Below are 115,343 nucleotides of genomic sequence, written 5' to 3'. Positions count from 1 at the left end.
GGGAAGTCCATGCAAAAGTTACCCACAGTACTGACGATCGGGCTGCTGGCTCTGGGCAGCGCGTCGGCGTATGCCGACCAGAGCTGCGAGACCGTGAAGATGGCCGACCCTGGCTGGAGCGACATCGCCGCGACCAACGCCATCACCGGGTTTCTGCTGGACGGCATGGGCTACAAGGCCAAGGTCGACACCCTTGCGGTGCCGATTACCTTCGGCGGGTTGAAGGACGGCCAGGTCGACGTGTTCCTGGGTAACTGGATGCCGGCTCAGCAGGGTTTCTACGACAAGTTCGTGGCCACCGGCGATGTGACGCAACTGGCGAAAAACCTCGACGGCACCGAGTTCACCCTCGCTGTCCCGGACTACGTCTGGGACGCTGGTGTGCATAACTTCGCCGACCTGAACAAATTCGCCGACAAGTTCGACAAGAAGATCTACGGCATCGGCTCCGGCGCGCCGGCGAACATTTCGTTGCAGGACATGATCAAGAAGAACGACTTCGACATGGGCCAGTGGAAACTCGTGGAGTCCAGCGAGCAGGCCATGCTGGCGGAAGTGTCGCGGGCGGTTAAGAAGCAGAAATTCGTGACCTTCCTCGGCTGGACCCCGCACCCGATGAACGTGCAGCTGAAAATGCACTACCTCAAGGGTGGCGAGAAATACTTCGGTGACACCGGCACCGTGCACACCTTGACCCGCAAGGGTTACGCCGAGGCCTGCCCGAATGTCGGCAAGCTGCTGACCAACCTGATGTTCACCCAGGACATGGAAAACAGCATCATGGCCGACGTGGTGAACAAGAAACTCAGCAATGCCGATGCGGCCAAGGCCTGGATCAAGGCCAACCCGGCGGTGCTGGACAAATGGCTCGATGGCGTGAAGACCGTGGATGGCAAAGATGCGTTGGCGGCGGTGAAAGCCAAGCTCTGACCCACCATTCCTGTGGGAGCGAGCCTGCTCGCGATGGCGGTGGGTCAGTGAAATAATTCTGACTGAAACGGTGCCATCGCGAGCAGGCTCGCTCCCACAGGTGCTTCTGCTGATACCCTTGCGCAAAACCCCCAACCGAGAGGACCCATGGCCTTTCCAAGCCGCCATTCACTCTTTCCCTTCCTCACCTGGTTGCCCCGGCAAACCCGCGCCAGCGTCGGTCGTGACCTGATCGTCGGCCTCAGCGGCGCCATTCTTGCGCTGCCGCAATCCATTGCCTACGCGCTGATCGCCGGCCTCCCACCGGAGTACGGCCTGTATGCCGCCATCATCCCGGTGTTGATCGCCTGCCTCTGGGGTTCGTCCTGGCACCTGATCTGCGGCCCGACGGCGGCCATTTCGATTGTCCTGTACGCCAGCGTCAGCCCCCTGGCGGTACCGGCGTCCAAGGACTACATCACGCTCATCCTGCTGCTGACGTTGCTGGCCGGGATTTTCCAGTGGTTGCTGGGCTTGCTGCGATTCGGCGCCCTGGTGAACTTCGTTTCCCACTCGGTGGTACTGGGGTTCACCCTGGGTGCGGCCGTGGTCATCGCCATCGGCCAGATGCCCAATCTGCTGGGGCTGGACGTGCCGAACCAGGCCACGGCGCTGGACAGTTTCATGATGCTGTTCCAGCACCTGGGCGAAGTCGATCGACCCTCGCTGGTGCTGGGCCTGGCCACCGTCGTGGTCGGCGTCATCCTGAAAATGCTGCTGCCACGCTGGCCGACCTTGTTGATCACCTTGGTTCTGGCTGGTCTGGTGGTGTGGCTGTGGCCTTCGATGTTCGGCCACGTTGGCCTGGTCAGCGCCTTCGTCGGCCGGCTGCCGCCTTTGAGCCCCTTGCCAATGGACCTGGACATGATCCTGCGGCTGTTGCCCAGCGCCGTGGCGGTGGGGATGCTCGGGCTGGTGACGAGCCTGTCGATTGCCCGTTCCCTGTCAGCGCGCTCGCAGCAGTTGCTCGACGCCAACCAGGAAGTCCGGGCCCAGGGCTTGTCGAACATCGTCGGGGCGTTCTTTTCCGGATCGCTGTCCGCCGGTTCCTTCACTCGCTCGGGGCTGAGCTTCGACGCTGGCGCCTGCTCGCCACTGGCGGGAATCTTCTCGGCGCTGTGGGTGGCGCTGTTTGCGATCTTCGGTGCGAACCTGATCGCGCACATTCCGATCCCGGCCATGGCCGGCAGCATTCTGTTGATCGCCTGGGGCCTGGTGGACCACCGAGGCATCCGCGCGTTGCTGCGGGTCAGCCGCGCCGAATTCGTGGTCATGGCGCTGACCTGCGTCGCCACGCTGTTGCTGGAGCTGCAGACGGCGATCTACGCCGGGGTGCTGGCCTCGCTGTTCTTCTACCTCAAACGCACCTCGCAGCCACGGGTGCAGCATTGGCGCGATGGCGACGAAGACATTCTGCGGGTCGGCGGCTCGATCTTCTTCGGCGCCAGCCATTACCTGCAAGTGCGGCTGCAACGGATGCACGGCGCGCGTGTGGTGATCGAGGCGCAGCAGATCAACTTCATCGACTATTCAGGGGTGGAGATGCTGCATCAGGAAGCGCGACGGCTGTTGCGCCAGCAGCGCAGCCTGACCTTGCGCGGCGCGCGGCCACCGGTAGTGGAGGAGCTGAGGAAGCTGGAAGGCGCGGAAAAATGCCCGATCCGGTTTGAGGATTGAACACCGCCACTCCTGTAGGAGCGAGCATGCTCGCGATGGTCGTCAACGATAACGCTGGGTGCCTGACACCCCGTGGCGTTCTCGAGACCATCGCGAGCATGCTCGCTCCTACAGGGTCCGGTTATGCGGCCAACTGCCGCCTCAGCTCCGCCAGCACCGGCACCGTGTCCGGGCGCACGCCGCGCCACAGGAAGAAGGCTTCCGCCGCTTGTTCGGCAAGCATTCCCAGGCCATCCATCGACACCGCCGCTCCCTGCTGCGTCGCCCAGCGACAGAACGCGGTCGGCTCCTTGGCGTACATCATGTCGTAGCAAAGGGTCTTGCCCGGCTCGACCAGGCTGCCGGCGATCGGTGGGACTTCACCTGAAAGGCTGGCCGAGGTCGCATTGATGATCAGGTCCACCGGTTCACACAGCCAGTCGAAACCACTGGCCGACACCGGGCCCAGGTCGGCGAACAACTCCGCGAGCCGTTCGGCTTTTTCCACGGTGCGGTTGGCGATGATCACCGAGGCAGGCTGTTCGGCCAGCAGCGGCTCAAGCGCGCCGCGCACCGCACCACCGGCACCGAGCAGCAGGATGCGTTTGCCCTTGAGGCTGAAACCGGCGTTGACCGTCAGGTCCCGCACCAGCCCGGCGCCGTCGGTGTTGTCGCCCAGCAGCGTACCGTCGGCGAGCTTGCTCAAGGTGTTCACCGCACCGGCGCGCTGGGCACGGGCGGTCAGGTTGTCCGCCAGACGAAAGGCCTCCTCCTTGAACGGCACCGTGACATTCGCCCCGCGACCCTCCACGAAAAACGCCCGGGCGAATTCGGAAAAATCATCCAGCGGCGCCAGCGAAGTGCTGTAGTCCAATTGTTGCGCAGTCTGCCCGGCGAACAGGCGGTGGATCAGCGGGGATTTGCTGTGGCCAATCGGGTTACCGAATACGACGTAACGGTCCATCAGAACTCCTCGTTCAGGCTTCGGCCAACCAATCGCGATCCTGCAGGAAATACTCGGTCAGACGCGCTTCTTCGCTGCCGGGCTCGGCTTTCCAGTCATAACCCCAGCGAACCTGCGGCGGCAGCGACATGAGGATCGACTCGGTACGGCCACCCGATTGCAGGCCGAACAGGGTGCCGCGGTCGTAGACCAGGTTGAACTCGACGTAGCGTCCGCGACGGAATTCCTGAAACTCGCGCTGTTTGGCGGTGAACGCATCATTCTTGCGGCGCTGCACGATTGGCAGGTAAGCGTCGATGTAGGCGTCGCCGATGGCGCGGATGAAGGCGAAGCAGGTGTCGAAATCCCACTCGTTCAGGTCGTCGAAAAACAGCCCGCCGATGCCCCGTGGTTCGTGGCGATGCTTGATGTGGAAATAGCTGTCGCACCAGGCTTTGTAGCGTGAATAGACATCCGGACCGAACGGCGCGCACGCCTGTTCGGCCACGCGGTGCCAATGCACGCAGTCTTCTTCATTGCCATAGTACGGGGTCAGGTCGAAGCCGCCGCCAAACCACCAGACCGCCTCCTCACCTTCCTTTTCAGCGATGAAAAAGCGCACGTTGGCGTGGGAAGTCGGCACCTGCGGGTTGTGCGGGTGAATCACCAGCGAGACGCCCAGCGCCTCGAAGCCGCGTCCGGCCAGTTCAGGCCGATGGGCGCTGGCGGACGGCGGCAGGCCGCTGCCGAAGACGTGGGAGAAATTGACGCCGCCCTTCTCGATGACAGTGCCATTCTCGATCACCCGGGTCCGACCGCCACCGCCGGCCGCCCGGGTCCAGGCGTCCTCAACGAACCGCGTGCCGCCGTCTTCGGCTTCCAGGGCAGCGCAGATGCGGTCTTGCAGATCGAGCAGATAGGCTTTTACGGCCTCGGTGCGGGTCGTCATGTCTTCACCTTGAATCAGGGCAAAACTACGCGGCGCTCCATCGGAGCAGGGGGCCGGCGCAAATGGGCGCGTAGCATAACATCGCCGGCGCCCGCGTCGCAGTTGACGAAGATCAAGCTTAGGAGTCCGATAGGGGGCTTGGCAGTTCAACCCGGTTACCAGACCCAAGGAGCATTCCGATGGCAAAGCGTGTGCAGTTCCGCACCCATGGCGGGCCCGAAGTACTTGAGTATGTGGATTACCAACCGGCCGAGCCCGGCCCGCTGCAAGTGCGCGTCACCAACAAGGCCATCGGCCTGAACTTCATCGATACCTACTACCGCAGTGGCCTCTATCCCCCGCCAGCCTTGCCGTCGGGCGTGGGTTCCGAAGGGGCGGGCGTGGTCGAGGCGGTGGGCAGCGACGTGACCCGTTTCAAGGTCGGTGATCGCGTGGCCTACGGCAGCGGTCCACTAGGGGCCTACAGCGATGTGCATGTGCTGCCGGAAGCCAACCTGGTGCACCTGCCGGAAGCGATCAGCTTCGAGCAGGCGGCCGGTGTCATGCTCAAGGGCCTGACGGTGCAGTACCTGCTGCGCCAGACCTACGAACTCAAGGGTGGCGAAACCATTCTGTTTCACGCAGCCGCCGGCGGTGTCGGTTCCCTGGCCTGCCAATGGGCCAGGGCCTTGGGCGTGAAGCTGATCGGCACGGTCAGCTCGCCGGAGAAAGCCGCGCTGGCCAAGGCCAACGGTGCCTGGGCAACCATCGATTACAGCCATGAAAACGTCGCCCAGCGCGTACTGGAATTGACCGACGGCAAAAAGGTCCCGGTGGTGTACGACGGCGTGGGTAAGGACACCTGGCTGACCTCGCTGGACAGCACGGCGCCTCGCGGCCTGGTGGTCAGCTTCGGCAATGCCTCGGGTGCCGTGGACGGCGTGAACCTGGGGATTCTGTCGGCCAAGGGCTCGCTGTACGTCACCCGGCCGACCCTGGCGACCTACGCCAACAACGCCGAAAACCTGCAGCGCATGGCCGATGAGCTGTTCGAGATGATCATCAGCGGCAAGCTGAAGGTGGACATCAGCCAGAGGTATCCGCTGGCTGAGGCGGCGAAGGCTCAGGCCGAGTTGTCGGCGCGGCGGACTACCGGGTCGACTGTTTTACTGCCGTAGGATTTTCATCGCCTGTTCTGGCCTCTTCGCGGGCAAGCCCGCTCCCACAGGTTTTGTGAACACCGCAAAACACGGTGGGAGCGGGCTGGCTCCGGGTGGCGTTCCGACGATGGGAGAGCCCCGGTCTCAACCGGGGCGCACCACGTTCCCGGTCGCCAGATCCCGAATCACACTCGGGTTCTTGCGCCCGCCCAGGTTGCCGCCCAGCACCCCGTCTATCTGCCCGCGGAAATACTGTTCCACGCGCAACCGGGTGCGAGCGGCCGGCTTGCCTTGCGGGTTGGCCGAAGTTGACACCAATGGCCCGACCAGCGAACACAAATCCCGCACCAGCGGATGATCGCTGACCCGCAGCGCGACCGTGTCGTGCACCCCGGTGATCCACTCGGGCAGCAGGTTCTGATGGGGTACCAGCCAGGTGTTCGGCCCCGGCCAGGTGCTGGCCATGCGATCCATCCACAGCTCGGGGAAGTCTTCGAAGAGAAAATCGAACTGGCGAATGTTGTCCGCAACCAGGATCAGGCCCTTGTCCACCGCACGGCCCTTGATCAGCAGCAGGCGTTCCACCGCTTCTTCGTCCCACGGGTCGCAACCCAGACCCCAGACCGCTTCGGTTGGGTAGGCGATGACCGCACCTGCGCGTACGGCTTGCGCGGCTTGTTGCACCCGCCAACTGTTGACCATGAAAAACTCTCCGGAAAAAGGCTCTGCGCAGTTTACCGATCTTCCTTGTAAAACCTAGCTCACCCGCGCAAACCAGCGTCCGCTTTCGCAGATGGCGCGGCCGTCCATTTCCAGTTCGGTCAACGCCGCCAGCACGTTGGGCAGCGCCCAACCGCTGCTGTGCGCCAACGCTTCACTGGTGTGGGGCGCTGCATGCAACAGCGCCAGCAGCGGGTGAGTGGCTGACGGCGCCTCGGTGGACAGCGGCAGCCGTTGCCAACCGCGCAAGGCTTCAAGGATATGCTCGATGGTTTCCACCAGCATCGCACCGTCGCGGATCAACTGGTGACAACCCTTGGCGCCCGGGTGATGGATCGATCCCGGAATCGCGTAGACCTCCCGGCCTTGCTCCGCCGCGAGCCTGGCGGTGATCAGCGAACCACTGGCGATGCTCGCTTCGACCACCAGCACACCCAGGGACAGACCGCTGATGATCCGGTTACGTCGGGGAAAGTTGCTCGGGCTGGGTCCGGCCTCCAACGGGAACTCGGAAACCACGGCGCTGCCCGTCGCTACCATGGCGTCCGCGAGCCGGCGATTGCGCTGTGGATAAAAATTTTCGAGGCCGGTGCCCAGGACACCGATGGTTTGCCCGCCCACGTCCAGAGCGGCTTGATGCGCGGCAGCATCGATCCCCAGCGCCAGGCCACTGGTGATGACAAAACCGGCGCCCGCCAGGCTGCGGGAAAAGGCGGCCGCAGTGTCCATACCCGGGCGTGAGGCACGACGGCTGCCGACCATCGCCAGTTGCGGTTTTTCCAGGATGCCCGGATCCCCCGCTACAAACAGCAACGGCGGTGCGTCGCTGATTTCCGCCAGCAGAGCGGGGTAGTCAGGCTGGTCCCACATGCGTAAATGCTGGCCCGGACGCTCCAGCCAGGCCAATGCGCGGCTGGCGCCATCGCGCACTTCACTGCAGCGCCGGGCCTCTGCGCAAGCCGCTGGCAGGCCCAGCGAGCGCCAGGCACTGGCCGGTGCGCCGATGGCTTTGGAGGCCGAACCGAAGGCTTCGAGCAACTTTCTGAAACGCGCAGGCCCCAGTTCCGGCAAACGGTGCAGACGCAAGCGGGCTTCCAGTTCCGCAGGGGAAACCGGTGTAACGGCAGACAGCGACATGGATCATCCTTGATCGTTATAAGCCCCGAACAAACGGGAACAAGCTGTGGATAACTCTGTTGGTAAGTTGTGAAGCAGGCTAAGGATTGCGCACCTTGTCCATCACCGCCAATGAGCGCGAGGCGTTGAGCACCAGCCCATAGCTGAGTTTGTCGTAGGTGCGGAAAACCATGAGCAATCCGGCCCGTTCATCGGGAATTTTCAACGGCTGACCGGTGATCCGGTCACGCACGGTTTCGCCGGTCTTCATCACCACCAGCACGTTGCCTTCGGCCAGGCCGTCGCGCTGGCCCTTGTTCAGCGTGACCACATCCAGCGCGCCGATCTGCGTGACCCCACGGGGTACATCGATGATCAGGCCATTGATGTCGGTGGCCGGTGCGCTGGGCATGAAGGTCGAATTGATCGCTCGCTCCTCGCTGCTGAACAGGCGATCGCCCAGACGCACCTCCTGGGTGGTGCGTTGCAGGGCGAGGGTGGCGACATCGCCTTCGGTGGCGACCACCTCCCCACCGCCGATGTCGTCGGCGTTGATGCCCAGGAACTCCTTGCTGTCGGGGTCGGTGTACACCTTGCCCTGGCGGAAGATGCCGTAGACCGGATGGTTCAGGTCGAAATGACCTCGGGCGAAGATGCGATCCCCGGTACCGCTGAGCACCCGCTCGGCATCGCCGGCGACGATGTAGGGCGCCTGGTCGAAATCCTCGGCCTTGTCGACGATGCGGTTGCTCAACAGGAAGCTGTTGATGGCCTGCAACGGAATGCTCGGGATCGCGTCGGCCACCGGCGAGCTGCGCACCCGTGGCGACAGCTTGATGGTGCCTCGGGAAGCCCCGCGATTGAGGGTCAGGCGCGGCTGGCCGTCGACGTAGACCAGCGACAGCACGTCGCCCGGGTAGATCAGGTTGGGGTTCTGGATCTGTGGATTGACTTGCCAGAGCTCAGGCCACTTCCAGGGCTCACGCAGGTATTTGCCGGAAATGTCCCAGAGTGTGTCGCCCGTGACGACGGTGTATTGCTGTGGAAAACCTTCCCTGAGCTGCACTTGCCCGTGCGCGAAACCGGCCGAGGCCAGAAGGAGCAGGGCGAGTAGTGATTTCCTCATGCGGTGAATCCCTTTATTATGTGCGTTCACGTGAAACGCCAGAGCCTTCGTGGCCCGCTCCCGGCTCACTATTGAGTGAGACCTTCTCATTATTTGGAAAAGGGAGCTACGTTTTACAACGGTAGCCGGCATCTTCAGACCCGCCAGGCCATCGACCCGACTTTACCTCACACGTGCATCAGTTGAGCTTATGGCCATTCTAGACATCCTCGAATTCCCCGACTCGCGCCTGCGGACTATCGCCAAACCCGTGGCCGTAGTGGACGACGAAGTGCGTCAGTTGGTCGATGACATGTTTGAAACAATGTATGAAGCGCCGGGCATCGGCCTTGCCGCGACCCAGGTCAACGTGCACAAACGTATCGTCGTGATGGACCTCTCCGAAGACCGCAGCGAGCCACGGGTGTTCATCAACCCCGAGTTCGAGTCCCTGACCGACGAGATGGAGCAATACCAGGAAGGCTGCCTCTCGGTGCCGGGCTTCTACGAAAACGTCGACCGCCCGCAGAAGGTCAGGATCAAGGCCCTGGACCGCGACGGCCAGCCTTACGAACTGATCGCCGAAGGTCTGCTCGCGGTGTGCATCCAGCATGAATGCGACCACCTCAACGGCAAATTGTTCGTCGACTATCTGTCCAGCCTCAAGCGTGACCGGATCAAGAAGAAACTGGAAAAGATCCATCGCCAGAACGCTTGATGCCCTCCTTTCAAAGGCTTGCTGCGGCAAGCCTTTTTCTTTTGCGACTGCTTTGTAAATGAGAGCTTCCCATGACTGAGCCACTGCGCATCGTCTTTGCCGGCACCCCTGAATTCGCCGCCGAACACCTCAAGGCCCTGCTCGACAGCCCTTACGAGATCGTCGCGGTCTACACCCAGCCAGACCGTCCGGCGGGTCGCGGGCAAAAACTGATGCCCAGCCCGGTCAAGCAGTTGGCACAGGAACACGGGATCCCGGTGCTGCAACCGCCGACGCTGCGCAACGAAGCGGCCCAGGCCGAACTGGCGGCGCTGAAACCCGACCTGCTGGTGGTGGTCGCCTACGGGCTGATCCTGCCGCAAGTGGTGCTGGACATTCCGCGCCTGGGTTGCATCAACAGCCACGCGTCGTTGCTGCCACGCTGGCGAGGGGCAGCGCCGATCCAGCGCGCCGTCGAAGCCGGCGACAGCGAGAGCGGCGTGACCGTGATGCGCATGGAACTGGGTCTCGACACGGGGCCGATGCTGCTCAAGGTCAGCACACCCATCAGCGCCGAAGACACCGGCGGCAGCCTGCACGATCGTCTGGCGCAAATCGGCCCACCGGCGGTGATCCAGGCCATCGCCGGCCTCGCTGCCGGCACGCTGGAAGGCGAAGTGCAGGACGACCAGCTCGCCACCTACGCGCACAAATTGAACAAGGACGAGGCACGCATCGACTGGAACCGTCCGGCCATCGAGCTGGAGCGTCTGGTGCGCGCCTTCAACCCCTGGCCCATCACCCACAGCACGCTCAACGGCGAAGCGCTGAAGGTGCTGGCCGCCAGCCTCGCGCCAGGCAAGGGTCAACCGGGGGAAATCCTCGACGCCAGCAAGGACGGGCTGATCATCGCCTGTGGTGAGCAGGCGCTGTGTCTGACCCGCCTGCAACTGCCCGGTGGCAAGGCGCTGAACTTCAGCGATCTGTTCAACAGCCGTCGTGAGAAATTCGCCATCGGCACCCGACTCGGCCAAGCGGCGGACGCTCAATGAACCCACGTCTGGCCGCCGCCAAGGCATTGGCTGCCGTGCTTAGCGGAAAAGCCTCACTCAACAGTTCGCTGCCCACGCAACTGGACAAGGTCGAGGATCGTGATCGCGGCTTCACCCAGGACCTGGCGTTCGGCACCGCGCGCTGGCAGCCGCGCCTGTCGGCGCTGGCGGCCAGGCTGCTGCAGAAGCCGTTCAAGGCCGCCGACGCCGACGTCGAGGCGTTGCTGTTGGTCGGTCTTTACCAGTTGCTCTACACCCGCGTCCCCGCCCACGCGGCCATCAGTGAAACCGTCGGCTGCGCCGACAAACTGAAGAAACCCTGGGCCAAGGGTCTGCTCAATGCCGTGCTGCGCAACGCTCAGCGTGAAAGCGAAACGATTTTCGCCGAACTGGAGCGCGACCCCGTGGTGCGCACCGCCCACCCGCGCTGGCTGCAAAAGTCCCTGAAAGCCTTCTGGCCCGAGCACTGGGAAGCGATCTGCGCGGCGAACAACGCCCATCCGCCGATGATCCTGCGGGTCAACCGTCGCCATCACACGCGCGAAGCCTACCTGAGGTTGCTGACTGACGCCGGCATCGCCGCCACGGCGTGCACCTACAGCCGCGACGGCATCATCCTCGACGCCGCCGCCGACGTGCGCAGCCTGCCGGGCTTCGCCGAAGGCTGGATCAGCGTGCAGGACGAAGCGGCGCAACTGGCCGCCGACCTGCTTGACCTCGCGCCCGGCCAGCGCGTGCTCGACGCCTGCTGCGCACCGGGCGGCAAGACTTGTCACATCCTGGAAGCCGAACCTGCGCTGGCGGGCGTGGTGGCGGTGGACCTGGAAGCCAAGCGCCTAGTGCGGGTGCGGGAAAACCTCGACCGTCTAGGCCTGAGCGCCGAACTGATCGCCGCCGATGGCCGCGACACCCGGGCCTGGTGGGACGGCAAGCCGTTCCAGCGCATCCTGCTCGACGCACCGTGCTCGGCCACCGGCGTGATCCGCCGTCACCCGGACATCAAGCTGACCCGCCAGGCAGCCGACATTGCTGCGCTGGCGCTGCTGCAGGGCGAGCTGCTCGACGCCCTGTGGATAACTCTGGAAGTCGGCGGCATCCTGCTCTACGCCACCTGTTCGACACTGCCAACCGAGAACACCGAGGTGATCGAGGCGTTCCTCGCCCGCACGCCGGGCGCCCGCGAACTGGACCTCGCCACCGCCGCCGGCCTCAGGCAACCTCACGGTCGCCAGTTGCTGGCCCAGGAAGGTGGCCACGACGGGTTCTACTACGCCAAGCTGATCAAGATCGCCGCCACACGCGGTTAACCGGTTTAAGGGAGTGACTGGATGAAAATCATCATCCTCGGCGCAGGGCAGGTCGGCGGTTCGCTGGCGGAACACTTGGCCAGCGAGGCCAACGACATCACCGTAGTCGACACCGACGGCGAACGCCTGCGCGACCTCGGCGACCGGCTGGACATCCGCACCATCCAGGGCCGTGGTTCGCTGCCGACGGTGCTGCGCCAGGCCGGTGCCGACGACGCCGACATGCTGGTGGCAGTGACCAACAGTGACGAGACCAACATGGTCGCGTGCCAGGTCGCGCACACCCTGTTCCACACCCCGACCAAGATCGCCCGGGTCCGCGAGGCGTCCTACCTCACCCGCGCCGAGCTGTTCGACAACGAAGCGATTCCGGTGGATGTGCTGATCAGCCCGGAGCAGGTGGTCACCAACTACATCAAGCGCCTGATCCAGTATCCCGGCGCGCTGCAGGTGATCGACTTCGCCGAAGGCAAGGCGCAGCTGGTGGCGGTCAAGGCCTACTACGGCGGGCCGCTGGTGGGCCAGCAACTGCGTCAATTGCGCGAACACATGCCGAATGTCGAAACCCGCGTCGCGGCGATTTTCCGCCGCGATCGGCCAATCCTGCCGCAAGGCGACACGGTGATCGAAGCGGACGACGAGGTCTTCTTCATCGCCGCCAAGGCCAACATTCGCGCGGTCATGAGCGAAATGCGCCGCCTCGACGAGAGCTACAAGCGCATCGTCATCGCCGGTGGCGGGCAGATCGGCGAGCGGCTGGCCGAAGCCATCGAAAGCCGTTATCAGGTGAAGATCATCGAGATGAGCCCGGCGCGTTGCCGTCACCTCTCGGACACCCTCGACAGCACCGTGGTGTTGCAGGGCAGCGCTTCGGACCGCGACCTGCTGCTGGAAGAGAACATCGCCGACGCCGAACTCTTCCTCGCCCTGACCAACGATGACGAAGCCAACATCATGTCGTCGCTGCTGGCCAAGCGGCTGGGGGCGAAGAAGGTCATGACCATCATCAACAACCCGGCCTACGTCGACCTGATCCAGGGCGGCGACATCGACATCGCCATCAGCCCGCAACTGGCCACCATCGGCACCTTGCTCGCCCACGTGCGGCGCGGCGATATCGTCAGTGTGCACTCATTGCGACGCGGCGCGGCGGAGGCGATCGAGGCGATTGCCCATGGCGATGCCAAGTCAAGCAAGGTGATCGGCAAGGCCATCGAGAACATCGGTTTGCCGCCGGGAACGACGATTGGTGCGATCATCCGCGATGAAGAAGTGATCATTGCCCACGACGATACGGTGATCGCGGCGGGGGATCATGTGATTCTGTTCCTTGTGGATAAAAAACATATCCGCGACGTAGAGAAGCTGTTCCATGTGGGGTTGAGCTTTTTCTGATCCGGGTTTTTGCTGCTGACTGGACTGGTCCGCTGACTGTAGGAGCGAGCATGCTCGCTCCTACAAAGTAGAAGGGAATACCAATGCTCGAATCACTGGAAAAAATGCTCGCCAAGGGTGTGGACAACGCCCTGCTGCGCTTCGGCCTGGGGAAGGGTTATCTGGATCTGGGTGAACACGCCAAGGCGGCCGAGCACTTTGCCCGCTGCGTGGAGCTGGACCCCAAGTATTCGGCGGCGTGGAAACTGTTGGGCAAGGCGCAGCTGGGATTGGCGGATTATCCGGCAGCGCGCCAGGCCTGGGAGCAGGGCCTGGAGGCCGCGCGCGCGCACGGCGACAAGCAGGCGGAGAAAGAAATGACGGTGTTCCTGAAAAAGCTCGAGCGTCAGGCCGCTGATCAGAGGTAACGCAGGTCGATGCCTTCGGCATCCACTTGCACCACTTCCATCTTTACCCTCGGTGCCCCTGAGGGCAAATCCTGTACCTGCCCGTAGACCACCGCGCCCTTGGGCAGCGTCGACAACGCCGGGTGCTTGACGTAGACGCCCAGGGCGGACAGGTTGCGTGTCTGGCCCAGGCATTCGCCAAAGCTTTCATGGCTGATCTTGATGCGAAACGACTTGCGGTGTTCGGACATCTACTGCGCCCTTTCCTCAACAGCTGTGGATAAACTTCTCGACAAATTTATCCACAGATCATGCCAATTGATCAGTACCAGCGCTCTTCACCCGGCGGGCGCTTCTTGAAGCGTTTCATGCTCCACATGTACTGGCTCGGATACGCCGCGACGTAGCGCTCGACCACCTTGCTCATGGCCGCGCAGGATTCTCCGGTATCGGTGCTGTACATGGCCTCCGGCGCCGCTTCGAGGATCACCTTGTAACCGGAACCATCGGGCAGGCGCAGCGCATGCAGGAATACGCCGACCGCTTTGCCGCCGGCCAGCATGTTCGGCACGAACTTGCTGGTCAGCGCTTGCGTGGCGAAGAAGGGCACGAAGATCCCGGCGGATTCGGCCGGTTCCGGGTCCGCAGGAATGCCCACTGCACCACCTTTGCGCACTTCCTTGATGACGCTGAGGATGCCTTCCTTGGTGGAGGCGGCGACCTTGTTGCCCAGTTGCACCCGCTGTTTGCGCAGCAGCTCATCCACCGCCTTCAGCTTTGGCGGACGGTAGAAGATGATCGGCTTGCACTGGCTGCAATAGAAGTGATTGAGCACCTCCCAGTTGCCCAGGTGACTGGTGATGCCGACGACGCCCTTGCCGGAGGCGAGGGCGTCCTTGAGTACGTCGAGCCCCTCGACTTCACGCACCAGGTCGATGGAGCGCTGCGCCGGCCAGATCCAGGCGCAGGCGCTTTCGGTCAGCGACTTGCCGATGTCTTTCAGGCTTTGGCCGACCAGGCGCTCGCGCTCGGCGGGGTCCATGCCGGGAAAGCATTTCGCCAGGTTGATCCGCACCACGTCACGGGAACGGTTCGGGGTTTTCCACATCACCCAGCCGATGGCCGAGCCCACGGCCTGTACGGCCCGCCACGGAAGCAGGGCAAACAGCCGCAGAGCGCCTACCAGCAAGGCGCCTTTAAACTTATCCACAGGTCACTCCTGATCTTGTGCTGTGCGCGAGGCGGCCATTCTAACCGGCGTTGGCCAAGGTCGCGTAGCGATCGCAATCGCGGGTATGGTCCATGACCATGCCCGACGCCTGCATCAATGCGTAGCAGATGGTCGGCCCAACGAAGGTGAAGCCGGCCTTTTTCAGGCCCTTGCTCATCTGCATCGCCTCGGGCGTGATGGCCGGCACTTCGCTGCGGTCCTTGAAATGGTTGATCTTCGGCACATTGTCGACGAAAGACCAGAGCAGCCCGACGGGGTCCTCCAGCGCCAGCCAGGCCTGGGCGTTGCGCCGGGCGGCATTGAGCTTGAGGCGATTGCGGATGATGCCCGGGTCGAGCATCAGCTCATCGATCTCTGCGTCACTCATCTGCGCCACGCGCTGTACGTCGAAGCCGAACAGCACCCGGCGATAATGCTCGCGTTTGCGCAGTACGGTGATCCACGACAGGCCGGCCTGGAACCCTTCGAGCAAAAGCAACTCGAACAAACCCTGCGCATCGCGCAGCGGCGTACCCCACTCCTGATCGTGATAAGCCATGTACAGCGGATCTTCGGAACACCAAAAGCAGCGTGGCATAAGGCTCCAGGGGGCGTGCGCAGTCGTGAATCGGGTATACTCCCGCTCTTTAAATCGCAGCCCAAGAAACAGGTGAATTTCGTGAGCCAGCCTACGCCAGCCGTGCGTACCTTCCAAGACTTGATCCTCGCGCTCCAGCAATACTGGGCCGAGCAAGGTTGCGTGGTACTTCAGCCCTACGATATGGAAGTAGGCGCCGGGACTTTCCACACCGCCACGTTTCTGCGCGCCATCGGCCCGGAAACCTGGAACGCCGCTTATGTGCAGCCCAGTCGTCGTCCGACTGACGGCCGCTACGGCGAAAACCCGAACCGCCTGCAGCACTACTACCAGTTCCAGGTGGTCCTGAAGCCCAACCCGGACAATTTCCAGGAGCTGTATCTGGGTTCCCTCAAGCACGTCGGCCTGGACCCGCTGGTCCACGACATCCGCTTCGTCGAAGACAACTGGGAATCGCCAACCCTGGGCGCCTGGGGCCTGGGCTGGGAAGTCTGGCTCAACGGCATGGAAGTGACGCAGTTCACCTACTTCCAGCAAGCCGGCGGCATCGAATGCTACCCGGTCACCGGCGAGATTACCTACGGCCTGGAGCGCCTGGCCATGTACCTGCAGGGCGTGGACTCGGTCTACGACCTGGTCTGGGCTGACGGCCCGTTTGGCAAGGTGACCTACGGCGACGTGTTCCACCAGAACGAAGTGGAACAGTCCACCTACAACTTCGAACATGCCAACGTCGAGAAGCTGTTCGAGCTGTTCGATTTCTACGAAAGCGAAGCCAAGCGCCTGATCGAACTCGACCAGCCACTGCCGTTGCCGAGCTACGAAATGGTGTTGAAGGCTTCTCATACCTTCAACCTGCTGGACGCGCGCCGGGCGATCTCGGTGACCGCGCGTCAGCAATACATCCTGCGCGTACGCACCCTGGCGCGTTCCGTTGCGCAAGCCTACCTGCTGGCGCGTGCCAAGCTGGGCTTCCCGATGGCGACCCCGGACCTGCGTGACGAAGTACTGGCCAAGCTGGAGGCTGCACAATGAGTGCTCAAGATTTCCTGGTTGAACTGGGCACCGAAGAACTGCCACCCAAGGCCCTGAACACCCTGGCCGAAGCGTTCCTGGCCGGTATCGACAAGGGCCTGCAAAGCGCTGGCCTGAACTACGAGACCAAGACCGTCTACGCCGCGCCACGTCGCCTGGCGGTGCTGATCACTTCGCTGGCCACCCAGCAACCGGATCGCAGCATCAACCTCGACGGCCCGCCTCGCCAGGCCGCGTTCGATGCCGATGGCAACCCGACCCAGGCCGCCCTGGGCTTTGCCAAGAAGTGCGGGGTCGAGCTGAGCGAAATCGACCAGAGCGGGCCGAAACTGCGCTACAGCCAGAACATCGCCGGCAAGCCGACCGCCAGCCTGTTGCCGACCATCGTCGAAGACTCGCTGAACGACCTGCCGATCCCGAAGCGCATGCGCTGGGGCGCGCGCAAGGAAGAGTTCGTGCGTCCGACCCAATGGCTGGTGATGCTGCTCGGTGACCAGGTCATCGACTGCACCCTCCTGGCCCAGAAGGCCGGTCGCGATTCTCGTGGCCACCGCTTCCACCACCCGGAAAAAGTGCGCATCGGTTCGCCGTCCAGCTACCTGGCCGACCTGCGTGCCGCCTACGTGCTGGCCGACGCCAACGAGCGCCGCGAGATCATCAGCAAGCGCACCGAAGAGCTGGCCACCCGTCAGGAAGGCACCGCCATCGTGCCACCGGCGCTGCTCGACGAAGTGACCGCACTGGTGGAATGGCCGGTGCCGCTGGTGTGTTCGTTCGAGGAACGCTTCCTCGACGTGCCGCAGGAAGCGCTGATCACCACCATGCAGGACAACCAGAAGTACTTCTGCCTGCTGGACGCCGACGGCAAGCTGCTGCCACGTTTCATTACCGTGGCCAACATCGAAAGCAAGGACCCGCAACAGATCATCGCCGGTAACGAGAAAGTGGTTCGCCCACGCCTGACCGATGCCGAGTTCTTCTTCAAGCAGGACAAGAAGCAGAAACTCGAAGACTTCAACCAGCGCCTGCAGAACGTGGTGTTCCAGGAAAAACTCGGCAGCGTCTATGACAAGGCCGAGCGCGTTTCCAAACTCGCCGCCTACATTGCGGCGCGCATTGGCGGCAATGCATCCTGGGCGGCGCGCGCCGGCCTGCTGTCCAAGTGCGACCTGGCGACCGAGATGGTCGGCGAGTTCCCGGAAATGCAGGGCGTTGCCGGTTACTACTACGCCGTCAACGATGGCGAGCCGCAAGACGTCGCCCTGGCACTGAACGAGCAATACATGCCGCGCGGTGCCGGCGCTGAATTGCCGACGACCCTGACCGGTGCGGCCGTGGCCATCGCCGACAAGCTCGACACCCTCGTCGGTATCTTCGGTATCGGCATGCTGCCCACCGGCAGCAAGGACCCCTACGCGTTGCGCCGTGCCGCGCTGGGCGTGCTGCGCATCCTGATCGAGAAACAGCTGGATCTGGACCTGAACGACGCGGTGGCATTCGCCGTCAATGCGTTTGGTGCCAAGGTCAAGGTTGCCGGCCTGAACGACGCGGTGCTGGAGTTCATCTTCGACCGCCTGCGTGCGCGCTACGAAGACGAAGGCGTCGACGTGGCCACCTACCTGTCGGTTCGCGCTCTGAAGCCGGGCTCGGCGCTGGACTTCGACCAGCGTGTGCAAGCGGTTCAGGCCTTCCGCCGATTGCCGGAAGCGGCAGCCCTGGCGGCGGTGAACAAGCGTGTGTCGAACCTGCTGAGCAAGGTGGAAGGCTCGGTTCCGAGCGTCGTGGAAGCCAAGTACTTCGACAACGCCAACGAGTTCTCGCTGTATTCGGCGATCCAGCAGGCGGACCAGGCGGTTCAGCCGATGGCCGCTGCCCGTCAGTACAGCGAATCGCTGGCACGCCTGGCCGCGTTGCGCGAACCGGTGGATGCGTTCTTCGAAGCCGTGATGGTCAACGCGGATGACGCCAATGTGCGCGCCAACCGTTATGCGTTGCTGTCGCGTCTGCGCGGGCTGTTCCTCGGCGTCGCCGACATCTCGCTGCTGGGTTGAGGGGTTGCTGTTGAAATTGCTGATTCTCGATCGGGACGGGGTGATCAACTACGACTCCGACGCTTACATCAAGTCGGTGGCAGAGTGGATTCCACTGCCCGGCTCGATCGAAGCCATCGCGCAGTTGAGCAAGGCCGGCTGGACGGTAGCGGTCGCTACCAACCAGTCGGGCATCGCTCGCGGCTATTACGACCTCGCCACCCTCGACGCCATGCACGAGCGCTTGCGCGCGCTGGTGGCGGAGCAGGGCGGTGAGGTCGGGCTGATCGTCTACTGCCCGCACGGGCCGGACGAAGGCTGCGAATGCCGCAAGCCGAAACCGGGGATGTTGAAAACCATCGCCGCCCATTACGACGTCCCGCTGGCGAACCTGTGGTTCGTCGGCGACAGTCTCGGTGACCTGGAAGCCGCCAAAGCCGTCGATTCTCAGCCCGTTCTGGTGAAGACCGGAAAAGGCGAGAAGACGTCAGCCAAGGCACTGCCGGTGGGCACCCTGATTTTTGACGACCTTGCGGCGGTTGCCGCGCAACTTATCCACAATTAGAGTGCTTTCGAGTTCCTGACCAGGGATTGTTCGGGAGTGCGCTTTATATAGACGGGCAAAGCCCGCACGGTAAACGTCGCCATGTCGATACTGCAGGCCATCAGAATTTTCCTCTTTTACCTGCTGCTGGGCACCAGCTCCTTGCTCTGGTGCAGCCTGAGCTTTTTTATCGCGCCGTTCCTGCCATTCAGGGCGCGCTATCGTTTCATCAACGTGTACTGGTGCCGTTGCGCCTTGTGGTTGAGCAAGGTGTTTCTGGGCATCCGTTACGAAGTCAAAGGCGCCGAAAACGTGCCCGAGCAGCCCTGCGTGATTCAGTCGAATCATCAGAGCACCTGGGAAACGTTCTTCATCTCGGCCTACTTCGAGCCGTTGAGCCAAGTGCTCAAGCGCTCGCTGCTGTACGTGCCCTTTTTCGGCTGGGCCATGGCCATGCTGCGACCGATCGCCATCGATCGCGACAACCCGAAAGCGGCGCTCAAGCAAGTGGCCAAGCGAGGCGACGAACTGCTCAAGGATGGCGTCTGGGTGCTGATCTTCCCTGAAGGTACACGCGTCCCCTACGGCTCGATCGGCAAGTTCTCCCGTGGCGGCACCGCACTGGCGGTCAACGCCGGGCTTCCCGTACTGCCCATTGCGCACAACGCCGGCAAATTCTGGCCGAAAACCGGCTGGGCCAAGAAGCAGGGCGTGATCACCGTCCTCATCGGCAAGCCAATGTTCGCGGAGGGCAGCGGTCCCCGTGCGATTGCCGAGCTCAATGATCGGGTTCAGGGCTGGAACGAGCAGATGCAGCGGGACATTGGCGCGCTTCCACCGCTGCCGCAAGCGCCGGGCACCGACAATGAAATGGTTAGCTGATGATTTGTGGATAAGCTGTGTACTGTTTCTCGGATATCTTCGCTGAAACGTCTTTAAACCACTGATTTATATATATATTTCTACGAGTCATAAAATTCGGAAAAACGTGCATAACTTTTTTCTGACGCTTCGGAACACCGGCCTACCAAGCGCCGGTTTTTTGCCATAAAAAAGGCCAGCGCAATGCGCTGGCCTTTTTTGTTTTGCGGGTTGCCCAGGATCAGAAATCCAGGTTGGACACCGCCAAGGCATTGCTCTCGATGAAGTCACGACGAGGTTCGACCGCATCACCCATCAGGGTGTTGAAGATCTGATCCGCGCCAATGGCGTCTTCGATGGTCACCTTGAGCATCCGGCGTACGCTTGGGTCCATGGTGGTTTCCCACAGCTGATCCGGGTTCATTTCGCCCAGACCTTTGTATCGCTGAATGGTGTGACGCTTGGTGCTTTCAGTCATCAGCCATTCAAGGGCTTCCTTGAACTCGGTGACGGCTTTCTTGCGCTCGCCGCGCTGGACGTAGGCACCTTCGTCGAGCAGGGTGCTCAACTGTGCCCCCAGCGAAACGACGGTCTTGTAGTCGTTGCTGCCGAAGAAGTCGCGGTTGAAGGTGACGTAGCTCGACAGTCCGTGGGAAGTCAGTTCGACTTCCGGCAGCCACACGCCACGCTCGCGGTCTTCACGCAGGCTGGCCTTGTAGACCAGGCCCGATTTCTCGACGGTGCGCAGTCGAGTTTCATACTGGGTCAGCCATTCCTGCATCGCGGCGTGGTCGCCGAGTTTTTCCAGGCTGACGGCCGGCAGGTAGATGAAGTGCTCGGTCAGCTCCTGCGGGTACAGGCGCGACAGACGCTTGAGGGTCTTCATGACCATGCGGAAGTCGTTCACCAGACGTTCCAGCGCTTCACCGGAGATGCCCGGGGCGTCTTCGTTCAGGTGCAGGCTCGCATCTTCCAGGGCCGACTGCGTCATGTACTCTTCCATGGCGTCGTCGTCTTTGATGTATTGCTCTTGCTTGCCTTTCTTGACCTTGTACAGCGGCGGCTGGGCGATATAAATGTAGCCACGCTCGATCAACTCCGGCAACTGACGGAAGAAGAAGGTCAGCAGCAGGGTACGGATGTGCGAACCGTCGACGTCAGCATCGGTCATGATGATGATGTTGTGATAACGCAACTTGTCGATGTTGTACTCTTCGCGACCAATGCCGCAGCCCAGCGCAGTGATCAAGGTGCCCACTTCCTGGGAAGAGATCATCTTGTCGAAACGCGCCTTCTCCACGTTCAGGATCTTGCCCTTGAGGGGCAGGATGGCCTGGGTCCGACGGTTACGACCCTGCTTGGCGGAACCGCCAGCGGAGTCACCTTCCACCAGGTAGAGTTCGGAAAGGGCAGGGTCCTTTTCCTGGCAGTCAGCCAGCTTGCCCGGCAGGCCAGCGATGTCCAGCGCGCCTTTGCGGCGAGTCATCTCGCGCGCTTTACGGGCGGCTTCACGGGCACGCGCCGCGTCGATCATCTTGCCGACGACCAGTTTGGCTTCGTTCGGGTTTTCCAACAGGAAGTCGGAGAAGTACTTGCCCATTTCCTGCTCGACCGCCGTCTTCACTTCGGAAGAGACCAGCTTGTCTTTGGTCTGGGAGCTGAACTTCGGATCAGGCACCTTCACCGAGATGATCGCGGTCAGGCCTTCACGGGCGTCATCACCGGTGGTGGCGACCTTGTGCTTCTTGGCCAGGCCTTCCTGCTCGATGTAGTTGTTCAGGTTACGCGTCAGCGCCGAACGGAAGCCCACCAGGTGAGTACCGCCATCGCGCTGTGGAATGTTGTTGGTGAAGCACAACAGGTTCTCGTTGAAGCTGTCGTTCCACTGCAGGGCGATTTCGACGCCGATGCCGTCTTCACGCTGGATGTTGAAGTGGAACACCTGGTTGACCGCGGTCTTGTTGGTGTTCAGGTACTCAACGAACGCACGCAAGCCGCCTTCATATTTGAACAGCTCTTCCTTGCCGGAGCGCTCGTCCTTGAGGACGATACCGACACCGGAGTTGAGGAAGGACAGTTCACGAATGCGCTTGGCCAGGATGTCCCAGCTGAAGTGAATGTTCTTGAAGGTTTCGCTGGAAGCCTTGAAGTGGATCTGGGTGCCCGTGGTGTCGCTGTCGCCAACGATGGCCATCGGTGCCTGCGGCACACCGTGAACGTAGGTCTGTTCCCAGATCTTGCCGCTACGGCGAACGGTCAGGACCAGTTCTTCGGACAAGGCGTTCACGACCGACACACCTACGCCGTGCAGACCGCCGGATACCTTGTAGGAGTTGTCGTCGAACTTACCGCCGGCGTGCAGCACGGTCATGATGACCTCAGCTGCGGAAACGCCTTCTTCCTTGTGCACGTCTACCGGGATGCCACGACCGTTGTCGCGAACGGTGATGGATTCGTCCGGGTGAATGATGATGCTGATGTCGTCACAGTGGCCGGCCAAAGCTTCGTCGATCGAGTTATCGACCACCTCGAACACCATGTGGTGAAGACCGCTGCCATCGTCAGTGTCACCAATGTACATACCGGGACGTTTGCGCACGGCATCCAGGCCTTTCAGCACTTTAATGCTCGATGAGTCGTACGTATTTTCTTCGCTCAATGCCTTCACTCCCGATGGTCGTGGGTCTGGGTGATACGGCCCTGTTCCACGTGGAACAGAGCGACCGGCGTTTCCGTCTGCCAGCCGTCCCTCAATAATTCGTGATCTACACAGGTGATGAACACCTGGCAGCGTAAGTCTTCCAACAAGCGGCAAAGCGCGCGACGGTGCTGCTCGTCCAGCTCGGACGGCAAGTCATCCACCAGATAAATACACTGCCCGCGCCGGGCCTGGCTGACCAGATGCCCCTGGGCAATCCGCAATGCACAGACCACCAGCTTCTGCTGACCGCGGGACAATATGTCCGCTGCGTTGTTCGCACCCAATCGGAGGCGCAAATCAGCACGCTGTGGTCCGGCCTGGGTGTGACCCATTTGCTGATCCCTCTGCAGGGAACCGGAGAGCACGGCACTCAACTCGCGATCCTTGTCCCAGCCTCGGTAGTAGCTGAGCGTCAAACCCTCGAGCTCAACCAATTCGCTCAAGGTCTGTTCAAAGACTGGTTTCAAGGCTTTGATATAGGCGCGGCGGTATTCATCGATTTCAGCGCTGGCCTGGCACAGTTCCCTGTCCCAAACCGCTTGCGAAACGGCGTCAAGTGTACCATGTCGCAGCCAAGAGTTTCTCTGGCGCAGGGCCTTCTGCAAGCGTTGCCAGGTCGACATGAATCGCGGTTCCACGTGGAACACACCCCAGTCGAGAAACTGTCGGCGAATTTTCGGCGCGCCTTCCAGCAAGCGGAAGCTGTCCGGGTTGATCAGTTGCAAAGGCAGGATCTCTGCCAGCTGAGCAGCGCTGCGGGCGTTCTGCCCGTCGATGCGGATCTGGAATTCGCCTTGGCGATCTCGGGAAATGCCCAAAGCGCTCTGCCCACCCTCGGCCAATTCAACCTGGCCAAACACCGTGCACGCCAGTTGCTCATACTGGATGACGGGCAACAGACGGGTGCTGCGAAACGAGCGGGCAAGCCCCAGCAGGTGAATGGCTTCCAGAACACTGGTTTTGCCGCTGCCGTTAGCGCCGTAAAGAATGTTGATGCGGGGGGAGGGGGAGAAGGTCACCGGGTGCAGATTGCGCACCGCGGTGACCGAGACGCGACTTAAGGACATCTAGTTTCTGCTGATTACAGACGCATCGGCATGACGACGTAGGCCGAGTCATCATTGTCGGACTCTTGCACCAGCGCACTGCTGTTGGAGTCGGACAGGATCAGGCGGACCTGCTCGGTGGTCATCACGCCCAATACATCGAGCAAGTAGCTAACGTTGAAACCGATCTCCAGGTTACCGCCGTTGTACTCAACGCCAACCTCTTCTTCCGCTTCCTCCTGCTCCGGGTTGTTGGCCTGGATTTTCAGCTGACCATTGGCCAGTTGCAGACGGATGCCACGATATTTTTCGTTGGACAGAATCGCAGTACGGCTGAACGCTTCGCGCAATGCCTGGCGGTCACCCAGCACCACTTTATCGCCGCCCTTGGGCAGTACACGCTCGTAATCCGGGAACTTGCCGTCGACCAGCTTCGAGGTAAAGGTGAACTCGCTGGTGGTGGCGCGAATATGGTGCTGGCCCAGGACGATGCTGACATTGCCATCCGGTTCGGTGAGCAGGCGCGCCAGTTCAAGGATGCCTTTGCGCGGTACGATCACCTGGTGACGCTCCTGCTCACCGATATCGGCCTGCATCGAGCACATCGCCAGTCGGTGTCCGTCGGTGGCCACGGCGCGGATGACACCGGTGGCCACCTCGAGCAACATGCCATTGAGGTAGTAGCGCACATCCTGCTGAGCCATGGCAAAGCTGGTGCGTTCGATCAAGCGACGCAGCTTGCTCTGCTCCAGGCTGGTGGTCAGCGAGCCCGGGCCTTCTTCCACTGTCGGGAAATCGTTGGCAGGCAACGTCGACAGGGTGAAGCGGCTACGGCCAGCCTTGACTACCAACTTCTGCTCGTCGACCTTGATGTCGATCAGGGCTTCGTTCGGCAGGCTTTTGCAGATGTCCATCAGCTTGCGCGCCGGCACGGTGATGGAACCTGGATCAGCAGGCTCTTCAAGTTCGACACGACCGACCAGCTCGACTTCCAGATCGGTACCGGTCAGCGACAGTTGCTGGCCTTCGACAACCAGCAGCACGTTGGAGAGCACCGGCAAGGTCTGGCGGCGCTCGACGACGCCTGCGACCAGTTGCAGGGGTTTCAACAGGGCTTCGCGTTGAATGGTGAAATGCATGGTCTAGTCCCTTGCCTTAATAAGCTGCGCTGGAGTTCATCAAGTGGTCAGTGTACGCAGCAGGTTCTTGTAGTCCTCGCGGATGTCCGCGTCGGATTCCTTGAGCTCGTTGATCTTGCGACAGGCGTGCAAAACCGTGGTGTGGTCGCGGCCGCCAAACACATCGCCAATTTCCGGCAGGCTGTGGTTAGTCAACTCCTTGGACAACGCCATGGCAACCTGACGCGGACGTGCGACCGAGCGTGAACGACGCTTGGACAGCAGGTCGGAAATCTTGATCTTGTAATACTCAGCGACAGTGCGCTGAATGTTATCCACAGAGACCAGCTTGTCTTGCAGCGCCAGCAGGTCCTTCAGGGATTCGCGAATCAGCTCGATGGTGATATCTCGCCCCATGAAGTGCGAGTGAGCGATGACGCGTTTGAGCGCACCTTCCAGCTCGCGGACGTTGGAGCGAATCCGCTGGGCAATGAAAAACGCCGCATCGTGAGGCAGATCGACTTTGGCCTGGTCGGCTTTTTTCATCAGGATCGCGACGCGGGTTTCCAGCTCCGGTGGCTCGACGGCCACTGTCAGGCCCCAGCCGAAGCGCGATTTCAGGCGTTCTTCCAGACCTTCGATTTCCTTGGGGTAGCGGTCACTGGTGAGAATGACCTGCTGACCGCCTTCGAGCAGCGCGTTGAAGGTGTGGAAGAACTCTTCCTGGGAGCGTTCCTTGCGGGCGAAGAATTGAATGTCATCGATCAGCAATGCATCCACCGAACGGTAGAAGCGCTTGAACTCGTTGATGGCGTTCAGTTGCAGCGCCTTGACCATGTCGGCCACGAAACGCTCGGAATGCAGGTAAACGACCTTGGCATTCGGGTTCTTCTTCAGCAGGTGATTACCCACCGCGTGCATCAAGTGGGTCTTACCCAGGCCGACACCGCCATAAAGGAAGAGCGGGTTGTAGCCATGCTTGGGGTTGTCGGCCACCTGCCAGGCGGCTGCCCGCGCCAGTTGGTTGGACTTGCCCTCGACGAAGTTCTCGAAGGTGAACGTGCGGTTCAGGTAGCTGGTGTGCTTGAGCGCACCTTCAACCTGCACGGTTCTCTGTTCGGAACGTACCGGAGCCTGTTGCGAACTTGCGCCGGCCATCGGGTCGAAGCTGTCCCGCGAGGGTTCTTCATCGACGTGCGCCACATTCTGGGTGGACGGCTTTGGCGTAGCTGCCGGAGCAGACACCGGGGCCGGAGCACTGGCCGGCGCTTGCGCGGCCTGCGCCTGGGACGCGGCGGCGGCCAGCGGTGCATTCGGTGCCGCACGAGGGGCCGAACTGCGTTTGCTGCCTATTAACAAGGAAAGCGCAGGCGCCAGGCCATTGCCATGCTCATCCAGCAGTTCGAGGACACGACCCAGGTACTTTTCATTGACCCAGTCGAGAACAAAGCGATTGGGCGCATAGACGCGCAACTCGTCGCCTTCGGCTTCGACCTGTAGTGGACGGATCCAAGTGTTGAATTGTTGGGCAGGCAGCTCATCGCGCAAAAGCTCCACGCACTGCTGCCAAAGTTCCACTGACACGGACATCCCCTAAGTTGAAAGCCGGTGAGGCAAAAACAAGCGGCCATTGTAGCGAGCAGACGCGGACTTATCCACACGAAGGTTGTTCGCGTGGCACGAAGAATCAACGTTTTATACGCAAAAAAGACGACCAGCGGTCTGTGCATAAGCTCTGTGGATAACCGACCTTGAGATCATTGCACAACCCGAGGGAAAACTCGGTGGATAAACCATCTGTGGATAAGTGACCCTTTCGCGCACAGCTTATCCGACCCTGCAGCACAGGCTGAACACGGTTTTCCACGGTAGTTGTCATTCTCTGTACATCACGTTTCATAAGGCCTGCTGATGGTTATCCACAGATAACGGCTGCCTAAGCTTCTATAAGCTTTACAGAAAAGCTTTAAATACTTTCCTTTCTTATTTTTATATTTGCCCGGCGCTGACGGCGAGCGGTGATCGCTGGAGATCTATTTATAAGGAAACGCTGGTTGGAAATTGACCTAGAGGCTTGCTTTCTCTAGAATCCCCGGTCTCTTAAAACGGGGGCCATTCCGGCCCGTTGTGGACGAACCAGGTAACACGACATGAAACGTACTTTCCAACCAAGCACTATCAAACGCGCTCGTACCCACGGTTTCCGTGCTCGCATGGCTACCAAGAACGGTCGTGCCGTCCTGTCGCGTCGTCGCGCCAAAGGTCGTGCGCGTCTGGCAGTTTGATAATCCGGCACTGCAGGTGAGTCAGGACTTCAGTCGGGAAAAGCGTCTGCTTACACCCCGGCATTTCAAGGCAGTCTTTGACTCCCCTACCGGCAAGGTTCCGGGGAAAAATCTCCTGCTCCTTGCGCGCAACAACGATCTTGATCACCCCCGTCTAGGGCTGGTTATCGGGAAAAAGAGCGTAAAGCTCTCTGTTGAGCGCAATCGCCTCAAACGTCTGATGCGCGAATCGTTCCGTCTGAACCAGGACGCCCTGGTCGGTTGGGACATCGTTATCGTCGCGCGCAAAGGTTTGGGTGATGTAGAAAACCCCGAATTGATTCAGCATTTCGGCAAGCTCTGGAAGCGTCTGGCGCGCAGCAAGCCAGTACCAGCAGTCAACACCGAAACTGTAGGGGTAGACAGTCCCGATGCGTAAACTGGCACTCGTTCCGATCCAGTTTTATCGCTACGCCATTAGTCCTCTGATGGCCAGTCACTGTCGTTTCTACCCCAGTTGTTCCTGCTACGCGTTGGAAGCCATCGAAAATCATGGCCTTCTGCGCGGTGGCTGGCTGACCTTTCGTCGTTTAGGTCGCTGTCACCCGTGGAGTCCCGGTGGTTATGACCCGGTTCCACCTATCCCTACCTCCCGTTCTTCTTCGATGGCCGAGTAATCATGGATATCAAACGCACGATCCTGATCGTCGCCCTGGCAATCGTGTCCTACGTTCTGGTTCTTAAATGGAACCAGGATTATGGCCAGGCTGCCCTGCCGACTCAGAATGTTGCATCCAGCACGACCGCACCGGGCCTCCCGGATACGGCCACTGGCAATAATGCTACTGTCAGTGACGACATTCCCCGCGCCGCAAGCGATACCACGGCACCCGCTGAAACACCGGTGGCTGTCAGCAAGGATCTCATCCAGATCAAAACGGATGTGCTCAACCTGGCTATCGATCCACAGGGTGGTGATGTTGCCCAGTTGACGCTGCCGCTGTATCCGCGTCGCCAAGACCATCCGGACATCCCGTTCCAGTTGTTCGATAACGGCAACGAGCGGACTTATCTGGCCCAAAGTGGCCTGATCGGCACCAACGGTCCGGATGCAAACCCGGCCGGTCGTCCGGTTTACTCGTCGGAGAAGAAGGTTTATCAACTGGCTGACGGTCAGGACCAATTGGTCGTGGACCTGAAGTTCAGCAAGGACGGCGTCAACTACATCAAGCGTTTCACCCTGAAACGTGGCCTGTACGACGTGACTGTCACCTATCTGATCGACAACGAAAGCGCCCAGCCATGGTCGGGTGCAATGTTCGCGCAATTGAAGCGTGACGCCAGCTCCGATCCTTCTTCCAGCACTGCCACCGGGACCGCGACTTACCTGGGCGCCGCCCTGTGGACAAGTTCCGAGCCGTACAAGAAAGTGTCGATGAAGGACATGGACAAGGCTCAGTTGAAGGAAACCGTCAGCGGTGGTTGGGTTGCCTGGCTGCAACACTACTTCGTGACCGCGTGGATTCCGGCGAAGGGCGAAAACAACGTCGTCCAGACCCGCAAGGACAGCAAGGGCAACTACATCATCGGTTACACCGGTCCTTCGCTGACCGTTGCTCCGGGTGCCAAGGCTGAAACCAGTGCCATCCTCTACGCCGGTCCGAAAAGTCAGGCGGTGCTCAAAGAGTTATCCCCAGGCCTGGAACTGACCGTCGACTACGGCATTCTGTGGTTCATTGCTCAGCCGATCTTCTGGTTGCTGCAACACATCCACGCGATTGTGGGTAACTGGGGCTGGTCGATCATCTTCCTGACCATGCTGATCAAAGGGATCTTCTTCCCGCTGTCGGCCGCCAGCTACAAATCCATGGCCCGCATGCGTGCCGTTGCGCCGAAACTGGCTGCCCTGAAAGAGCAGCACGGCGATGACCGGCAGAAAATGTCGCAAGCCATGATGGAGCTGTACAAGAAAGAGAAGATCAATCCGCTGGGTGGTTGCTTGCCAATCCTCGTGCAGATGCCGGTATTCCTTTCGCTGTACTGGGTTCTGCTGGAAAGCGTTGAAATGCGCCAGGCGCCGTTCATGCTGTGGATTACCGACCTGTCGATCAAGGATCCGTTCTTCATCCTGCCGATCATCATGGGCGCGACCATGTTCATCCAGCAGCAGTTGAACCCGACGCCTCCGGATCCGATGCAGGCCAAGGTCATGAAAATGATGCCAATCATCTTCACGTTCTTCTTCCTGTGGTTCCCGGCGGGTCTGGTACTGTACTGGGTAGTGAACAACTGCCTGTCGATCGCCCAACAGTGGTATATCACTCGTAAAATCGAAGCGGCTACCAAAGCGGCTGCCTGATTTACACTGTGGATAACCACTCAAAACGCCCCCTAGTGGGGCGTTTTGCTTTTCGTCACTTTTGTCTGGATACCGGTTTATGAGCGTTCCTCGTGAAACCATTGCCGCCGTTGCCACTGCTCAAGGGCGTGGTGGTGTTGGCATCGTGCGTCTTTCCGGGCCTTTGGCCAGCGTGGCGGCCAAGGCTTTCAGCGGTCGCGAACTCAAGCCGCGTTTTGCTCACTACGGACCGTTCCTGGGCGAAAACGACGAGGTCCTGGATCAGGGCATCGCCCTGTATTTCCCGGGGCCGAACTCGTTTACCGGCGAAGATGTGCTGGAGTTGCAGGGGCACGGCGGACCGGTCGTTCTGGATATGTTGCTGCAGCGCAGCCTGCACCTGGGTTGTCGACTGGCGCGGCCGGGCGAATTCAGCGAGCGGGCGTTCCTCAACGACAAGCTCGACCTGGCTCAGGCCGAAGCCATCGCCGACCTGATCGAGGCCAGCTCCGCACAGGCTGCCCGCAACGCGCTGCGTTCGCTGCAGGGGGCTTTTTCGGCGCGTGTGCATCACCTCACCGAACAACTGATCAGCCTGCGCATCTACGTCGAGGCGGCGATCGATTTCCCGGAAGAGGAAATCGATTTTCTGGCCGATGGCCATGTGTTGAGCATGCTCGACAAGGTCCGCGACGAGTTATCCACAGTCCTGCGCGAAGCCGGGCAGGGCGCCTTGCTCCGCGATGGCATGACCGTGGTGATCGCCGGCCGACCCAACGCCGGTAAATCCAGCTTGCTCAATGCGCTGGCCGGCCGGGAGGCGGCCATCGTGACCGAGATTGCCGGTACCACCCGGGACGTCCTGCGTGAACATATCCACATTGATGGCATGCCCCTGCACGTGGTCGACACCGCCGGTCTGCGCGATACCGATGATCATGTGGAAAAGATTGGCGTAGAGCGCGCCTTGAAAGCCATTGGCGAAGCCGATCGCGTGCTGCTGGTGGTGGACGCCACCGCACCCGAAGCGCTGGACCCTTTCGCGTTGTGGCCGGAGTTCCTCGAAACCCGCCCGGATCCGGCGAAAGTCACGCTGATCCGCAACAAGGCCGACTTGACGGGGGAAACGATCGCTCTGGATGTCAGTGAAGATGGCCACGTCACAATCAGCCTCAGTGCCAAGTCTGCCGGGATGGGCCTGGAGTTGCTGCGTGAACACCTGAAGGCCTGCATGGGTTACGAGCAGACGGCGGAAAGCAGCTTCAGTGCTCGCCGGCGTCACCTCGAGGCCCTGCGTCACGCCAGTGATGCGCTCGAGCACGGTCGATCCCAACTGACGTTGGCGGGGGCGGGGGAATTGCTGGCCGAGGACCTGCGTGTCGCTCAGCAATCGCTGGGCGAAATCACCGGCGCTTTCAGCTCCGATGATCTGCTCGGGAGAATCTTTTCCAGTTTCTGCATCGGTAAATGATGACGAGCGCTGTGGACAACTTATCCACAGCGCTCTTTCGTTTTACCAGTTGTAGGAAACCGTGCCCAGAAGAGTACGGTCTTCACCCCAGTAGCAACGGCCAGCATCGTTACAGCCTGATACGTATTCCTTGTCGAACAGGTTCTTGGCATTCAGGTCGACGCTCCAGTTTCGATCGATCTGGTAACCGATCGCCGCATCCACCAACGTCACATCGCCGGCATCGAGCTTTCCGTACAGGGATGGCGCGGTATACGCGAAGGCACTGTCGAAGTGGCGCACACCACCGCCCACATACAGTCCTTTCAGGCTGCTTTCGAGAAAGCGATATTTGGCCCAGACCGACGCCTGGTTACGCGGGACGCCGGTCATCTGGTGATCCTTCACCAGCGAGGTGGCGGCGTCCTTGGTGATCCGTGCATCCGTGTAGGTGTAGGCCGCCGTGACATTCAGGTTCGGCGTCAGGTTGCTGTTGAGTTCGAGTTCCACCCCTTTGGAACGGCTTTCACCCACTTGGCGATAGGTCGAGGTGGTGGCATCAAAATAGGTGTCGTCTTTCTTGCGCAGGTCATACACCGAGGCGGTGAACGCGGTGTCCCAACCGACCGGCTCATACTTGAGGCCCACTTCATACTGGCTGCTGGTGATCGGGTCCAGCGGCCGTCCCGAGTTGGAAATCTGCTGTACCGGGACAAACGCCGTGGAGTAGCTGACATAAGGCGTAAGGCCATTGTCGAACTGGTACATCACGCCGCCCTGGTAGGTGAACTTCTTGTCTTCGGAACCGATGTTGCCCGCGCTGGCCACCTTGTCGCGAAAATCGCTGTCGACCCAGTCCTGGCGCCCGCCCAGGAGGAACAACCAGTGGTCGTACTTGCTCTGGATCTGTGCATAAACACCTTTCATCTTCTGTTCCAGCAACGTGTTCTGCACCGCGATCGGGGTTGTCGGATCTCGCAGGTAAACCGGGTTGTAGATATCGATAGGACCGACCAGCCCTGCGTTCCAGTCCTGGTTGAATGAGGTGCGATCAAAACTGCCCCCAAACAGCACCGTGTTCTGCAACTCGCCCAACTGGAATTTGCCTTCCAGCTGGTTATCCAGCGAATACACCATCGCCTTGTTGAAGCGATCGTAAGCGGTCACGTTCAGGCGGGTGCCAAAACCGCCGTTGTTCAGGTTGCCTGGCCAGGTTTCATGACGGGTGATGCGTGACTGCATGTAGCGCGAGTTCTGCCGGAACTGCCAGTCATCGTTGAAGCTATGGCTGAATTCGTAACCGGCGCTCCAGGTTTCCCGTTCGAAAGTGTTCCAGTCCGGGTCGCCCAGCATCGTGTCCTTGGACAGCTTGCCGTTGGGGTTCTTCAACAGGGTGCCGGCCGCCGGCAGGCCGAGCTCCATGTTGGTGTGGTCCTTCTGGTAGTTGGCCAGCAGGGTCAGCGTGTTGAACTCATCGAAGTTCAACGTCAGCGAAGGGGCGATGTAGATCCGGTCGTCCGGCACATGTTCAGTCTGAGTGTCCGAGTTGCGGCCCAGCATCACCACACGGCCCAGCACGTTTCCGTTGTCGGTCAAGGGGCCCGAGACATCGACGCCCAGCTGACGTCGATTGTTCGAACCATAGCTCAGTTGCACTTCTCCCTGGGGGGCAGCGGTCGGGCGCTTGCTGACCAGGTTGACCAGCCCGCCTGGCGCGTTTTCGCCGTAAAGCAGGGAAGAGGGACCGCGGAATACCTCAACCCGCTCCAGACCATAGGGTTCCGTGGTGGTGTCGTAACGGTTGCCTTGAACGCGCAGGCCATCGCGCAACAGGCCATAACCATAATCCGTCGCGTTGAAACCACGAATGAAGAACAGGTCGCCGGCCAGGCTGTCGCCGGCCGCGAAAGGTGGAGCGAAGATGCCGGGTACGTAACCCAGGACTTCGGTGAGGGTTTGGGATTTCTGATCTTTCATGCGCTGGGCGGTGACCACCGAGATCGAACGCGGCGTTTCCGACAGCGGCGTGCTGGTCTTGGTGCCAATGCGGCTGTTGTTCGCCTTGTAACCGGTGTCGGCGGCGTAATCCAGGTTCATCTCGTTTGGCTGCTGGCCGTTGATGTTGGTGGTGCCCAGCACCAACGGTCCGGCGTCGGGTACCGATTGCAGGATGTAACTGCCGGGCGCTTGCGGAACCGCCTGCAATCCGGAGCCCTGCAACAGTATCGAAAAGCCCTGTTCTACCGAGTAGTTGCCCGACAGCCCCTGGGTACGCAGGTTGGCGGTCTGCTGCGGGGAGAACGACAGGATGACGTTGGCCACCGAAGCAAATTGACTCAGGGCTTTGTCCAGGGCCCCGGCGGCTATGGCGTAACGCTGCGTTGCGTCGGCGGCCATGACATGGGGAGCCGCGACCATGACGCCAGTGACGGCGCTCGTTGCCAGCAAACTGCAGGCCATGCAATGGGAAGTGAAACGCTTATGGAAATGTCGCATGAGTAGGAAAGCCCTGAAGGTGGCGAATGCCGCGTGAAACCGCGATTACCTGTAGGGCCGTTACAGGGGAAAAAAAGATAACCCCCTGCAACGAATTTTTTCTGCCGGCACGATCCGGCTCAGCCAACCGGCTTGATCGACACCCAGTAGCGCGTGAAATATCGGACGCTGACGGGCAATGAAGCTTGAAGGTTGGCCAGCACGGCATCCGTTGAATCCAGGCGAAAGGTGCCGGATACGCGAAGCCGCGCCGCACGTTCATCGCAATGCAAAATCCCGGGGCGGTAGCGGCCCAGCTCGCTGATGACCTCCCCGAGTCGAGCGTCGAGGACAATCAATTGGCCGTTGATCCAGGCTGTTTCCGTCGAGCGATAGGGGTGAACGGCACCGACGCCATAACTGTCGAAGTCCGCGCCTTCGCCCGCCACCAAAAGGCGCCCATGGTCCGGTTGCTCGCCCGGCAGGACGCTGACCCGATCTTCGAGCACGCCGATGCGCGAGGCCCCCGACAGTTGTCGCACCGAGAAGCGCGTGCCCAGGGCCTGGATCCGGCCTTCACGGGTCTCGACGAAAAAGGGTCGCGGGTCACCGGGCTTGCCCGTACGCACGAGGATTTCCCCCTCGCGCAATCGAATCAATCGCTGCCCGGCATCGAACAGCACATCGATGGCGGTACCGGTATTGAGGTGAATCTGACTGCCGTCGGCGAGTTCGATTTTGCGGCGTTGGCCAACTTGGGTCCGGTAATCGGCCCAGACGTTGCCCAGAGAGGTGTGTTGCTGAACATTCCAGCCAACATAACCGGTGCCGGCCACCAGCAGGAGCAGTTTCAGTACCTGGCGGCGCTGTTGCGTCGAGGACAACGCGCGTCTGGACAGGTCCCGGGGCACGCCGCCGAGATGACGCTGGACCTGCTCCACCTGGTTCCAGGCCGCCAGATGCGCAGGGCTGCTCTCGACCCAATGCTGCCAGGCCTGTCGCTGAGCGGCCGTTGGCGGTTCGGCCTGGAATTGCACATACCAGGTGGCAGCGGCCTCGAACACTTTGCGATCCGGCGCGGCGGACATCAGCGCGTCGCCATGATCAGCGAGCACTCGGTCAAGGCGCGGATCATGTGCTTTTTCACGGTCGTCAGGGACACCTTCAACTGTTCGGCGATCTGTTGATAAGTCAGCCCTTCGATTTGCGACAACATAAAGATTCTCTGGGCGCGGGCGCCGAGATTTGCCAAAGCCTTATCCACAGCGACCAGGGTTTCGATGATCAACGCCTTGTCTTCCTCGCTGATCGCGGTGGCTTCGGGTCGTGCCGCCAGGGTTTCCAGGTACGCCGACTCGATGGCGCGTCGACGATAGCGGTCGATCACCAACCCTCTTGCCACCGTTGCCAGGTAATCCCGGGGTTCACGGATCTGGCTGGCGTCACGGGAACCCAGAATGCGCACGAACGTATCGTGCGCAATATCGGCCGCATCGCAGGCGTCACTCAGTTTCCCCTTCAACCATGCATGCAGCCACGAATGGTGCTGCACGTAAATTCGCTCGACTGCTGCGGTGTGGGATGGCATCGACATAGAAAGGGGGAGGGAATGGCTTAATGATAATAGCTATTATTAGCTTTTGTTACGGCTCCTCACAATCCCTCTCTTTATCCTCTGTACATCGATTTCCTTCATCCAGGCACGTGCGGATGCGTAGTCGTGCGGGAAATTTCATCCCATACCACTGTTTTCTGTGGATTAAGCCCTGTGAATAACCGTGTCTGAGCACGGTTGATAACAGGGCCTCAAACCTGAACATAACCGTATCTGTGGATAACCAACACTTTAATCCACAGGCTTACACCGCTTATCCAAGGGGCTCCTTGCCACATGAGCACAGGGTTTTGAATCTCTGTACACATTGAATATAAAGGCTTTCAGCGATTTATCCACAGAAAGGAGGGGCACTAGAAATAAACATAAAAACAAAGATTTAATAAATTTCTCTCTTTTTAATTTCTATAACCTCGACTTCTCCACAGCTGGTTAAATTTTGTGCAAAGGGTTCTTTAGAGAAGGCGAAGTCCCTATACTTGTCGACCAGGTCCGAAAACCTGAGCCCAAACTATTCCTGAATTACCTACTTAAGCAGGCACGAGGTGCGTGGTGGATTTCCCTTCCCGTTTTGAAGTGATCGTCATCGGCGGCGGTCATGCCGGTACCGAGGCAGCACTGGCCTCAGCACGCATGGGGGCAAAAACCCTGCTGCTGACGCATAACGTGGAAACCCTCGGTGCCATGAGCTGCAACCCTGCCATCGGCGGGATCGGCAAGAGCCACCTGGTCAAGGAGATCGACGCCCTCGGCGGTGCGATGGCCCTGGCCACTGATAAAGGCGGTATCCAGTTCCGCGTATTGAACAGCCGTAAAGGCCCCGCCGTGCGCGCAACCCGCGCCCAGGCTGACCGCGTTCTCTACAAGGCCGCTGTCCGCGAGATTCTGGAAAACCAGCCGAACCTGTGGATATTTCAACAGGCCGCCGATGATCTGCTCGTCGAGCAGGAGCAGGTCCGGGGTGTCGTCACCCAGATGGGACTGCGGTTCTTCGCCGACTCGGTGGTGTTGACTACCGGTACTTTCCTCGGTGGACTTATCCACATAGGGATGCAGAATTTTTCCGGCGGTCGCGCCGGCGATCCGCCGTCGATCGCACTCGCGCACCGCCTGCGCGAGCTTCCATTGCGTGTGGGTCGGCTGAAAACCGGTACGCCACCGCGTATCGACGCACGATCCGTGGATTTCTCGGTCATGACCGAACAAGCCGGCGACACGCCGATCCCGGTCATGTCGTTCATGGGCTCCAAGGAACTGCATCCACGGCAGATCAGTTGCTGGATCACCCACACCAACGCCCGTACCCACGAAATCATTGCGGCCAACCTCGATCGGTCGCCCATGTATTCCGGGGTGATCGAAGGTATCGGCCCACGTTACTGCCCGTCGATCGAAGACAAGATCCACCGCTTTGCCGACAAGGAAAGCCATCAGGTCTTCATCGAACCCGAAGGCCTGACGACCAACGAGCTTTACCCGAACGGCATATCGACCTCGCTGCCCTTCGACGTGCAATTGCAGATCGTCCAGTCGATCCGCGGCATGGAAAACGCGCACATCGTTCGTCCCGGCTACGCCATTGAATATGACTACTTCGATCCGCGGGACCTGAAATACAGCCTGGAAACCAAAGTCATCGGCGGTCTGTTTTTTGCCGGGCAGATCAACGGCACCACCGGTTACGAAGAAGCCGGGGCCCAGGGTCTGCTGGCTGGAGCGAACGCCGCGCTGCGCGCCCAAGGCAAAGAGGCCTGGTGCCCACGCCGCGATGAAGCCTACATCGGCGTACTGGTCGACGACCTGATTACCCTGGGGACGCAAGAGCCCTACCGGATGTTCACGTCCCGTGCCGAATATCGCCTGATCCTGCGCGAAGACAACGCCGACCTGCGCCTGACCGAAAAAGGTCGCGAGCTGGGCCTGGTCGATGATGTGCGCTGGGCGGCTTTCTGCAAAAAGCGTGAAAGCATCGAGCTGGAAGAGCAGCGGCTGAAAAGCACCTGGGTTCGCCCGGGCACCGAACAAGGCGATGCCATTGCCGAAAAATTCGGCACCCCGCTGACCCACGAATACAATTTGCTGAACCTCTTGAGCCGTCCGGAAATCGACTACGCTGGGCTGATCGAAGTGACGGGCGGCGGAGCAGAAGATCCACAAGTCGCCGAACAGGTCGAGATCAAGACCAAGTACGCTGGCTACATCGACCGTCAGCAGGATGAAATCGCCCGTCTGCGCGCCAGTGAAGACACGAAATTGCCTGTGGATATCGACTACACCGCCATTTCCGGTCTATCCAAGGAAATCCAGAGCAAGCTCGGCGCGACCCGCCCGGAAACCCTGGGCCAGGCGTCGCGTATCCCGGGCGTAACCCCGGCGGCCATTTCGCTGTTGATGATTCATTTGAAAAAACGCGGCGCGGGCCGTCAGTTGGAGCAAAGCGCTTGAGTTCGTTGGTCACTTCGCAACACGCAGAAGAGTTATCCACAGGTGCTCGCCAGCTTGGTGTCACGCTGACCGACGCCCAGCACGCGCAATTGCTGGGTTACCTGGCCCTGTTGATCAAATGGAACAAGGCCTACAACCTGACTGCCGTGCGTGATCCGGACGAAATGGTGTCGCGTCATCTGCTCGATAGCTTGAGCGTGATGTCGTTCATCGAGAACGGCCGCTGGCTCGACGTTGGCAGTGGCGGCGGCATGCCCGGCATTCCACTGGCCATCCTGTTTCCGCAGTCGCAGGTGACCTGCCTGGACAGCAACGGCAAGAAAACCCGCTTCCTGACCCAGGTCAAACTCGAACTCCAGCTGGACAACCTGCAAGTTATCCACAGTCGCGTCGAAGCCTTCCAGCCTGCCCAACCCTTCAACGGGATCATTTCCCGGGCGTTCAGCAGCATGGAAAACTTCACCAACTGGACACGTCACCTCGGCGATACCGATACACGCTGGCTGGCAATGAAGGGCGTTCATCCGGCCGATGAGCTGGTAGCATTGCCGGCAGACTTCCACCTCGATAGCGAACACGCCCTGGCCGTACCCGGTTGCCAAGGCCAACGCCATCTGCTGATACTGCGCCGCACGGCATGATTGGGAACACAAGCAAGAATGGCTAAGGTATTCGCGATAGCGAACCAGAAAGGTGGTGTGGGTAAAACCACCACCTGCATCAACCTCGCAGCTTCCCTGGTCGCCACCAAGCGACGGGTGCTGTTGATCGATCTCGATCCACAGGGCAACGCCACCATGGGTAGCGGTGTGGATAAACACGGCCTGGAAAACTCGGTCTACGACTTGCTGATCGGCGAATGCGATCTGACCCAGGCCATGCATTTCTCGGAACATGGCGGTTACCAGCTGTTGCCGGCCAACCGCGATCTGACCGCAGCGGAAGTGGTCCTGCTGGAAATGCAGATGAAGGAAAGCCGCCTGCGCAGTGCACTGGCGCCGGTACGGGAAAATTACGACTACATTTTGATCGACTGCCCGCCGTCGCTGTCGATGCTGACTTTGAACGCTCTGGTCGCCGCTGACGGGGTGATCATCCCCATGCAGTGCGAGTACTTTGCGCTTGAAGGCTTGAGCGACCTTGTGGATAACATCAAGCGTATCGCCGAGTTGCTCAACCCTGACCTGAAAGTCGAAGGCCTCTTGCGGACCATGTACGACCCGCGCCTGAGCCTGATGAACGATGTGTCGGCTCAGTTGAAGGAACATTTCGGCGACCAGCTGTACGACACGGTCATTCCGCGCAACATCCGCCTGGCGGAAGCACCCAGCTATGGCATGCCGGCGCTGGCTTACGACAAGACTTCGCGGGGCGCCATTGCCTATCTGGCGCTGGCGGGCGAGATGGTTCGCCGTCAACGCAAAAATCCACGCACCGCCACTGCCCAGGCAATTTAAGGAAACCCCATGGCCGTCAAGAAACGAGGTCTCGGACGTGGACTGGATGCACTGCTCAGTGGTCCGACTGTCAGCTCGCTGGAAGAGCAAGCGGTCACGGCTGATGAACGTGAGCTGCAGCATCTGCCGCTGGACCTGATCCAGCGCGGCAAATACCAGCCACGTCGGGACATGGATCCGCAGGCGCTGGAAGAACTGGCGCAGTCGATCAAGACCCAGGGTGTGATGCAGCCGATCGTGGTTCGCCCCATCGGCAGCGGACGCTTTGAAATCATCGCCGGCGAACGCCGCTGGCGCGCCAGCCAGCAGGCTGGCCAGGAAACCATTCCGGCCATGGTGCGCGATGTACCGGATGAAACCGCCATCGCCATGGCGCTGATCGAGAACATCCAGCGCGAAGACCTCAATCCGATCGAAGAAGCGGTCGCCCTGCAGCGTTTGCAGCAGGAATTCCAGCTGACCCAGCAACAGGTTGCCGAAGCGGTGGGCAAGTCCCGCGTGACCGTGGCCAATCTGCTACGCTTGATCGCATTGCCGGAAGTCATCAAGACCATGCTGTCCCACGGCGACCTGGAAATGGGTCATGCGCGTGCTTTGCTTGGTTTGCCGGAAAATCAACAGGTTGAAGGGGCGCGACACGTTGTCGCACGAGGGCTCACCGTACGCCAGACCGAGGCACTGGTGCGCCAGTGGCTGAGTGGTAAACAGGAGCCTGCGGAACCTGCCAAACCGGACCCGGATATCGCCCGACTCGAGCAGCGTCTGGCCGAGCGTCTAGGCTCTGCGGTGCAGATCAGGCACGGAAAGAAGGGTAAGGGACAGCTGGTGATCGGGTACAACTCCCTCGATGAGCTTCAGGGTGTGCTCGCACACATTCGCTGAAACATTTCCTCATGTAGCGTGCAGTCGGAAATCACTACCTGACAGTTGAATAGGGGCAGAACCGCCCCTATACTCTGCGCGCATTTTGTCGGCACAAATTATGCCAAGTTATTGATTTCTGGCAGCCGACCACTGGGGAGCAATAGTGATGGAAAGCCGCACGCCAAACCGCTTGCCGTTCCATCGACTGGCGGTTTTTCCGGTGTTGATGGCTCAGTTTGTCGTCCTGCTGGTCGCCGCTTTGGCGCTTTGGCAATGGCGCGGAGTCGTTGCCGGATACTCGGGATTGTGCGGAGGCCTGATAGCCTTGCTGCCCAACATTTATTTCGCTCACAGGGCATTTCGGTTTTCCGGCGCCCGAGCAGCCCAGTCCATCGTCCGGTCGTTTTATGCCGGCGAGGCAGGGAAACTGATTTTGACGGCAGTGCTGTTTGCACTGGTGTTTGCAGGTGTGAAGCCATTGGCGCCGATTGCAGTCTTCGGTGCCTTCGTGCTGACCCAGTCGGTCAGCTGGTTCGCTCCCCTGCTGATGAGAACAAGACTTTCGAGACCTTAGGGCGTTTGAGGCAACCATGGCAGAAACAACCGCTTCGGGCTATATCCAGCACCACTTGCAGAACCTGACCTTCGGTCAGCACCCTACCGGCGGCTGGGGCTTTGCCCACACCGCAGCAGAAGCCAAGGAAATGGGCTTCTGGGCTTTCCACGTCGATACCCTCGGCTGGTCGGTCGCTTTGGGTCTGATCTTCGTCCTTCTTTTCCGCATGGCGGCAAAGAAAGCGACTTCCGGTCAGCCTGGTGCTTTGCAGAACTTCGTTGAAGTACTGGTCGAATTCGTCGATGGCAGCGTGAAAGACAGCTTCCATGGCCGTAGCCCGGTGATTGCACCGCTGGCGCTGACCATCTTCGTCTGGGTGTTCCTGATGAACGCCGTCGACCTGGTACCGGTCGACTGGATTCCTCAGCTGGCCATCCTGCTCTCCGGTGACCCGCACATCCCGTTCCGCGCCGTGTCGACTACCGACCCGAACGCGACCCTGGGCATGGCGTTCTCGGTGTTCGCACTGATCATTTTCTACAGCATCAAGGTCAAGGGCCTCGGCGGTTTCATCGGCGAGCTGACCCTGCACCCGTTCGGCAGCAAGAACATCCTCGTTCAGGCCCTGTTGATCCCGGTGAACTTCCTGCTGGAATTCGTGACCCTGATCGCCAAGCCGATCTCCCTGGCTCTGCGTCTGTTCGGCAACATGTATGCCGGTGAGCTGGTCTTCATTCTGATCGCTGTGATGTTCGGCAGCGGTCTGCTCTGGCTCAGTGGCCTGGGCGTTGTTCTGCAGTGGGCGTGGGCAGTGTTCCACATCCTGATCATCACCCTGCAGGCGTTCATCTTCATGATGCTGACCATCGTCTACCTGTCGATGGCGCACGAAGAAAACCATTAAGGCCAGTTTCGACTAGTCTGATGTCCCTCTCGGTCAAACGAGAGGGGGTCCTTACCGGGCCACTGAAACGATTTGTTTTACCGCTTTAAATTAAAAAAACCTAAACCATACGACGTAAAAGTCGGGAGGAAAGATGGAAACTGTAGTTGGTCTAACCGCTATCGCTGTTGCACTGTTGATCGGCCTGGGCGCACTGGGTACCGCAATTGGTTTCGGCCTGCTGGGCGGCAAATTCCTGGAAGGCGCTGCGCGTCAGCCGGAAATGGTTCCAATGCTGCAAGTTAAAATGTTCATCGTTGCCGGTCTGCTCGACGCCGTAACCATGATCGGTGTTGGTATCGCTCTGTTCTTCACCTTTGCGAACCCGTTCGTTGGTCAGATCGCTGGCTGATTACTCGGATCTTCCGGGTAATTTGGTGTGATGGACAACGTAACTGCGAGGTGTTGGCGTGAACATTAATGCGACCCTGATTGGCCAGTCCGTTGCGTTCCTGATTTTTGTACTGTTCTGCATGAAGTTCGTATGGCCTCCGGTCATTGCGGCGCTGCACGAACGTCAAAAGAAGATCGCTGATGGTCTGGACGCTGCCAGCCGAGCAGCTCGCGACCTGGAGTTGGCCCAAGAGAAAGCGGGTCATCAACTGCGCGAAGCGAAAGCTCAGGCAGCTGAAATCATCGAGCAAGCCAAGAAACGCGGTACCCAGATTGTCGACGAAGCCCGTGAACAGGCTCGCGTTGAAGCTGACCGTGTGAAGGCTCAGGCTCAGGCCGAGATCGAACAGGAACTGAACAGCGTCAAAGACGCGCTGCGCGCCCAAGTGGGTAGCCTGGCCGTTGGCGGTGCTTCGAAGATCCTGGGCAAGGCAATCGATCAAAACGCGCACGCAGAGCTGGTTAACCAACTGGCTGCTGAAATCTAAGCGAGGGCGATCATGGCAGAACTGACCACGTTGGCCCGACCTTACGCTAAGGCGGCCTTCGAGCACGCTCAGGCCCACCAGCAACTGGCCAATTGGTCAGCCATGCTCGGCCTGGCAGCAGCGGTGTCGAAAGACGACACCATGCTGCGCGTGCTCAAGGCCCCGCGACTGACGAGCGCAGAAAAGGCCGCCACGTTTATTGACGTGTGTGGCGACAAGTTCGATGTGAAGGCACAGAACTTCATTCACGTCGTTGCCGAAAACGATCGTCTCCCGCTTTTGCCGGAGATCTCTGCTCTGTTCGACCTGTACAAGGCCGAGCAAGAGAAATCGGTAGACGTTGAAGTGACCAGTGCTTTTGCATTGAACCAAGAACAGCAAGACAAACTCGCCAAGGTTCTCAGTGCACGACTCAACCGGGAAGTGCGCCTGCAAGTCGAGGAAGACAGTTCCCTTATTGGGGGTGTTGTCATCCGCGCCGGCGACCTGGTTATCGATGGCTCGATTCGCGGCAAAATCGCGAAACTTGCCGAAGCATTGAAATCTTGAGTTTGAAGGGGCAGCAGAGCAATGCAGCAACTCAATCCTTCCGAAATAAGTGAAATTATCAAGGGCCGCATCGACAAGCTCGATGTGACCTCCCAAGCCCGTAACGAAGGCACTGTCGTCAGCGTATCTGACGGCATCGTGCGGATTCACGGTCTGGCCGACGTCATGTACGGCGAGATGATCGAGTTTCCGGGCGGCGTCTACGGTATGGCCCTCAACCTGGAGCAAGACTCCGTAGGTGCCGTTGTACTGGGCGCTTACCAGTCTCTTGCCGAAGGCATGAGCGCCAAGTGCACTGGCCGCATCCTCGAAGTTCCGGTAGGTAAGGAACTGCTGGGTCGCGTAGTCGACGCACTGGGTAACCCAGTTGACGGCAAAGGTCCGCTGAACAACACCGAGACCGACGCGGTCGAGAAAGTTGCTCCAGGCGTGATCTGGCGTAAGTCGGTAGACCAGCCTGTACAGACTGGCTACAAGGCTGTCGATGCCATGATCCCTGTCGGCCGTGGCCAGCGTGAGCTGATCATCGGTGACCGTCAGATCGGTAAAACCGCTCTGGCGATCGACGCGATCATCAACCAGAAAGACAGCGGCATTTTCTGCGTCTACGTAGCCATCGGTCAGAAGCAATCGACCATCGCCAACGTGGTTCGCAAGCTGGAAGAAAACGGCGCCCTGGCCAACACGATCATCGTGGCTGCCAGTGCTTCGGAATCTCCTGCGCTGCAATTCCTGGCACCGTACTCCGGTTGCACCATGGGCGAATTCTTCCGCGACCGCGGTGAAGACGCGCTGATCGTTTATGACGATCTGTCCAAGCAAGCAGTGGCTTACCGCCAGATATCCCTGCTGCTGCGCCGTCCACCAGGCCGTGAAGCTTACCCAGGCGACGTGTTCTATCTCCACTCCCGTCTGCTGGAGCGCGCATCCCGCGTTTCGGAAGAGTACGTAGAGAAGTTCACCAACGGCGCAGTGACCGGCAAAACCGGTTCCCTGACCGCACTGCCGATCATCGAAACCCAGGCTGGCGACGTTTCCGCGTTCGTTCCGACCAACGTGATTTCCATCACCGACGGTCAGATCTTCCTGGAGTCGGCCATGTTCAACTCGGGCATCCGCCCTGCAGTGAACGCCGGTGTTTCGGTATCCCGTGTGGGTGGTGCCGCTCAGACCAAGATCATCAAGAAGCTCTCCGGTGGTATCCGTACCGCTCTGGCTCAGTACCGTGAACTGGCGGCATTCGCCCAGTTCGCTTCTGACCTGGACGAAGCGACCCGTAAGCAACTTGAGCATGGTCAGCGCGTTACCGAGCTGATGAAGCAGAAGCAATACGCGCCAATGTCGATCGCCGACATGTCGCTGTCGCTGTATGCCGCTGAGCGTGGGTTCCTGACTGACATCGAAATCACCAAGGTCGGCAGCTTCGAGCAAGCGCTGATTGCTTTCTTCAACCGCGATCACGCCGATTTGATGGCGAAGATCAACGTGAAGGGTGACTTCAATGACGAAATCGACGCTGGCCTGAAAGCCGGTATCGAGAAGTTCAAGGCCACCCAAACCTGGTAAGCCGCAGCGGGAGCCGCAAGGCTCCCGCTTGCTAACCTGATAGGTGTTACATGGCAGGCGCAAAAGAGATTCGCAGTAAGATTGCGAGCATCAAAAGCACGCAAAAAATTACCAGCGCCATGGAAAAAGTGGCGGTCAGCAAAATGCGCAAGGCACAAATGCGCATGGCTGCTAGCCGTCCTTATGCGGAGCGTATCCGCCAGGTTATTGGTCATCTGGCCAACGCCAACCCGGAATATCGCCACCCGTTCATGATCGACCGTGAAGTAAAGCGTGTCGGTTATGTCGTGGTGAGCAGTGACCGTGGTCTGTGTGGTGGCTTGAACACCAACCTGTTCAAGGCTCTGGTCAAGGACATGGCGGTAAACCGCGAAAACGGCGTCGAGATCGACCTGTGTGTCGTTGGTAGCAAGGGTGCGGCTTTCTTCCGCAACTTCGGCGGTAACGTCGTAGCAGCTATCAGCCATCTGGGTGAAGAGCCGTCGATCAATGACCTGATCGGCAGCGTCAAGGTGATGCTGGATGCCTACCTGGACGGCCGTATTGACCGCCTGTCCGTGGTGTCCAACAAGTTCATCAACACCATGACGCAACAGCCTACCGTGGAGCAGTTGATTCCGCTGGTGGCAACCCCGGATCAGGAACTCAAGCACCACTGGGATTATCTGTACGAACCGGACGCCAAAGAGCTGCTAGACGGCTTGATGGTCCGTTACGTGGAGTCGCAGGTCTACCAGGCGGTGATCGAGAACAACGCGGCTGAACAGGCTGCGCGGATGATCGCGATGAAGAACGCTACCGACAACGCCGGTGATTTGATCAGCGATTTGCAGCTGGTCTACAACAAGGCGCGTCAGGCTGCGATCACCCAAGAGATCTCGGAAATCGTCGGCGGCGCTGCCGCGGTTTAACGGTTCAAATATTCAGAGGATCCAGCTATGAGTAGCGGACGTATCGTTCAAATCATCGGCGCCGTTATCGACGTGGAATTCCCACGCGACAGCGTACCGAGCATCTACGACGCCTTGAAGGTTCAAGGCGCCGAAACCACCCTGGAAGTTCAGCAGCAGCTGGGCGACGGCGTGGTTCGTACCATTGCGATGGGCTCCACCGAAGGCTTGAAGCGCGGTCTGGACGTCAGCAACACTGGCGCAGCCATCTCCGTACCGGTCGGTAAAGCGACCCTGGGCCGGATCATGGACGTACTGGGCAACCCGATCGACGAAGCGGGTCCAATCGACACCGAAGAGCGCTGGGGTATCCACCGCGCCGCTCCTTCCTTCGCAGAACAGGCGGGCGGCAACGACCTGCTGGAAACCGGCATCAAGGTTATCGACCTGGTTTGCCCGTTCGCCAAGGGTGGTAAGGTTGGTCTGTTCGGTGGTGCCGGTGTGGGCAAGACCGTAAACATGATGGAACTGATCCGTAACATCGCCATCGAGCACAGCGGTTATTCCGTGTTCGCCGGTGTGGGTGAGCGTACTCGTGAGGGTAACGACTTCTACCACGAGATGAAGGACTCCAACGTTCTGGACAAAGTGGCACTGGTTTACGGTCAGATGAACGAGCCGCCGGGAAACCGTCTGCGCGTAGCACTGACTGGCCTGACCATGGCCGAGAAGTTCCGTGACGAAGGTAACGACGTTCTGCTGTTCGTCGACAACATCTACCGTTACACCCTGGCCGGTACTGAAGTATCCGCACTGCTGGGCCGTATGCCTTCTGCAGTAGGTTACCAGCCGACCCTGGCTGAAGAGATGGGCGTGCTGCAAGAGCGCATCACTTCGACCAAGCAAGGTTCGATTACGTCGATCCAGGCCGTATACGTACCAGCGGACGACTTGACTGACCCGTCGCCAGCGACCACCTTCGCCCACTTGGACGCCACCGTCGTTCTGTCCCGTGACATCGCTTCCCTGGGTATCTACCCGGCGGTAGACCCACTGGACTCGACTTCGCGTCAGCTGGATCCGAACGTGATCGGCAACGACCACTACGAAACCGCTCGCGGTGTTCAGTACGTTCTGCAGCGTTACAAGGAACTGAAAGACATCATCGCGATCCTGGGTATGGACGAGCTGTCGGAAGCCGACAAGCAGTTGGTAAACCGTGCTCGTAAGATCCAGCGTTTCTTGTCGCAGCCGTTCTTCGTGGCTGAAGTCTTCACCGGTGCCTCGGGTAAATACGTTTCCCTGAAAGACACCATTGCTGGCTTCAAAGGCATCCTCAACGGTGACTACGACCACCTGCCAGAACAAGCGTTCTACATGGTCGGCGGCATCGAAGAAGCGATCGAGAAAGCCAAGAAACTGTAATCCCGGCGCCCGGCAACGGGCGCTAATTTAGGTTGAGGCAATCAGATGGCTATGACAGTCCATTGCGATATCGTCAGCGCGGAAGGAGAAATCTTTTCCGGCCTGGTCGAGATGGTGATTGCGCACGGTGCACTGGGTGATCTTGGTATCGCCCTGGGCCACGCGCCGCTGATCACTAATCTCAAGCCTGGGCCGATCCGCCTGGTCAAGCAGGGCGGGGAAGAGGAGGTGTTCTACATCTCCGGTGGTTTCCTCGAGGTTCAGCCGAACATGGTCAAGGTTCTTGCCGACACCGTGCAACGTGCTGCCGACCTGGACGAAGCCTCCGCTCAGGAAGCCGTGAAGGCTGCCGAGAAAGCCCTGCACGAGCGGGGCGCGGAATTCGATTACGGTTCTGCTTCTGCACGTCTGGCCGAGGCCGCAGCTCAGCTGCGCACCGTCCAGCAGATCCGCAAGAAGTTCGGCCACTAAGGCTGTCACTTGTTGCGCGATTGATTAAAAAGGGTAGCCTCGGCTACCCTTTTTTCTTTTCCGATTTTCACCACGTTGGTCGCAGCCGCTGACCACCCAGGATTGGTAGCCAGTCATGTCTCTTGAAATCGTTATTCTCGCTGCTGGCCAGGGCACTCGCATGCGCTCGGCGCTGCCGAAAGTTTTGCATCCGATTGCCGGCAATTCGATGCTTGGTCATGTTATCCACAGCGCCCGGCAACTTGATCCACAGCGCATCCACGTGGTCATCGGCCATGGTGCCGATGCCGTGCGTGAGCGCCTGGCGGCAGATGACCTGAATTTCGTTCTGCAAGACAAGCAACTCGGGACGGGCCACGCGGTTGCGCAAGCCGTGCCGTACATCGAATCCGATACCGTGCTGATTCTGTACGGCGACGTGCCGTTGATCGAAGTCGAGACCCTGCAACGCCTGCTGGAGAAAGTCGCGCCGCAGCAGTTGGGTCTGCTGACCGTGGAACTGGACGACCCGACCGGCTATGGCCGAATCGTGCGCGATGCCGGCGGCAAGGTGACGGCCATCGTCGAGCAAAAGGACGCCAACGAAGCCGAGCGTGCGATCACCGAAGGCAATACCGGCATTCTGGCCTTGCCATTTGCGCAAATGAGCAACTGGATGAGCCGCCTCTCCAATAACAACGCCCAGGGCGAGTACTACCTGACCGACGTGATTGCCATGGCGGTCAACGATGGACTGGTGGTGGCGACCGAGCAGCCGCACGACGCCATGGAAGTGCAGGGCGCCAACGATCGCAAGCAACTCGCCGAGCTCGAGCGCCATTATCAGCTGCGCGCTGCTCGCCGCCTGATGGCACAAGGCGTGACCCTGCGTGACCCGGCCCGTTTCGATGTGCGCGGCGATGTCAGCGTTGGCCGCGACGTGCTGATCGACATCAACGTGATCCTCGAAGGCAAGGTGGTCATCGAGGACGACGTGGTCATCGGTCCGAACTGCGTGATCAAGGACAGCACCCTGCGCAAGGGTGCAGTGGTCAAGGCCAACAGTCACCTCGATGGTGCGGTTCTGGGTGAAGGCAGCGATGCCGGACCGTTCGCGCGCCTGCGCCCGGGCACCGTGTTGGAGGCACGCGCGCATGTGGGTAACTTTGTCGAACTGAAAAACGCGCACCTGGGCGAGGGCGCCAAAGCCGGCCACCTGAGTTACCTGGGTGACGCCGAAATCGGCGCTAGGACCAACATCGGCGCGGGCACTATCACCTGCAATTACGACGGTGTGAACAAGTGGAAGACCGTGTTGGGCGAAGACGTGTTCATCGGTTCCAACAACTCCTTGGTCGCGCCTGTGGATATCTCCAGCGGTGCAACCACTGCGGCCGGCTCGACCATTACGCAGAATGTGGATAACGCGCAGTTGGCGGTCGGTCGTGCCCGTCAGAAGAACATCGACGGCTGGAAACGCCCGGAGAAAGTGAAAAAGTTCTAAGTTATCCACACCCCTGTACTGTAGGAGCGAGCAAGCTCGCTCCTACAAAGAGCAAATCCAGCTTGACGAAGTTTCACCAATAGGTTTTGATTGCTTCCGTTATCTTTCGAATCGAAACTTATCCCGTCATGTCCAAGCGCAACACACCTCAACGTCGCCACAATATTCTCGCCCTGCTCAATGAACAGGGTGAAGTCAGTGTGGATGAGCTGGCCAAGCGTTTCGAAACCTCGGAAGTTACGATTCGCAAGGACTTGGCGGCACTCGAAAGCAATGGTTTGCTGCTTCGCCGTTACGGCGGGGCGATTACCATGCCGCAGGAACTGGTGGCCGACATCGGCCAGCCCGTCTCCACTTATAAACAGGCCATCGCTCGTGCGGCGGTGACACGGATTCGCGAGCATGCGCGGATCATCATCGACAGCGGCAGCACCACCGCCGCGATGATCCCCGAACTCGGCCAACAACCGGGCCTGGTGGTGATGACCAATTCCCTGCACGTTGCCAATGCCCTCAGCGAACTCGAGCACGAACCGGTGCTGTTGATGACCGGCGGCACCTGGGATCCCCATTCCGAATCCTTCCAGGGCCAGGTCGCCGAGCAGGTACTACGCTCCTACGATTTCGACCAGTTGTTCATCGGTGCCGACGGCATCGACCTGGTGCGTGGCACCACCACCTTCAATGAACTGTTGGGGCTGAGCCGCGTCATGGCCGATGTCGCCCGCGAAGTCATTGTGATGGTCGAGGCCGACAAGATCGGCCGCAAGATTCCCAACCTGGAGCTGCCCTGGAGCAGCGTCCATACCCTTATTACGGATGATCGCCTGCCGCTCGAGGCACGGGATCAGATTCAGGCCCGCGGCATCAATTTGATTTGCGCGGCTGTCAGTCAGGAGAAATAGCATGTGTGGAATTGTCGGCGCAGTTGCAGAACGTAATATCACCGCCATCCTGCTCGAAGGCCTCAAGCGCCTGGAATACCGTGGCTACGACAGCGCCGGTGTGGCGGTACTGACCAACGACGCCGGGCTCGAACGCATGCGTCGCCCGGGCAAGGTCAGCGAGCTGGAAGCTGCGCTCGACGCCGAGCCGCTGGTGGGGCGCCTGGGCATTGCCCATACACGTTGGGCCACCCACGGCGCGCCTTGCGAGCGTAACGCCCACCCGCATTTCTCCGGCGACCTGGCGGTGGTGCACAACGGCATCATCGAAAACCACGAAGCCCTGCGCGAACAACTCAAAGCCTTGGGCTACGTGTTCACCTCCGACACCGACACCGAAGTGATCGCCCACCTGCTGAACCACAAACTCAAGGACCTGGGCGACCTGACCGTGGCCCTCAAGGCGACGGTCAAGGAGTTGCACGGTGCCTACGGCTTGGCCGTGATTCACGCGGCTCAACCGGATCGCCTGGTTGCCGCCCGCAGTGGCAGCCCATTGGTCATCGGTTTGGGCCTGGGGGAAAACTTCCTCGCCTCCGACCAGTTGGCCCTGCGCCAGGTCACCGACCGCTTCATGTACCTGGAAGAAGGCGATATCGCCGAAATCCGTCGCGACAGCGTGCAGATCTGGGACATCGCCGGCCAGGCCGTCGAGCGTGAAACCGTGCAGTACCGCGACGGTGCCGAAGCGGCGGACAAGGGCGAGTTTCGCCATTTCATGCTCAAGGAAATCCACGAGCAACCGGCTGTGGTGCAGCGCACCCTCGAAGGCCGTTTGAGCCAGAGCGGCGTGCTGGTCCAGGCGTTTGGTCCGCAGGCTGCCGAGCTGTTCGCCAAGGTGCGCAACGTGCAGATCGTCGCATGCGGCACCAGCTACCACGCCGGCATGGTCGCCCGTTACTGGCTTGAAGAGCTGGCCGGCATCCCATGCCAGGTCGAAGTCGCCAGCGAATTCCGCTACCGCAAGGTGGTGGTGCAACCGGATACGCTGTTCGTGACCATCTCCCAGTCCGGCGAAACCGCCGACACCTTGGCCGCGCTGCGTAACGCCAAGGAACTGGGCTTCCTCGCCAGCCTGGCCATCTGCAACGTTGGCATCAGCTCGCTGGTGCGCGAATCCGACCTGACGCTGCTGACCCAGGCCGGTCGCGAAATCGGCGTCGCCTCGACCAAGGCGTTCACCACCCAGCTGGTTGGTCTGCTGTTGCTCACCCTGTCCCTGGGCCAGGTTCGTGGCACGCTTGCCAAAGGTGTCGAGGCCACGCTGGTCGAAGAACTGCGTCGCCTGCCCACTCGCCTGGGTGAAGCCCTCGCCATGGACAGCACCGTCGAGAAAATCGCCGAACTGTTCGCCGAAAAGAACCACACACTGTTCCTCGGCCGTGGCGCGCAATTCCCGGTGGCCATGGAAGGGGCGCTCAAGCTCAAGGAAATCTCCTACATCCACGCCGAAGCCTATCCGGCCGGCGAACTGAAACACGGCCCGCTCGCGCTTGTGGATAACGACATGCCGGTGGTCACCGTTGCGCCGAACAACGAACTGCTGGAAAAGCTGAAGTCCAACCTGCAGGAAGTCCGTGCCCGTGGCGGACAACTGATCGTATTTGCTGACGAGAAGGCCGGCATGACCAACGGCGAAGGTACCCATGTCGTGCACATGCCGCATATCCACGACATCCTGTCGCCGATCCTCTACACCATCCCGCTGCAGTTGCTGTCGTACTACGTCGCCGTGCTCAAGGGCACGGACGTCGACCAGCCGCGCAACCTGGCGAAGTCGGTGACGGTGGAATAAGTTATCCACAGGTCAGTGGTTGAAGTGGTTTTAGAGAATTGAAACTGTCGCAAGATAATTAAAACTGTCGCAGGAGTCGGTCAGGTCTGTCCTACCGTCTCTTGCGATGCTTCCCGCCCTCCGCATCCAGCGCGAAATCGATGCCAGCGGTGATGCCGCCAACGGACAACAGATTTCCCACTCTTCCTTCATGAATCGCCCCGGGTTTTCTAGACACTCTCCAGGCTCGCTACGTAACGCTTTTCAAACTCTACCGGTGACAGCTGATTGTTGAAACTGTGACGTCGTTTTGGGTTGTAAAACCTCTCGATATAATCGAACAAATCATCCCGAGCATCCTGGCGTGTAGTGTAGATTTTAAGCTTGATCCGCTCCCGCTTTAGCAACTGGAAAAAGCTCTTCGCCACAGCCTTGTCTTGGCAGTTACCTCGACGACTCATGCTGGCCACCAGGTTGTTAGCTTTCAAGAAGCTTCGCCAGTCTGAGCTGCTGTACTGACTTCCTTGATCCGAGTGGATCATCACCTCTTGTTTCGGCTTGCGTCTCCAAACCCCCATCAGCAGTGCATCAATGGCTACGTCGCTGGTCATCTGCGACTTCATTGACCAACCAATGATCTGGCGTGAAAACAGATCGAGCACCACGGCCAAATACAACCAGCCTTCATATGTTCGGATATAGATAATGTCTGTGACCCAGACTTTGTTGGGTTCTCTGACATCGAATTGGCGCTTCAGTAAGTTCGGTGAGGCAACGGCTGGTTTACCGCCATATTTCCCCGGCCTTCGTCGATACCCAGTCTGAGAACGTAGCCCTTCAAGGCGCACCAACCTAGCCACCCGGAAGCGGCCACAGCTCTCACCAACCTCTCGCAGATCATCATGGATCTTGCGATAGCCATAAACGCCCCCGCTTTCCAGCCAGGAGTGTTTGATCAATCCAAGCAGTCGCTGATCATCCTTGGCTCGCGCAGATTTTGGTTTTGATACGCTCTGATCATCCTCCTCAACGCGCTGTTCCTGGGGCTTGGTGTAGCGCTTAACCCAGGTATAGAGGCTGTGCACGGACACGCCCAATCGTGCAGCCACCTCCGAAACAGGAAGCTGCTTTTCGGTCACTTGCTTGAGCGCCTGGGTTTTGAATTCTTCGGGATAACGCTGGCTGCTCATGGCACCTCCTAATGGGCCTCATTTTAAGGCTTGGAGGTGTCTACGAAACTAGGGGCGATTCAACAACAACAATTTACAAGTTTTTACAGGCACACATTGAGTTATACCGTAACTATTCATGAAACTGTCGGATAGCGTTGACGATGATCACATTCAGCCTACAACTACAAAGGTTTCCGTCAGTTCAACATTGCGATAATCGTCAGGGGCGTGGTGGGAAGGGCGATGGGGGTATGGGGGCCTCGCAACTGGTACGGCCTAAGATTTACTTCAACCTGCTGTGGACCACTTTCGGACTTCTCCGACCGCTGCACTCGAACCTCGTGATTGTGGGCTTCGACAGCAGTACGCAGTTCGACGCCAGTTACTACGCAGTACAGCGGCGCCACGGCACTCGGACATCCTCGCCGTCTTCACCTTTTGGAGTTGGTAGTCGTTGATCGCAATCATGCTGTTCACCCTACAACTGGACTACTACCAAGGAAACAGCCGAACGTTCGCGGTCTGGATGGCAGTGGTCTGGGACGTCTCCATGATCGTATTTTTCACCGCCGCCTTGCAACGCAGGGCCAAAGCCATCTACCTCGGTAGCTGGCTATTCGGCGCATTCTTCGTTGCGATCGTTATGCATCACTTGTCTACCCGGGACAAAAAAACCTTAGCATTAGTCTATAAATCAGGACTGCCATATGCATCTTAGAAACCTCAACGTTGCTCCCCGTGCGTCTTTATTTTTCGCGCTGATCATCATTTTATTTTTTATCCTCGGAGGAGTCGCTGTTTCACAGATGGGAAAGCTTCAAGACTCTGAAAAAGATGTTGAAACTAACTGGATGGCTAGCATCCGTCAGACAGCTTCAATTGATACAAGCATGCTCAGCCTACGATTGGAAAGCCTACGAGCGGTGACTACTTCAGACACCCAGCTTCGCCAGAACACAATTTCATCCTTCGAAACTCATCGTGCAGAGTTTATACAGACGGTCAAAAATTATGAGCAATTCATCGCCAGTGATGAGGAGCGCTTGCTTTACATGTCAGTTAAAGACACAGCCGAAGAATTCTTAAAAAAATTGGAGACTTTCGATACCCTATTGAGAGCAGGGGATAACGCGAAAGCGCTCGACTTTATCTATTCCACCATCAGGCCACTGACTGATCAGCTCCAAGAGCAAGTTAACCGCTTAACCAGCTATAATGATGAAGGTGCCGCAGCAGCAGGGCGCTACGCTACACACCTGTACGAGACGGGCCTATGGCTAGTTATCAGCTTTATAGCGGGTACCGTTTTACTCACAGTAGCCTTGGCTGTGATGCTCACAAAAAGCATTACTTCTCCCATCGGCGATGCCTTGTTGGTAGCTGAGCGTATTGCCAGCAGCGATCTTTCAAAAGAAGTCTTGTTGAGCGGTACCGATGAAGCTGGCCGTCTGTTAAAAGCGCTAGCTCAGATGCAAGAAAACCTGCGTAGCACCATCATGCAAATCTCTGACTCCTCCACTCAGTTGGCATCGGCAGCCGAAGAGATGACGGCGGTTACTGAAGAGTCGAGTAAAGGCATGGTTTCCCAGAATGATGAGGTCAACCAAGCTGCTACTGCAGTGACTGAAATGAGTGCAGCGGTTGATGAGGTGGCGCGTAATGCGGAATCAGCTTCTACGGAGTCCAAGCGTGCACATGAATTTACCAAAACTGGACTGGATCGAGTAACCCAAACACTAGCATCGATTCAAGGGTTAACTGGTAATATAACTAATACGAGCGACCAGGTCCTGGCCTTATCAAATCGCGCACAAGAGATAAGCAAAGTTGTAGAGGTGATTCGTGCTATTGCTGAACAGACGAATTTACTCGCGCTAAATGCTGCAATTGAAGCCGCCCGCGCTGGCGAACAAGGTCGGGGCTTCGCTGTGGTGGCCGATGAAGTCAGAGCATTGGCACATAGGACCCAGCAATCGACGCAAGAAATAGAACAGATGATTGCCGCTATCCAGGGTGACTCCAAACAAGCGGTAGAAGCAATGAGCATGAGCAAAGAACAGGCTTCAGAGTCTCTTGTCGTAGCACAAGAAGCGAGTACCTCATTAGATCAAATTGCAGGTGCTATTGCGCTTATTAACGAGCGCAATTTACTGATTGCCACTGCGTCTGAGGAGCAGGCACACGTAGCCCGTGAAGTTGACCGAAACCTTACTAGTATTCGTGAGCTTTCCATTCAAAGCGCTGCTGGGGCAAGTCAAACAGCAAGCGCTAGTAGCGAGATGAGCAATCTGGCTGTAGCCTTGAATCGCTTGGTCAACCGTTTTGTAGTTTAAATAATACAATTTATTGGAAGTACCAAACCATTTGCTCGGGTTAAAATTGGACATCAGGATATGGGTTCACTGAATAGAAGATCCGGGTAGCGCTATATTAATTAGCAGTAAGCGCAGACGTGCTTACGCACAATCTGCCGATAACGAACTACTATTATCGAAGGTTTACAAAATGAAAGCGCCAGATATTTCTTCAACCATTCCTTTCCCTTCCCCTGCCATGGGAGTTAACACAATCAGGCTACCTGAGGCTGAACTGTCGACTCAAAACAGTTTGAATATCAATAAGGATAACCCTTCATTCAGAATCGAGATTTCTGAGGAGGGAAAAAAGAAGGTCCAAGAGGAGCGTTATGCAGATATCGATAAAACAAGTTTACCTGATGATGTAAAAGAGGCGCTTAAAAACATAAGAAAACTACAAGAGAGAATTGCCGCTAAGCGAGAGGAAATCCAAAAAATCATGGAAGACGACTCCCTTTCGGCGGAGACAAAAAAATCTCGTCGAGGAGCTGCCTTGGCTGAAATTCAGATCATGGAGTCATCCATGTCAGATGCAATGAATGCTCTGAACAATAAAATGAGCTCGCACAATCTGAGCACCAAAGACCGAGACCTGGCGAAAGGATTAGTTGGTGCAAAGTAATAACTAAGATTTAAATGAGACGATTGCTGTTCAATTCACACAGTTCCCGCACGGTCTAAACACGCCTGAATGATCAATTTACTAATTAATATGGTGAACGTCGACATGTGTCGGCGAGCTGGCGAAGGCAGGAATTGGTGAGTTGGCGAGGCAACGAATCGTGCTCGGGGAAGCCATCGGCTGACCTACGCTTGGGTCTGTACGGATACGGCTCACTTCCCTGGCCGCGCCATATAGGGTGGCAGCAATCAGCTCACGCACTTGCCCCCGGAAGTTGAAATTTTGCATGGTTTCTACCCATTAACGAAAAGGCAGTCTGCAATAGCAAGCGGAAAGGCCGCAAAGCCGCATGAGCCTTGGCTGCGACAGTTTTAATTCTCTAAAATCAGAAATCGCTTCCCTCCCTCGGGAAGCGGCCCCATCAAAGGCCTGACTCTGTCGAGAAACCCCGTGCTCAGAAACGTTACGGACATGGATTTAAAGCTGCTGCGTATTTTTGCCATGGTGGTGAAATGCGGTGGGTTCACGGCTGCCCAGGCCGAACTGAACATGAGCCAGTCGAACATCAGCGCGCACATTTCCGGCCTGGAAAAACGCTTGGGTTACCGGATCTGCGAGCGCGGCAAGGGCGGCTTTCGCCTGACCGAGAAGGGCCAGAGGATTCTCAAGGCCTCATCGGCCCTGTTCGGTGCACTGGATGTGTTTCGCAATGAGGCTCAGGATCTGGCCGGGCGGCTGGTGGGCGACCTCTATCTGGGCCTGGCGGACAACATCGCGACCTTATCGACGGCCCGGATCGATGCAGCCATCGCGCGGTTCTACCAGCGTGAACACGACATGCACCTGCACATTTTCGTGAACTCGCCCACCGAACTCGAATTGGCGGTGATCGACGGCCAACTGGACGTGGCCATTTCCTATTTCAGCCGTCCTCTTCCGACCTTGAACTACCAGCCGTTGTACACGGAAGAGATCGGCATTTTCTGTGGACGGGCCAACCCGCTTTTCGAGGTCGAATCGCCGAGCCTGGAACAGCTCATGGCCAGCGACTGGATCCGCCATGGCTTCCTGCCGGCCGACCAGGTGCTGCCGATTGCGCCTGGCCGCACGTCAGCCACGGCGCATCACATGGAAGCGGTGGCCCATGGCGTGCTGGCCGGGACCCACCTGGGTTATCTCCCGGCGCATTACGCCCGGCCGTGGCTGCAGAGCGGACACATGCGCGCCCTGCATCCCGCGACGCTGCGCTATGAGGTGCAACACAGCATGATCACGCATGTGGGGCACCCGCAAAGCGAAGCGGTGCGTGCCTTTATCGCTGACCTGCTGGCCGAGCACGGGTTATGAACCGGGTCTCAACCCAGGCATCGTGTGACGTGTTTGACCGATTGGTAGGCTGACAGACCCCAGGGACCGAGTTCGCGGCCGATGCCGCTGCCCTTGGTGCCACCCCAGGACGTTTCCACGAACACTGCCTGGATCGAGTTGATCCACACGTGCCCGACGTCCAGCGCCTCGGCAACCTGTTGCGCCCGCTCCAGGTCGGCACTGATCACCGTGGCCACGAGGCCGAACCGGCTGTCGTTGGCCAACGCCACAGCCTGCTCCTGCGAACTGAAACGATGAGTGCACAGCACCGGGCCGAAAATTTCCTCGGTCCACAGCCGACTGGTCAGGGGCACGTCCGCGTAGAGGGTCGGGCAGACGAACCAGCCCGGATCCCGCACGGCCTCGCCACCGGCCAGGCATTGCAAACCCTCGGCGCGGGCGATGGCGAAGTACTCGCCGACCTTGGACCATTGCGCCTGGCTGGTCAAGGGGCCCATGTCGACGTCTTCATCCTGGGGGTTGCCGACACGCAGGGTTTCGAACGCGACTTTCAAGCGTTGCAGCAGGGCGTCGGCGATGCTGTCCTGGACCAGCAGGCGCGAAGTGGCCGAGCACATTTGCCCGGCATTCCAGCAAATGCCGGCGACGATCCATTCAACCGCCTGATCGAGGTCGCAATCGTCGAACACCACAATCGCCGACTTGCCGCCCAACTCCAGGGTCACCGGTCGGCAATGGGCGGCGCTGCTGCGCATAACGTCGATGCCCACGGCGTTGCTGCCAGTGAACGACAGCTTGTCGATACCGGCATGGTTGCTCAGTGCCGCACCGGTCCGGGCCTTGCCGCAGACGATGTTGAGCACGCCCGGTGGCAGGCCCAGCGTCTCGGCGATCTGGCCGTAGGCCTGCTCGATCAGCGGGGTGATTTCCGAAGGCTTGAGCACCACCGTGCAGCCGGCGGCGAGGGCCGGGGCGAGTTTCCAGGCGCTGGTCACCAAAGGGAAATTCCACGGCACGATCAGGCCGACGACGCCGACCGGCTCCAGCCGGGTGTGCGCGGTAAAACCGGGCACCGATAACGGCACTTCAAGGTTCGAACGATCCGCCATGCCCTCGGCCAGGCCTGCGTAGTAAGTGAAGGTGGCCACGGCATCGTCGATATCGACGACCGCTTCATGACGGGGCTTGCCGTTGTTCTGCATCTGCAGGGCGATCAGGCTTTCACGGCGCTGGTCTATCTGCTCGGCAAAGCCTCTCAGGAAACCGGCCCGGGTGGCGGCGCTCAGGTGGCGCCACGCGGGGAGGGCCTGGCGCGCCGCAGCGATGGCCTGGTCCACTTGCGCGGCACTGGCGGCCATGAGTTCGGCGAACGGCTGGCCGAGGGACGGGTCGTAGACGCTGATCTGCTCGGCGCTGTCGCCGGTCAGCCAGCGGCCGTCGATGTACTGGGCGGCGGTCATGCGCTGGCTCCTTGCAGGACGCCGTGCACGGCGTTACGAAAAATCCGGCTGTAATCGGCGGCGCTGAGGATACAGGCGTTCGTGTCCGAAGAGGAAATGTCGGCGAGCGCCTGTTCCCCGACCCATTGCGCGGCCTCTGTATCGATACCGATTTCACCCAGCGTGTGCGCAATGCCAAGGCGTTGACGCAAGTGCAGGACCCAGTCGAGGAAGCCCTCGAAATCAGGCTGTGGCAGCTCCAGGTAGCGCGCCAGCCGGGCAATGTCCTGACTGATCGCCTGCCGATTGGCGACCAGCACATACGGCAGCAGGATCGCATTCAGCAACCCGTGATGCTTGTGATAGCGCGCGCCCAGCGGGTGAGCGAGTGCGTGCACGCCACCCAGTCCTTTCTGGAAGGCCACGGCGGCCATGGCCGAGGCTACCAGCATGCCTTCGCGCGCGACCATGTCCTGGCCATCGTGGTGGGCGTTGCACAGGTGCTGCTGGATCAGGCGGATGCCTTCTACCGCGACGCCCGAGGACATCGGGTGATACAGCGGTGAACAAAAGGCTTCGATGTGGTGGGTCAGCGCGTCCATGCCGGTGGCGGCGGTCAGTGCCGGTGGCAGGCCGCGTGTCAGGATCGGGTCGAGGATCACGCTGGCCGGCAGCAGTTCAGGGTGGCTGATCACGCGCTTGATGTTCTGTTCGCTCAGGGTCAGCACCGCCTCGCGGCCCAGCTCCGAACCGGTACCGGCAGTCGTGGGCAAGGCGATCAGGCGGGGAAGGTCCAGGTGCGCAAAGTGCCCCAGGCTCGGGTAGTGAGCAATGACATTCGACCATTGGTATTGGTCGAGGCCTTGGGCGTCGACGGCCGCCAGGCTGATGCCCTTGGCGGCGTCCATCGCGCTGCCGCCACCCAGGGCGATCAGTGCATCGTGCTGGCCCGCCTTGAATGCGGCCACGCCCCGGGCGACGTCATCCAGGCTCGGGTTGCTGGCGATGTCGCTGAACACGGCGAAGCGGATGCCGGCCTGGCGCAGATGGTCGGTGACCAGCGCCATGGGCTCCAGGTCCAGCATGCCCGGATCGGTGACCAGCAAGGGATGGGTCATGCCCAGCAAGGCGCAGCGTTCGGCCAGCACATCCAGCGCGCCGGGCCCACAGAAGATCTCCGTGGGGTAGTTCCAATAATGAAGAGAGGACATCTGAGCTCCAGATCAGCGAGGCCCGGTGATGGGCCCCACACGACAATCCGATGAGGTTATTCGGGACGCAATTGCAGGGGGCGACGCAGGTAGGGTTTGGCCCGGAACATGTAGATCAGGCCCAGCAGCGCGAGGACGGAGAACACCAGGATGACCGCCCAGACCTGGAACCAGGGCGCTCCCGGTGGGGCCAGCGACTCCCGTGGCCAAGCGACGTTGATGCTTTCGAACACCAGCCAGAAGAACGCGGCGAGATTGACCGGCAGGCCCCAGCGACCGAGGGTGAACGTCCCGGGCTCGACCTTCCATTGGCCGCGCAGGCGAGCGAGCAGGGCGCAACTGACGACAATCAGGAACACCACGAAGAAGCCGCCACTGCCAAAGGCGATCAGCGTGCCGACGGCCGTCGCATTCAGGCCCAGTGCCAGGCCGAAGCTGGCGAACAGCGTGCTGAAGACCATCGCGGCAAAAGGCACCTTGCGCTTGTCGACCCGACGCAACAGCGCCGAGGCGGGCAGCATCGAGTCCCGGGCCATGCCGAACACGGCGCGGCCAATGTAGGTCTGGATCGAGACGATGCAGGCGATGAAGGCCACCAGCACCACGCCCACGAACGGTCGCTCGGACCATGCGCCAAAAGCGTCCACGACGGCGGGGGTGACCGGATCGATGACCTGGCCCGAAACCATGCCGGCAGTGTCGGTGTACGACAGGGTGACGGCGAATGCGGTCAGCATCACGGTGAGGCCCACCAGGATCATGGAGCGCAGGATGGCGCGGGGTGTGGACGTGCGGGCGTCGGCGGTTTCCTCGGAAACCTGCGAGCAGGCGTCGAAACCCAGGAATGCCCAGCCACCGACCGCCATGGCCGTGAGGAAGCCCGGCAGGTATGAGCCGTCGGTGCCTGCGGTTGAAGTAAGGCCTTCGAACACCAGCGACAGCGAGTGATTGCGGAAAAACAACAGCAACAACACGCCAATGCCGATGGAGGCGATTGCTTCGGCAATGATGCCGGCATTCACGAAGTACTTGAGCGGGTTGATGCCGAACAGGTTCACGCCCAGGCCTAGCAACAGGAGCACGGCGCCGCTGAACACCTGGGCATTCGCCGCCGGGGGCTCACCCGTGAAGAACAGCCACAGCCAGAAACCGCCCAGATAGGCCACGGTGGTCAACGAAGCCAGCGCGGAGGCCAGGTACATGAACCCGGTGAACCAGGCCCAGCGGTCGCCCGCCAGCCGCTTGACCCATTGATAGCAGCCACCGGCGAGCGGGTACTGCGAAGCCAGCTCGGCATAGACCAGCGCCACCAGCAACTGCAACGCCAGGCACAGCGGGACGATCCAGACCCAGGACGGACCGGCGTTCATGGCACCCAGCGACATCACCGAGTAAATGCCCACCACCGGGGAAACCGTGGCGAATCCAACGGAAAATGAAGACCAGAGTGAAAGACCGCGATGCAGTTCCTGGGCATAGCCATGACTGTGCAACAGCGATTCGTCGGTGTTTTGCCGGGAGAGTGGGGAGGTCATTGCCCACCTCCAACAGAAGCGGAAGCGCCGATCGGTGCGCAATGACCGGCACGGCTGCGTGCAAGCGTAGGGGACATAGGAATTCCTTGGTCGGCAGACAGATTATTTTTAGGATCGCCTGGCTCAGGCGTACCGACAAAACCGCCTTCTTCATGAGGCGTGGACCGAGCTTAATTCAGCCAAACATCGAGAAAAATTCATATGTTCGTAAGCTGGGTTATGGATTTTCATATGTTTGAGCGGTGGCGAGGCGTTCACGCCGAGGGTGAGCACACACAAAAAACCCCGCATTCGCGGGGCTTTTTCTTGCTGGCTTGCGCGCTTAAACGCGGAAATGGCTGACCATCATCTGCAACTGGTTGCCCAGTCGCGCGAGCTCGACGCTGCTGGCGGCGGTTTCTTCGCTGGCCGCCGCCGTCTGTTCGGAAATGTCGCGCACGTTGATGACGCTGCGGCTGATCTCTTCGGCCACGGCACTCTGCTGTTCGGCCGCCGCCGCGATCTGCTGGTTCATTGACTGGATGTTCGACACGGTGCGCGTGATTTTACCCAGTGAAGCGCCGGCCTTGCGGGTCAGGTCGACGCTGCTGTCGGTCAGGGAGCGGCTGTTGTTCATTACGACGGCTACTTGTTGGGTGCCGTTCTGCAACGCCGCGACCAGGCCTTCGATCTCTTCGGTGGATTTCTGGGTCCGTTGCGCCAGCCCGCGGACTTCGTCGGCCACCACGGCAAACCCGCGACCGGCCTCACCGGCCCGAGCGGCTTCGATGGCGGCGTTGAGCGCCAGCAGGTTGGTCTGTTCGGCCACGGCCTTGATCACGTCCATGACGCTGCCGATCTTGTCGCTTTCCTGTTGCAGCACCGCCATCGCTTCGGTTGAGCGTACCACCTCCGAGGCCAGTTTTTCGATCTGGGCAATGGCTTCACCCACCACCTTGTCACCTTCACGGGCATCGACGTCGGCGGAAGCGGCAGCCTGGGACGCCTCTTCGGCATTGTGCGCAACTTCCTGCACCGTAGCGGTCATTTCGTGCATGGCGGTGGCCACCTGATCGGTCTCCACCTTCTGGCTGTTAACGCCGGCGCTGGTTTGTTCGGTCACGGCGGACAGTTCTTCGGCAGCGCTGGCGATCTGGGTGACGCCGTCGCGGATGTTGGTGATCAAGTCACGCAGGGTCGCGCCCATGCGCTGGATGCCTTGTTGCACCTCGCCCAGTTCATCGCGACGGGTCACGACCGCGCTATGGGTCAGGTCGCCTGCGGCGATCTTCTCGATGACCGCCAGGGTCTCGCGCAGCGGATGAGTGATTTGACGGGTGATGATCACGGCGGCCAAGGCGCCGAAGAGTAATGCCAGCAGCGCACTGATGATCTGCTGGGTGCGGGCGACGTTGCTTTCCTGGTCGCGAAACTCGATCTGTACCTGATAAAGCCGGTCGCTGGTTTTTTCGATGTCGACAGCCTGGGCTTTCATGGCGTCACCGGCCGCATTGACCTGAGCGGTGGCGCTGATGAGTTGGCGCAAGGCGTCGCGATAGGCTCGTACCGCCTTGTCCAGTGGCTCGGCGTGAGTGGCTGCGGCGGGCAAACGCTGGGCGAGGGTGCCGATGTCGGCCAGGGCTGTGTCGAACTGCTGCAAGGCATCGCGCTCGGTTTCCGGCGTGAAGTTGGCCAGGTAGCCGCGGACTTTCAGGCGAATCAGCATCAACTGGTCCTTGGTGCCGGTGGCCGCCTTGAACTGCTCGAGGCGCGAGGCATCGTCACCGGAGGCGGACTGTGCGTCACGGTTGATGGTGTCGACCAGTGCAATGGCGCGATCGGCCGCAACGGTCATCGCGTCCCGGGCGGCAAGAATGATGCGATAGCTGTCGCGCATCTTGTTCAATGACGCCTGAAACTCTTGCGTGGCCTGACTTTGCGCCTGCAGCAGCTTGACGTTTTCCGGCGCGGTTGAGACCTTGATCAGCGCCTTCTGCTGCTCGATGAAGGTGTTCAGCTTGTTCTGCACGTTGCTGGCGCTGGCATCGTTGCCGCTGGTCAACATGTATTCCAGGCGCGCGGCGCGCAAGGCGGTCAGGTCGTTGTTGAGCTGGGTAATTTCTCCCATCCTGTCGCTGCGGTCGATGACGCTGCCCAAACTGGTCCAGCCGGTCAGCGCCAGAACGCCCGTGAGCACTAGCACCACGCCGAAGCCCAGACCGAGTTTCACATTCACCCTAAGATTTGCGAACCAGTTATTCATGAGTCCCTCCAGCCGTATGTGTATGAGGCGCTTTGTTGCTGGAGCCTTGATTTTCGGGACCCAACCCTAGTTGGATCGGCCGCCTCGGCCGAAGCTGAAGAGCGTTTGGGGCGATATGTCGCCCTGTGGAAGCTACAGCCTAGAGCGGTTATCGTGAGTCGTCTGACCACTGCGCCGCATCGGCCGGGCTCAGCGGTGTTAACGCTGTATTTCAATGCGCCGCTGACAACGGCGATTTTTATCTGACTCAAGGAATGTCCAGTGGACCGATTCCAGGAAATGCAGGTCTTTTCGGTGGTGGCCCAGGAACAGGGGTTCTCGGCGGCGGCGCGTCGCCTGGGCATGTCGGCGGCCAGCGTGACCCGCGCGGTGGCGGCGCTGGAAAAACGCATCGGCACCTCGCTGCTGACGCGCACCACCCGCAGCGTGCATCTGAGCGAAGCCGGCCAGCGTTATCTCGACGACTGTCGGCGAATCCTTGCCGAGGTGCAGGAAGCCGAGGATTCGGCGGCGGGCAGCCATGCACAACCGCGCGGGCAACTGACGATCACGGCGCCGGTGTTGTTTGGCGAGTTGTTCGTCACGCCGGTGATGGTGGATTACCTGGCCCAGTATCCCGAGGTGATCATCAATGCCCTGATCGTCGATCGGGTGGTGAGCATGGTCGAGGAGGGCGTCGATGTGGCGGTGCGCATTGGTGAGCTGCCCGACAGCAACCAGCATGCGATCCGGGTCGGCGAGGTCCGCCGGGTGATCTGCGCGTCGCCGTCCTTCCTGCAGGCGGCTGGCCGGCCGGTGCATCCCCAGGACCTGGCGCGCGCGCCGGTGATTGGCACGTCCGCCATTGGTCAGCAACGCAGTTGGCCCTTTCATGAAGCCGGCGAGCTGCTCAGTGTGCGAACCGAACCTCGCCTGGTCGTGACTTCGAACCAGGCCGCCATTCGCGCCGCCAGCCTGGGGTCGGGTTTCACCCGCGTCCTGTCTTACCAGGTCGCCAGCCAGGTGGCCTCGGGGGCGCTGGACATTGTCCTGGCTGACTTCGAATTGCCGCCGTTGCCGATCCACGTGGTATATCAGGGTGGACGCAACGCACCGGCACGGATTCGCAGTTTTGTGGACTTCACCGTGAAAGCGCTGCGTGAACACCCGGACCTGCAACGCTGAAGGTTTATTGCTCAGGTTGAAATAATTGATTGCGTTTGCTGGTTATTCTGTTGTTTTGGCGCTGGGTGGAAGATAGCGTCCATCGGTGCTGATCACTCCTGAACGGCGCCACTTGACTGCGGAGTCGACCATGCAAGCGATCAAACTCTACAACTTCCCGCGTTCCGGCCACGCCCACCGCGTGGAACTGATGTTGTCCCTGCTGCAACTGCCCGTCGAATCCATCTTCGTCGATCTGGCCAAGGGTGAGCACAAGCAAGCGCAATTTCTCGCGGTCAACCCGTTCGGCCAAGTGCCGGCCATCGATGACCAGGGTGTCGTGCTGGCCGATTCCAACGCCATTCTGGTGTACCTGGCGCAGAAATACGGCAACGGACGCTGGTTGCCCGCCGATCCGGTCGGCGCCGCGAATGTCCAGCGCTGGTTGTCCGTGGCGGCCGGGCCGATTGCCTTTGGTCCGGGTCGGGCCAGGCTGATCACGGTGTTCGGCGCCCCTTACAACGCTGAAGAGACCATCGCTTACGCTCACACCTGGCTCAAGCTGATCGATCAGGAACTGGCCAATTCGACTTACCTGGTTGGCAACCAGCCGACCATTGCCGATGTCGCAGCCTACAGCTACATCGCCCATGCGCCTGAAGGCAATGTGTCGCTCGAGGACTACGCCAACCTGCGCGCCTGGTTGGCACGGGTCGAAGCCTTGCCAGGGTTTGTCGGCATGCCGCGTACGGTCGCCGGTCTGCAAAAAAGCGCCTGATCAATCCATCAGTGCAAACCAGGCCGCGAGTCCTGCCAAGGGCTCGCGGCCTTTGGTGCTTGACCTGTAGCATCTGATGAGACGCTGCCTTGAGCAGCCACTAAGGATGACTCATGGTTTTTTTCGCCCGGCTGGCGGTGATGCTGGCGGCGCTGGTGCTGCTCAACGGTTGCGAGCGGCAGGACAGGCCGGCCCTCGACCAGCAACTCTACATCTGGCAACGCCAATGGACGCCGGCCCATGAAGCCGCCCTCGATGCAAGCCGCGCGGACTTCTCGACTCTGCGGGTTCTGGCCTTGCAGGCATTTCCCGGGGCCGGTTGGAGCCGCGCGCGGATCGATGCGGCGCTGCTCAAACGAGACGGCCGGCCGCTGATCGCGGTCATTCGCCTGGATGGCCAGCTCGCGGCACTGGACCCGGATGAGATCACGGCGCAGATCCAGCAGGTGCTCAGTGATTGGCAAGCACAGGGGCTGATGCCAGCCGGCGTGGAAATCGATCACGATGCCGGTGTCGCCCGGCTGCCGGCATATCGGAAATTTCTCACCGATCTGCGTGGGATGCTGCCGGATTCAACGAAGCTGAGTATCACCGCGTTGCCCGCCTGGCTCGACAGTTCCGAACTGCCGGCGATGTTGGCCGTCGTCGACAGCAGCGTGTTGCAGGTGCATGCGGTCAGCGATCCACGACGGGGTTTGTTCGACCCTGGCCAGGCGAAATCCTGGGCCATTGCCTGGAGCCGCATCACCGCGAAACCGTTTTACCTGGCACTGCCGGCCTACGGCGTGGCGCTGCTGCCACCGGTGGACGGCGTCCCGGTGGTGGAAAGCGAAGTGCCGGTGCCAGGCAGCGGCGAGCGTCGCGAATTGCTGGCCGACCCGCAGCAACTGCGCAGCCTGGCCCTGGACCTGCGCAACGATCCACCGGCCCATCTGGCGGGACTGATCTGGTTCCGCCTGCCTTTGCCCAATGACCGTCGGGCCTGGAGCCTGACCACGCTGGGCGCGGTCGCGCGCGGCGATGCCCTCGACAGTCGCCTGACAGTGAAACTCTCGGGCCGTGACGGCCTCTATGACGTCAGCCTCAGCAACCAGGGCAACCTCGACCGTGCCTGGCCGGAACGCCTGACGCTCGTGGTGCAGGGGTGTGAGGGCGCAGACGCCTTGGCTGGCTACACGTTGCAACAGCGTCCGGACCTGCTTACCTTCACCCGCCTGCGCGATGGGCGTCTGCCGGCCGGCGGGCAGCGCGCCATCGGTTGGGCGCGCTGCACCCGTATTGATCAAGGAGGTTCGAATGTTTACCCGTAACTGGCCGCGTCATCTGCTCTGCCTGAGCCTGGGCTTGCCACTGGGGTCGGCGCTGGCCTGCGGGCCGGACTTCCCCCTGCGCCTGCTCGACAACCGCAGCCAGTCGCTGGCGGAACTGCCTGAAGGCAACTTCCGTTTCGAGATCAGCCGCCTGGGCCAGGCGATAGCGGGGCTGAAGGTGGTCGATGACGCCCTTCACAGCGGCGATGCGGCCGAGTACGCCGAGCAGCGCGAATACGCCGAACAGGCTGACCTGACCGCGTCACAGCAGGAGCTGGTCAAGCGCCTGCGCGGTTTGACCGATGCCCGTGAAGTGCAAGCCCAGGGCGCGAGCCTGCCGAGTGAACTGGTGTTGTATCTGGCGGGCGCCGTGGCGTTCAGTGCGGGTGACCACAGGATGGCCGCCGCGTATTTCCGCGAAGTGCTGGCCTTGCCGGCCGAGCAACGTCGCTTGCGCAGCACCTGGGCCGCCTATTCGCTGGGCCGGGCGCTGTACGCCCAAAGTGGAGAAGCAAACGCCAGCCCTGAACTGCTGGCGCAGGCCCGCAAGGCCTTTGCGCAGGCTCGGCAGCTGAGCATCGACGGTTTCAGCGACCCGCTGGAACTGGGTGTCGCCAGCCTGGGCGAAGAAGCCCGTGTCGCGCGCACGGTCGGCGACTGGAACAGCGCCATCGAGCTCTATGCCGCGCAGAATCGTCACGGTTCGGGGGTCGGCTACACCTCGCTGAAACTGTTGGTGGCCGACCTGATGGCGATGCCCGAGGCGCAACTGAAGCCGTTGCTGGCAGGCAAACCGGTACAGCAACTGATCACGGCGTCCTTGATCAGCCGGTTGGGTTGGTCATTTGGTGAGCAGCCCGCCGCTGAACGAAAAATGATCAGGTTATTGCAAGCCAGCACCCGGGGCAGCCTGGACAACGCCGATCGACTGGCCGCCGTGAATTACCAGCAGGGCGACTACGCCAGCGCCAAGGCATTCCTCGAACACGCCGGCGACGGTGGCCTGGCGTGGTGGTTGCGGGCCAAACTGGCGATGCGCGACGGTGACAAGTCAGCGGCCGCTGCGGCCTACGCCAAAGCGGCCAAGGCCTTCCCGCAGGATGAGTCCTGGGGTGAGCGCCGCACGCCCGACTGGGCTTTCGAAACGGTGGAGCCCAAGTGCCGGGTCGAAGGCGAAAGCGCGATCCTGGCGCTGCAACGCGGGGATTATCTGCAGGCGTTCGATCAGCTGTATCGCAGCAAGGACATCTACTGGTTCGACGCCGCGACCGTCGCCGAGCGTGTGTTGACCGTCGATGAACTCAAGCAGTACGTCGATACCCGAGTGCCTGCGCCGCCAGCGCTGAGCCAGCAGGATCGCGACAACTATGTGCCGTTGCCGGTGGCGGCGAAGCTGCGTAATTTGCTCGGCCGTCGCCTGCTGCGTGAGGAGCGTTACGACGAAGCGGTGGCGTACTTCGACAGCGAAACCTTGCAGCACAAGGCAAGTTGGTACGGCGAAATGCGCCACGACGCCGAATCGAAATGGTGGCCCAGCAAACGCGCCTTCGCCTATTTCAACGCCGCGACGATCGCCCGTTCCGATGGCATGGACCTGCTGGGTTACGAGATGGCCCCGGACTACGCCACCTTTGGCGGCAATTACAGCCTGGAAAGCGTCGAACTCAAGGTCGGTCCGCTGGTAGCCGACGAGGAGGTCAAACGCCAGCAAGCGAGTGCCGCGCAACCGGATCGGCGTTATCACTACCGCTTCGTCGCCAACGATCTGGCCAGCCGTTCGGCCGATCACCTGCCCCACACCAGCCAAGCGTTTGCCGCCGTGCTCTGCGCGGCGACGGGGTGGAATCCGGATCAAGCCGAAAAAACGGCCTTTTACAAACGTTATGTCGACGAGGGGCCCTACGTCGATTGGGCAGCGTTCTTTGGCGAACAATGCCCTTATCCAGACTTCCAGAATGCTGACAAACGTTACGTCACCCAGGCATTGAGCCCGGTGCGGGCGGCCCTGCGTCCTTACAAGCAGTGGCTGGCAATCGGCGGCGTCATTGCGTTTACAGCGGTCGCGCTGGTGCTGATCAATCGCCTTAAACGGCGGGCACGCCCCTAGTCATGCCTGTTGAACAAAGGCCAGCCGCACTGCGAAGCCGATCAGCAGGCTGCCAAACAGCCATTGCTGCAGGCGCTGGGCCGAGGGACTGCGTTGCAGCCAGCGGCCCAGTGCGGCACCGGCCAGCGCATAGGCGCTGTCGAACAGCAAACCGACGCTGACCAGCACCACGCCCAGGGTCGCGAACTGCGTCAACACGGCCCCGGCCTGCGGGTCGATGAACTGTGGCAACAGCACCGAGCAAAACAGCAACGCTTTGGGGTTGAGCAGATTGGTCAGCAAGCCGCGCTGGATCGCCTGGCGCCAACGGGGTGCTGTGCAGGACGTTGGCGCCCCGTTCAAGTCCGGCAGCATCGTGGTGCGCAGGCACTGGATGCCGATCCACAACAGGTACGCTGCCCCCGCCATGCGCACCACATCGAAGGTCCAGGGGGCTGCCTTGAACAACGCCGCCAGACCCAGCGCCGCCAATGCCACATGACAGCCCCGGGCAATGCCCAGGCCCACCGCAGTCGCCAGTGCCGGGCCTCTGCCCTGGCGTGCGCCGGTTTGCAGCAGGAGGATCATGTCCGGTCCCGGCAGCAGGTAAACCACCGTCAGCGCCATGAAAAACAGCCACAGTCCCGCCATGTTGCACCCCCAATACGTTGTCGATCCGGTGACACCACTCTATGGCGCAAGGGCAGGGCAGGTGGTTGCGTAGTTTGCTTCAAAAGCCTCTTTGATTGGCATAACCTGCTAATAAAAACCGCTCAAACTCTCAGGATCTACCAACAATGAAACTCGATGCCTACGACCGCAAGATTCTCGCGGCCCTGCAACGTGACGGTCGCTTGAGCAACGTGCAACTGGCTGACGAGATCGGCCTGTCCGCGTCGCCGTGCCTGCGCCGGGTGCGGATGCTCGAGGAAGCCGGTGTGATACGCGGTTATCAGGCCAACCTGGATCGCGATGAGGTGGGGCTGGGGCTGACGGTGTTTGTCGGGGTCAAGGTCGAGCGCCACAACGACGAACAGGCCGAGGCCTTCCGACTGGCCGTGACGGCATTGCCGGAGGTGATCTCGGCGTTCCTGGTGTCGGGGGAATCGGATTTCCTGCTGCAGGTCGTGGTGCCGGACCTGCGTGCCTACGACCGCTTTCTGACCGGGCGATTGCTGAAGTTGCCCGGCGTCAGCGACATCCGCAGCAATTTTGCGATTCATACGGTGAAGACGCCTGGGGCGTTGCCGTTGGAGCATTTACCGCTTTAGACGGCGGTGCCCTATCGCGGGCAAGCCCGCTCCTACAGGGTTTCAAGTGCACCACAAATCCCTGTGGGAGCGGGCTTGCCCGCGAAAGCGGCAGACCTTTCACCGCAAGACGCAGGCTCACATCTGCGTGGCCATCCCCTCCACATCCATCGCCGCCTGGCGCAACGCTTCGGAGCGGGTCGGGTGTGGGTGGCAGGTCAGGGCGATGTCCTCTGCGGAGGCGCTGAACTCCATCGCGACGCAGTATTCGCCAATCATCTCACTGACGCTCGGGCCCACCAGGTGCACACCCAGGATCTCGTCGGTGCGCTCATCGGCGATGACCTTGGCGAAGCCTTCGGTCTCGTGGTTGATCTTCGCCCGGCTGTTGGCGGTGAACGGGAATTTGCCGACCTTGTAGGCCCGCCCTTCGGCCTTGAGCTGTTCTTCGGTCTTGCCCACGCTGGCCAGCTCGGGACGGGTGTAGATGACGTTGGGAATCAGCGCGTAATTGACTTCACCGGCCTTGCCGACGATCTGCTCGACGCAGGCCATGGCTTCATCTTCCGCCTTGTGCGCGAGCATCGGCCCTGAGGTGACGTCGCCGATCACCCAGACCCCGGGCGCTTCAGTGCGGTGGCCCTTGTTGGCAAGCATGCCGCGTTTGTCCGTGGCGAGGCCGACGTTTTCCAGGCCCAGGCCCTGGGTGTAGGGGCGGCGGCCGATGGCGACCAGCACGTAATCGGCCTCCAGCAACTCGGCGTCGCCCCCGGCGGCTGGCTCGACACTGAGCTGCACGCCATCGGCCGAAGAGGTGGCGCGGGTGACTTTCGAATTCAGCTTGAAGCGGATGCCTTGCTTGCTCAGCGAGCGTTGCAGGGTTTTACCCGCTTCTGCGTCGACCCCGGGACAGATGCGGTCGAGGAATTCGACGACGGTGATCTGTGAGCCCAATCGCCGCCAGACCGAGCCCAACTCCAGGCCGATCACGCCTGCGCCGATCACCACCAGGTGCTTGGGCACTTCGCCGAGCGACAGCGCGCCGGTGGAGTCGAGGATGCGCTGGTTGTCGATGTCGACGCCTGGCAGGGGAGTGGGTTCGGAGCCGGTGGCGATGATGATGTCCTTGGCGCTCAACTGGGTTTTGCCGCCGTCGCTGTCCGTCACCGTGACCTTGCCCGGACCGTCGATATGCCCCCAGCCCTTGATCCAGTCGACCTTGTTCTTGCGAAAGAGGAACTCGATGCCCTTGGTCAGCCCCGTCACGCTTTCATCTTTCTGTTTCATCATCTGCGCGAGATTGAGCGTGGGCTTGACCTCAATGCCCAGGTTGGCGAATTCCGCACCCATGGCCGCGTCGTAGAGCTCGGAGGCGTGCAACAGCGCTTTCGATGGCATGCAACCGACGTTCAGGCAAGTGCCGCCGAGTGTGGCGCGCCCCTCGACGCAAGCGGCTTTGAGGCCCAACTGGCCGGCGCGGATGGCCGCGTTATAACCACCGGGGCCACCGCCCAGAATCACGACGTCATAGCTGCTCATGGATTGACTCCTGATTAAATGAAATTCGGCCTGGATAAACGGCTGAGTAAACGTAGCCCGGGAGAAAAATTACGAGCGTAATATGAGTGTTTCCGTGCCTTTCGGTCAAGGCGTTCAGCAACGCGACAGCTGCACCCCCCTAGATAGAAAGGCTCAATACAAAAAATTCACGCAGTTTGTTATATCGTAACCAACTTCGCGCTGAGCCAAGAAACACTGGGGTGTTATGCAAGTTGATCTCGATATCGAGGGCGCGGCCGTCGCCGGGCTGCCACGGTTCCAGCAAGCGCTGGTGCAGGGGCGACGATTGCGTCTATGGGGCCTGGGGCTTGGCGTGTTGGCCGCCATCGGGCTGGTGCTGGCATTTTTCGTCGAGCTGTTTGCGCCGCAATCGCTGTGGCCAGTGTTACTGGTCAATCAGTGCGCTGGTTTGCTGGTGCTGATCGCAGGTCTGCAATCGGCGTGGTGGCTGACGCAGTGGCGCGCCTCGGCGCTCGAACCGACCGTGCTCCCGGTGCAATCCACCGCGACCGAAGCGCCGATGGGCGGGTACGAGCGATTGCTGGAACGGATCAGCGAAGGCTGCAGGCGCGCGCTGAACACCCTCGGAGCCGCAACGCTGTGGCTCGGCGGCTGGGCGTTGCTGGCGCTGTTCTGCATCAACCAGGTGTGGAACCTGGCGTTGCCGCCGGCCGCCTTGGGTTTGTCAGCGAACATTGGCGCCGCACTGTCATTGTTGCTGGCGTTCGGCCTGTTGGTGCTGGAGCGGCAATTGGCCCTGGAGCCTGTGACGCAGTCGCCTGAAGCAGGGTCGCTGGCCCAGTTGACTCGCGTGGCGATCGTCAGCCTGGTGGTGAGCGCCTTGTGCCTGTTGTTTGCGGGGGAGGGGGTTGTATGGCCGGCCCGGCTGGCCGTGTTGATCGGTGCACTGCCGGGGCTCGTCGCGGCCGAGCTGTTGTTACGGGCTGTTCTTTCCGTGTTCAGGCCCCGCCACGAACAGCGTGAACCGGCGCTGCTGGCCCGCAGTTTCATTGCCGAGCTGCTGCGTTGGCCACCTCGGCCCCTGCTGGCATTGCAACACGAATTGCATCAGCGCTTCGGCATCGATCTTCGGCAGATCTGGGCGTTTACCTACATGCGCCGAGCTTTTTTGCCGGTGTTGGCGGTGGTTGCCCTGCTAGGTTGGGCGTTGACCGGTGTTCACGAAATAGCCCTGCAGGCCCGTGGCATCTACGAACGCTTCGGTAAGCCGGTGGATGTGTTCGAACCGGGTTTGCACATCGGTTGGCCCTGGCCGCTGGGTCGGGTGTTGAGTGTCGAAAACGGCGTGGTCCACGAACTGACTACCCGTGTCGGCGAAGTGGCTGCACCGATGGCCGCTGAACCGGCCGAAAGTCCGGCGCCTGTCAGCGCCAATCGCTTGTGGGACGCCAGCCATGTGAGTGACAAATCCCAGGTCATTGCCAGCAGCCGGGCGGACAAACAGGGCTTTCAGATCGTCAACATGGACGTCCGGTTTGTCTACCGCATCGGTTTGACCGATCGGGCGGCATTGGCCGCCACCTATAACAGCACGGATGTGCCGGCATTGATCCGCAGCACCGCCAGTCGGGTGCTGGTTCATGACTTCGCCTCGCGCACCCTCGATGGTCTGCTTGGCGAAGACAGGGTCGGGCTCGGGGAGGAAATTGGCCGGGCCGTTCAAGCGGATTTGCAGGCGCTCGACAGTGGCGTGGAAATTCTCGCCACGGTGGTTGAGGCCATCCACCCGCCGGCCGGTGCGGCCAACGCCTACCATGGCGTGCAAGCTGCGCAGATTGCCGCGCAGGCGCTGATTTCGCGCGAGCGCGGCGCGGCAGCCGAGGCCAGTAACCAGGCGCAATTGCAGGCCAGCATTGCCCGCGATCAGGCCACCGCCACTGCGAGGGAAATCAACGCAGCCGCCCAGGTGGCGGATCTGGGGTTTGCGGCTGAGCAAAAAGCCTACGCCAGCGCCGGTCAGGCATTCGTGCTGGAGCGGTATTTCAGTCAGCTGTCCCAAGGGCTGGCCGGTGCCAGATTGCTGGTGCTGGATCACCACCTCGGTAGCAATGGCAACGCGCCGACCATTGACCTGCGCGCCTTCACCTTGCCGGCCGACCCGGCACCATCGCCGAAAACCGCTCAACCAGGAGCTGCCAATTGAGCCAGTCACACACTCACGATCGTGCTGACCACAGCGGCCACGATCACAGCCATGGCGGGCATCACCATGGGCACCACCACCATCATCACCACGGCGACGTGCAGGCGACGGGTCCTTTTCCATGGCGACGCATGGGATGGGCGGGGCTGCTGGTCGCATTTGCGGTCGCGGCGGCGAGCCTGGTGCAAGTCAGGTCCGGTGAGGCGACCGTGATCACCCGCTTTGGCAATCCGTCGCGGGTGCTGCTGACGCCAGGTTTGGGTTGGCGTTGGCCGGCGCCCTTTGAAGCGACAATTCCCGTTGATCTGCGCCTGCGCACCACCTCCAGTGGCTTGCAGGACGTGGGCACACGGGACGGGTTGCGCATCATCGTTCAAGCCTACGTGGTATGGCAGGTTCAAGGCGATGCGGACAATGTTCAACGCTTCATGCGGGCGGTGCAGAATCAGCCGGATGAAGCGGCGCGGCAGATCCGCACGTTTGTCGGCTCTGCGCTGGAAACCACGGCTAGCAGCTTCGACCTGGCCAGCCTGGTGAACACCGACGCCAGTCAGGTGCGCATCGGCGACTTCGAAACGCAGCTACGCCAGCAGATCGATCAGCAACTGTTGGCCACCTACGGCGTCAGGGTCTTGCAGGTCGGCATCGAACGCTTGACCTTGCCCTCCGTGACCTTGAATGCCACGGTCGATCGGATGCGCGCCGAGCGTGAAACAATCGCCACCGAACGCACAGCCATTGGCAAACGCGAGGCCGCGCAGATTCGCTCTGCCGCCGAGCGTGATGCCCGCATCGTGCAGGCGGATGCCAGCGTGAAAGCGGCCGGCATCGAAGCCCAGTCCCGGGTGGAAGCTGCGCGGATATACGGTCGTGCCTACGCAGGCTCGCCCCAACTGTACAACCTGCTGCGCTCTCTCGACACCCTGGGCACCATCGTCGGCCCGGGCACCAAACTGGTCCTGCGCACAGACGCTGCACCTTTCCGGGTGCTGGTCGATGGTCCGCCGACCCTCGAGAACAAGACCGGGTCGCAACCATGAGTTTGGTTCCACGTGGAACACATGAGTCGAGCCCCTGGATTCAGGCCGGGCGATTGGCCTTTCTAGCCTTGTATGCGGTGACGCTGTTGGCTGCCGTAGTGTGGGCGTTTTCCAACGTTCGGCAGATCGACCCGCAGAACCGCGCAGTGGTGTTGCACTTTGGCGCGCTCGATCGCATTCAGAATGCCGGTCTGCTGTTGGCATGGCCACGACCCTTCGAGCAGGTGGTTCTGTTGCCGGCCGCTGACCGGGTGATCGAACGCCGGGTCGACAATCTGCTGCGCAGCGACGCGGCAATGCAGGCTGACCGGATGGCTTCCTTCGCCACGCCGCTGAGCGATGCGCTGGCGGGGTCCGGTTACCTGCTGACCGGCGATGCGGGTGTCGTGCAGCTGGATGTGCGGGTTTTTTACAAAGTCATCGAACCCTATGCCTTCGTGCTCCAGAGCGAACATGTGTTGCCGGCCCTGGACCGCCTCGTGACGCGCAGTGCGGTAGCCCTGAGTGCCGCTCGGGACCTGGACACCATTCTGGTGGCGCGACCGGAGCTGGTTGGCGCGGACAGTCAGGCCGCTGAACGGCGCGAGCGTCTGCGCGGCGATTTGGTGCAAGGGATCAACCGGCGGCTCGAGGAGCTTTCAGCAGCCGGGCAGGGGCTGGGGATCGAGGTCGTGCGGGTGGATGTGCAGTCGAGTCTTCCGGGACCCGCGGTGAATGCCTTCAATGCCGTCCTGACCGCCAGTCAGCAAGCCGACAAAGCGGTCGCCAACGCGCGCACCGACGCCGAAAAACTCACGCAATCGGCCAATGAGCGCGCCGACCGGAGCGTGCGGCTCGCCGAGGCTCAGGCCAGCGAACGACTGGCCAAGGCGTCGGCGGACACCGCCACTGTCCTGAGTCTGGCCAAGGCGCAACAGGAGGGCACCGAGCCACAGATGTTGCTGCGCATTTATCGCGAACGACTGCCGAAAATCATGGGGCAGGCCGGTTCGGTGACCACCGTCAATCCTCAAGACGATTCCCGCCTGATCATTCAGGGAGCTGCCCAATGACTGCATCCACCGCCGCCGCCCCAAGCCTGTTGTCGTCCGCCGAACAACGCAGCGCTGCGCGTCAGCTGACACTGGCCATGCTTGCCCTGGGATTGCTGGCGCTGGGTCTGGCCTGGCGCGGGTTGTCACCGCAGCAAACAGGTGTCAGCCAATTGTTGCTGGGGACCGCCTCGCTGCTGGTTGCGGTGCCGGTGATGCGCTCGGCGTGGTTCAGCTTGCGCTATCCAAGCCTGCACGGAATCACTGACCAGTTGATTGCCCTGGCCATGCTCGGTGCCTGGGCAACCGGCGACCTGCTGACCGCCGCGCTGTTGCCGATCATCATGATCTTCGGCCACGTGTTCGAGGAGCGCAGCGTGATCGGCTCCCAGGAGGCCATTCACGCGTTGGGTCAACTGACCCGCAGCCATGCGCGCAAGGTCCAGAGCGATGGCTCCATCCTCGAAGTGGACAACGGCACGCTGACGCCGGGTGATTGCGTGGAGGTTCGCGCCGGCGACCGGGTGCCTGCCGATGGCCGAGTGCTGTCCGGCCAGGCCAGCCTCGACACGGCGTCGATCACCGGTGAGTCGGTGCCGGTGGAAGCGGGTATCGGCATGGCGGTATTCGGCGGGGCCATCAACCTCGACGGCGTGCTGCGGATTGAAGTGACCCGCACGGGCAGCGAGTCGACCCTCGGCAAAGTCATCGCACTGATGCAAAGCGCCGAACGTTCGAAGCCGCCCATTACCCGGTTGCTCGAACGTTACGCCGGCCGCTACATGGTGCTGGTCTTGCTGTTGGCCGCCGTCACCTGGTTCATCACCAACGACGCCCAGGCGATGCTCGCGGTGCTGGTCGCCGCCTGCCCTTGTGCGTTGGTGTTGTCGGCGCCCGCCACGGCCATTGCCGGTGTCGCCGTGGCTGCCCGCCACGGGATCCTGATTCGCAGTTCGGCGTTTCTGGAAGAGTTGGCCGACCTGACGTCGCTGGTGATCGACAAAACCGGAACCCTGACCTACGGCGCGTTGCGCCTGCAAGCCATTGACGGTTCGCCGGAAAACCGGACTCAGGTGCTGCGGCTCGCCGCCAGCCTCGGGGCTGCCAGCAGCCATCCGGTCAGTCGTGCGCTCGCCGGTCTGGTGACCCAGGATGACTGGCTGGCGCTCTCGGATATTCACGAGCGTCAGGGGCTCGGTGTGGTGGCCATGACCGGGCAGGGCAAAGCCGCCCTGGGGCGACCCGAGTTGTTTGCGCAGTTGGGTATCCCGACGTCCCTGGTTCCAACGCACGATGGTCCGATTGCGGGGCTCGCACTGAACGAACAATTTCTTGCCTGGCTGTTGCTGGCCGACAGCGTCAAACCCGAAGCACGGTTTGCTCTGAGCGAGTTACGCGAGCTCGGCCTGGGCCGACAATGGTTGCTGACGGGCGATCGCCAGAGTGTGGCGGATACCCTGGCGCGGGATGTCGGTCTGCCGAATGTCCAGGCCCAGGCCCTGCCCGAGGACAAGCTCAATCGGGTCCTGAAGGAAATCGACAGTGGTTTTCGGCCGATGGTGGTCGGCGATGGCATCAATGATTCGCTGGCGCTCAAGGCGGGTGTGGTCGGCGTTGCCATGGGAGCGGGCGGGGCAGATATCGCCCTGGCGTCGGCAGACATCGTGTTGATCGGCAGTGACTTGCGGCGCCTGGGCACCTGCGTGCGCCTCAGTCGCCAGTGCCGCAACACCTTGCAGGTCAACGTGATCATCGGCCTGGGCTGGACGCTGGCCATCGTGGTGTTTGCAGCGTTCGGCTGGCTGGGGGCGGCAGGGGCCATGATTGCGGCGCTTCTGCACAACCTGAGCACTTTGTTGGTGCTGGGTAATGCAGGTCGCTTGCTGCGATTTCAGGAGCCTTTGCCGAAGTTGCCCGAGAAGTCCTGACGGCGTAAGGATTTTTTAGAACCGCAGGACATCGGCGCAGTCATCTGGATAGGGTCATCACTTCTTTGCGTTGACGACGAGGGACGGGGGTTCGGCTGATCATAGAAAAGGGCTATCAAATCGATAGCCTGCTAATTTTCAAGGATGGGCTAACCTCATTTCAGACGTCTGCAATCAGGGGGATATTCCATGCTCGCGCAACTTCCACCGGCCTTACAGAATCTGCAGCTACCTTTACGCCTGAGACTCTGGGACGGCCATGAATTCAATCTGGGCCCGGCGCCCAGCGTCACCATTGTGGTCAAGGACCCACAGATGGTGAGCCAGTTCACCCACCCCAGCCTGGACGCGCTCGGAGCGGCGTTCGTCGAAGGCAAGCTCGAGCTGGAAGGCTCCATGAGCGACGTCATCCGGGTCTGTGATGACTTGAGCCAGGCACTGTTGAGCGAGGATGACGACAGCCGGCCAGTGCGTGTCGCGCACGACAAGGAAACCGACGCCAAGGCGATTTCCTATCACTACGACCTGTCCAACGCGTTCTACCAGCTGTGGCTCGACAGTGACATGGCCTATTCCTGCGCCTATTTCGAAACCGGCAGCGAGACCCTGGAGCAAGCCCAACAGGCCAAGTTCCGCCACCTCTGCCGCAAGCTGCGCCTGCAACCCGGTGAGTACCTGCTGGACGTCGGTTGTGGTTGGGGCGGCCTGGCACGTTATGCGGCGCGGGAATTCAGCGTAAAAGTGTTCGGCATCACGCTCAGCAAGGAGCAACTGGCGCTGGCCCGGGAGCGGGTCACCGCCGAGGGCCTGGACGATCAGGTTGAACTGCAGTTGCTCGATTACCGCGATCTGCCCCAGGACGGTCGGTTCGACAAGGTCGTCAGCGTCGGGATGTTCGAACATGTCGGTCATGCGAATCTCGCCGAGTATTGCAAGACCCTGTTCGGTGCCGTGAAGGAGGGTGGGCTGGTGATGAACCATGGCATCACCGCCAAAGCCACCGACGGCCGCCCGGTGGGACGCGGCGCTGGTGACTTCATCGAGAAGTATGTGTTCCCCAATGGCGAGTTGCCCCACTTGTCGATGATTACCGCCGAAATCAGCGAGGCGGGTCTGGAGGTCGTGGATGTCGAGAGCCTGCGCCTGCATTACGCGCGCACGCTTGACCACTGGAGCGAACGCCTGGAAGACAACCTGGAAGCCGCTGGCAAACTGGTGCCCGAACAGGCGCTGCGCATCTGGCGGCTCTACCTGGCGGGTTGTGCTTATGCATTCGCCAGGGGCTGGATCAACCTGCACCAGATTCTCGCCGTGAAAGCCCACCCCGATGGCAGCCATGAACTGCCCTGGACCCGCGACGACATCTACACGCCTTAAAGAATTGGCGAAATAAGCCGGGCGATCCGCATGCCGACCTGTTGCAGGCGGTGGGTTTCCCGGCTTTCCTGTTTGGCCACTTCATGGGCCAGGGCGAAGTCTTCGTTGAGCATCTGTTCCACTTCGCCTGCGAACGCGCTGTCGACCGTCAGCAGCATCACTTCAAAATTCAGCCGGAACGAGCGGTTGTCCAGATTCGCGCTGCCGATGGCGCTGATTTCGCTGTCGATCAGCACCACCTTCTGATGCAGGAAACCCGGTTCATAGCGAAACACCCGCACGCCGGCGCGTACCGCTTCGAAAGCGTACAGGCTGGAGGCTGCGTAGACGATCCGGTGGTCAGGGCGCGACGGCAGCAGAAGCCGCACATCGACACCGCGCAGCACCGCCAGGCGTAATGCCGAGAACACCGCCTCGTCGGGGATGAAATACGGACTGGTGATCCACACGCGTTCGGTGGCGGCGTGTATGGCTTCGACGAAGAACAGTGAGCAGGTCTCGTAGGAATCTGCCGGGCCGCTGGCCAGCAATTGGCACAGCACGCCATCGTCCGGGTAAACGTCCGGCAGGATCAATGGCGGCAACGATCGCGCCGCCCAGAACCAGTCTTCAGCGAACGACTCCTGCATGCACGCCACCACAGGCCCGCGCACCCCGACATGGGTGTCACGCCAGGGCGCCAGCGGCGGTTTCTCGCCCATGTATTCGTCGCCGACGTTATGTCCACCGACGAACCCGACCACGCCATCCACGACCACGATCTTGCGGTGGTTGCGAAAGTTGACCTGGAAGCGGTTGAGCCAGCCGCTGCGCGTCGCGAAGGCTTTGACCTCGATCCCTGCATCACGCAATGGCTGCACGTAACTGTGGGGCAGGGAATGGCTGCCGATGCGGTCGTACAGCAGATACACCGCGACGCCTTCGGCGGCTTTCTTCAATAACAGCGCTTGCAGGCGTTGACCCAGGTGGTCGTCGTGAATGATGAAGAACTGGATCAGCACGGCTTCCCGGGCCTGGCTGATAGCGTCGAAAATCGCTTCGAAGGTGGCCGGTCCATTGATCAACAGACGGACCTGATTGTTGGCCAGGCATGGCATGCGCCCCAGCCTGGGCATCGCCCGCAATGACGCATAAGCGTTGGACGCGCGGGCGGTCAGGGCTTCCTCCACCCAGGGGCGCCAGTTCAGTTCGGAAATCGCCTTGCGCATTTCCTCGTTGGCCTGCCGCCGCGCCTTGATGTAGCCATCGAAGGTGCTGCGGCCGAAGACCAGGTACGGAATCAGCGTGAGGTAAGGCATGAACAGCAACGACAGCGCCCAGGCGATCGATCCCTGGGCGGTCCGTACGGTCAGGACGGCGTGGATGGCGGCGATCAGCCCCAGGGAATGCAACAACGCGATCAGATAACCGAATAGGTGCGGTCCGAAGTAATCCATGGGACAGCCTTGCTCCTGAAGATTCAATGCCTAACAGACCATGTTCCGTGCAGAATGTCGCTAATTAATTGGCGCTTGAACCGAAGCCCCTGGCTGACGTCTAACGGCCACTACTGATCAGGAGTGACACGATGAACGTTCGTCTGCTGGGTTTGGCCGTGACTTTCGGTTTGGCGCTCCCCCTGGCCGCTCAGGCGCAGATGCTGCAGCCCGGCCTGTGGGAGCTGACCTCGAGCAACATGAAGGTGGATGACCAGAACCTGCCGGATCTGCAGTTGTTACTCGGCCAGATTCAAAGCCAGATGACGCCCGAGCAGCGCGCGCAGCTGGAGAAGCAGGGCATCACCATGGGTGGCAAGGGCATTCGCGCCTGCCTGACGCCGGAACAGGTCAAGAGTGACAACATTCCTCTGACGGACCCTCAGTCGGGCTGCCGCCAGGAAATCACCGAGCGTACCGGCAATCAGTGGAAATTCCGATTCAGTTGTCCCAAGGCGCAGGGCGCAGGGGTGGCGACGTTCCTGAGTGATCGCGAGTTCACCACCAAGGTGAACGGCACGTTCAACGCCACGGGCATCCAGCAAAAGGGCAGCCTCGATACTCGTGCAGTCTGGTTGGGGCAGGATTGTGGAACGGTGAAGCCCAGGGTCTGACAGCATCGCGAGCAGGCCCGCTCCCACAGGGCTACGAATGTGGGAGCGAGTCGGCTCGCGATGATCGGTTCAAACCACCACCGGCCCGGTTGACCGCAACCACGCGCACACCGCCTCAACCGCCATCGTGCCGAAATCCTCTCCGGTCCGGCTGCGCAATGTGACATACCCACCTTGTTTTTCCTTTTCCCCGATGACCACCAGATACGGCACCTGTTGACTGTGCTCGCGGATCTTGTGGCGAACCTTCTCGTTGCGCAGGTCTGCACGGGCGCGCACGCCACTGCGACGCAAGGCCTCGGTCACTGATTGGGCGTAATCGGCCTGGCGCTCGTCCATGCTGACGATCATCACGTGTGGCGGGGCGCGCCAGCTTTCGAGCTCTTCCTGGGAAGACCAGCAGCTTCCATAGATCCGCTGAGTCGCGGTGCCGCTGATGTGATCGAGCGCAAATGCCTGGAGCACCCTCGTTGCAGGAACGTGCGGGCCGATCGAGCGGCACTCGAAGTCGCCGAGCAGGTAGGGTGTCAGCGTCTCGAGGTCATGGGTGGGCGACGAGGGTGGGCGACGGCGAATCGAATGGTTGGTCGCGGCCAGCGTTTTCATGCGCGCTTCGATGCCTGCCAGATCGACCAGGTTCAGCGGACGCTCGAATTCAAACTCATGGAAGAAACCGTCACCCAGCACCGATCCGCGCTGCAATTGTGCCTCAGGGTAAAGCTGCTTCACGGCCACTGACAGCATCAGTGCGCAGGAGCGTCGCAGGATCTCCAGGCCATCGGGTTCGCGGGGGGTGACGATACTGACCCGGGCGTTGGCCTGGAGCATGAATGCGCAATCGACCAGTACACCGTCCACCCGGCCCGCGACGGCGGCCTTGGCCAGCTCCGGACTGATGCTGGCGGCGAGCTCGTAGACCGACAACGGCTGGTCGTATTCAAGCAGTGAACCATCGCTAAGGGTGATGTGCATCATGTCGGTGCTCTGGAGGCTCGCACATGAACCGTAGTGGTAAACCCGTGCTGTTGTCATCTATACATTTGTCACGCCATGCAAGTTGGCCGGTCACCCATGAGGCCGTGAGGAGAAACCAGCGTGCGATCGCGAAGGGGTAACGGATCAGGGGTGGCTCAGCGCCTGGTACAGCGTGTTGAGGTTGTATTCGAACAAACCGGTGAAGGTGCTGGCCGGGCCACTCGTGGCGAGGGCGTCGGAGTACAGGGTGCCACCGATGTGCGCGCCGCTCTCATCGGCGATCTGTTTGAGCAGGCGCGCATCCTTGATGTTCTCCATGAACACCGCTTTGACCTTGGCCTGGCGAATCTGGGTAATCAGCGCAGCCACTTCGGCGGCCGACGGCTCACGCTCGGTGGACAAGCCTTGTGGCGCCATGAAATCGATGCCGTAGGCCTGCCCGAGATAACCGAAGGCATCATGGGAAGTCACGATCTTGCGGTTGCCTGGCGGCAGGGCGCCGAGCTTGGTCTTGGCTTCGGCAAGCAGCGCGTAGATCCGTTTCAGGTAGATCTGGCTGTTACGTTCGTAATCGGCTTTATTCACCGGGTCGGCGGCCACCAATGCCTTGGTGATGTTGTTGATATACAACTCGGCGTTGGCCAGGTTGTGCCAGGCATGCGGGTCGGGAACGGTCTCGCCGTCTTCTTCCAGTGACCGGGGAATCACGCCGCGGCTCGCACTGATGACCGTGGCACGGGTGTCAGTGCTGCTCACCAGTCGATCCAGCCACGGCTCGAAACCCAGGCCGTTCTTGATGATCAGCCTGGCGCCGAGCAGTGCCTTGGCATCGTCGGGGGTCGGTTCGTAGGTGTGGGCATCGGCATCGGGCCCGACCATGTTGGTGATCTGAATGTGATCACCGCCGACCTGATGGGTCATGTCGGCGAGGATGCTGAAGCTGGTGACGACCTGGAGCTTCTCCGCCGCCGACAGCGACATGGACAGTATCAAACTGAACAACACGAGTAGAGCGCGCATCGGGCAAGACCTCATTGGGATGTGAGCAGCGGCGGGCGGCGCATCAGGCCGTGCACCGGCCCCAACACCACGGACAACAGATACGCGCCGCCAGCCACCAGCACGATGGCCGGGCCGCTGGGCAGCGAGTAGTGGAATGACAGCAGCAGGCCGAGCCACACCGACACGCAGCCGAACACGGCGGCGACGGCCATCAGCACCGGCAGTCGTCGGCTCCAGAAGCGTGCGGCGGCAGCCGGTAACATCATCAGGCCGACGACCATCAGCGCACCGATCGCCTGAAAGCCGATCACCAGGTTCAGCACCACCAAGGTCAGGAATACCCCGTGTGCGAGCGGGCCGAGACGGCTGACGGTTTGCAGAAACAAGGGGTCGAGGGTATCCAGCACCAGCGGTCTGTAGATGATCGCCATGGCCATCAGGCTGAGCCCCGAGACCCACAACATGCCCGTCAGGGTTGGGGCATCGACGGCCAGTGCCGAACCGAACAACAGGTGCAGCAAGTCCAGGCGTTTGCCGGCGATGCCGAGGATCAGCACGCCGCTGGCGAGAGAGATCGGGTAGATCGCTGCAAGGCTGGCGTCTTCGCGCAGGCCGGTGCGGCGGGTAATCCACGCGGCCAGCCCGGCCATGCTCAAGCCGGCGCCCAGACCTCCGAGGGTCAACGCGGGCAGGCTCAATCCGGCAAACCAGAAACCCAGCGCCGCGCCTGGAAGAATGCCGTGAGCGACCGCATCGCCGATCAGGCTCATTCGCCGCAGGATCAGGAACACGCCGAGGGGCGCCGTGCTGCACGCCAGCACCAATCCACCGAGGAGTGCGCGACGCATGAACACGAACTCCTGAAAGGGGTGCCACAGGTGAGCGACCGTGAGCATCAGGCCACCTGCATGTGCGGTGGCTGGCGGATCAGCTCGGTGCTCGGGGCGAGTACGCAGCCACTGCTCCTGATCAGCAACGTTTGCGGCATGTGGTGCCGAACCGCCGCCAGGTCGTGACAGACGACCAGCAGGGTTCGGCCTTGTGCGTGCCACTGCTGCAGGTGTTTCCACAGCAAGGTTTGTCCCTCTTCGTCGAGCGCTGCGTGGGGTTCGTCGAGTAACAGCAGCGGCGCGTCGGCGAGGCTCATGCGGGCAAGGAGTGCACGTTGCAGTTCGCCCCCGGAGAGCGCCATCAGCGGGCGTTGTTCCAACCCCGTCAGACACCAGTCTTCAAGGGCGGCGCCGAGGCGCTGGCGGCGGACTTCAGCCGATTGTTTGTGGCCCCAGAATCCGGCGGCGACCAAGGCTTGCAGGCTGATAGGAAACTGCCTGTCGAGGTGTTGCTGCTGCGGCAGGAATGACAGCGCGCCTTGGCGTGGAACATCGACAGTGACCTGTCCGCTCAGCGGTTTTTGCAGGCCGGCGATTACTTTCAGCAGGCTGCTTTTGCCTGAACCGTTGGCGCCGATCACGGCGGTCATGCTGCCCTTGGGCAACTCAAAACTGACTGCCGGGGTCAGGGGTTGTCCGACGGCGCCCCAGCGTAATGCCTCACAGCGAATCATGCCGCCTCCCAATTCCATCGGCTTTCGGCGACGGCGTCGTGGGCGTGAAGGCTTTCGGCGTGAACGACGCGTACGTGCAATGCATGTATGCCTGCGGAGCTTTTCAAGGCCAGATGCAAACGCCGCGCGGCGTCTTCACAGAACATCAGGTTTTGCCCGTTGGCGAGGGCGAAGGCTTGTTCATCGGCACGCTTCACGGCGGTTTGTACGGCGGTGCCGAGGGCGTCTTCGGCCTGATCGATCACCTCGATCAACGGCAGGGTCGCGCTGCCCTCAACCAGGCGAAGCCGCAATTGCGCATGACTGCGCTGACTGTGAGGTGTTGCAACGATGCCCTTGGTCGAACCCAGCCAAGCCAGAACGTCTGCGTGTTGCAACGACCGGTTGGCAAAATCATCGATGAATTGCTGCTGGATCAACTGCCGGGCCAGCGCCGCTGAGCAAGGACAGGTCGAGGAATAAGGCAGTTGAATTTTAAGTTCCACGTGGAACATCGCATCTTTCAGATGCGCTTCGATGCTGACGGGATAGCTCTTCCAGCCGGAGAGCGGGCTGATTAGCGCGGGCCGCTTGAGCAGCAGTTCGGCGTCGATTTTCAGATAAGCACGGGTCGACAGGCCTGCGTGGGAATCGAGGAACTGCTGCAGGACACGTCGGATCAGTTGCGGGGTCAGGTTGTCCTGTTCGAGCAATTCCAGCGCGAGGTACAGCCGCGACATATGAATGCCCCGCGCTTCGCCATCGTCCAGGCTGACGCCGGCGTCGACTTTCGCGCTCAAGCGTTGATCGTTGAACAGGATCGGCAGGGCAATGCCGCACATGCCCACCCATTCGAGCGGCAGGGCTTGGCGTGAAGCCTGCGCGGCGATATCCGGCAGAGTCAGCGCATTCATCAGCAGGTCCATCGTGGGATTCGAATTCTAATGTTATGTTATTACATCAAAACCGACCACGTCTTTTTTCTTCATTGCCTAGCAACCGGTCATTCGGCTGCACGTGAATGTGGCGCTGCTGCCGCCGGAACTGGAAAAGCGGTTGAGAGTGGTCCAGCCGACCCGCCGGTTGTAGCCGACCCAGGCTTCGCCGTCGGAAGCGATGCCGGTGAAAAAGGTGAGTTGTCCGTAGCGACTGTTGGTCTGCGCCCAATAGCGTTTGCTCGCGCGTTCGAAGCCACGCAGATACAGCGTGGTACCGACGGTGTTGACGCTGTAGGCATTGCCGTCGGCATCCACGCAGGCCAGCAGATTGGCGCTGCGGGTGCAGTTGGCCAGGCCCGGGGTCTGTGCCAAGGCGTTCAGGCTGAGCAGCAGCGACGCGCACAGCAGCGCGATTTTCAAGGCCATATGCATGGAGTTTCTCAGGGATTGGACGGGGTTCAGCATCCTGCTCTTTGTCATCGGTAGCAAGAAGGGGTGGCCGAAGTGAATTGTTATACTGTAACGTAAAAATAAGCCCGACACTGCGACCGGGCATTCCTGTGAGGATCCCCTGATGCCCCATCGTCTCCCTGTCACCGTCCTGTCGGGCTTTCTCGGCGCCGGTAAAAGCACGCTGCTCAATTACGTACTGCGTAACCGCGAAGACCTGCGGGTCGCGGTGATCGTCAATGACATGAGTGAAATCAACATCGATGGCAGCGAAGTCCAGCGTAACGTCACCCTGAACCGCGCCGAAGAAAAACTCGTGGAAATGAGCAACGGCTGCATTTGCTGCACCTTGCGCGAAGACCTGCTCGAAGAGGTCGGAAAACTCGCCAGAGAGGGCCGCTTCGACTATTTGTTGATCGAGTCCACCGGCATCGCCGAGCCGCTGCCCGTGGCCGAAACCTTCACCTTCCGCGACGAGCAAGGGCGCAGCCTGTCGGACGTCGCGCGGCTCGACACCCTGGTCACCGTGGTCGATGGGGTGAATTTCCTGCTCGATTACCAGGCTGCGGAGAGCCTCGCGTCCCGTGGTGAAACCCTGGGCGAAGAGGACGAGCGCCTGATCACCGAGTTGTTGGTCGAGCAGGTCGAGTTTGCCGACGTGATCCTGATCAGCAAGATCGACCTGATCAGCAGCAGCGAGCGCCAGGAACTGATGGCGATCCTTGAAAGGCTGAACCCGCAGGCCGAAATCCTGCCGATGGTGATGGGTGAAATTGCGTTGGCGAAAATCCTCGATACCGGTCGTTTCGACTTCGAAAAAGCGGCGCAGGCACCCGGCTGGTTGCGCGAGCTGCGCGGCGAACATGTGCCCGAAACCGAGGAATTCGGCATTGCCTCCACCGCTTACCGGGCGCGCCGCCCCTTTCATCCGCAGCGGTTTTTCAACTTTATCGATGGACCGTGGACCAACGGCAAACTGCTGCGCTCCAAGGGTTTTTTCTGGCTGGCCAGCAAACCCATGGATGCCGGCAGCTGGTCCCAGGCCGGTGGCTTGATGCGCTACGGGTTTGCCGGTCGCTGGTGGCGGTCCGTTCCGAAAGACCAATGGCCCCAGGACGAAGAAAGCACGGCGACAATCATGGCGAACTGGACCGCCGCCACGGGCGACTGCCGGCAGGAACTGGTGTTCATCGGTCAGAACATCGACTTTGCGCAACTCACCGCAGAACTGGACGCTTGCCTGCTGACCGATGATGAAATGGCCCTGGGCGCAGAGGCTTGGCAACTGTGGCCGGACCCGTTCGGGCCCTGGTATGAGGAGGTGGCCGCGTAAGCCTCGAAGCCTGGAGGGTGCGGATCAAGGCTTGAGCCACTGACCCTGGCTCTGGCCTTCGCAATACGGCTTCAGATACGCGGCGTCGGTGGCGACGCCGTAATAGTGAATATCCTGCCGGTAGGGCATATTGGCAACTTGTGCATTGCTGCATACGCCAAAGGCGCCGGCAGGGCAGTGGTCGACGTATTGCACCTCGACTTTCTGCCCGGCCAGGTTCGGCTGACAGAACCCGTCGGCGAAGAGTTTTTCAGGGATGCTGCGGTTCTCCTGGCAGACTTTCACGTCGAGTCGCTCAGCCGTGCTGTGCACCACGCACGCCTGGGCCAGCGCCTCGCCGCCAACGAGCGACAGGAGCAACGTCCAGCCAATCAACCGCATCCTCTACCTCCTCAGAAAATCTCGACCATGCTGCAGAACATTCCCACACACGTCATCGCCGGGCCATTGGGCGCCGGCAAGACCAGCCTGATCAAGCACTTGCTGGCCCAGCGGCCGGCGAACGAACGGTGGGCGGTGTTGATCAACGAGTTCGGGCAGATCGGTATCGATGCTGCGCTCTTGACCCGTGACGTCGATGGTATCGCACTGGGTGAAGTCGCCGGGGGATGTTTGTGTTGCGTCAATGGTGCGCCGTTCCAGATCGGCCTCGGGCGATTGTTGCGCAAGGCGCGACCGGACCGGTTGTTCATCGAACCTTCCGGCCTCGGTCATCCGGCGCAGTTGCTCAAGCAATTGGTTGAGGCGCCCTGGGTGGGCGTACTGGCGGTTCAGCCCAGTGTGCTGGTGCTGGATGCCCAGGCGCTCGCCGCCGGCAAACCCTTGCCTGTGACGCAGCAGGCGGCGTTGAGCCATGCCGGGTTATTGCTGTTGAACAAGTCCGAGCATCTTGAGGAGGGGGATCGGCAGCGTATCGTCGCGCAACTGCCGGCACGGCGCGTTTACTGGACGCAGCAGGGCGGGTTGCCGCTGAGCGAACTGCCCGGGCTCGACGCGCAAGCGGTGGCGGGTGCGGATAACTTCATCATGCCCAAGGGGTTGGCGCAGATGCCGGCGGTATGGCCTGACCCGGCGCGGCCGATATGCCTGAGCCAGGAGCAGGACGATGGCTGGAGCATCGGTTGGCGCTGGCACCCAGGCCAGAGGTTCGATTCGGCGCGCCTTGGCCGTTGGCTCGAAAGCCTCGCCTGGCGGCGGGCGAAGCTGGTTATCCACAGCGACCGGGGGTGGCTGTCGGCCAATGCACTGGATAACGCGACACTGGCATGGCAGCCCAGCGAATGGCGCCAGGATTCAAGGATCGAGCTGATTTTCAGCGGGCCGCAGCCGGTAGACTCGTTGCAACGCTCACTGGATCACTGTCGATCCGGTTAAGGACGCCATTTCGTGTGTTCCTGCCGCCACTGGCTAAGCTCAATCACTTCGGCGCGAGGCTTCGTCACATCGGCCACGGGGGGCGTATCGTCGAACGGCATCGGGTAGGGCGCCAGTTCGATCTGGGCACTGTGGGCGCCGAACTGGGTGATGGTGCCGTTATGGCGGGTTTCGCCGGTCACAGTGAACTCGAAGTTGTACACACGGGCCAGGCGCCGCCGACCGTTGGCGTCCTTGATGAAGGTGATTTTCTTCAAGGCGACGTTGCCGTCCAGCAACTCGATCCCGAGTTTGCCGCAGTGCTGCTTGACCCGCTCCAGCGCACGCTCGCGCAAGCCATGGTTGTGCCAAAGCCAGGCGCCAGCCGTGGCGAGCAGCATCAGCACAAAGATATTTCCAAGGGTCAGCATCAACGGGTGCTCCAACAAGAGGATGTCAGCTTAACTGCGTCGCCGGTCTGTCGTACAGGCTGCGTTTAGTCGCATACTGCGCGGCTCGAATTTCAATCGTTTTACGGAACTCACGGCATGAAACGTACGCCACATCTGCTCGCCATCCAGTCTCACGTCGTGTTCGGCCACGCGGGCAACAGCGCTGCGGTCTTCCCGATGCAACGGGTCGGGGTGAATGTCTGGCCGCTGAACACTGTGCAGTTCTCCAACCACACCCAATATGGCCAGTGGACCGGTGAAGTACTGGCGCCGCAGCAGATTCCGGCGCTGGTCGAAGGCATCGCGGCCATCGGTGAGTTGGGAAATTGCGACGCCGTGTTGTCCGGTTATCTGGGCAGTGCGGCTCAGGGGCGGTCGATCCTGCAAGGCGTTGCACAGATCAAGTCGATGAACCCTAAGGCCCTGTATTTGTGCGACCCGGTGATGGGGCACCCGGAGAAAGGCTGCAGCGTGCCGGCTGAAGTCAGTGACTTCCTGCTGGAAGAAGCGGCCGCCGTGGCGGACTTCATGTGCCCCAACCAACTGGAGCTGGACAGCTTCTCGGGGCGCAAGCCGCAGTCACTGTTCGATTGCCTGGCCATGGCGCGTGCACTGCTGGCACGGGGCCCCAAGGCGGTGCTGGTCAAACACCTGGCATACCCCGGCAAACCGGCGGACGCCTTCGAGATGTTGCTGGTGACGGCTGAAGCGAGCTGGCATTTGCGCCGCCCGTTGCTGGCGTTTCCGCGCCAGCCGGTGGGCGTGGGCGACCTGACGTCCGGGCTGTTTCTGGCACGGGTGTTGTTGGGCGACAGCCTGGTGGCGGCGTTCGAATTCGCGGCCTCGGCGGTGCATGAGGTGCTGCTGGAAACCCAGGCGTGCGCCAGTTACGAGCTGGAGCTGGTCCGCGCGCAGGATCGCATCGCGCATCCTCGGGTGAGGTTCGAGGCGACGGCGATCAGCCTCTGAATCCAGGTTAACCCAATCGCGAGCAGGCTCGCTCCCACAGGTTTTTGTGAACACCTGTGGGAGCGAGCCTGGTCTGGGCGGCATTCCGACGATAGCTCTCTAAAGCTCAGCCTTTAAACTCAGGCATCACCCTTGATTTCCTGGTAGCGCTTTTCCAGCTCCTGACGAATCTGGCGACGCTGCTGGGCCTGGATGAAGCGGCGCTTGTCTTCGCTGTTCTGTGGTTGCAGTGGCGGCACGGGCGCCGGTTTGCGGTTGTCGTCCACCGCGACCATGGTGAAGAAGCAACTGTTGGTGTGGCGCACCGAGCGCTCGCGGATGTTTTCGGTCACCACCTTGATACCCACCTCCATCGAGGTATTGCCGGTGTAGTTGACCGAGGCCAGGAAGGTCACCAGTTCGCCGACATGCACCGGCTCGCGGAAAATCACCTGATCCACCGACAGGGTCACGACGTAGCGGCCGGCGTATCGGCTGGCGCAGGCGTAGGCCACTTCGTCGAGGTACTTGAGCAGGGTGCCACCGTGGACATTGCCTGAGAAGTTGGCCATGTCGGGAGTCATCAATACCGTCATCGACAGCTGGGCGTTTCCGGGTTCCATAGCGTTCTCACGGGTCAAGGCGGGTTTCGGAAGGGTGCACCTCTACGGGTGCCTGGGCGGTTTTTCGAACCACAGTTATCGGGACGCCGGGCGGGTGATCGCCGTCACGACAAATCTATCTGTTTCCATATATTGCACCGCCTTTTTGCCGGAAGTCGCGGTGTTACCCTGCAAAAGCCCGGTCCGAGGGCAATTCCTACGCAAAATGCGGATTTTTTCCCTGCTTGACCAGACCTTTCTCAGGCCTGGCGTTTGAGCAATGTCACCCAAGGAGCCTCACACCATGCATGCCATCAGTTTTATTCAGGATCTGGCAGTGATCATGTTGGTCGCGGGTGTGGTGACCGTGCTGTTTCATCGCCTGAAGCAACCGGTGGTACTGGGCTATATCGTCGCCGGCTTCATCATCGGCCCGCACACCCCTCCGTTCGGTCTGATCCACGACGAAGAAACCATCAAGACCCTGGCTGAACTCGGGGTGATCTTCCTGATGTTCTGCCTGGGGCTGGAGTTCAGCCTGCGCAAGCTGTTCAAGGTCGGCGCCACGGCGTTTATCGCGGCGTTCCTGGAAATCGTGCTGATGATCTGGATCGGCTACGAAATCGGTACCTGGTTCGAATGGAACACCATGGACTCGCTGTTCCTCGGCGCGATCCTGGCGATTTCCTCGACCACCATCATCGTCAAGGCACTCAATGACCTGAAGATGAAGAACGAGCGCTTTGCGCAGCTGATTTTCGGTGTGCTGATCGTCGAAGACATCCTGGGCATCGGCATCATTGCCCTGTTGTCGAGCATCGCCGTCAGCGGCACGGTCAGTTCCGGCGAAGTGTTTTCCACGGTCGGCAAGCTGTCGCTGTTCATGATCGTCGCCCTGGTGATCGGCATCCTGCTGGTGCCGCGACTGCTGGCCTACGTAGCCAGGTTCGAGAGCAACGAGATGCTGCTGATTACCGTGCTGGGCCTGTGCTTCGGCTTTTGCCTGCTGGTGGTCAAACTTGAGTACAGCATGGTCCTGGGGGCGTTCCTGATTGGCGCAATCATGGCCGAGTCCCGGCAGTTGCTGAAGATCGAGCGCCTGATCGAGCCGGTCCGCGACCTGTTCAGTGCGATCTTCTTCGTCGCCATCGGGCTGATGCTGGACCCGATGATCCTGCTGCAATACGCGTGGCCGATTGCGGTGATCACCGTGGCCGTGGTGCTCGGCAAAATGCTGTCCTGCGGCCTGGGGGCCTTTATCGCCGGCAATGACGGCCGTACCTCACTGCGGGTGGGGATGGGGCTGTCGCAGATTGGCGAATTTTCTTTCATCATCGCGGCGCTGGGCATGACCCTGCAGGTCACCAGCAACTTCCTCTACCCGGTGGCCGTTGCGGTGTCGGTGATTACCACGCTGCTGACGCCTTACCTGATCCGCGCCGCCGACCCGTTGTCGATCAAGCTGGCCGCCGTGATGCCGCAGCGCCTGGGCCGGGTCCTGGGGATGTATGGCGAATGGTTGCGCAACATCCAGCCGCAGGGCGAGGGCGCATTGCTGGCCTCGATGATCCGGCGGATTCTGTTGCAGGTGGGGGTCAATCTGGCACTGGTGATTGCGATCTTCTTCTCGGGAGCCTTCTTCGCCGCACGCATGTCCACCCATCTGCAAGAGTGGATCAGCGACCCGAGCTGGCAGAAAGCGTTGATCTGGGGTGGGGCATTGCTGTTGTCGCTGCCCTTCCTGATCGCCGCTTATCGCAAGCTCAAGGCGCTGTCGATGTTGCTGGCGGAGATGGGCGTGAAGCCGGAGATGGCGGGCCGTCACACGCAGCGAGTGCGCCGGGTGATCTCCGAAGTGATCCCGATCCTCTCGCTGCTGGTGATATTCCTGCTGTTGGCGGCCTTGTCGGCCAGTATCCTGCCCACCAACAAGCTGCTGGTGCTGATCGTCGTGGTCGCGGCCGCCGTGGCGGCGCTGCTCTGGCGCTGGTTCATCCGCGTGCACACGCGGATGCAGGTGGCGCTGCTCGACACGCTGGATAACCACAAGGATTCATCTGGGCATTGAGCGCGCGGGTGCCGGGCGTCTCAACTTTCCAGCCAGACGTCCCGCGCCCAGTGCCACACCGATTCCCAGGTTTCCTCGGCAATCAGCTCTTCGTCCGCTTGCCACAGCACCACAGTGCCGTCCTCCTCGACCAGGTAGTAGTCGTCACCGTCCTGGCAGATTGGAATCATGCTGCGATCAACACCGGCATCCCAGGCATTGGCGGCGACGTCCGGCAGGTAGGTGTGGGATTGCGGATCGGTGACGGTCACCGGCTCCAGGCTGCCGTAGACCACGTCGCTGACGGTCAGCAAGAACTCCCTGAAGACAAACGGGATATCGATGAACAGTTGTTCTTCGATTTCGACCAGCAGGTCTTCGTCCGGCAGCTCCAGGGGGACGGGTACCGGTTCGTTGGCTTCACGCAGTTGTTCGATGATTTCTTCCACGTCCGGGATCCTCTTGCTGGTTTGGCGCGGTTTAATATGGAGCGGTTTATACAGTAGCTTGCTATGGATGCAATCGCGAAATAGAAAAACCCCGGCCTGGGCCGGGGTTTTCAAGGGTGCAACGTCGCATTGGATTCAATGCAGGTCGGTTCAGCCGTTCTGGCGGATACCTGCGACCAGCCAAGGCTGGTTCTCGCCCTGTGCACGCTCCATGTTCCAGCTCTCGCTGAAGACTTCGCCCTGGTCGAAACGCGAAGTTTTCGACACACCGCTGAAGGTCAGGGTGGCGATGGTCTTGTCGGCGCGATCGTCGACGCCATCCAGTTGGACATTGAGGTTGTCAATGTAGGTGGACTGGAAGCCGTCACCCAGATCGGCACGCTCGCGCTTGAGGAACTCGAGCAGTTGGGGGGTCACGAACTCGGCGATCTTGTCCATTTCGTTGGCGTCCCAGTGTTGTTGCAGGGACTGGAAGTGGTTGCGGGCCGCTTCAATGAAGTTGTGTTCGTTGAACCAGGCCGGGGCATTGATCACCGGACGGGCGGCAACTGGCGCGGCCGAACCACCGAAGATCGAACCCATGGATGGCTTCTGCTCGAACACTTCACGCTGCATTGGCGCGCCAGCCGGAGCCAGGTGCTCCTGTTGCTTGCGGCGGCGAGCGGCGATGAAACGGAAGACCAGGAAGGCGATGACCGCCATGATCAGGATGTCGAAGATCTGCATGCCCTGGAAGCCGCCGCCCATGAACATGGAGGCCAGCAGGCCACCGGCAGCGATACCGGCCAGAGGGCCGAGCCAGCGAGAGGCACCGCCGGCCTTGGCGGCAGCGCCAGCGGCACCGGCCGCGCCCGCAGTGGCAGCAGCGCCACCTGCAGCAGAAGAAGGAGCCATTTGGCTGGTCTGGTGAGTCGGCGCGGCGCCGGAGCTCTTGCCGCCACCAAAGCGCTTGGCGTTGGCGTCGAGGCTCATCGTCAGGCCGATGCACAACGCCATGGCGATGCTAAGAAAACGTTTCATAAAGGGAATTCCCATTTGTGGATGGCACGCGCGCCATGTTGCACAGCTGAAGTGTTACTGGCTAGCGGCAGAGTGTTTCGGGCTTTTGCCTGACAGGTCGGGTTCAGCTTCAGTCAGTGCAATCAGCTTGTTAACTTTGGTGTGTAGGAAGGGTAAATAAGTTCTGTAGGAATGCAGTCCTGTGGCAGCGAGGCTGCTCGCGAAAGCTGCTCCACGGCCTTTCACAAGAACCGTGGCGCTTCCATCGCGAGCAGGCTCGCTCCCACATGAAAGCGGTATGTCAGATCGCTTCGAGCTTCGCGTAACCGAGCATCAGCCACTTGCTGCCTTCGCTGAAGTTCACCTGCACCCGCGCCTGTGCCCCTGCGCCCTCGAAGTTGAGGATCACGCCGTCGCCGAATACCGAGTGGCGTACGGCCTGGCCCAGGCTGAAGCCGGTCTGGGGAATCTCGCTGCCGCCAAACAGGCTGGCGGTGCTCTGTTGCTGGCCACCGCCGAAGGGGCGGCTGACGCTGTTGGACAGGCGAACTTCCTGGATCAGCCCTTTCGGAACCTCACGTACGAATCGCGAGACCTTGTTGTAGGTTTCGCTGCCGTACAGACGTCGGGTTTCGGCGTAGGTCATCACCAGGTTCTGCATGGCTCGGGTGATGCCGACATACGCCAGGCGCCGCTCTTCTTCAAGACGGCCGGGTTCCTCCAGGCTCATCTTGTGCGGGAACAGGCCTTCCTCCATGCCCACCAGGAACACGTAAGGAAATTCCAGGCCCTTGGCGCTGTGCAAGGTCATCAACTGGATGCTGTCTTCGTGCTCATCGGCCTGGGTATCGCCGGCCTCGAGCGACGCGTGACCGAGGAACGCCGCCAGCGGCGTCAGGTCCTCGTCCTCTTCGGTGTTCTCGAAGTTGCGTGCGGCACTGACCAGTTCCTCAAGGTTTTCCACCCGCGCCTGGCCTTTCTCGCCTTTTTCCGCCTCATGGTAGGCAATGAGGCCGGACTGCTCGATGACCGTCTGGGTCATCAGGTGCAGCGGCATGTCCATGCACTTGGCCGCGAGGTTCTCGATCAGCTCCATGAACGCGCCCAGCGCGCCCGCCGCCCGGCCGGTCAGCCCTTTGTTGGCGATCAGCAGGCGCATCGCTTCCCACATCGACACATCGCTGTGGCGCGCGTGCTCGCGAATCGCTTCGACGGTTTTCTCGCCGATGCCGCGCGTCGGAACGTTGATCACCCGTTCCAGCGCGGCATCGTTGCCACGGCCCTCGAGCAAACGCAGGTAGGCCATGGCGTTCTTGATTTCCGCACGCTCGAAGAAGCGCTGGCCACCGTAGATGCGGTACGGAATGCGCTCGCGCAGCAGGGCTTCTTCCAGAACGCGCGATTGGGCGTTGGAGCGGTACAAGATAGCGATATCGCTGCGGGCCAAGCCTGTTTTCAGCGCGCTTTCGATGGTTTCCACGACGTAGCGGGCTTCGTCATGTTCATTGAAGGCCGCGTACAGGTTGATGGCTTCGCCGTCGCCGCCGTCGGTCCACAACTCCTTGCCCATGCGCCCGGTGTTGTTGGCGATCAGGGCGTTGGCGGCCTTGAGGATGCCGGCGGTGGAGCGGTAGTTCTGCTCCAGGCGAATCACCTCGGCATCCGGGAAATCGTCGGAATACTGGTAGATGTTCTCGATTTTCGCGCCACGCCAGCCATAGATCGACTGATCGTCGTCGCCGACCACCATCAGGCTGTCGCCGCCCTTGGCCAACAGGCGCAACCAGGCGTACTGCACGGCGTTGGTGTCCTGGAACTCGTCCACCAGGATGTGCCGGAAGCGCTTCTGATAATGCGCCAGCAACCCCGGATGATCGCGCCACAGGTCGAGGGCACGCAGCAGCAGCTCGGAGAAGTCGATGACGCCGGCACGCAGGCATGCGGCCTCGTAGGCTTCATAAATGCCGCGCATGGTCGCCAGGAACAGATCGCCACTGGCCTGGATGTGTTGCGGGCGCAGGCCTTCGTCTTTCTGGCCGTTGATGAACCACTGGGCCTGTCGCGCCGGCCAGCGTTGTTCGTCCAGGCCCAACTCGCGGATCACGCGCTTGACCAGCCGCTGCTGGTCGTCGCTGTCGAGAATCTGGAACGTCTGGCTCAGACCGGCTTCCTGCCAATGCGCCCGCAGCAGGCGGTGCGCCAGGCCGTGGAAGGTGCCGACCCACATGCCGGCCGGGTTGATCCCCATCAACTGCTCGATGCGATGGCGCATCTCGGCAGCGGCCTTGTTGGTGAATGTCACCGACAGGATCGAATGGGGCGAGGCGTTCTCGACCTGGATCAACCAGGCGATACGGTGCACCAGCACTCGGGTTTTACCGGAGCCAGCACCGGCCAGGACCAACTGACGACCCACGGGGGCCGCTACGGCCTGGCGTTGGGCATCGTTGAGGGAGTTCAGCAGAAGGGAGAGATCATCGCGCATCGGGGCATTCTATGGGGCCGCGTCACACCGGGCAAACCCCGCAGTGCTTTAGCCGATGAAAGAGTTGTGCGGGACGACCGGTCGGTCATCCGCTGCAGGCGTTGGCGGGGCTCGCCTGCAGGGTTCGGCAGGGGTCAAAGGGCTGAGGACTTTTGTCGAATTTATGATCTGGAGCAGTTTGGTAAGGTCATGGGCTTGTGTATGCTCCGTCCACGTTCGGGCTTAGCTCATCATTATAAGAACAAGAACATTGCCTATGACCCTCAGCTCCGACCTGTCGGGCCCTTCTGTGGAGCCCCGGGTTATCCGCAAGCAATACGCCATGGAGATGGCGGTCGAGCGCACGCGCCTGCTTTATCAGGGTTCGCTGCTGCCGACGCTGTTCATGTTGATCAATGGCCTGGTGTGCGCGGGACTGCTCTGGAGTCCACAGCGCTACTTCGTCATCACCGTCTGGCTGGTCTGGCTGCTCTCGCTGGTGGCCTTGCGGGTGATCCAGGTCGCCGCCTTCGACTCGGCGATTCCCCACCGCCAGGCTCATCCCGTCTGGCTTCGGATGTTTTTGCTCGGCTCGGCCATGACCGGCCTGACGCTCGCCGGGGCCGGCATTGCCCTGGTGCCCGCCGACAATTTCATCCAGCAAGCCTGGGTGTTCGGCCTGATCGGCGCCGCAGCCCTGTCCGCCAGCGTGGCCTATGCCGTCAGCTTGCCTGCCTTCCTGTCCTTCACCTTGCCTTGCCTGTTGCCCGCGATTGCCTACCTGTTCTGGGGTGGCGACCCGCAGGGGCAGGGTTGGGGCTGGTTCGGGCTGATCCTGCTGGGTGCCTTGAGTGTCGTTGCCTGGCAGGTCAACCGGCTGATCGATGGCGGCTTGTTGCGACGCTTCCAGAATCAGGCCTTGATCGAACACTTGCAGGCGGCGCAAACACGCAGCGATGAGTTGAACCAGGAACTGGCCCGGGAAATCGAACAGCGTCGCCGTGCCGAGGACGAGTTGCGTGAAATTCAGTCAGGGCTGCAAACCCGCGTCGCCGAGGGCAGCCTCGAGCTGGAGGCTGCCAGCCAGGCGTTGAGTAAAAGTGAAGCGCGTCTTGCGCTGGCGTTGAAAGCCAGTGAATTGGGTTTGTGGGACTGGAACCTGCAGACCGACGAGGTCCACCACACGCACCTCCAGGAGCTGTTCGGCCTCGATCCGGAGTTCGTCACGGCGATGCTCGGTCACCTCACCCCGCGCCTGCACCCTGACGACCTGCCATCGCTGAAGCGCGCGCTGGTCGAGCACTTGAAGGGGCGCAGCGAGGATTATCAGATCGAGTACCGCGTGCGCCATGGGGATGGCCACTGGGTGTGGATCGAGGACCGTGGTCGGGCGGTCGAGCGCACCGAAAGCGGACGGGTGATCCGCATGGTCGGCACCCGTCGCGATATCACCGCCAGCAAGGGCCTGGAGGCGCAATTGGAACTGGCGGCTACGGTGTTCGAAGCCGCCAGCGAAGGCATCATGATTTTCGATCCGAATTACGCCCTGATCGCCGTCAACCAGGCGTTCAGCCGCTTAACGGGCTACGACCTTGACGACATGATCGGGCGCAACGTCGTGGAGCTGCCGTGCAGTCGCGACGCGCGCCGGCACTAGGGGGCAATCCACCAGGCGCTGGAGCAGCAGGGCAGTTGGCAGGGCGAACTGGTGGAGACGCGCAAGAACGGCGAGCTGTATCCGCAATGGCTGCAATTGAACACCGTGCGCGACAAGCGGGGAAACATCAGCCATATCGTGGGCTTCTTCGCCGATCTTTCGGCACGGCGCGAATCCGAAGAGCGCATGCGCTACCTCACCCATTATGACGAACTGACGGGGCTGGCCAATCGTTCGCTGTTCCGCGAGCGCCTGCGCGAAGCCCATCAGCGTGTGCGCCAGGGCGGGCGCAGCCTGGCGTTGCTGCACATCAACCTGGACCGTTTCAAGTTGCTCAATGACAGCCTCGGCCATGAGGTCGCCGACCAGTTGCTGCAGAAAATGGCTCGACGCCTGATCAATGCCCTGCCGGAGGCGGACACCATCGCACGCCTGTCCGGCGATGAGTTCGCCGTGCTCTTTGACGCCTACGGCACGCTCTCGAGCCTGGCGCGAGTGGCGACGCGCCTGTCCACCAAGTTGCGGGTCCCGGTGACCGTCGAAGGGCATGAACTGGTGGTCAGTGCGTCCATGGGCATCAGCATGTTGCCGGACAACGCGCGGGAAATCTCCACGCTGATGAGCCAGTCGAACATGGCCATGCAGCACGCTAAACATTTGGGCGGCAATAATTTCCAGTTCTACACCGACAGCCTGCAAGCCAGCACGCTGGAGCGGCTGCAACTGGAAAACCGGCTGCGCAAAGCCATCGAAGAAAAACAGCTGAAGGTCTTCTACCAGCCAAAACTGTGCCTCGCCACCGGGCGGCTCAACGCGGCCGAAGCGCTGGTACGTTGGGATCACCCGACCATGGGCAATGTCCCGCCCGGGGATTTTATCGGCCTGGCCGAGGAAACCGGGCTGATCGGCCCCATCGGCGAGTTCGTGCTGCGCCAGGCCTGCTGGCAGGCGTGCGAGTGGCAGCGCCAGGGGCTGGAGTCGATCCGGGTGTCGGTCAATCTGTCGGTGCATCAGTTGCGCCAGGGCAAGCTGGTCAGCCTGGTGCGTCAGGTGCTGGAAGAAACCGGCCTGGCACCGCACTACCTGGAACTTGAACTGACCGAAAGCCACTTGCTCGACAGCGTCGAACACATCATCGCCACCTTCCAGCAACTGCGCGACCTGGGAGTGAAACTGGCGATTGACGATTTTGGCACCGGCTACTCATCCCTGAGCTACCTCAAGCGTATTCCGGTGGACTACGTGAAGATCGATCAGGCGTTCATTCGTGGCCTGGGGGAGGGCAGTGTGGATGCGGCGATCACCCGGGCAATCATCGCGATGGCGCATGGCTTGTCGTTGAAGGTGGTGGCCGAGGGGGTGGAGAAGGCTGAACAACTGGAGTTCCTGCGGGCCGAGCAGTGCGATGAGGTTCAGGGGTACCTGATCAGTCGGCCGATCGAAGCGGATGGACTGGCGGCGCTGCTGCGCGTGCAAACCCGCGATTGAGGGCTGTTTGGAGCGCACCCTGATTTTCGCGCTACATCCGGCCTTCCTTGCCAAAACCCAGAGGCCATCGCCTATTCAGTTACGCATTTGAGCGGGCAAAAAGCCGATTCATGTAGTATAACTACAAGCTTGCTACATCTCCGGCACCTGCCCATAACAAAGAGTCCAGGCCCTTGAATCTGCTGCAACACATCGCCCAGTCACGTCACCTGTTACGCAAGTCGGAGCTCAAGGTCGCCGACCACGTGCTGCTTGACCCTGCGGCGGTGATGCACAGTTCCATGGCCGACCTGGCCCACAGCGTGGGCATCAGTGAGCCGACCATCGTCCGTTTCTGCCGCGCCATCGGTTGTTCGGGGTTCCAGGACCTGAAACTGAAGCTGGCGCAGAGCCTGGCGGCGGGTGCGAGTTTTGGCCAGTTTGCGATCCACGAAGACGACTCCGTCGCCGATTACAGCCTGAAGATCTTCGACACCACCCTGCACACCCTGATGGAAGTTCGCGAGAAGCTCGATCCGGTGGAGTTGCAACGGGCGGTGTCGCTGATGTCCCAGGCCCAGCGTGTCGAGTTCTACGGCTTCGGGGCGTCGGGTGCGGTGGCGGCTGACGCCCAGCACAAGTTCTTCCGCTTGCTGCTGACGGCCGCCGCGTATTCCGACCCGCACATGCAGGCGATGTCGGCCGTGACGTTGAAGCCCAGCGACGTGGCGATCTGCATTTCCCAGTCGGGGCGTTCCAAGGACCTGTTGATCACCGCGAACCTGGTGCGCGAAAGCGGCGCCTCGCTGATCACCCTGTGCCCCAGCCAGACACCGCTTGCCGAGCTGTCGACCGTCAACCTGGCCATCGACGTGCACGAAGACACCGAGATCTACACGCCCCTGACTTCTCGCATCGCCCACCTGGTGGTCATCGATGTGTTGGCAATGGGCGTCGCCATGGCGCGCGGGCCAAGCCTGGTCAACCACCTCAAGAGCGTCAAGCGCAGCCTGCGCAGCTTGCGATTGTCACCCAAGGCGGTGAAGGCGCTGGATGACTGATGTCTGCGCAAGGTCGTACCGGCCTTGATCGCGGGCAGGCTCGCTCCCACACGACAACTTTCATCAGTCTGTAACCCACGCGCCGCCAAACGGTCATCCCCTGTGCCCATCCTGTAACTCCCGTACTCGCCTTGGGAGACTCGAAATGGCCCAGCCCTACGAAGAACGCAACAGCGCCGTCAGAACCCGCCGTCAGCAGGAAGACCAGCGCCGCATGGAATTCCGTCGCGCCATCGAAGATCGCTGCGAGCGCCGCCAACTGATGGCCGAGATCGGTGATTTCCCCGAGCTGGAACTCAACTACTGGCAGGCTTCGCCCGCAACTTCCCGTCGAAACGCTCAACCAGGGCGCTGATCTGCACCCGTTCGCTGCGGATGAACGCAAGGAATGCGTGGGCCACCGGCGACAGCCGCTTGGCCCTGGCCTGCACCAGGCACCAACTGCGGAACAGCGGCAGCTCCTCGACCGGTAATTCGATCAGGCCACCGGTCGCCAACTCAAGGTTCAGGGCGTGACGCGTCATCAGCGCCACGCCCAGACCCGCCAGCACACACTCACGCTGGGCTTCGGCCGATGAGACTTCCTGTGTCTGGTTGAAGTGCACGCGTTTCTCCTTGAAATACTCCTCGCACGCCAGCCGGGTACCCGATCCGGTCTCGCGCAGCAGCAAGGTGTAGGGCTCAAGGTCCTGCAGGCGCAACGCGCCCATGTGGCACAGCGGATGGTCCGGAGGCGCCACGGCCACGATCGGGTTGTTGAGAAACGGCAGAAACTCCAGCCCCATGTCCTGCGGAACCATGGACATGATCACCAGGTCGTCGCGGTTGTCGGAGAGGCGGCGGATCACCTGCCCGCGGTTGACCACCGTCAGTTGCAGGTTGACCTCCGGATGCTGGCGCTTGAAGGCGGCAAACAGATGCGGCACGAAGTATTTGGCGCTGGATTCGATCGCCAGTTTCAGTTGGCCCTGCAACGATCCCTGCATGTCCGAGAGCTGCATGTCGAGGTTTTCAAGGCGGCCAAAAATGTCCCGGCTCGCGCGTTGAAGCGCTTCAGCGGCCTCGGTCATGTACAGCTTTTTGCCGACGTAGTCGAACAAAGGTTGCCCGATCAGCTCTTCGAGCTGACGAATCTGCAGGCTGACAGCCGGTTGCGTGAGCGACATTTCGTCGGCGGCGCGGCTGTAAGAGCGCAGATCACAGACTTCATTGAAAATCTGCAACTGACGCAATGTCATACGCATCAATGACTTACGCATACTCGGTACGCTCCCGCCTCAAGCTGATAGGTCGACTATAAGGCTTTCCTTATGCCTGACCCAATTATTAATCATTTTTGTTAATCCCTTGTGCGGGCTAGTGTGGGGCTGCGACCAAATTGAAACATTTGGTCACGCGTCGACCTGGTCCAACAGGTCGTGGGTAGCAGCGGCTCAAGGGAAACTCCAAGTGATAAAAAAGATCCTGATCGCCAACCGTGGTGAAATTGCCGTACGAATCGTACGGGCCTGTGCCGAAATGGGCATTCGCTCGGTGGCGATTTTTTCCGACGCCGACCGCCATGCCCTGCATGTGAAGCGTGCGGACGAGGCCCACAGCATTGGCGCCGAGCCATTGGCCGGTTACCTGAACCCGCGCAAGCTGGTGAACCTGGCGGTGGAAACCGGTTGCGACGCCTTGCATCCCGGCTACGGGTTCCTTTCGGAAAACGCCGAACTGGCGGACATCTGCGCCGAACGCGGAATCAAATTCATTGGTCCCTCGGCGGAGGTTATCCGCCGAATGGGCGACAAGACCGAAGCGCGCCGCAGCATGATCAAGGCGGGCGTTCCAGTCACTCCGGGTACCGAAGGCAACGTCTCGGGTATCGAAGAGGCGCTGACCGAAGGCGACCGCATCGGATACCCAGTAATGCTCAAGGCCACTTCCGGTGGTGGCGGTCGCGGTATCCGTCGTTGCAACAGCCGTGAAGAACTCGAACAGGCATTTCCCCGGGTGATTTCCGAGGCCACCAAGGCCTTCGGTTCGGCGGAAGTGTTCCTGGAAAAATGCATCGTCAACCCCAAACACATCGAAGCGCAGATCCTCGGTGACAGCTTTGGCAATGTGGTGCACCTGTTCGAGCGTGACTGCTCCATTCAGCGCCGCAACCAGAAGCTGATCGAGATCGCTCCGAGCCCGCAACTGACCCCTGAGCAGCGCGCCTACATCGGCGATCTGTCGGTGCGTGCAGCCAAGGCGGTGGGTTACGAGAACGCTGGCACCGTGGAGTTCCTGCTCGCCGAGGGCGAGGTGTACTTCATGGAAATGAACACCCGGGTGCAGGTGGAACACACCATCACCGAGGAAATCACCGGCATCGACATCGTCCGCGAGCAGATCCGCATCGCGTCCGGCCTGCCACTCTCGGTGAAGCAGGAAGACATCCAGCACCGTGGTTTCGCGTTGCAGTTCCGGATCAACGCCGAAGACCCGAAAAACAACTTCCTGCCCAGCTTCGGCAAGATCACCCGTTACTACGCGCCCGGCGGCCCCGGCGTGCGCACCGACACGGCGATCTACACCGGCTACACCATTCCGCCGTTCTACGACTCCATGTGCCTGAAACTGGTGGTCTGGGCGCTGACCTGGGAAGAGGCGATGGACCGTGGCTTGCGCGCCCTCGACGACATGCGTCTGCAAGGGGTCAAGACCACCGCCGCCTATTACCAGGAAATCCTGCGCAACCCGGAATTCCGTAGCGGCCAGTTCAACACCAGTTTCGTTGAAAGCCACCCTGAACTGACCAACTACTCGATCAAGCGCAAACCCGAAGAGCTGGCCCTGGCCATCGCCGCCGCCATCGCCGCCCACGCAGGCCTGTGAGGAATAGAACAATGTCCAAGAAGATTCACGTAACCGACACCATCCTGCGCGACGCCCACCAATCGCTGCTCGCCACCCGCATGCGCACCGAAGACATGCTGCCAATCTGCGACAAGCTCGACAAAGTCGGCTACTGGTCGCTGGAATGCTGGGGTGGCGCGACATTCGACGCCTGCGTGCGCTTCCTCAAGGAAGATCCCTGGGAGCGCCTGCGCCAGCTGCGCGCCGCGCTGCCCAACACCCGCCTGCAAATGCTGCTGCGTGGCCAGAACCTGCTGGGCTACCGCCACTACAGCGACGACGTGGTCAAGGCGTTCGTCGCCAAGGCCGCGGTCAACGGCATCGACGTGTTCCGCATTTTCGACGCCATGAACGACGTGCGTAACCTGCGCGTGGCCATCGAAGCCGTCAAGGCTTCCGGCAAACACGCCCAGGGCACCATCGCCTACACCACCAGCCCGGTGCACACCATCGACGCCTTCGTGGCCCAGGCCAGGCAAATGGAAGCCATGGGTTGCGACTCGGTGGCGATCAAGGACATGGCTGGCCTGCTGACGCCGTACGCCACCGGTGAATTGGTCAAGGCATTGAAAGCGGAGCAGTCGTTGCCGGTGTTCATTCACTCCCATGACACCGCCGGCCTGGCCGCGATGTGTCAGCTCAAGGCGATCGAAAACGGTGCCGACCATATCGACACTGCGATCTCCAGCTTCGCCTCGGGCACCAGCCACCCGGGCACCGAGTCGATGGTCGCCGCCCTCAAAGGCAGCGAGTACGACACCGGCCTGAACCTGGAGCTGCTGCAGGAAATCGGCCTGTACTTCTACGCCGTACGCAAGAAGTACCACCAGTTCGAAAGCGAATTCACCGCCGTCGACACCCGCGTGCAGGTCAATCAGGTACCGGGCGGAATGATTTCCAACCTGGCCAACCAGCTCAAGGAGCAAGGTGCCCTGAACCGCATGGGCGAAGTCCTGGCAGAAATCCCGCGGGTTCGCGAAGACCTCGGCTTCCCGCCGCTGGTGACCCCGACCTCGCAGATCGTCGGCACCCAGGCGTTTTTCAACGTGCTGGCCGGCGAACGCTACAAGACCATCACCAACGAAGTGAAGCTCTACCTGCAAGGTGGTTACGGTAAAGCGCCGGGCACCGTGAACGAGAAACTGCGTCGCCAGGCCATCGGCAGCGAAGAGGTGATCGACGTGCGGCCGGCCGACCTGCTCAAGCCGGAAATGGCCAAGCTGCGCGAAGACATCGGCGCGTTGGCCAAGTCTGAAGAAGACGTGCTGACCTTCGCCATGTTCCCGGACATCGGGCGCAAGTTCCTCGAGGAGCGCGCAGCCGGCACCCTGACCCCGGAAGTGCTGCTGCCGATTCCGGAAGCGGGCAAGGTTGCCTCCGCCGGTGGCGAAGGCGTGCCGACCGAGTTCGTCATCGACGTCCACGGCGAAACCTACCGCGTCGACATCACCGGTGTCGGCGTCAAGGCCGAAGGCAAGCGTCACTTCTACCTGTCCATCGACGGCATGCCGGAAGAAGTGGTGTTCGAGCCGCTGAACGAGTTCGTCGGTGGTGGCAGCAGCAAGCGCAAGCAAGCCACTGCGCCGGGTCACGTCAGCACCACCATGCCGGGCAACATCGTCGACGTGCTGGTCAAGGAAGGCGATTCCGTCAAGGCTGGCCAGGCCGTGCTGATCACCGAAGCCATGAAGATGGAAACCGAAGTCCAGGCCGCCATCGCCGGCAAGGTCACGGCCATTCACGTGGCCAAGGGCGACCGGGTCAACCCGGGCGAAATCCTGATCGAGATCGAAGGCTGAGTTAACAGCCTTGATCACAACGTTTTAATCCTCGGGGGAGCGGGTGCTCCCCTTTTTTTTGCTCGCCGTTTGAGCGCCAGCCGACTCAATCCCCTGCTGGTGATGCGGTCAGGCGCCTTGCGCAGGCAACATGCTTTCAGGCACTGATCAAAACGCCATTTGCCATTGCCCCATGACGCCGTAGTTACGCGTGTCACCGCCTGTTTCGCTGGTCAGGGCCAGCCCCACGGTTTGTTGGCTGGACAGCGCCAGATCGACGCCGGCATCCAGCGCCAACAGGTTACGATCTCCCGCGTCTGCCGAGACTTCAAAGCGCTTGCCTCCCTTGACCAGCTGCTGTTGCGTTTCGCTCTGCAGGTCGCCATAGGTATGCTTCCAGCCCGCGCTGAAACGCGGCGTCAGTTGCATGCCGTTGTCCAGAACGTTCAGTTTGGCCACGCGCAGGCCGAAGGTGCTGCTGACGTTATCCTGGGTTTGCCCATGGACTTTCAGCGCAGCGTCTCCGCCTTTCTCGGTGTAACTGTCGCGCTGGTATCGCTGATAGCCGAGGTTGGCGAATGGCTCGAGGGTCAAGCTCCCTTGGCCGACATCGAGACCTGCCTCGACAAACGCGTGCTGGGTACTGGCGTTGTAACGACCTTTGAGGCGATCGCTGAAACCATTGAACGCCACCCGGCGCTTGCTGGTGGCATCGTGGCTGGCATGCGTTGCGCCCAGGCGCAGGGCGAAGGGGCCGTCCTGGCGCACGGCATAAACGCCCAGGTGCCAGCTATCAAGCTTGCCGTCGAATTGCCTGGCGTCGAGTTTTGTCTCGGAGCGGCCGCCGAGCACGCCGACATGCCATTGTTCAGCCAGCCGCCAGTCGGCGCCCATCACCAGACCCTGAGTGGAATGCTTGAGCGGGTCGTCGAAGTGGCTGTCGACCTTGCCGCCGTTGCCAAGCGCCTGAAGCCACACGCGGCTTTTGTCGTTGCGGGCGGCAATCTGTGGTGCGTTGTTCATTGCACTCCCGCTCAGCTGACGCATCGCCGACAGCATGCTGGCGCTGACCGGGGCGGCACTGTCCCGGGTGGCTTTGGCAAGGTTGGCGTGCTGACTGGCGGTCAGTTGTTCAATGGCCGAGGAGGCATCGGCCATGTTACTGCCAAGCAACGCACGGACAGAGGTGTTCGTCTCGGCAGCCTCGGGTGTGTCGATGCTGCGGGCCAGCGCTTTTTCATTGGGTGATTCGACCGTCTCTTCTACGGCTCGGCTGTTGCGCCCATAGCTCACAAAGGCTTGGGTTTCGTTGCGGCTCAGGGTCGGTGTCAGGAATGCGAGGTTGCTGGTTACGGCGCCAAACTCGCCTTCGATCTTTCCTGCATTTACCAGTACATGCTCGGTCCTGGTCGCGTAGTTTCCCGGCATTGCAGCAATGTGTACCTGTGCGTCTCCCAAAGACGCGGTGCCCGCAACCGAAATGGCGGATGGGCCTTCGGTGGGTGATACGGCATAGGTCACGACCGCACCCTTGTCCAGCACCAGATCGCCCGCGATGACCGGGGCATTGTTCTTCGACACAAGCAGTGCACCCTCCACATAGAGGTTTCGCACAGAGCCAGGACCACCATACATGGCGCGCCGGTAGACGTGGGCATCGCCGTGAATCGACCCCTGGTTGAACAAGGAAGCCCCCGCCAGGACGTGTGCCTTGCCTTCGAACGAATGATCAAGTGTCCAGTGGCCACGGGCGACGCGCATCTCGCCAAAATTATGGGTTTCCCCGACGCTGCCTCCGCTTCTGGCATTGAGCAGCAGAACGTTGCGCCCGGCGCCGCCGTCCAGTTGGCCCTTCCAGGCAGCCCCCTTGTTGACGACCAGCAGGTCGTCGACCTCCCGTAGCTGCAAGCTGTCGATGGGCGCTGAGACCAGCGTATGTTGAGTCGTCCAGGCGTCCTTGAAGGCGCGGAAAGGATCTTCACTGTCCGGGTAGGCCTTGGCAGCCGCGACGTCAAAGTCCAGGGCGTCATAGAAGTCATCGCCGAACTCGACCTTCTGCACTTCAGGACGTGGGCTGGCGGGAGCGAGAGGGGTAATCGGGCCGGGCTTCTTCACGCCCACAACAATCTTGTTCGGGGCGGCAACAGGCTTTACGGACTTCTTGCGCGCTTTCGCCGGCTTCGCGCCAGCACCTGGGCGCGCCGCCGGCTCTTGCGCCAGAGAAAACTCCGAGTAGCCAATGGCGAGAGCGACAGACAGCACAAGGTGTTTCAGTCGGTAGGTAGGTTGAACGGACATCGATACGGGCCTCTTTTACGGGAGGCCAGAACTCTAAAAGTGGGGCGAGGTGAGCGATGTCAGCTCGTTCCGGCGGGTCTGCACGTAGCGTCGGAGGATTTTTGGGAAAAAACACCGGAGGGGTGGCAGGGAAGGTTTTTTGCCATGTTGCGTGGGGGCTTTTGCCTACAGCGAAGTTTGGTGGGCACGGGATTAAGGGAGTGTTGGCGCACTCCCTTGGCGCAGGCGCATTTGCGGGGCTTAGCCCCGACACTCCGCCAGCGTCTTCAACTGCCCCGACCCTGCCTGATTGTCATCGCTCAACCAGCGTTCGAAACCCGCGCCCACCGCTGGCCACTGCGAATCAATGATCGAATACCACGCGGTGTCGCGGTTCTGCCCCTTGACCACCATGTGCTGGCGGAACACCCCTTCGAAACTGAAGCCCAGTCGTTCTGCCGCATATTTGGAGCGGGCGTTGCCGTTGTTGCATTTCCATTCCAGGCGACGGTAGCCGAGGGCGAACGATTCCTTTGCCAGCAGGTAGACCGCTTCGGTACTTTTCGGCGAGCGTTGCATCGGGGCACCGAAGGTCACGTGGCCGATTTCGATGCGGCCCTGGGACGGGACGATCGACATCAGGCTGAGGATGCCTTGCACTTCGCCGCTGGCGCGGTCGATCACGCTGAAGAAGTACGGATCGCTGCTGGCAGCGTGGTTGTTCAGCCAGTCATTGAAGGCGCTGCGTTCCGGGAAAGGGCCGTAGGGCAAGTAGTCCCAGAGTTTCGGGTCGGCGCCGGGGCCTTGCAGGGCGTTGAACAAGTCGTCGCCGTGCCGCGCCGGGTCGAGTTTCTCCAGGCGGATGAACCGTCCCTCGAGGGTTTGCACGGTAGGGGCCGGGGCGCCTTTCCAGTCGGCGAGTGAAGTCGACATGCTGTTCTCCTTGAACCTTAAATGGCTTTGCGAAACTGGATGAAACCGGGGCGTTCGGCGATGCGTTCGTAGAGCTGGATCGCGGTGGCGTTGGTTTCGTGGGTCAGCCAGTGGACTTTGTTGCACCCGTCGGCCTTGGCCGTGGTGTAGACGAACTCGATCAATTGGCGGCCGACACCGGTACCGCGGGTCTCGGGCGCTACCAGCAAGTCTTGGAGGTAGCAGGCGTTTTCGATGGCCCAGTTGGAACGATGGTAGATGAAATGCACCATGCCCACCGCCTTGCCATCGGCCCAGGCCAGTGCGGCGTGGGTCGGTTCGTTTGGATCGAGCAAGCGCTGCCAGGTGCTCTGGGTGACGGCATCGGGCAACTCGGTGTTGTAGAACCGCAGGTAGGCCTGCCACAACGGCAGCCACGACGCGTGATCGTCGGCGCTGACCTGACGGATTTCAATCTGGCTCATGTTCATTCCTCAAGGCATCAAATGGGCAAGGGCGCGATCCTGCGCGTTCGGGCTGGCGGCGAGCCCTTCGCGTACACCGGCAATGTCTGTGCTGCTGCGGTTCTGGCCGAGTTTGCGCTTGCCTTCCAGGCGCTGGATCGGCAAGGCAAACCCGACAATGGCCTTGAGCATGCCGTCGATGTAGTCGGCAGGCGCATCGGCGACTTTCCAGGGCTGGGCGCGCCCGCTTTCATGGCGATCGGTCAAGGCGCTCACCAGGTCGAGCAGCGGCTCGGCATCGGTAAACACCTGCGCCGTGCCGTAGGCGTGCACGGCGATGTAGTTCCAGGTCGGCACCACTTTGCCGTGTTCTGCCTTGCTGGGATAAAACCCCGGGCTGACATAGGCGTCGGCACCGGCAAAGATCACCAGTGCCTCGGCGCCTTCCTGCAGTTCCTTCCACTGCGGATTGGCCCGGGCGAAGTGGCCATACAGGGTGCCATTCGGACCTTCGTCCGGGCGCAACAACAGCGGTAGATGGCTGGCCTGCAAACCCTGCGCGCCATGGGTAACGACCATGGCCAGGCGCGCGTCGAGCATCTGCCGCTGCAATTGCTGCAAGTCGTCGATGGCAAAGCTGCGTGGCGTATACATGGAAATATTCCTTGGCGATTGCCTGCATCCTAGGCAGGCTATTGGTCTGTTGTAAGAGCCATTGATGACCAATTTCATAGGTCCATTTTCATGGGTAATGTGCCGCTTTCCTTGTCCTTCAATCCGGCGGGTATCGAACTCGACCGGCGCCAGGGCCTGAGCCGTCAGCTCTATCAAGCCCTGCGCGTGCGCGTGCTCGACGGACGATTGGCCAGCGGCACACGGTTGCCGGCCACTCGGGATCTGGCCGCCGCGCTGGCGATTTCCCGCAACAGTGTGGTGCGAGCCTACGATCAGCTGTACGCCGAAGGCTTCATTGAGGGACGGGTTGGCGATGGCACTTACGTGGCGCTACTGCCTCAGGCCAAAAAATTATCCACAAAACTGTCCACAGGCTTTTCAACAGGGTTACCCACAGCCTTATCCACAAATTGCCTCGATTTTCCTGTGGTTTCATCCAGTAAAGTTATCCACAGCGGTGCGCTGGGGCGGGTGGAAAAGAACCATCTGGCGCTCCCGCCAAGCGGTCCGCCACGGGCTTTTCGGGTAGGCGTTCCGGCGTTCGATCTGTTCCCTTTCGAGGTGTGGGCCAAGCTGAATGCGGCTTTCTGGCGCAAACCGGATCTGCGCCAGCTGTGTTATGGCGATCCGGCGGGCGACGAGCGCTTGCGTGAGCTGATCGCCGCGTACCTGCGCAGTTCTCGCGGCATGCAGTGCACCGCTGAGCAAATTGTGATCACCAGTGGCGCACAGCAGGGCATCAGCCTTTGTGCACAGTTGCTGGTGGAGCCGGGTGACGGGGTGGCGATCGAAAATCCGGGGTATCGGGCGGCCGGTCATGCCTTCGCCGTGGCCGGTGCGCACCTGCATGGCGTGGCGGTGGACGGCGAGGGCATCGTCTGCAGCGAATTGGCCTCCTGTGGCGATTGCCGCCTGGTGTATGTAACGCCTTCGCACCAGTACCCCACAGGTGTGGTCATGAGCCTGGCCCGGCGCCTGGAACTGCTGGCCTGGGCCGAACGCACCGATGGCTGGATCGTCGAAGACGACTACGATGGCGAGTACCGGTACACGGGCGCGCCTCTGGCACCGCTGGCGGCCCTCGATCGACAGGGGCGGGTGCTGTATGTCGGCACCTTCGGCAAAGTCGCCTTTCCGGCCTTGCGCCTGGGGTATCTGGTGTTGCCGCCAGGGTTGGTGGACGCGTTTTCGCAACGGCGCGCGGTGGATGTCCGGCATTCCGAAGTCAGCACCCAGGCGGTGATGGCCGAATTCATGGCCGCCGGGCACTTTCAGCGGCACATCCGCCGAATGCGTCGCGCCGCCTTGAGCCGGCGCAATACACTCCTGGCCGACTGGCCTCGCGACATACCGGGCATCGGCAGCCTGCCCAGTGTCGTGGCCGGGCTGCATTTGACGGTTGGCGTCGACTCCCGGGCCCGCGAGCAAGCGCTGGTCGAGAACGCCGCCCGTGTCGATGTCGAGATCAACGCGCTGAGCAGCTACTGGTTACCGGATTCGCAAACGCCGCTGGACCAGCGTGCCGGGCTGGTCCTGGGTTTTGCGGCGGTGCCGGAAGCCGACATCAGGGCGGCGGTGGCGCGGTTGAAAAAAGCCTGGCGCTGATCCCCCGCCCGTTCAACTTTTCGAAGTGGAGGGCCTGGGCGCTGGCAGGAACAGCGACCGGGCCAATGGCGGGCTGATTTCGCTGCGATAGATCTCGATGATCTCGTTGTTCGACGAGGCCTTTCGCAGGTCAAAGCCGCCACCCAACTTGCGTTGCACGGCAGTTTTCAGGTGGGCCGCCGTGTAGCCATCCACCGGGGTGTCGATCTTCGGATAATGAAAGTGCGCGTACCAGAGGGCCGCGCCTTTGCTGGGCCCGGGCTTGGTCGCGGTGTCTCGCACGCGAATTTCGTACTCCTCGAGAAAGTCCTTTTTAATCCCCTTGAGCCGCTGCCGGCCAGGGATCCTGACAATTTCGACCAGGCCCTGAGCATGCAGCCATTGCACCCTGGCCGCGGTCGGGGGCTGTCGTTTGATCATGTTGATTCGGGCAAGGCGTCCCTGTTCATGAAGGGCGGTTGCCCCGTCGTTGAGCTGCCTGGCCAGATTGACGGCCGACACCGGGCCGCCGTCCGTGGCGTTCAGGTCGGTCAGCGCCTGTTCGATAGTGTCGGCCGCTTCGGTCATCCGCCGTGCCTGTTGATTGAACAGTTCCTCGATTTCCACGGGAATGCGTCCGGCCTGGTTGGCGTGGCTTTCGGTTCGACGGGTAAAGGCCGGCAGTTGGTCGAGCAGCGCCTGGCCTTGCTGAAGGCTGTTTTCCAGGGGCGGGCGGGTCGCCGGCGCGGGGCGTGGAGCTACATGTTCCAGCCAGTTGCCTGGGGTTTTCTCATGAAACGTCGCGATGACCTTGCCGGTCAGTGGCGACGTCACGTCAAACAGGTCCAGGTCCTCGCCCGCCGCTCGCGCGCGCGGGGTGCCGAACACGGTGCCTTTGAAGCGGGTCTTGATGATGCGCTGGCGTGGCGTCGCAGGCCGGGATGGCCCGGGCGTCGGTTCAAGCAATCTGCGCTCCTGCAACAAGGCGGCGAGTTGCGCCTTGGCGGGTTCGTTGAACGCCTTGATTCGTTCGCGCATGAGCGCCAGTGGCGCGCTCAGCAACTGTTCCGGGAATTCCTGTCCCAGGTCGGCAATTCGCTGGTCGAGGTTGGCGAATTGCTCCACCAGGTCGTTGAAACCGTCGATGCGGTCCAGCAGCTCCAGCGCTTCGCCGTCGGCGGCAAGGTCCAGAGACGACTGGATGGTGAGACCGGCGTCATCGACCAGTTGCTCCATGGCCTGGCGGGCAGGCGCGAGGTCCACCGCCGCGCCGTCGTTGAGGCAAAGCTCCTGGGCAATGCTGATCTGGAACAGCTTCAGGTCCTGCAGGTTGAAGCGCGGCAGGTGCGTCGCGTAATCCCGGCCAATTTCGCTGGCGTCCTTGCCCAGTCGGGTCAGTTCATCGATCCGGGCCTGGGCGAATTCGATCCGGTCGATGAATTGCTGCGTCATGTCGCTGGTCGATTGATGCGTCTGGCGCGGCGTTTGGGTGCTCTCGACCGTTTCGTTGTCCAGCAGTGCAAGGGATTGGCGCATGCGCTGGCTGAACGCGCGATCCTGCCGGGCAAACCACTTGCGGGTCAGCGCCAGCTGCAGGTCCAGGCAACTGACCAGGACCGGGCGATAGTTCGGAATGGGCTCAATGGCGTTGAACGCTTTGAGTTGTTCGATGTAGGTGTTGTAAGCCGCCTGATGTGAATCCAGGGTGTCGATCAGGGCCTGATAGTTGTCGTCGGTGGCGGCTTTTTCTGCACGCTCGAGTTCTTCTTCCAGCGCCTGCTTTCGCCCATCGAACGCTTCGAGCTTCTGTCTCAACTCTGCCTTGCGCTGCTGGTTCTGGCGCACAAGCGCCTGCCGGCGACCGCCACCGCGCAAGCGCAGTCGCAGGTCAACGAACCATTCCCCCCTGGCCGAGTGCACCAGCAGCGGCCCTTTGATCGCCGGTGTTTTGCGCGAGTCGACGATCTGTACATCCTCGTTGTCATTGAGCATGACTTCGAACCAGCGCTCACCGACTTTCGCGTACCACTGGCTGCCGAGGCCCCGCAGGTATTGCCGGGGGCCGGCGTCGAGCGACGGCGCCTTAAGGCCAACCGGCTCGCTGATGCTCAGCGCGTCGAGCAATGTCCCCAGGCTTTTGGCAGGTAATGCGCCGAGGCTGTGCAGCGTGGACTCATGCGCAGCCGGCGGCTGGCTCGAATGCCAGTCGGGCAGGCGGGTCACGCTGGATTTCGGACGGGGTAAGGCCGGGGGCTCCGGGCGCAGGGCCGGGTGCTCTTCGGCGGTTCGTGCGGAGGGTTTCTCGCTGGCGGCTTGATGGGCGATCACCATGCCGAGGGTCAGCAGCAAGTCGGTCATGGCCGACCAGGCGCCCTCAGTGTCGTCATTTTCCCTGGCGTCGGTGGCCTGCTGCAGGTCATCCATGATTTGCCAGATCCAGGCGGCGGTGCCCACGGTACGCCCGAGAAACGGCAAGGCGATGTTGAACAGCATCCACGCGCCTTGCTTGAGCGTTGCCCAGCGGGCTTCGGCGTTCGACACCGATTGGCGTTCAGCCAGGGTGATCATCGCGTCGGCGTTCGCCTTGAACAGTGCGGCAAGGGGTTCACTTTCCAGCGCGGTCGCGCTGAACGCCACGTTGGCCATCCTGCCCTGCAGCGACGTGGGCTCCACCAGCCACTGGCCGATGGTCCAGACGGACGGCAATTCGCCGGGGAAGGCGTATTGGGAATAGTTGAAGCGCACGCCGTCCGGCAGCCACGCCAGGACCGATTGGCGCAGCGTCTTGCTGTGCTTGATCGCATACAGCAGATTCGCCTCCCCCGGGTATTGCAGCAACGGGTGGTCGAGCAGCGGTCGATAGAGCAGGCAGGGACCTTTCGTCGCGAGTCGCGGCCCGATCACGAACATGTTGGCCACTTTATCCGCCGTGCTTTCGGTGTTTTCGCCGTGGACGAACGCCAGCGGGCGAATGACGATCTCCAGCCCGTCGACATAGCGGTTCGCCGGGTTTTCCTGCATGACCGCGAGCACATACTGATAGCCACGCTCGTCGATGCCCGCCTGGTTACGGAGCTTGTATTGCAGCGCTTGCAGCGGCAACTGGATGCGCAGATGACGGCTGTACAGGTTTTGCCGGCGTTCGGTTTCCTGCGCGTCACTGAGCAACTTGAGTTTGATCAGCGCCGGGTAGGTCTCGCCGATGTTCACCTGGGTCACCAGTTGTTCCAGGTACGCGGGGGTCATCCAGTCCGGCGCCGCCTCACCATGGGTCAATCGTACCGCGCGGTTGCCGGTCGGCAGGCCGATCAGGTTTTGCAGCGCCAGGTCAACCAGCGACAGGGTGAGGGTCTGGGTTTGTCCGGGCACGATGAAGGTCCCGTAGATGACCAGACTGGTGATGCTCAGTTCGATATCCTCGAGTTTCAGGGCCGTGGCGGTGGGGTGATCCTTGAGCATCTGTTTGCGCAGGCTTTGCAAGGTGAACTCGCGCAGCGATGGCACACCGTCGAGGAAGGTTTTGCCGGCGTCCTGTTCACGCAGACTGGCGAGGTCCATCAAGTGCCGACTGTAGCGAGTGAGGTCCGCTGGTGAGCCTTCTTTGAGCCAGTTGGGCAACAAGGTCTGGACCTTGCTGAAATGCGACGACGGTGCTTCGTGCGAGGCCTTGAAGTTTCTGGGGTGGGCAGGCTTGCCGAATGAAAGGCTGGGCGATGACGTGCCTTGAGCCTGATTCAAGCCACCGATGGCTTCGATCTCCAGTGCAATCAGGGCACAGGCCTGGTGGTGGAAAAAATGGCCGTCGGGTTCATACAGGCGCCATTGCAGGTCGGCTCCGCACTGCAGTTTTTCAGCCAGCACGTCAATGGAGTCATACCGTTCGAAGCCCTGGATGATGGAGTGCGTCAGCACAAAGGTACGCTCGCCGAGTGTGCCTACGAGCACCGCGAGGTCCATCATCCGCCAGTGATTGCTCACCCCGTCTTCGACGACGTCGACATCGATCAGACAGGCCTTGATCCGGTATTTGTCCCCGGCGCGTCGGGTGGCGCGATCCGGCTGGCTGAACACCGCCTGGGCGATGGCTTTTTCGTCGTCACTCCAGGTCAGTGCCGGATCAAGGTTCCAGATGTCTTGCAGGGACCGCGAGAGCTGATGCCAGCGCGGGGTCGAGGGCCCGGTCTCATGGTTCCAGTAATCGAGCTGTTGCTGTTGATAGGCGTTGAAGAGCAGGGGTGAAAGTGAATTGATCAAGTGGCCGATCGCATCGATTTTCACCGCCAGTTTCACCATCGGTTCGTCGCCCGGGTGCAGGGTCAGGAAATGTTCGCCATCGATGTAGTTCACGTTCGACTGCGAATACCCGACACGTACCAGCACGTTGGTCAGGGTCTCGT

96 protein-coding genes and 4 pseudogenes (1 of these 100 running past the window's edge) are annotated in these 115,343 nt (G+C 60.9%); 58 read left to right on the top strand and 42 right to left on the bottom strand.

The features are described from left to right. Nucleotides 1-9 precede the first annotated feature (9 nt). Together choX and QIW53_RS12070 are read left to right on the top strand one after the other, a co-directional pair. Nucleotides 10-930, top strand: coding sequence for a choline ABC transporter substrate-binding protein (gene choX / locus QIW53_RS12075; RefSeq protein ID WP_371049841.1), 921 nt, complete (start codon nt 10-12; stop codon nt 928-930). A gap of 147 nt (nt 931-1,077) precedes the next feature. Continuing rightward, the gene (locus QIW53_RS12070; RefSeq protein WP_371049840.1) at nt 1,078-2,646 is read left to right on the top strand and encodes a SulP family inorganic anion transporter; all 1,569 of its coding nucleotides are present in this window, start codon (nt 1,078-1,080) and stop codon (nt 2,644-2,646) included. 121 nt (nt 2,647-2,767) lie between these two features. Here the strand turns inward: QIW53_RS12070 and aroE are convergent, their stop codons facing one another. Both aroE and hemF read right to left on the bottom strand, forming a co-directional pair. Next, the gene (gene aroE, locus QIW53_RS12065; protein WP_371049839.1) at nt 2,768-3,589 is read right to left on the bottom strand and encodes a shikimate dehydrogenase; all 822 of its coding nucleotides are present in this window, start codon (nt 3,587-3,589) and stop codon (nt 2,768-2,770) included. Nucleotides 3,590-3,602: 13 nt separating this feature from the next. Continuing rightward, entirely contained in the window at nt 3,603-4,517 is a 915-nt protein-coding gene (hemF, locus tag QIW53_RS12060; RefSeq protein ID WP_371049838.1) for an oxygen-dependent coproporphyrinogen oxidase, read from the bottom strand. 179 nt (nt 4,518-4,696) lie between these two features. On the opposite strand from hemF, the gene QIW53_RS12055 reads away from it, so the two are divergent. Further along, a complete protein-coding gene (locus tag QIW53_RS12055) occupies nt 4,697-5,674 on the top strand; it encodes an NADPH:quinone reductase (RefSeq protein ID WP_371049837.1) in 978 nt (325 codons plus the stop codon). 126 nt (nt 5,675-5,800) lie between these two features. Here QIW53_RS12055 and QIW53_RS12050 read toward each other — a convergent pair whose 3' ends face one another. The 3 genes from QIW53_RS12050 to QIW53_RS12040 all read right to left on the bottom strand — a co-directional run bounded on the left by QIW53_RS12050 (nt 5,801) and on the right by QIW53_RS12040 (nt 8,618). Further along, entirely contained in the window at nt 5,801-6,358 is a 558-nt protein-coding gene (locus QIW53_RS12050) for an L-threonylcarbamoyladenylate synthase (protein WP_371049836.1), read from the bottom strand. Nucleotides 6,359-6,412: 54 nt separating this feature from the next. Continuing rightward, a complete protein-coding gene (gene dprA / locus QIW53_RS12045) occupies nt 6,413-7,513 on the bottom strand; it encodes a DNA-processing protein DprA (RefSeq protein WP_371049835.1) in 1,101 nt (366 codons plus the stop codon). A 79-nt stretch (nt 7,514-7,592) separates the two neighbouring features. Then, nucleotides 7,593-8,618 (bottom strand): LysM peptidoglycan-binding domain-containing protein, encoded by a 1,026-nt coding sequence (locus QIW53_RS12040; protein ID WP_371049834.1) that lies wholly within the window; start codon nt 8,616-8,618, stop codon nt 7,593-7,595. Nucleotides 8,619-8,808: 190 nt separating this feature from the next. Here QIW53_RS12040 and def point away from each other — a divergent pair, with 190 nt between their 5' ends. The 5 genes from def to QIW53_RS12015 all read left to right on the top strand — a co-directional run bounded on the left by def (nt 8,809) and on the right by QIW53_RS12015 (nt 13,455). Beyond that, nucleotides 8,809-9,315, top strand: a complete 507-nt coding sequence (gene def / locus QIW53_RS12035; RefSeq protein ID WP_371049833.1) for a peptide deformylase — start codon at nt 8,809-8,811, stop codon at nt 9,313-9,315. 71 nt (nt 9,316-9,386) lie between these two features. Then, complete coding sequence (gene fmt / locus QIW53_RS12030; RefSeq protein ID WP_371049832.1) at nt 9,387-10,346, top strand: methionyl-tRNA formyltransferase; 960 nt, start codon at nt 9,387-9,389, stop codon at nt 10,344-10,346. Further along, nucleotides 10,343-11,653 carry a 16S rRNA (cytosine(967)-C(5))-methyltransferase RsmB gene (rsmB, locus tag QIW53_RS12025; protein WP_371049831.1) on the top strand — a complete coding sequence of 437 codons (1,311 nt, stop codon included), beginning with the start codon at nt 10,343-10,345 and terminating at the stop codon, nt 11,651-11,653. Before fmt ends, rsmB begins: the two co-directional genes overlap by 4 nt. Nucleotides 11,654-11,674: 21 nt before the next feature. Continuing rightward, nucleotides 11,675-13,048 (top strand): Trk system potassium transporter TrkA, encoded by a 1,374-nt coding sequence (gene trkA / locus QIW53_RS12020; RefSeq protein WP_371049830.1) that lies wholly within the window; start codon nt 11,675-11,677, stop codon nt 13,046-13,048. Nucleotides 13,049-13,131: 83 nt separating this feature from the next. Further along, on the top strand, nt 13,132-13,455 hold the full coding sequence (locus QIW53_RS12015) for a tetratricopeptide repeat protein (protein ID WP_371049829.1): 324 nt from the start codon (nt 13,132-13,134) through the stop codon (nt 13,453-13,455). Here the strand turns inward: QIW53_RS12015 and QIW53_RS12010 are convergent. The 3 genes from QIW53_RS12010 to tag all read right to left on the bottom strand — a co-directional run bounded on the left by QIW53_RS12010 (nt 13,446) and on the right by tag (nt 15,242). After that, a complete protein-coding gene (locus QIW53_RS12010) occupies nt 13,446-13,685 on the bottom strand; it encodes a PilZ domain-containing protein (RefSeq protein WP_371049828.1) in 240 nt (79 codons plus the stop codon). The two genes, QIW53_RS12015 and QIW53_RS12010, sit on opposite strands and share 10 nt — an antisense overlap. Nucleotides 13,686-13,756: 71 nt before the next feature. Then, nucleotides 13,757-14,644, bottom strand: a complete 888-nt coding sequence (locus QIW53_RS12005) for a lysophospholipid acyltransferase (protein ID WP_371049827.1) — start codon at nt 14,642-14,644, stop codon at nt 13,757-13,759. A 40-nt stretch (nt 14,645-14,684) separates the two neighbouring features. Then, nucleotides 14,685-15,242 (bottom strand): DNA-3-methyladenine glycosylase I, encoded by a 558-nt coding sequence (gene tag / locus QIW53_RS12000; RefSeq protein WP_371049826.1) that lies wholly within the window; start codon nt 15,240-15,242, stop codon nt 14,685-14,687. Nucleotides 15,243-15,323: 81 nt separating this feature from the next. On the opposite strand from tag, the gene glyQ reads away from it, so the two are divergent. The 4 genes from glyQ to QIW53_RS11980 all read left to right on the top strand — a co-directional run bounded on the left by glyQ (nt 15,324) and on the right by QIW53_RS11980 (nt 19,733). Beyond that, nucleotides 15,324-16,277 carry a glycine--tRNA ligase subunit alpha gene (gene glyQ / locus QIW53_RS11995; RefSeq protein ID WP_003213601.1) on the top strand — a complete coding sequence of 318 codons (954 nt, stop codon included), beginning with the start codon at nt 15,324-15,326 and terminating at the stop codon, nt 16,275-16,277. Continuing rightward, complete coding sequence (gene glyS, locus QIW53_RS11990; RefSeq protein ID WP_371049825.1) at nt 16,274-18,328, top strand: glycine--tRNA ligase subunit beta; 2,055 nt, start codon at nt 16,274-16,276, stop codon at nt 18,326-18,328. The genes glyQ and glyS overlap by 4 nt, the downstream gene beginning before the upstream one ends. A gap of 4 nt (nt 18,329-18,332) precedes the next feature. After that, the gene (gene gmhB, locus QIW53_RS11985; RefSeq protein ID WP_371049824.1) at nt 18,333-18,872 is read left to right on the top strand and encodes a D-glycero-beta-D-manno-heptose 1,7-bisphosphate 7-phosphatase; all 540 of its coding nucleotides are present in this window, start codon (nt 18,333-18,335) and stop codon (nt 18,870-18,872) included. Nucleotides 18,873-18,953: 81 nt separating this feature from the next. Beyond that, on the top strand, nt 18,954-19,733 hold the full coding sequence (locus QIW53_RS11980; protein WP_371049823.1) for a lysophospholipid acyltransferase family protein: 780 nt from the start codon (nt 18,954-18,956) through the stop codon (nt 19,731-19,733). 220 nt (nt 19,734-19,953) lie between these two features. On the opposite strand, the gene gyrB is transcribed toward QIW53_RS11980, so the two are convergent. Genes gyrB through dnaA form a run of 4 tightly spaced genes read right to left on the bottom strand, consistent with a single transcriptional unit; the run spans nt 19,954 to nt 26,161 of the window. Beyond that, nucleotides 19,954-22,371, bottom strand: a complete 2,418-nt coding sequence (gene gyrB, locus QIW53_RS11975) for a DNA topoisomerase (ATP-hydrolyzing) subunit B (protein ID WP_371049822.1) — start codon at nt 22,369-22,371, stop codon at nt 19,954-19,956. Nucleotides 22,372-22,376: 5 nt separating this feature from the next. After that, nucleotides 22,377-23,480: a DNA replication/repair protein RecF gene (recF, locus tag QIW53_RS11970; protein WP_192307250.1), complete on the bottom strand. Its 1,104-nt coding sequence runs from the start codon at nt 23,478-23,480 to the stop codon at nt 22,377-22,379. Nucleotides 23,481-23,494: 14 nt separating this feature from the next. Beyond that, the gene (gene dnaN / locus QIW53_RS11965; protein WP_371049821.1) at nt 23,495-24,598 is read right to left on the bottom strand and encodes a DNA polymerase III subunit beta; all 1,104 of its coding nucleotides are present in this window, start codon (nt 24,596-24,598) and stop codon (nt 23,495-23,497) included. 39 nt (nt 24,599-24,637) lie between these two features. Then, a complete protein-coding gene (gene dnaA / locus QIW53_RS11960; RefSeq protein ID WP_371049820.1) occupies nt 24,638-26,161 on the bottom strand; it encodes a chromosomal replication initiator protein DnaA in 1,524 nt (507 codons plus the stop codon). 566 nt (nt 26,162-26,727) lie between these two features. On the opposite strand from dnaA, the gene rpmH reads away from it, so the two are divergent. The 5 genes from rpmH to mnmE all read left to right on the top strand — a co-directional run bounded on the left by rpmH (nt 26,728) and on the right by mnmE (nt 30,650). Beyond that, nucleotides 26,728-26,862, top strand: coding sequence for a 50S ribosomal protein L34 (rpmH, locus tag QIW53_RS11955; RefSeq protein WP_003213577.1), 135 nt, complete (start codon nt 26,728-26,730; stop codon nt 26,860-26,862). A 16-nt stretch (nt 26,863-26,878) separates the two neighbouring features. Then, nucleotides 26,879-27,280, top strand: a complete 402-nt coding sequence (gene rnpA / locus QIW53_RS11950; RefSeq protein WP_371049925.1) for a ribonuclease P protein component — start codon at nt 26,879-26,881, stop codon at nt 27,278-27,280. Beyond that, nucleotides 27,273-27,518, top strand: coding sequence for a membrane protein insertion efficiency factor YidD (yidD, locus tag QIW53_RS11945; protein ID WP_371049819.1), 246 nt, complete (start codon nt 27,273-27,275; stop codon nt 27,516-27,518). The genes rnpA and yidD overlap by 8 nt, the downstream gene beginning before the upstream one ends. A gap of 2 nt (nt 27,519-27,520) precedes the next feature. Continuing rightward, nucleotides 27,521-29,200, top strand: coding sequence for a membrane protein insertase YidC (yidC, locus tag QIW53_RS11940; RefSeq protein WP_371049818.1), 1,680 nt, complete (start codon nt 27,521-27,523; stop codon nt 29,198-29,200). A gap of 79 nt (nt 29,201-29,279) precedes the next feature. Next, nucleotides 29,280-30,650 (top strand): tRNA uridine-5-carboxymethylaminomethyl(34) synthesis GTPase MnmE, encoded by a 1,371-nt coding sequence (gene mnmE / locus QIW53_RS11935; RefSeq protein WP_371049817.1) that lies wholly within the window; start codon nt 29,280-29,282, stop codon nt 30,648-30,650. Between the two features lie 42 nt (nt 30,651-30,692). On the opposite strand, the gene QIW53_RS11930 is transcribed toward mnmE, so the two are convergent. From QIW53_RS11930 to QIW53_RS11920, 3 genes are all read right to left on the bottom strand, one after another. Next, entirely contained in the window at nt 30,693-33,089 is a 2,397-nt protein-coding gene (locus QIW53_RS11930; protein WP_371049924.1) for a TonB-dependent siderophore receptor, read from the bottom strand. A gap of 155 nt (nt 33,090-33,244) precedes the next feature. Next, nucleotides 33,245-34,192, bottom strand: coding sequence for a FecR domain-containing protein (locus tag QIW53_RS11925; protein ID WP_371049816.1), 948 nt, complete (start codon nt 34,190-34,192; stop codon nt 33,245-33,247). Continuing rightward, complete coding sequence (locus QIW53_RS11920) at nt 34,192-34,698, bottom strand: sigma-70 family RNA polymerase sigma factor (RefSeq protein ID WP_371049815.1); 507 nt, start codon at nt 34,696-34,698, stop codon at nt 34,192-34,194. The genes QIW53_RS11925 and QIW53_RS11920 overlap by 1 nt, the downstream gene beginning before the upstream one ends. A gap of 573 nt (nt 34,699-35,271) precedes the next feature. On the opposite strand from QIW53_RS11920, the gene mnmG reads away from it, so the two are divergent. From mnmG to glmS, 16 genes are all read left to right on the top strand, one after another. Further along, nucleotides 35,272-37,164 (top strand): tRNA uridine-5-carboxymethylaminomethyl(34) synthesis enzyme MnmG, encoded by a 1,893-nt coding sequence (mnmG, locus tag QIW53_RS11915; RefSeq protein ID WP_371049814.1) that lies wholly within the window; start codon nt 35,272-35,274, stop codon nt 37,162-37,164. Beyond that, complete coding sequence (gene rsmG, locus QIW53_RS11910) at nt 37,161-37,805, top strand: 16S rRNA (guanine(527)-N(7))-methyltransferase RsmG (protein ID WP_371049813.1); 645 nt, start codon at nt 37,161-37,163, stop codon at nt 37,803-37,805. Before mnmG ends, rsmG begins: the two co-directional genes overlap by 4 nt. 18 nt (nt 37,806-37,823) lie before the next feature. Next, nucleotides 37,824-38,621: a ParA family protein gene (locus QIW53_RS11905; RefSeq protein WP_371049812.1), complete on the top strand. Its 798-nt coding sequence runs from the start codon at nt 37,824-37,826 to the stop codon at nt 38,619-38,621. Nucleotides 38,622-38,630: 9 nt separating this feature from the next. Further along, a complete protein-coding gene (locus QIW53_RS11900) occupies nt 38,631-39,503 on the top strand; it encodes a ParB/RepB/Spo0J family partition protein (protein ID WP_371049811.1) in 873 nt (290 codons plus the stop codon). Nucleotides 39,504-39,651: 148 nt separating this feature from the next. Then, a complete protein-coding gene (locus QIW53_RS11895; RefSeq protein ID WP_371049810.1) occupies nt 39,652-40,059 on the top strand; it encodes a F0F1 ATP synthase subunit I in 408 nt (135 codons plus the stop codon). A gap of 16 nt (nt 40,060-40,075) precedes the next feature. Beyond that, nucleotides 40,076-40,945 carry a F0F1 ATP synthase subunit A gene (atpB, locus tag QIW53_RS11890; protein WP_371049809.1) on the top strand — a complete coding sequence of 290 codons (870 nt, stop codon included), beginning with the start codon at nt 40,076-40,078 and terminating at the stop codon, nt 40,943-40,945. Nucleotides 40,946-41,078: 133 nt separating this feature from the next. Continuing rightward, nucleotides 41,079-41,336 (top strand): F0F1 ATP synthase subunit C, encoded by a 258-nt coding sequence (gene atpE / locus QIW53_RS11885; RefSeq protein ID WP_003097235.1) that lies wholly within the window; start codon nt 41,079-41,081, stop codon nt 41,334-41,336. Nucleotides 41,337-41,394: 58 nt separating this feature from the next. Next, nucleotides 41,395-41,865 (top strand): F0F1 ATP synthase subunit B, encoded by a 471-nt coding sequence (locus QIW53_RS11880; protein WP_371049808.1) that lies wholly within the window; start codon nt 41,395-41,397, stop codon nt 41,863-41,865. A 12-nt stretch (nt 41,866-41,877) separates the two neighbouring features. Further along, the gene (locus QIW53_RS11875; protein ID WP_371049807.1) at nt 41,878-42,414 is read left to right on the top strand and encodes a F0F1 ATP synthase subunit delta; all 537 of its coding nucleotides are present in this window, start codon (nt 41,878-41,880) and stop codon (nt 42,412-42,414) included. A gap of 21 nt (nt 42,415-42,435) precedes the next feature. After that, the gene (gene atpA / locus QIW53_RS11870; protein ID WP_371049806.1) at nt 42,436-43,980 is read left to right on the top strand and encodes a F0F1 ATP synthase subunit alpha; all 1,545 of its coding nucleotides are present in this window, start codon (nt 42,436-42,438) and stop codon (nt 43,978-43,980) included. Between the two features lie 50 nt (nt 43,981-44,030). Further along, nucleotides 44,031-44,891, top strand: a complete 861-nt coding sequence (atpG, locus tag QIW53_RS11865) for a F0F1 ATP synthase subunit gamma (RefSeq protein ID WP_371049805.1) — start codon at nt 44,031-44,033, stop codon at nt 44,889-44,891. A 27-nt stretch (nt 44,892-44,918) separates the two neighbouring features. Then, nucleotides 44,919-46,295: a F0F1 ATP synthase subunit beta gene (gene atpD / locus QIW53_RS11860; protein WP_371049804.1), complete on the top strand. Its 1,377-nt coding sequence runs from the start codon at nt 44,919-44,921 to the stop codon at nt 46,293-46,295. A gap of 45 nt (nt 46,296-46,340) precedes the next feature. After that, on the top strand, nt 46,341-46,766 hold the full coding sequence (locus tag QIW53_RS11855) for a F0F1 ATP synthase subunit epsilon (protein ID WP_371049803.1): 426 nt from the start codon (nt 46,341-46,343) through the stop codon (nt 46,764-46,766). 115 nt (nt 46,767-46,881) lie between these two features. Next, nucleotides 46,882-48,249, top strand: coding sequence for a bifunctional UDP-N-acetylglucosamine diphosphorylase/glucosamine-1-phosphate N-acetyltransferase GlmU (gene glmU, locus QIW53_RS11850; RefSeq protein WP_371049802.1), 1,368 nt, complete (start codon nt 46,882-46,884; stop codon nt 48,247-48,249). A 128-nt stretch (nt 48,250-48,377) separates the two neighbouring features. Next, entirely contained in the window at nt 48,378-49,154 is a 777-nt protein-coding gene (locus QIW53_RS11845; RefSeq protein WP_371049801.1) for a DeoR/GlpR family DNA-binding transcription regulator, read from the top strand. Nucleotide 49,155: 1 nt separating this feature from the next. Continuing rightward, nucleotides 49,156-50,988, top strand: a complete 1,833-nt coding sequence (gene glmS, locus QIW53_RS11840) for a glutamine--fructose-6-phosphate transaminase (isomerizing) (protein WP_371049800.1) — start codon at nt 49,156-49,158, stop codon at nt 50,986-50,988. Between the two features lie 209 nt (nt 50,989-51,197). Here glmS and QIW53_RS11835 read toward each other — a convergent pair whose 3' ends face one another. Continuing rightward, entirely contained in the window at nt 51,198-52,157 is a 960-nt protein-coding gene (locus QIW53_RS11835; RefSeq protein ID WP_371049799.1) for an IS3 family transposase, read from the bottom strand. Between the two features lie 189 nt (nt 52,158-52,346). On the opposite strand from QIW53_RS11835, the pseudogene QIW53_RS11830 reads away from it, so the two are divergent. The 4 genes and pseudogenes from QIW53_RS11830 to QIW53_RS11815 form a co-directional block, all read left to right on the top strand. Then, nucleotides 52,347-52,794: pseudogene (locus QIW53_RS11830) on the top strand (cytochrome C oxidase Cbb3); the annotation flags it as partial. Nucleotides 52,795-52,846: 52 nt separating this feature from the next. Continuing rightward, entirely contained in the window at nt 52,847-54,472 is a 1,626-nt protein-coding gene (locus QIW53_RS11825; RefSeq protein WP_371049798.1) for a methyl-accepting chemotaxis protein, read from the top strand. 172 nt (nt 54,473-54,644) lie between these two features. Further along, nucleotides 54,645-55,118, top strand: a complete 474-nt coding sequence (locus QIW53_RS11820; RefSeq protein WP_371049797.1) for a hypothetical protein — start codon at nt 54,645-54,647, stop codon at nt 55,116-55,118. Between the two features lie 450 nt (nt 55,119-55,568). Then, on the top strand, nt 55,569-56,465 hold the full coding sequence (locus tag QIW53_RS11815; RefSeq protein ID WP_371049796.1) for a LysR family transcriptional regulator: 897 nt from the start codon (nt 55,569-55,571) through the stop codon (nt 56,463-56,465). Between the two features lie 8 nt (nt 56,466-56,473). On the opposite strand, the gene QIW53_RS11810 is transcribed toward QIW53_RS11815, so the two are convergent. The 5 genes and pseudogenes from QIW53_RS11810 to QIW53_RS11790 form a co-directional block, all read right to left on the bottom strand. Beyond that, nucleotides 56,474-57,907 (bottom strand): aldehyde dehydrogenase family protein, encoded by a 1,434-nt coding sequence (locus QIW53_RS11810; RefSeq protein WP_371049795.1) that lies wholly within the window; start codon nt 57,905-57,907, stop codon nt 56,474-56,476. Then, entirely contained in the window at nt 57,904-59,097 is a 1,194-nt protein-coding gene (locus QIW53_RS11805; protein WP_371049794.1) for an iron-containing alcohol dehydrogenase, read from the bottom strand. The genes QIW53_RS11810 and QIW53_RS11805 overlap by 4 nt, the downstream gene beginning before the upstream one ends. 56 nt (nt 59,098-59,153) lie before the next feature. Then, nucleotides 59,154-60,632 (bottom strand): APC family permease, encoded by a 1,479-nt coding sequence (locus tag QIW53_RS11800; RefSeq protein WP_192307222.1) that lies wholly within the window; start codon nt 60,630-60,632, stop codon nt 59,154-59,156. Between the two features lie 322 nt (nt 60,633-60,954). Continuing rightward, nucleotides 60,955-61,551 (bottom strand): annotated as a pseudogene (locus tag QIW53_RS11795) (methyl-accepting chemotaxis protein); the annotation flags it as partial. 306 nt (nt 61,552-61,857) lie between these two features. Next, nucleotides 61,858-62,874, bottom strand: a pseudogene (locus QIW53_RS11790) (methyl-accepting chemotaxis protein); the annotation flags it as partial. Nucleotides 62,875-63,135: 261 nt separating this feature from the next. On the opposite strand from QIW53_RS11790, the gene QIW53_RS11785 reads away from it, so the two are divergent. The 4 genes from QIW53_RS11785 (at nt 63,136) to QIW53_RS11770 (ending at nt 68,212) form a co-directional block, all read left to right on the top strand. Continuing rightward, nucleotides 63,136-64,038: a LysR family transcriptional regulator gene (locus tag QIW53_RS11785; protein WP_371049793.1), complete on the top strand. Its 903-nt coding sequence runs from the start codon at nt 63,136-63,138 to the stop codon at nt 64,036-64,038. A 130-nt stretch (nt 64,039-64,168) separates the two neighbouring features. Further along, nucleotides 64,169-64,795, top strand: a complete 627-nt coding sequence (locus QIW53_RS11780) for a glutathione S-transferase family protein (protein WP_371049792.1) — start codon at nt 64,169-64,171, stop codon at nt 64,793-64,795. Nucleotides 64,796-64,908: 113 nt separating this feature from the next. Then, nucleotides 64,909-66,105, top strand: a complete 1,197-nt coding sequence (locus QIW53_RS11775; protein WP_371049791.1) for a DUF3142 domain-containing protein — start codon at nt 64,909-64,911, stop codon at nt 66,103-66,105. Beyond that, nucleotides 66,092-68,212: a hypothetical protein gene (locus QIW53_RS11770; RefSeq protein WP_371049790.1), complete on the top strand. Its 2,121-nt coding sequence runs from the start codon at nt 66,092-66,094 to the stop codon at nt 68,210-68,212. Before QIW53_RS11775 ends, QIW53_RS11770 begins: the two co-directional genes overlap by 14 nt. Here the strand turns inward: QIW53_RS11770 and QIW53_RS11765 are convergent, their stop codons facing one another. Continuing rightward, nucleotides 68,213-68,842, bottom strand: a complete 630-nt coding sequence (locus QIW53_RS11765; protein ID WP_371049789.1) for a LysE family translocator — start codon at nt 68,840-68,842, stop codon at nt 68,213-68,215. 146 nt (nt 68,843-68,988) lie between these two features. Here QIW53_RS11765 and QIW53_RS11760 point away from each other — a divergent pair, with 146 nt between their 5' ends. Further along, the gene (locus QIW53_RS11760) at nt 68,989-69,462 is read left to right on the top strand and encodes an Lrp/AsnC family transcriptional regulator (protein WP_038980472.1); all 474 of its coding nucleotides are present in this window, start codon (nt 68,989-68,991) and stop codon (nt 69,460-69,462) included. 117 nt (nt 69,463-69,579) lie between these two features. On the opposite strand, the gene lpdA is transcribed toward QIW53_RS11760, so the two are convergent. Then, entirely contained in the window at nt 69,580-70,980 is a 1,401-nt protein-coding gene (gene lpdA / locus QIW53_RS11755; RefSeq protein ID WP_371049788.1) for a dihydrolipoyl dehydrogenase, read from the bottom strand. A 226-nt stretch (nt 70,981-71,206) separates the two neighbouring features. Between lpdA and hflK (QIW53_RS11750) the strand changes: the two genes are divergently transcribed. From hflK (QIW53_RS11750) to cfaB, 5 genes are all read left to right on the top strand, one after another. Then, entirely contained in the window at nt 71,207-73,165 is a 1,959-nt protein-coding gene (hflK, locus tag QIW53_RS11750; protein ID WP_371049787.1) for a protease modulator HflK, read from the top strand. Next, complete coding sequence (gene hflC, locus QIW53_RS11745) at nt 73,162-74,205, top strand: protease modulator HflC (protein ID WP_371049786.1); 1,044 nt, start codon at nt 73,162-73,164, stop codon at nt 74,203-74,205. Before hflK (QIW53_RS11750) ends, hflC begins: the two co-directional genes overlap by 4 nt. Further along, a complete protein-coding gene (gene hflK, locus QIW53_RS11740; RefSeq protein WP_371049785.1) occupies nt 74,202-75,257 on the top strand; it encodes a protease modulator HflK in 1,056 nt (351 codons plus the stop codon). The genes hflC and hflK (QIW53_RS11740) overlap by 4 nt, the downstream gene beginning before the upstream one ends. Then, nucleotides 75,254-77,164 carry a cation-translocating P-type ATPase gene (locus QIW53_RS11735; RefSeq protein WP_371049784.1) on the top strand — a complete coding sequence of 637 codons (1,911 nt, stop codon included), beginning with the start codon at nt 75,254-75,256 and terminating at the stop codon, nt 77,162-77,164. Before hflK (QIW53_RS11740) ends, QIW53_RS11735 begins: the two co-directional genes overlap by 4 nt. A gap of 189 nt (nt 77,165-77,353) precedes the next feature. Beyond that, the gene (cfaB, locus tag QIW53_RS11730; RefSeq protein WP_371049783.1) at nt 77,354-78,541 is read left to right on the top strand and encodes a C17 cyclopropane fatty acid synthase CfaB; all 1,188 of its coding nucleotides are present in this window, start codon (nt 77,354-77,356) and stop codon (nt 78,539-78,541) included. Here the strand turns inward: cfaB and cls are convergent. Then, the gene (gene cls, locus QIW53_RS11725) at nt 78,538-79,977 is read right to left on the bottom strand and encodes a cardiolipin synthase (RefSeq protein ID WP_371049782.1); all 1,440 of its coding nucleotides are present in this window, start codon (nt 79,975-79,977) and stop codon (nt 78,538-78,540) included. The genes cfaB and cls overlap by 4 nt on opposite strands. A gap of 131 nt (nt 79,978-80,108) precedes the next feature. Between cls and QIW53_RS11720 the strand changes: the two genes are divergently transcribed. Further along, a complete protein-coding gene (locus tag QIW53_RS11720) occupies nt 80,109-80,630 on the top strand; it encodes a DUF3617 domain-containing protein (RefSeq protein WP_371049781.1) in 522 nt (173 codons plus the stop codon). Between the two features lie 69 nt (nt 80,631-80,699). Here the strand turns inward: QIW53_RS11720 and QIW53_RS11715 are convergent, their stop codons facing one another. From QIW53_RS11715 to QIW53_RS11690, 6 genes are all read right to left on the bottom strand, one after another. Then, nucleotides 80,700-81,605, bottom strand: a complete 906-nt coding sequence (locus tag QIW53_RS11715; RefSeq protein ID WP_371049780.1) for a His/Gly/Thr/Pro-type tRNA ligase C-terminal domain-containing protein — start codon at nt 81,603-81,605, stop codon at nt 80,700-80,702. Between the two features lie 144 nt (nt 81,606-81,749). Next, entirely contained in the window at nt 81,750-82,625 is an 876-nt protein-coding gene (locus tag QIW53_RS11710) for a metal ABC transporter substrate-binding protein (RefSeq protein ID WP_371049779.1), read from the bottom strand. An 11-nt stretch (nt 82,626-82,636) separates the two neighbouring features. After that, on the bottom strand, nt 82,637-83,503 hold the full coding sequence (locus QIW53_RS11705) for a metal ABC transporter permease (protein WP_371049778.1): 867 nt from the start codon (nt 83,501-83,503) through the stop codon (nt 82,637-82,639). After that, the gene (locus QIW53_RS11700) at nt 83,503-84,171 is read right to left on the bottom strand and encodes a metal ABC transporter ATP-binding protein (RefSeq protein ID WP_371049777.1); all 669 of its coding nucleotides are present in this window, start codon (nt 84,169-84,171) and stop codon (nt 83,503-83,505) included. Before QIW53_RS11700 ends, QIW53_RS11705 begins: the two co-directional genes overlap by 1 nt. Then, complete coding sequence (gene folE2 / locus QIW53_RS11695; protein WP_371049776.1) at nt 84,168-85,064, bottom strand: GTP cyclohydrolase FolE2; 897 nt, start codon at nt 85,062-85,064, stop codon at nt 84,168-84,170. The genes QIW53_RS11700 and folE2 overlap by 4 nt, the downstream gene beginning before the upstream one ends. Nucleotides 85,065-85,142: 78 nt before the next feature. Continuing rightward, the gene (locus QIW53_RS11690) at nt 85,143-85,520 is read right to left on the bottom strand and encodes a glutamine synthetase (RefSeq protein WP_371049923.1); all 378 of its coding nucleotides are present in this window, start codon (nt 85,518-85,520) and stop codon (nt 85,143-85,145) included. Nucleotides 85,521-85,662: 142 nt separating this feature from the next. Between QIW53_RS11690 and zigA the strand changes: the two genes are divergently transcribed. Further along, the gene (gene zigA / locus QIW53_RS11685; RefSeq protein ID WP_371049775.1) at nt 85,663-86,871 is read left to right on the top strand and encodes a zinc metallochaperone GTPase ZigA; all 1,209 of its coding nucleotides are present in this window, start codon (nt 85,663-85,665) and stop codon (nt 86,869-86,871) included. A 24-nt stretch (nt 86,872-86,895) separates the two neighbouring features. Here zigA and QIW53_RS11680 read toward each other — a convergent pair whose 3' ends face one another. Continuing rightward, nucleotides 86,896-87,252: an NADH:ubiquinone oxidoreductase gene (locus QIW53_RS11680; RefSeq protein ID WP_371049774.1), complete on the bottom strand. Its 357-nt coding sequence runs from the start codon at nt 87,250-87,252 to the stop codon at nt 86,896-86,898. 27 nt (nt 87,253-87,279) lie between these two features. Between QIW53_RS11680 and QIW53_RS11675 the strand changes: the two genes are divergently transcribed. Further along, nucleotides 87,280-88,245 (top strand): CobW family GTP-binding protein, encoded by a 966-nt coding sequence (locus QIW53_RS11675; RefSeq protein WP_371049773.1) that lies wholly within the window; start codon nt 87,280-87,282, stop codon nt 88,243-88,245. Here the strand turns inward: QIW53_RS11675 and QIW53_RS11670 are convergent. Then, on the bottom strand, nt 88,242-88,655 hold the full coding sequence (locus QIW53_RS11670) for a DUF3301 domain-containing protein (protein ID WP_371049772.1): 414 nt from the start codon (nt 88,653-88,655) through the stop codon (nt 88,242-88,244). The two genes, QIW53_RS11675 and QIW53_RS11670, sit on opposite strands and share 4 nt — an antisense overlap. A 117-nt stretch (nt 88,656-88,772) precedes the next feature. Here QIW53_RS11670 and pdxY point away from each other — a divergent pair, with 117 nt between their 5' ends. Next, a complete protein-coding gene (pdxY, locus tag QIW53_RS11665; RefSeq protein WP_371049771.1) occupies nt 88,773-89,645 on the top strand; it encodes a pyridoxal kinase PdxY in 873 nt (290 codons plus the stop codon). Between the two features lie 119 nt (nt 89,646-89,764). On the opposite strand, the gene QIW53_RS11660 is transcribed toward pdxY, so the two are convergent. Continuing rightward, nucleotides 89,765-90,247: an acyl-CoA thioesterase gene (locus tag QIW53_RS11660; protein ID WP_192307197.1), complete on the bottom strand. Its 483-nt coding sequence runs from the start codon at nt 90,245-90,247 to the stop codon at nt 89,765-89,767. A 283-nt stretch (nt 90,248-90,530) separates the two neighbouring features. Between QIW53_RS11660 and QIW53_RS11655 the strand changes: the two genes are divergently transcribed. Beyond that, the gene (locus tag QIW53_RS11655; RefSeq protein ID WP_371049770.1) at nt 90,531-92,294 is read left to right on the top strand and encodes a cation:proton antiporter; all 1,764 of its coding nucleotides are present in this window, start codon (nt 90,531-90,533) and stop codon (nt 92,292-92,294) included. A 20-nt stretch (nt 92,295-92,314) separates the two neighbouring features. Here QIW53_RS11655 and QIW53_RS11650 read toward each other — a convergent pair whose 3' ends face one another. The 3 genes from QIW53_RS11650 to uvrD form a co-directional block, all read right to left on the bottom strand. Continuing rightward, a complete protein-coding gene (locus QIW53_RS11650; RefSeq protein WP_192307195.1) occupies nt 92,315-92,722 on the bottom strand; it encodes an SMI1/KNR4 family protein in 408 nt (135 codons plus the stop codon). A gap of 150 nt (nt 92,723-92,872) precedes the next feature. Further along, the gene (locus QIW53_RS11645; RefSeq protein ID WP_192307194.1) at nt 92,873-93,742 is read right to left on the bottom strand and encodes a Tim44 domain-containing protein; all 870 of its coding nucleotides are present in this window, start codon (nt 93,740-93,742) and stop codon (nt 92,873-92,875) included. Nucleotides 93,743-94,022: 280 nt separating this feature from the next. Further along, on the bottom strand, nt 94,023-96,206 hold the full coding sequence (gene uvrD, locus QIW53_RS11640; protein ID WP_371049769.1) for a DNA helicase II: 2,184 nt from the start codon (nt 96,204-96,206) through the stop codon (nt 94,023-94,025). Nucleotides 96,207-96,462: 256 nt separating this feature from the next. Here uvrD and QIW53_RS11635 point away from each other — a divergent pair. From QIW53_RS11635 to QIW53_RS11625, 3 genes and pseudogenes are all read left to right on the top strand, one after another. Beyond that, nucleotides 96,463-99,330: pseudogene (locus tag QIW53_RS11635) on the top strand (EAL domain-containing protein). A gap of 173 nt (nt 99,331-99,503) precedes the next feature. Then, nucleotides 99,504-100,370 (top strand): transcriptional regulator HexR, encoded by an 867-nt coding sequence (gene hexR / locus QIW53_RS11630; RefSeq protein WP_192307191.1) that lies wholly within the window; start codon nt 99,504-99,506, stop codon nt 100,368-100,370. A gap of 145 nt (nt 100,371-100,515) precedes the next feature. Beyond that, complete coding sequence (locus QIW53_RS11625; RefSeq protein ID WP_371049768.1) at nt 100,516-100,725, top strand: PA3496 family putative envelope integrity protein; 210 nt, start codon at nt 100,516-100,518, stop codon at nt 100,723-100,725. Here the strand turns inward: QIW53_RS11625 and QIW53_RS11620 are convergent. Further along, nucleotides 100,667-101,629, bottom strand: a complete 963-nt coding sequence (locus tag QIW53_RS11620) for a LysR family transcriptional regulator (protein ID WP_371049767.1) — start codon at nt 101,627-101,629, stop codon at nt 100,667-100,669. The genes QIW53_RS11625 and QIW53_RS11620 overlap by 59 nt on opposite strands. 190 nt (nt 101,630-101,819) lie before the next feature. On the opposite strand from QIW53_RS11620, the gene QIW53_RS11615 reads away from it, so the two are divergent. Both QIW53_RS11615 and oadA read left to right on the top strand, forming a co-directional pair. Further along, nucleotides 101,820-103,235 carry an acetyl-CoA carboxylase biotin carboxylase subunit gene (locus QIW53_RS11615; RefSeq protein WP_371049766.1) on the top strand — a complete coding sequence of 472 codons (1,416 nt, stop codon included), beginning with the start codon at nt 101,820-101,822 and terminating at the stop codon, nt 103,233-103,235. Between the two features lie 11 nt (nt 103,236-103,246). Beyond that, complete coding sequence (gene oadA, locus QIW53_RS11610; RefSeq protein ID WP_371049765.1) at nt 103,247-105,055, top strand: sodium-extruding oxaloacetate decarboxylase subunit alpha; 1,809 nt, start codon at nt 103,247-103,249, stop codon at nt 105,053-105,055. Nucleotides 105,056-105,202: 147 nt separating this feature from the next. Here oadA and QIW53_RS11605 read toward each other — a convergent pair whose 3' ends face one another. From QIW53_RS11605 to QIW53_RS11590, 4 genes are all read right to left on the bottom strand, one after another. Beyond that, a complete protein-coding gene (locus QIW53_RS11605) occupies nt 105,203-107,332 on the bottom strand; it encodes an autotransporter outer membrane beta-barrel domain-containing protein (protein ID WP_371049764.1) in 2,130 nt (709 codons plus the stop codon). A 240-nt stretch (nt 107,333-107,572) separates the two neighbouring features. Continuing rightward, complete coding sequence (locus QIW53_RS11600; RefSeq protein WP_371049763.1) at nt 107,573-108,244, bottom strand: GNAT family N-acetyltransferase; 672 nt, start codon at nt 108,242-108,244, stop codon at nt 107,573-107,575. A 17-nt stretch (nt 108,245-108,261) separates the two neighbouring features. Continuing rightward, nucleotides 108,262-108,708 (bottom strand): GNAT family N-acetyltransferase, encoded by a 447-nt coding sequence (locus QIW53_RS11595; RefSeq protein WP_371049762.1) that lies wholly within the window; start codon nt 108,706-108,708, stop codon nt 108,262-108,264. A 9-nt stretch (nt 108,709-108,717) separates the two neighbouring features. Further along, nucleotides 108,718-109,341: an FMN-binding negative transcriptional regulator gene (locus QIW53_RS11590; RefSeq protein WP_371049761.1), complete on the bottom strand. Its 624-nt coding sequence runs from the start codon at nt 109,339-109,341 to the stop codon at nt 108,718-108,720. A 90-nt stretch (nt 109,342-109,431) separates the two neighbouring features. On the opposite strand from QIW53_RS11590, the gene pdxR reads away from it, so the two are divergent. Next, nucleotides 109,432-110,967, top strand: coding sequence for a MocR-like pyridoxine biosynthesis transcription factor PdxR (pdxR, locus tag QIW53_RS11585; RefSeq protein ID WP_371049760.1), 1,536 nt, complete (start codon nt 109,432-109,434; stop codon nt 110,965-110,967). A gap of 12 nt (nt 110,968-110,979) precedes the next feature. Here pdxR and QIW53_RS11580 read toward each other — a convergent pair whose 3' ends face one another. Continuing rightward, nucleotides 110,980-115,343: the 3' portion of a hypothetical protein gene (locus QIW53_RS11580; RefSeq protein ID WP_371049759.1), read on the bottom strand. The gene runs 205 nt beyond the window's last position; 4,364 of the gene's 4,569 nt are visible here — the last part of the coding sequence; its start codon lies beyond the right edge, outside the window; its stop codon occupies nt 110,980-110,982.

Origin of the sequence: Pseudomonas fluorescens (genome assembly GCF_041354075.1) — a bacterium.
GTDB classification, from domain to species: Bacteria; Pseudomonadota; Gammaproteobacteria; order Pseudomonadales; family Pseudomonadaceae; genus Aquipseudomonas; species Aquipseudomonas fluorescens_CE.
This window is presented reverse-complemented; position numbering and strand designations above follow the sequence as displayed.

Excerpts from the sequence above, each read along its gene's own strand:
- choX (WP_371049841.1), top strand. The coding sequence starts at position 10 with ATGCAAAAGTTACCCACAGTACTGACGATCGGGCTGCTGGCTCTGGGC.
- QIW53_RS12070 (WP_371049840.1), top strand. The coding sequence starts at position 1,078 with ATGGCCTTTCCAAGCCGCCATTCACTCTTTCCCTTCCTCACCTGGTTG.
- aroE (WP_371049839.1), bottom strand. The coding sequence starts at position 3,589 with ATGGACCGTTACGTCGTATTCGGTAACCCGATTGGCCACAGCAAATCC.
- hemF (WP_371049838.1), bottom strand. The coding sequence starts at position 4,517 with ATGACGACCCGCACCGAGGCCGTAAAAGCCTATCTGCTCGATCTGCAA.
- QIW53_RS12055 (WP_371049837.1), top strand. The coding sequence starts at position 4,697 with ATGGCAAAGCGTGTGCAGTTCCGCACCCATGGCGGGCCCGAAGTACTT.
- QIW53_RS12050 (WP_371049836.1), bottom strand. The coding sequence starts at position 6,358 with ATGGTCAACAGTTGGCGGGTGCAACAAGCCGCGCAAGCCGTACGCGCA.
- dprA (WP_371049835.1), bottom strand. The coding sequence starts at position 7,513 with ATGTCGCTGTCTGCCGTTACACCGGTTTCCCCTGCGGAACTGGAAGCC.
- QIW53_RS12040 (WP_371049834.1), bottom strand. The coding sequence starts at position 8,618 with ATGAGGAAATCACTACTCGCCCTGCTCCTTCTGGCCTCGGCCGGTTTC.
- def (WP_371049833.1), top strand. The coding sequence starts at position 8,809 with ATGGCCATTCTAGACATCCTCGAATTCCCCGACTCGCGCCTGCGGACT.
- fmt (WP_371049832.1), top strand. The coding sequence starts at position 9,387 with ATGACTGAGCCACTGCGCATCGTCTTTGCCGGCACCCCTGAATTCGCC.
- rsmB (WP_371049831.1), top strand. The coding sequence starts at position 10,343 with ATGAACCCACGTCTGGCCGCCGCCAAGGCATTGGCTGCCGTGCTTAGC.
- trkA (WP_371049830.1), top strand. The coding sequence starts at position 11,675 with ATGAAAATCATCATCCTCGGCGCAGGGCAGGTCGGCGGTTCGCTGGCG.
- QIW53_RS12015 (WP_371049829.1), top strand. The coding sequence starts at position 13,132 with ATGCTCGAATCACTGGAAAAAATGCTCGCCAAGGGTGTGGACAACGCC.
- QIW53_RS12010 (WP_371049828.1), bottom strand. The coding sequence starts at position 13,685 with ATGTCCGAACACCGCAAGTCGTTTCGCATCAAGATCAGCCATGAAAGC.
- tag (WP_371049826.1), bottom strand. The coding sequence starts at position 15,242 with ATGCCACGCTGCTTTTGGTGTTCCGAAGATCCGCTGTACATGGCTTAT.
- glyS (WP_371049825.1), top strand. The coding sequence starts at position 16,274 with ATGAGTGCTCAAGATTTCCTGGTTGAACTGGGCACCGAAGAACTGCCA.
- QIW53_RS11980 (WP_371049823.1), top strand. The coding sequence starts at position 18,954 with ATGTCGATACTGCAGGCCATCAGAATTTTCCTCTTTTACCTGCTGCTG.
- recF (WP_192307250.1), bottom strand. The coding sequence starts at position 23,480 with ATGTCCTTAAGTCGCGTCTCGGTCACCGCGGTGCGCAATCTGCACCCG.
- dnaN (WP_371049821.1), bottom strand. The coding sequence starts at position 24,598 with ATGCATTTCACCATTCAACGCGAAGCCCTGTTGAAACCCCTGCAACTG.
- rpmH (WP_003213577.1), top strand. The coding sequence starts at position 26,728 with ATGAAACGTACTTTCCAACCAAGCACTATCAAACGCGCTCGTACCCAC.
- yidD (WP_371049819.1), top strand. The coding sequence starts at position 27,273 with ATGCGTAAACTGGCACTCGTTCCGATCCAGTTTTATCGCTACGCCATT.
- yidC (WP_371049818.1), top strand. The coding sequence starts at position 27,521 with ATGGATATCAAACGCACGATCCTGATCGTCGCCCTGGCAATCGTGTCC.
- mnmE (WP_371049817.1), top strand. The coding sequence starts at position 29,280 with ATGAGCGTTCCTCGTGAAACCATTGCCGCCGTTGCCACTGCTCAAGGG.
- QIW53_RS11930 (WP_371049924.1), bottom strand. The coding sequence starts at position 33,089 with ATGGCCTGCAGTTTGCTGGCAACGAGCGCCGTCACTGGCGTCATGGTC.
- QIW53_RS11925 (WP_371049816.1), bottom strand. The coding sequence starts at position 34,192 with ATGTCCGCCGCGCCGGATCGCAAAGTGTTCGAGGCCGCTGCCACCTGG.
- QIW53_RS11920 (WP_371049815.1), bottom strand. The coding sequence starts at position 34,698 with ATGTCGATGCCATCCCACACCGCAGCAGTCGAGCGAATTTACGTGCAG.
- QIW53_RS11905 (WP_371049812.1), top strand. The coding sequence starts at position 37,824 with ATGGCTAAGGTATTCGCGATAGCGAACCAGAAAGGTGGTGTGGGTAAA.
- QIW53_RS11900 (WP_371049811.1), top strand. The coding sequence starts at position 38,631 with ATGGCCGTCAAGAAACGAGGTCTCGGACGTGGACTGGATGCACTGCTC.
- QIW53_RS11895 (WP_371049810.1), top strand. The coding sequence starts at position 39,652 with ATGGAAAGCCGCACGCCAAACCGCTTGCCGTTCCATCGACTGGCGGTT.
- atpB (WP_371049809.1), top strand. The coding sequence starts at position 40,076 with ATGGCAGAAACAACCGCTTCGGGCTATATCCAGCACCACTTGCAGAAC.
- atpE (WP_003097235.1), top strand. The coding sequence starts at position 41,079 with ATGGAAACTGTAGTTGGTCTAACCGCTATCGCTGTTGCACTGTTGATC.
- QIW53_RS11875 (WP_371049807.1), top strand. The coding sequence starts at position 41,878 with ATGGCAGAACTGACCACGTTGGCCCGACCTTACGCTAAGGCGGCCTTC.
- atpA (WP_371049806.1), top strand. The coding sequence starts at position 42,436 with ATGCAGCAACTCAATCCTTCCGAAATAAGTGAAATTATCAAGGGCCGC.
- atpG (WP_371049805.1), top strand. The coding sequence starts at position 44,031 with ATGGCAGGCGCAAAAGAGATTCGCAGTAAGATTGCGAGCATCAAAAGC.
- atpD (WP_371049804.1), top strand. The coding sequence starts at position 44,919 with ATGAGTAGCGGACGTATCGTTCAAATCATCGGCGCCGTTATCGACGTG.
- QIW53_RS11855 (WP_371049803.1), top strand. The coding sequence starts at position 46,341 with ATGGCTATGACAGTCCATTGCGATATCGTCAGCGCGGAAGGAGAAATC.
- glmU (WP_371049802.1), top strand. The coding sequence starts at position 46,882 with ATGTCTCTTGAAATCGTTATTCTCGCTGCTGGCCAGGGCACTCGCATG.
- QIW53_RS11845 (WP_371049801.1), top strand. The coding sequence starts at position 48,378 with ATGTCCAAGCGCAACACACCTCAACGTCGCCACAATATTCTCGCCCTG.
- glmS (WP_371049800.1), top strand. The coding sequence starts at position 49,156 with ATGTGTGGAATTGTCGGCGCAGTTGCAGAACGTAATATCACCGCCATC.
- QIW53_RS11835 (WP_371049799.1), bottom strand. The coding sequence starts at position 52,157 with ATGAGCAGCCAGCGTTATCCCGAAGAATTCAAAACCCAGGCGCTCAAG.
- QIW53_RS11825 (WP_371049798.1), top strand. The coding sequence starts at position 52,847 with ATGCATCTTAGAAACCTCAACGTTGCTCCCCGTGCGTCTTTATTTTTC.
- QIW53_RS11820 (WP_371049797.1), top strand. The coding sequence starts at position 54,645 with ATGAAAGCGCCAGATATTTCTTCAACCATTCCTTTCCCTTCCCCTGCC.
- QIW53_RS11810 (WP_371049795.1), bottom strand. The coding sequence starts at position 57,907 with ATGACCGCCGCCCAGTACATCGACGGCCGCTGGCTGACCGGCGACAGC.
- QIW53_RS11805 (WP_371049794.1), bottom strand. The coding sequence starts at position 59,097 with ATGTCCTCTCTTCATTATTGGAACTACCCCACGGAGATCTTCTGTGGG.
- QIW53_RS11800 (WP_192307222.1), bottom strand. The coding sequence starts at position 60,632 with ATGACCTCCCCACTCTCCCGGCAAAACACCGACGAATCGCTGTTGCAC.
- QIW53_RS11780 (WP_371049792.1), top strand. The coding sequence starts at position 64,169 with ATGCAAGCGATCAAACTCTACAACTTCCCGCGTTCCGGCCACGCCCAC.
- QIW53_RS11775 (WP_371049791.1), top strand. The coding sequence starts at position 64,909 with ATGGTTTTTTTCGCCCGGCTGGCGGTGATGCTGGCGGCGCTGGTGCTG.
- QIW53_RS11770 (WP_371049790.1), top strand. The coding sequence starts at position 66,092 with ATGTTTACCCGTAACTGGCCGCGTCATCTGCTCTGCCTGAGCCTGGGC.
- QIW53_RS11765 (WP_371049789.1), bottom strand. The coding sequence starts at position 68,842 with ATGGCGGGACTGTGGCTGTTTTTCATGGCGCTGACGGTGGTTTACCTG.
- QIW53_RS11760 (WP_038980472.1), top strand. The coding sequence starts at position 68,989 with ATGAAACTCGATGCCTACGACCGCAAGATTCTCGCGGCCCTGCAACGT.
- lpdA (WP_371049788.1), bottom strand. The coding sequence starts at position 70,980 with ATGAGCAGCTATGACGTCGTGATTCTGGGCGGTGGCCCCGGTGGTTAT.
- hflK (WP_371049787.1), top strand. The coding sequence starts at position 71,207 with ATGCAAGTTGATCTCGATATCGAGGGCGCGGCCGTCGCCGGGCTGCCA.
- hflK (WP_371049785.1), top strand. The coding sequence starts at position 74,202 with ATGAGTTTGGTTCCACGTGGAACACATGAGTCGAGCCCCTGGATTCAG.
- QIW53_RS11735 (WP_371049784.1), top strand. The coding sequence starts at position 75,254 with ATGACTGCATCCACCGCCGCCGCCCCAAGCCTGTTGTCGTCCGCCGAA.
- cfaB (WP_371049783.1), top strand. The coding sequence starts at position 77,354 with ATGCTCGCGCAACTTCCACCGGCCTTACAGAATCTGCAGCTACCTTTA.
- cls (WP_371049782.1), bottom strand. The coding sequence starts at position 79,977 with ATGGATTACTTCGGACCGCACCTATTCGGTTATCTGATCGCGTTGTTG.
- QIW53_RS11720 (WP_371049781.1), top strand. The coding sequence starts at position 80,109 with ATGAACGTTCGTCTGCTGGGTTTGGCCGTGACTTTCGGTTTGGCGCTC.
- QIW53_RS11715 (WP_371049780.1), bottom strand. The coding sequence starts at position 81,605 with ATGATGCACATCACCCTTAGCGATGGTTCACTGCTTGAATACGACCAG.
- QIW53_RS11710 (WP_371049779.1), bottom strand. The coding sequence starts at position 82,625 with ATGCGCGCTCTACTCGTGTTGTTCAGTTTGATACTGTCCATGTCGCTG.
- QIW53_RS11705 (WP_371049778.1), bottom strand. The coding sequence starts at position 83,503 with ATGCTCACGGTCGCTCACCTGTGGCACCCCTTTCAGGAGTTCGTGTTC.
- QIW53_RS11700 (WP_371049777.1), bottom strand. The coding sequence starts at position 84,171 with ATGATTCGCTGTGAGGCATTACGCTGGGGCGCCGTCGGACAACCCCTG.
- folE2 (WP_371049776.1), bottom strand. The coding sequence starts at position 85,064 with ATGAATGCGCTGACTCTGCCGGATATCGCCGCGCAGGCTTCACGCCAA.
- QIW53_RS11690 (WP_371049923.1), bottom strand. The coding sequence starts at position 85,520 with ATGCATATGGCCTTGAAAATCGCGCTGCTGTGCGCGTCGCTGCTGCTC.
- zigA (WP_371049775.1), top strand. The coding sequence starts at position 85,663 with ATGCCCCATCGTCTCCCTGTCACCGTCCTGTCGGGCTTTCTCGGCGCC.
- QIW53_RS11680 (WP_371049774.1), bottom strand. The coding sequence starts at position 87,252 with ATGCGGTTGATTGGCTGGACGTTGCTCCTGTCGCTCGTTGGCGGCGAG.
- QIW53_RS11675 (WP_371049773.1), top strand. The coding sequence starts at position 87,280 with ATGCTGCAGAACATTCCCACACACGTCATCGCCGGGCCATTGGGCGCC.
- QIW53_RS11670 (WP_371049772.1), bottom strand. The coding sequence starts at position 88,655 with ATGCTGACCCTTGGAAATATCTTTGTGCTGATGCTGCTCGCCACGGCT.
- pdxY (WP_371049771.1), top strand. The coding sequence starts at position 88,773 with ATGAAACGTACGCCACATCTGCTCGCCATCCAGTCTCACGTCGTGTTC.
- QIW53_RS11660 (WP_192307197.1), bottom strand. The coding sequence starts at position 90,247 with ATGGAACCCGGAAACGCCCAGCTGTCGATGACGGTATTGATGACTCCC.
- QIW53_RS11655 (WP_371049770.1), top strand. The coding sequence starts at position 90,531 with ATGCATGCCATCAGTTTTATTCAGGATCTGGCAGTGATCATGTTGGTC.
- QIW53_RS11645 (WP_192307194.1), bottom strand. The coding sequence starts at position 93,742 with ATGAAACGTTTTCTTAGCATCGCCATGGCGTTGTGCATCGGCCTGACG.
- uvrD (WP_371049769.1), bottom strand. The coding sequence starts at position 96,206 with ATGCGCGATGATCTCTCCCTTCTGCTGAACTCCCTCAACGATGCCCAA.
- QIW53_RS11625 (WP_371049768.1), top strand. The coding sequence starts at position 100,516 with ATGGCCCAGCCCTACGAAGAACGCAACAGCGCCGTCAGAACCCGCCGT.
- QIW53_RS11620 (WP_371049767.1), bottom strand. The coding sequence starts at position 101,629 with ATGCGTAAGTCATTGATGCGTATGACATTGCGTCAGTTGCAGATTTTC.
- oadA (WP_371049765.1), top strand. The coding sequence starts at position 103,247 with ATGTCCAAGAAGATTCACGTAACCGACACCATCCTGCGCGACGCCCAC.
- QIW53_RS11605 (WP_371049764.1), bottom strand. The coding sequence starts at position 107,332 with ATGTCCGTTCAACCTACCTACCGACTGAAACACCTTGTGCTGTCTGTC.
- QIW53_RS11600 (WP_371049763.1), bottom strand. The coding sequence starts at position 108,244 with ATGTCGACTTCACTCGCCGACTGGAAAGGCGCCCCGGCCCCTACCGTG.
- QIW53_RS11595 (WP_371049762.1), bottom strand. The coding sequence starts at position 108,708 with ATGAGCCAGATTGAAATCCGTCAGGTCAGCGCCGACGATCACGCGTCG.
- QIW53_RS11590 (WP_371049761.1), bottom strand. The coding sequence starts at position 109,341 with ATGTATACGCCACGCAGCTTTGCCATCGACGACTTGCAGCAATTGCAG.
- pdxR (WP_371049760.1), top strand. The coding sequence starts at position 109,432 with ATGGGTAATGTGCCGCTTTCCTTGTCCTTCAATCCGGCGGGTATCGAA.